This window comes from Amycolatopsis sp. NPDC114484 (assembly GCF_055633755.1).
The window spans coordinates 1025893-1135180 of the sequence record NZ_JBVKDQ010000001.1; the positions used below are offsets into that span (position 1 = coordinate 1025893).

At 69.2% G+C, this 109288-nt stretch carries 114 protein-coding genes, 3 tRNA genes and 2 pseudogenes (1 of these 119 cut by a window edge); 67 read left to right on the plus strand and 52 right to left on the minus strand.

What is annotated here, in order from left to right:
• Positions 1-222: 222 nt before the first annotated feature.
• Positions 223-801 carry a PaaI family thioesterase gene (locus tag ACZ7SW_RS04935; protein ID WP_470229061.1) on the minus strand — a complete coding sequence of 193 codons (579 nt, stop codon included), beginning with the start codon at positions 799-801 and terminating at the stop codon, positions 223-225.
• A gap of 204 nt (positions 802-1005) precedes the next feature.
• Between ACZ7SW_RS04935 and ACZ7SW_RS04940 the strand changes: the two genes are divergently transcribed.
• Positions 1006-2364, plus strand: a complete 1359-nt coding sequence (locus tag ACZ7SW_RS04940) for an MFS transporter (RefSeq protein ID WP_470229062.1) — start codon at positions 1006-1008, stop codon at positions 2362-2364.
• A 357-nt stretch (positions 2365-2721) separates the two neighbouring features.
• On the opposite strand, the gene ACZ7SW_RS04945 is transcribed toward ACZ7SW_RS04940, so the two are convergent.
• The 5 genes from ACZ7SW_RS04945 to ACZ7SW_RS04965 form a co-directional block, all read right to left on the minus strand.
• A complete protein-coding gene (locus ACZ7SW_RS04945; RefSeq protein ID WP_470229063.1) occupies positions 2722-3222 on the minus strand; it encodes a hypothetical protein in 501 nt (166 codons plus the stop codon).
• 5 nt (positions 3223-3227) lie between these two features.
• Positions 3228-3773, minus strand: coding sequence for a SigE family RNA polymerase sigma factor (locus ACZ7SW_RS04950; protein ID WP_470229064.1), 546 nt, complete (start codon positions 3771-3773; stop codon positions 3228-3230).
• Positions 3774-3780: 7 nt separating this feature from the next.
• Positions 3781-4089 (minus strand): hypothetical protein, encoded by a 309-nt coding sequence (locus ACZ7SW_RS04955; RefSeq protein WP_470229065.1) that lies wholly within the window; start codon positions 4087-4089, stop codon positions 3781-3783.
• 166 nt (positions 4090-4255) lie between these two features.
• Complete coding sequence (locus tag ACZ7SW_RS04960; RefSeq protein ID WP_470229066.1) at positions 4256-5464, minus strand: L,D-transpeptidase; 1209 nt, start codon at positions 5462-5464, stop codon at positions 4256-4258.
• Between the two features lie 107 nt (positions 5465-5571).
• Positions 5572-5700 (minus strand): hypothetical protein, encoded by a 129-nt coding sequence (locus ACZ7SW_RS04965; RefSeq protein ID WP_470229067.1) that lies wholly within the window; start codon positions 5698-5700, stop codon positions 5572-5574.
• Between the two features lie 223 nt (positions 5701-5923).
• Between ACZ7SW_RS04965 and ACZ7SW_RS04970 the strand changes: the two genes are divergently transcribed.
• Positions 5924-6127 carry a cold-shock protein gene (locus tag ACZ7SW_RS04970; protein WP_003097368.1) on the plus strand — a complete coding sequence of 68 codons (204 nt, stop codon included), beginning with the start codon at positions 5924-5926 and terminating at the stop codon, positions 6125-6127.
• A 1413-nt stretch (positions 6128-7540) separates the two neighbouring features.
• Here the strand turns inward: ACZ7SW_RS04970 and ACZ7SW_RS04975 are convergent.
• Positions 7541-7960: a hypothetical protein gene (locus tag ACZ7SW_RS04975; protein ID WP_470229068.1), complete on the minus strand. Its 420-nt coding sequence runs from the start codon at positions 7958-7960 to the stop codon at positions 7541-7543.
• Between the two features lie 451 nt (positions 7961-8411).
• Here ACZ7SW_RS04975 and ACZ7SW_RS04980 point away from each other — a divergent pair, with 451 nt between their 5' ends.
• Positions 8412-8663 (plus strand): hypothetical protein, encoded by a 252-nt coding sequence (locus tag ACZ7SW_RS04980; protein WP_470229069.1) that lies wholly within the window; start codon positions 8412-8414, stop codon positions 8661-8663.
• Between the two features lie 71 nt (positions 8664-8734).
• Here the strand turns inward: ACZ7SW_RS04980 and ACZ7SW_RS04985 are convergent, their stop codons facing one another.
• Positions 8735-8866 carry a hypothetical protein gene (locus tag ACZ7SW_RS04985; RefSeq protein WP_470229070.1) on the minus strand — a complete coding sequence of 44 codons (132 nt, stop codon included), beginning with the start codon at positions 8864-8866 and terminating at the stop codon, positions 8735-8737.
• 208 nt (positions 8867-9074) lie between these two features.
• Here ACZ7SW_RS04985 and ACZ7SW_RS04990 point away from each other — a divergent pair.
• The 4 genes from ACZ7SW_RS04990 to ACZ7SW_RS05005 all read left to right on the plus strand — a co-directional run bounded on the left by ACZ7SW_RS04990 (position 9075) and on the right by ACZ7SW_RS05005 (position 11475).
• Positions 9075-9147 (plus strand) — tRNA-Glu (locus ACZ7SW_RS04990).
• A 14-nt stretch (positions 9148-9161) separates the two neighbouring features.
• Positions 9162-9235 (plus strand) — tRNA-Asp (locus tag ACZ7SW_RS04995).
• Between the two features lie 31 nt (positions 9236-9266).
• Positions 9267-9340 (plus strand) — tRNA-Phe (locus tag ACZ7SW_RS05000).
• A 395-nt stretch (positions 9341-9735) separates the two neighbouring features.
• The gene (locus ACZ7SW_RS05005) at positions 9736-11475 is read left to right on the plus strand and encodes a glycoside hydrolase family 9 protein (RefSeq protein ID WP_470229071.1); all 1740 of its coding nucleotides are present in this window, start codon (positions 9736-9738) and stop codon (positions 11473-11475) included.
• Between the two features lie 332 nt (positions 11476-11807).
• On the opposite strand, the gene ACZ7SW_RS05010 is transcribed toward ACZ7SW_RS05005, so the two are convergent.
• Entirely contained in the window at positions 11808-12641 is an 834-nt protein-coding gene (locus ACZ7SW_RS05010; protein WP_470229072.1) for a serine protease, read from the minus strand.
• 156 nt (positions 12642-12797) lie between these two features.
• Here ACZ7SW_RS05010 and ACZ7SW_RS05015 point away from each other — a divergent pair, with 156 nt between their 5' ends.
• Entirely contained in the window at positions 12798-13598 is an 801-nt protein-coding gene (locus ACZ7SW_RS05015) for an arylamine N-acetyltransferase family protein (RefSeq protein ID WP_470229073.1), read from the plus strand.
• Here ACZ7SW_RS05015 and ACZ7SW_RS05020 read toward each other — a convergent pair.
• From ACZ7SW_RS05020 to ACZ7SW_RS05030, 3 genes are all read right to left on the minus strand, one after another.
• Positions 13592-16297 (minus strand): sensor domain-containing protein, encoded by a 2706-nt coding sequence (locus ACZ7SW_RS05020; protein WP_470229074.1) that lies wholly within the window; start codon positions 16295-16297, stop codon positions 13592-13594. The genes ACZ7SW_RS05015 and ACZ7SW_RS05020 overlap by 7 nt on opposite strands.
• Before the next feature lie 117 nt (positions 16298-16414).
• Entirely contained in the window at positions 16415-17398 is a 984-nt protein-coding gene (locus tag ACZ7SW_RS05025) for a rhomboid-like protein (protein WP_470229075.1), read from the minus strand.
• A gap of 105 nt (positions 17399-17503) precedes the next feature.
• Positions 17504-18064, minus strand: a complete 561-nt coding sequence (locus tag ACZ7SW_RS05030) for a hypothetical protein (RefSeq protein ID WP_470229076.1) — start codon at positions 18062-18064, stop codon at positions 17504-17506.
• 78 nt (positions 18065-18142) lie between these two features.
• Here ACZ7SW_RS05030 and ACZ7SW_RS05035 point away from each other — a divergent pair, with 78 nt between their 5' ends.
• Positions 18143-20077: an APC family permease gene (locus ACZ7SW_RS05035; RefSeq protein WP_470229077.1), complete on the plus strand. Its 1935-nt coding sequence runs from the start codon at positions 18143-18145 to the stop codon at positions 20075-20077.
• 380 nt (positions 20078-20457) lie between these two features.
• Here ACZ7SW_RS05035 and ACZ7SW_RS05040 read toward each other — a convergent pair whose 3' ends face one another.
• Both ACZ7SW_RS05040 and ACZ7SW_RS05045 read right to left on the minus strand, forming a co-directional pair.
• Positions 20458-21876: a pyridoxal phosphate-dependent decarboxylase family protein gene (locus ACZ7SW_RS05040; RefSeq protein ID WP_470229078.1), complete on the minus strand. Its 1419-nt coding sequence runs from the start codon at positions 21874-21876 to the stop codon at positions 20458-20460.
• A 230-nt stretch (positions 21877-22106) separates the two neighbouring features.
• Complete coding sequence (locus tag ACZ7SW_RS05045; RefSeq protein ID WP_470229079.1) at positions 22107-23450, minus strand: nucleobase:cation symporter-2 family protein; 1344 nt, start codon at positions 23448-23450, stop codon at positions 22107-22109.
• A 74-nt stretch (positions 23451-23524) separates the two neighbouring features.
• Here ACZ7SW_RS05045 and ACZ7SW_RS05050 point away from each other — a divergent pair, with 74 nt between their 5' ends.
• Complete coding sequence (locus ACZ7SW_RS05050) at positions 23525-24646, plus strand: 5-methyltetrahydropteroyltriglutamate--homocysteine S-methyltransferase (RefSeq protein WP_470229080.1); 1122 nt, start codon at positions 23525-23527, stop codon at positions 24644-24646.
• Complete coding sequence (locus tag ACZ7SW_RS05055) at positions 24643-24951, plus strand: NIPSNAP family protein (protein WP_470229081.1); 309 nt, start codon at positions 24643-24645, stop codon at positions 24949-24951. Before ACZ7SW_RS05050 ends, ACZ7SW_RS05055 begins: the two co-directional genes overlap by 4 nt.
• Positions 24952-25003: 52 nt before the next feature.
• On the opposite strand, the gene ACZ7SW_RS05060 is transcribed toward ACZ7SW_RS05055, so the two are convergent.
• Entirely contained in the window at positions 25004-25684 is a 681-nt protein-coding gene (locus tag ACZ7SW_RS05060; protein WP_470229082.1) for a MerR family transcriptional regulator, read from the minus strand.
• An 89-nt stretch (positions 25685-25773) separates the two neighbouring features.
• Here ACZ7SW_RS05060 and ACZ7SW_RS05065 point away from each other — a divergent pair, with 89 nt between their 5' ends.
• The 4 genes from ACZ7SW_RS05065 to ACZ7SW_RS05080 all read left to right on the plus strand — a co-directional run bounded on the left by ACZ7SW_RS05065 (position 25774) and on the right by ACZ7SW_RS05080 (position 30113).
• Positions 25774-26853 (plus strand): erythromycin esterase family protein, encoded by a 1080-nt coding sequence (locus ACZ7SW_RS05065; protein ID WP_470229083.1) that lies wholly within the window; start codon positions 25774-25776, stop codon positions 26851-26853.
• 66 nt (positions 26854-26919) lie between these two features.
• Positions 26920-28143 carry an NAD(P)/FAD-dependent oxidoreductase gene (locus ACZ7SW_RS05070; RefSeq protein WP_470229084.1) on the plus strand — a complete coding sequence of 408 codons (1224 nt, stop codon included), beginning with the start codon at positions 26920-26922 and terminating at the stop codon, positions 28141-28143.
• A 13-nt stretch (positions 28144-28156) separates the two neighbouring features.
• Positions 28157-29329 carry a 4-hydroxybenzoate 3-monooxygenase gene (locus tag ACZ7SW_RS05075; RefSeq protein ID WP_470229085.1) on the plus strand — a complete coding sequence of 391 codons (1173 nt, stop codon included), beginning with the start codon at positions 28157-28159 and terminating at the stop codon, positions 29327-29329.
• A gap of 61 nt (positions 29330-29390) precedes the next feature.
• Positions 29391-30113 (plus strand): Clp protease N-terminal domain-containing protein, encoded by a 723-nt coding sequence (locus ACZ7SW_RS05080; RefSeq protein WP_470229086.1) that lies wholly within the window; start codon positions 29391-29393, stop codon positions 30111-30113.
• 63 nt (positions 30114-30176) lie between these two features.
• On the opposite strand, the gene gndA is transcribed toward ACZ7SW_RS05080, so the two are convergent.
• Complete coding sequence (gene gndA / locus ACZ7SW_RS05085; RefSeq protein ID WP_470229087.1) at positions 30177-31613, minus strand: NADP-dependent phosphogluconate dehydrogenase; 1437 nt, start codon at positions 31611-31613, stop codon at positions 30177-30179.
• A 56-nt stretch (positions 31614-31669) separates the two neighbouring features.
• Entirely contained in the window at positions 31670-32587 is a 918-nt protein-coding gene (locus ACZ7SW_RS05090) for an MBL fold metallo-hydrolase (RefSeq protein ID WP_470229088.1), read from the minus strand.
• 282 nt (positions 32588-32869) lie between these two features.
• Between ACZ7SW_RS05090 and ACZ7SW_RS05095 the strand changes: the two genes are divergently transcribed.
• Positions 32870-33724, plus strand: a complete 855-nt coding sequence (locus tag ACZ7SW_RS05095) for a helix-turn-helix domain-containing protein (RefSeq protein ID WP_116199605.1) — start codon at positions 32870-32872, stop codon at positions 33722-33724.
• Here ACZ7SW_RS05095 and ACZ7SW_RS05100 read toward each other — a convergent pair.
• The gene (locus tag ACZ7SW_RS05100; protein ID WP_470229089.1) at positions 33684-34838 is read right to left on the minus strand and encodes a glycosyltransferase; all 1155 of its coding nucleotides are present in this window, start codon (positions 34836-34838) and stop codon (positions 33684-33686) included. The two genes, ACZ7SW_RS05095 and ACZ7SW_RS05100, sit on opposite strands and share 41 nt — an antisense overlap.
• A gap of 120 nt (positions 34839-34958) precedes the next feature.
• Here ACZ7SW_RS05100 and ACZ7SW_RS05105 point away from each other — a divergent pair, with 120 nt between their 5' ends.
• Positions 34959-35807, plus strand: a complete 849-nt coding sequence (locus ACZ7SW_RS05105) for an SAM-dependent methyltransferase (RefSeq protein WP_470229090.1) — start codon at positions 34959-34961, stop codon at positions 35805-35807.
• Between the two features lie 33 nt (positions 35808-35840).
• Here the strand turns inward: ACZ7SW_RS05105 and ACZ7SW_RS05110 are convergent, their stop codons facing one another.
• Positions 35841-36224, minus strand: coding sequence for a nuclear transport factor 2 family protein (locus ACZ7SW_RS05110; protein WP_470229091.1), 384 nt, complete (start codon positions 36222-36224; stop codon positions 35841-35843).
• Between the two features lie 29 nt (positions 36225-36253).
• Positions 36254-37423, minus strand: a complete 1170-nt coding sequence (locus tag ACZ7SW_RS05115; RefSeq protein ID WP_470229092.1) for an MFS transporter — start codon at positions 37421-37423, stop codon at positions 36254-36256.
• A 116-nt stretch (positions 37424-37539) separates the two neighbouring features.
• On the opposite strand from ACZ7SW_RS05115, the gene ACZ7SW_RS05120 reads away from it, so the two are divergent.
• The gene (locus ACZ7SW_RS05120; RefSeq protein WP_470229093.1) at positions 37540-38118 is read left to right on the plus strand and encodes a TetR/AcrR family transcriptional regulator; all 579 of its coding nucleotides are present in this window, start codon (positions 37540-37542) and stop codon (positions 38116-38118) included.
• Positions 38119-38268: 150 nt separating this feature from the next.
• Here the strand turns inward: ACZ7SW_RS05120 and ACZ7SW_RS05125 are convergent, their stop codons facing one another.
• The gene (locus ACZ7SW_RS05125) at positions 38269-38505 is read right to left on the minus strand and encodes a hypothetical protein (protein WP_470229094.1); all 237 of its coding nucleotides are present in this window, start codon (positions 38503-38505) and stop codon (positions 38269-38271) included.
• Between the two features lie 4 nt (positions 38506-38509).
• Entirely contained in the window at positions 38510-38809 is a 300-nt protein-coding gene (locus tag ACZ7SW_RS05130) for a hypothetical protein (protein ID WP_470229095.1), read from the minus strand.
• A gap of 180 nt (positions 38810-38989) precedes the next feature.
• On the opposite strand from ACZ7SW_RS05130, the gene ACZ7SW_RS05135 reads away from it, so the two are divergent.
• Together ACZ7SW_RS05135 and ACZ7SW_RS05140 are read left to right on the plus strand one after the other, a co-directional pair.
• Positions 38990-39250 carry a DUF397 domain-containing protein gene (locus ACZ7SW_RS05135; RefSeq protein ID WP_037712143.1) on the plus strand — a complete coding sequence of 87 codons (261 nt, stop codon included), beginning with the start codon at positions 38990-38992 and terminating at the stop codon, positions 39248-39250.
• A 169-nt stretch (positions 39251-39419) separates the two neighbouring features.
• Positions 39420-40859: an amidase gene (locus ACZ7SW_RS05140; RefSeq protein WP_470229096.1), complete on the plus strand. Its 1440-nt coding sequence runs from the start codon at positions 39420-39422 to the stop codon at positions 40857-40859.
• Here the strand turns inward: ACZ7SW_RS05140 and ACZ7SW_RS05145 are convergent.
• Positions 40818-41654: an alpha/beta fold hydrolase gene (locus ACZ7SW_RS05145; RefSeq protein ID WP_470229097.1), complete on the minus strand. Its 837-nt coding sequence runs from the start codon at positions 41652-41654 to the stop codon at positions 40818-40820. The genes ACZ7SW_RS05140 and ACZ7SW_RS05145 overlap by 42 nt on opposite strands.
• A gap of 75 nt (positions 41655-41729) precedes the next feature.
• Between ACZ7SW_RS05145 and ACZ7SW_RS05150 the strand changes: the two genes are divergently transcribed.
• Entirely contained in the window at positions 41730-42266 is a 537-nt protein-coding gene (locus tag ACZ7SW_RS05150) for a CGNR zinc finger domain-containing protein (RefSeq protein ID WP_470229098.1), read from the plus strand.
• Here the strand turns inward: ACZ7SW_RS05150 and ACZ7SW_RS05155 are convergent.
• The 3 genes from ACZ7SW_RS05155 to ACZ7SW_RS05165 are packed head-to-tail and all read right to left on the minus strand — an operon-like array spanning position 42242 to position 45016.
• A complete protein-coding gene (locus ACZ7SW_RS05155; RefSeq protein WP_470229099.1) occupies positions 42242-43111 on the minus strand; it encodes an oxygenase MpaB family protein in 870 nt (289 codons plus the stop codon). The two genes, ACZ7SW_RS05150 and ACZ7SW_RS05155, sit on opposite strands and share 25 nt — an antisense overlap.
• Positions 43095-43673: a TetR/AcrR family transcriptional regulator gene (locus tag ACZ7SW_RS05160; RefSeq protein WP_470229100.1), complete on the minus strand. Its 579-nt coding sequence runs from the start codon at positions 43671-43673 to the stop codon at positions 43095-43097. Before ACZ7SW_RS05160 ends, ACZ7SW_RS05155 begins: the two co-directional genes overlap by 17 nt.
• Entirely contained in the window at positions 43640-45016 is a 1377-nt protein-coding gene (locus tag ACZ7SW_RS05165) for an amidase (RefSeq protein WP_470229101.1), read from the minus strand. Before ACZ7SW_RS05165 ends, ACZ7SW_RS05160 begins: the two co-directional genes overlap by 34 nt.
• 91 nt (positions 45017-45107) lie before the next feature.
• Between ACZ7SW_RS05165 and ACZ7SW_RS05170 the strand changes: the two genes are divergently transcribed.
• Both ACZ7SW_RS05170 and ACZ7SW_RS05175 read left to right on the plus strand, forming a co-directional pair.
• On the plus strand, positions 45108-45713 hold the full coding sequence (locus tag ACZ7SW_RS05170) for a DinB family protein (RefSeq protein ID WP_470229102.1): 606 nt from the start codon (positions 45108-45110) through the stop codon (positions 45711-45713).
• 48 nt (positions 45714-45761) lie between these two features.
• Positions 45762-46790 carry a D-cysteine desulfhydrase family protein gene (locus ACZ7SW_RS05175; RefSeq protein ID WP_470229103.1) on the plus strand — a complete coding sequence of 343 codons (1029 nt, stop codon included), beginning with the start codon at positions 45762-45764 and terminating at the stop codon, positions 46788-46790.
• On the opposite strand, the gene ACZ7SW_RS05180 is transcribed toward ACZ7SW_RS05175, so the two are convergent.
• Together ACZ7SW_RS05180 and ACZ7SW_RS05185 are read right to left on the minus strand one after the other, a co-directional pair.
• Entirely contained in the window at positions 46768-47451 is a 684-nt protein-coding gene (locus ACZ7SW_RS05180; RefSeq protein ID WP_470229104.1) for a DUF998 domain-containing protein, read from the minus strand. The genes ACZ7SW_RS05175 and ACZ7SW_RS05180 overlap by 23 nt on opposite strands.
• A 59-nt stretch (positions 47452-47510) precedes the next feature.
• The gene (locus ACZ7SW_RS05185) at positions 47511-48275 is read right to left on the minus strand and encodes a hypothetical protein (protein ID WP_470229105.1); all 765 of its coding nucleotides are present in this window, start codon (positions 48273-48275) and stop codon (positions 47511-47513) included.
• A 434-nt stretch (positions 48276-48709) separates the two neighbouring features.
• Here ACZ7SW_RS05185 and ACZ7SW_RS05190 point away from each other — a divergent pair, with 434 nt between their 5' ends.
• Positions 48710-48919 carry a hypothetical protein gene (locus ACZ7SW_RS05190; protein WP_009071860.1) on the plus strand — a complete coding sequence of 70 codons (210 nt, stop codon included), beginning with the start codon at positions 48710-48712 and terminating at the stop codon, positions 48917-48919.
• A gap of 35 nt (positions 48920-48954) precedes the next feature.
• Positions 48955-49452, plus strand: coding sequence for a Clp protease N-terminal domain-containing protein (locus tag ACZ7SW_RS05195; RefSeq protein WP_470229106.1), 498 nt, complete (start codon positions 48955-48957; stop codon positions 49450-49452).
• Here the strand turns inward: ACZ7SW_RS05195 and yczE are convergent.
• Complete coding sequence (gene yczE, locus ACZ7SW_RS05200; protein WP_470229107.1) at positions 49449-50090, minus strand: membrane protein YczE; 642 nt, start codon at positions 50088-50090, stop codon at positions 49449-49451. The two genes, ACZ7SW_RS05195 and yczE, sit on opposite strands and share 4 nt — an antisense overlap.
• Before the next feature lie 61 nt (positions 50091-50151).
• Here yczE and yczR point away from each other — a divergent pair, with 61 nt between their 5' ends.
• Positions 50152-51591, plus strand: a complete 1440-nt coding sequence (gene yczR, locus ACZ7SW_RS05205) for a MocR-like transcription factor YczR (RefSeq protein ID WP_470229108.1) — start codon at positions 50152-50154, stop codon at positions 51589-51591.
• A 434-nt stretch (positions 51592-52025) separates the two neighbouring features.
• Here yczR and ACZ7SW_RS05210 read toward each other — a convergent pair whose 3' ends face one another.
• Positions 52026-53432, minus strand: coding sequence for a hypothetical protein (locus ACZ7SW_RS05210; RefSeq protein WP_470229109.1), 1407 nt, complete (start codon positions 53430-53432; stop codon positions 52026-52028).
• 315 nt (positions 53433-53747) lie between these two features.
• Positions 53748-54914: a pyridoxal phosphate-dependent aminotransferase gene (locus ACZ7SW_RS05215; RefSeq protein WP_470229110.1), complete on the minus strand. Its 1167-nt coding sequence runs from the start codon at positions 54912-54914 to the stop codon at positions 53748-53750.
• Positions 54915-54943: 29 nt separating this feature from the next.
• Between ACZ7SW_RS05215 and ACZ7SW_RS05220 the strand changes: the two genes are divergently transcribed.
• Positions 54944-56242, plus strand: a complete 1299-nt coding sequence (locus ACZ7SW_RS05220; RefSeq protein WP_470229111.1) for a DUF445 domain-containing protein — start codon at positions 54944-54946, stop codon at positions 56240-56242.
• Between the two features lie 652 nt (positions 56243-56894).
• Here the strand turns inward: ACZ7SW_RS05220 and ACZ7SW_RS05225 are convergent.
• A complete protein-coding gene (locus ACZ7SW_RS05225; RefSeq protein ID WP_470229112.1) occupies positions 56895-57362 on the minus strand; it encodes a CGNR zinc finger domain-containing protein in 468 nt (155 codons plus the stop codon).
• 94 nt (positions 57363-57456) lie between these two features.
• Here ACZ7SW_RS05225 and ACZ7SW_RS05230 point away from each other — a divergent pair, with 94 nt between their 5' ends.
• Genes ACZ7SW_RS05230 through ACZ7SW_RS05240 form a run of 3 tightly spaced genes read left to right on the plus strand, consistent with a single transcriptional unit; the run spans position 57457 to position 58858 of the window.
• Positions 57457-57825 carry a VOC family protein gene (locus tag ACZ7SW_RS05230; RefSeq protein WP_470229113.1) on the plus strand — a complete coding sequence of 123 codons (369 nt, stop codon included), beginning with the start codon at positions 57457-57459 and terminating at the stop codon, positions 57823-57825.
• Between the two features lie 33 nt (positions 57826-57858).
• On the plus strand, positions 57859-58188 hold the full coding sequence (locus ACZ7SW_RS05235) for a TFIIB-type zinc ribbon-containing protein (RefSeq protein WP_470229114.1): 330 nt from the start codon (positions 57859-57861) through the stop codon (positions 58186-58188).
• A 1-nt stretch (position 58189) separates the two neighbouring features.
• Positions 58190-58858 carry an AAA family ATPase gene (locus ACZ7SW_RS05240; RefSeq protein ID WP_470229115.1) on the plus strand — a complete coding sequence of 223 codons (669 nt, stop codon included), beginning with the start codon at positions 58190-58192 and terminating at the stop codon, positions 58856-58858.
• Here the strand turns inward: ACZ7SW_RS05240 and ACZ7SW_RS05245 are convergent.
• The gene (locus tag ACZ7SW_RS05245; RefSeq protein WP_470229116.1) at positions 58825-59205 is read right to left on the minus strand and encodes a winged helix-turn-helix transcriptional regulator; all 381 of its coding nucleotides are present in this window, start codon (positions 59203-59205) and stop codon (positions 58825-58827) included. The two genes, ACZ7SW_RS05240 and ACZ7SW_RS05245, sit on opposite strands and share 34 nt — an antisense overlap.
• 122 nt (positions 59206-59327) lie before the next feature.
• On the opposite strand from ACZ7SW_RS05245, the gene ACZ7SW_RS05250 reads away from it, so the two are divergent.
• On the plus strand, positions 59328-60161 hold the full coding sequence (locus ACZ7SW_RS05250) for an enoyl-CoA hydratase/isomerase family protein (RefSeq protein WP_470229117.1): 834 nt from the start codon (positions 59328-59330) through the stop codon (positions 60159-60161).
• Between the two features lie 143 nt (positions 60162-60304).
• Here the strand turns inward: ACZ7SW_RS05250 and ACZ7SW_RS05255 are convergent, their stop codons facing one another.
• Together ACZ7SW_RS05255 and ACZ7SW_RS05260 are read right to left on the minus strand one after the other, a co-directional pair.
• Positions 60305-60919 carry a DUF3592 domain-containing protein gene (locus ACZ7SW_RS05255; RefSeq protein ID WP_470229118.1) on the minus strand — a complete coding sequence of 205 codons (615 nt, stop codon included), beginning with the start codon at positions 60917-60919 and terminating at the stop codon, positions 60305-60307.
• A 181-nt stretch (positions 60920-61100) separates the two neighbouring features.
• Entirely contained in the window at positions 61101-62270 is a 1170-nt protein-coding gene (locus tag ACZ7SW_RS05260; protein ID WP_470229119.1) for a methyltransferase domain-containing protein, read from the minus strand.
• Positions 62271-62410: 140 nt separating this feature from the next.
• Here ACZ7SW_RS05260 and ACZ7SW_RS05265 point away from each other — a divergent pair, with 140 nt between their 5' ends.
• From ACZ7SW_RS05265 to ACZ7SW_RS05285, 5 genes are all read left to right on the plus strand, one after another.
• Positions 62411-62806 carry a helix-turn-helix domain-containing protein gene (locus tag ACZ7SW_RS05265; protein WP_470229248.1) on the plus strand — a complete coding sequence of 132 codons (396 nt, stop codon included), beginning with the start codon at positions 62411-62413 and terminating at the stop codon, positions 62804-62806.
• Entirely contained in the window at positions 62803-63501 is a 699-nt protein-coding gene (locus ACZ7SW_RS05270) for a hypothetical protein (RefSeq protein ID WP_470229120.1), read from the plus strand. Before ACZ7SW_RS05265 ends, ACZ7SW_RS05270 begins: the two co-directional genes overlap by 4 nt.
• Positions 63502-64282: 781 nt before the next feature.
• Entirely contained in the window at positions 64283-64576 is a 294-nt protein-coding gene (locus ACZ7SW_RS05275; protein WP_470229121.1) for a DUF2516 family protein, read from the plus strand.
• A 31-nt stretch (positions 64577-64607) separates the two neighbouring features.
• A complete protein-coding gene (locus ACZ7SW_RS05280; RefSeq protein ID WP_377874202.1) occupies positions 64608-65153 on the plus strand; it encodes a YbaK/EbsC family protein in 546 nt (181 codons plus the stop codon).
• Positions 65154-65163: 10 nt separating this feature from the next.
• Positions 65164-66558 (plus strand): aromatic amino acid lyase, encoded by a 1395-nt coding sequence (locus tag ACZ7SW_RS05285; RefSeq protein ID WP_470229122.1) that lies wholly within the window; start codon positions 65164-65166, stop codon positions 66556-66558.
• Here ACZ7SW_RS05285 and ACZ7SW_RS05290 read toward each other — a convergent pair.
• Both ACZ7SW_RS05290 and ACZ7SW_RS05295 read right to left on the minus strand, forming a co-directional pair.
• A complete protein-coding gene (locus ACZ7SW_RS05290) occupies positions 66512-67225 on the minus strand; it encodes an ABC transporter permease (RefSeq protein WP_470229123.1) in 714 nt (237 codons plus the stop codon). The genes ACZ7SW_RS05285 and ACZ7SW_RS05290 overlap by 47 nt on opposite strands.
• On the minus strand, positions 67222-67914 hold the full coding sequence (locus tag ACZ7SW_RS05295; RefSeq protein WP_470229124.1) for an ABC transporter permease: 693 nt from the start codon (positions 67912-67914) through the stop codon (positions 67222-67224). Before ACZ7SW_RS05295 ends, ACZ7SW_RS05290 begins: the two co-directional genes overlap by 4 nt.
• 140 nt (positions 67915-68054) lie before the next feature.
• Here ACZ7SW_RS05295 and ACZ7SW_RS05300 point away from each other — a divergent pair, with 140 nt between their 5' ends.
• The 3 genes from ACZ7SW_RS05300 to ACZ7SW_RS05310 all read left to right on the plus strand — a co-directional run bounded on the left by ACZ7SW_RS05300 (position 68055) and on the right by ACZ7SW_RS05310 (position 70648).
• Positions 68055-68972, plus strand: a complete 918-nt coding sequence (locus tag ACZ7SW_RS05300; RefSeq protein ID WP_470229125.1) for an ABC transporter substrate-binding protein — start codon at positions 68055-68057, stop codon at positions 68970-68972.
• Between the two features lie 102 nt (positions 68973-69074).
• Complete coding sequence (locus tag ACZ7SW_RS05305) at positions 69075-69509, plus strand: SRPBCC family protein (RefSeq protein ID WP_470229126.1); 435 nt, start codon at positions 69075-69077, stop codon at positions 69507-69509.
• A gap of 113 nt (positions 69510-69622) precedes the next feature.
• A complete protein-coding gene (locus tag ACZ7SW_RS05310; RefSeq protein WP_370932353.1) occupies positions 69623-70648 on the plus strand; it encodes an NADP-dependent oxidoreductase in 1026 nt (341 codons plus the stop codon).
• Here the strand turns inward: ACZ7SW_RS05310 and ACZ7SW_RS05315 are convergent.
• From ACZ7SW_RS05315 to ACZ7SW_RS05325, 3 genes are read right to left on the minus strand one after another with little or no spacing between them, the layout of a single operon-like run.
• Positions 70638-71297 (minus strand): haloacid dehalogenase type II, encoded by a 660-nt coding sequence (locus ACZ7SW_RS05315; RefSeq protein WP_470229127.1) that lies wholly within the window; start codon positions 71295-71297, stop codon positions 70638-70640. The genes ACZ7SW_RS05310 and ACZ7SW_RS05315 overlap by 11 nt on opposite strands.
• Before the next feature lie 54 nt (positions 71298-71351).
• Positions 71352-71756 (minus strand): SRPBCC domain-containing protein, encoded by a 405-nt coding sequence (locus ACZ7SW_RS05320; protein WP_470229128.1) that lies wholly within the window; start codon positions 71754-71756, stop codon positions 71352-71354.
• Entirely contained in the window at positions 71753-72145 is a 393-nt protein-coding gene (locus ACZ7SW_RS05325; protein WP_470229129.1) for a RidA family protein, read from the minus strand. Before ACZ7SW_RS05325 ends, ACZ7SW_RS05320 begins: the two co-directional genes overlap by 4 nt.
• Before the next feature lie 62 nt (positions 72146-72207).
• Here ACZ7SW_RS05325 and ACZ7SW_RS05330 point away from each other — a divergent pair, with 62 nt between their 5' ends.
• Positions 72208-73152 (plus strand): helix-turn-helix transcriptional regulator, encoded by a 945-nt coding sequence (locus ACZ7SW_RS05330; protein WP_470229130.1) that lies wholly within the window; start codon positions 72208-72210, stop codon positions 73150-73152.
• Here the strand turns inward: ACZ7SW_RS05330 and ACZ7SW_RS05335 are convergent.
• Positions 73133-73750 (minus strand): TetR/AcrR family transcriptional regulator, encoded by a 618-nt coding sequence (locus ACZ7SW_RS05335; RefSeq protein ID WP_470229249.1) that lies wholly within the window; start codon positions 73748-73750, stop codon positions 73133-73135. The two genes, ACZ7SW_RS05330 and ACZ7SW_RS05335, sit on opposite strands and share 20 nt — an antisense overlap.
• Before the next feature lie 121 nt (positions 73751-73871).
• Here ACZ7SW_RS05335 and ACZ7SW_RS05340 point away from each other — a divergent pair, with 121 nt between their 5' ends.
• The gene (locus ACZ7SW_RS05340; protein ID WP_470229131.1) at positions 73872-74918 is read left to right on the plus strand and encodes an NAD(P)-dependent alcohol dehydrogenase; all 1047 of its coding nucleotides are present in this window, start codon (positions 73872-73874) and stop codon (positions 74916-74918) included.
• A 94-nt stretch (positions 74919-75012) separates the two neighbouring features.
• Here ACZ7SW_RS05340 and purU read toward each other — a convergent pair whose 3' ends face one another.
• From purU to ACZ7SW_RS05365, 5 genes and pseudogenes are all read right to left on the minus strand, one after another.
• The gene (gene purU, locus ACZ7SW_RS05345) at positions 75013-75864 is read right to left on the minus strand and encodes a formyltetrahydrofolate deformylase (RefSeq protein WP_470229250.1); all 852 of its coding nucleotides are present in this window, start codon (positions 75862-75864) and stop codon (positions 75013-75015) included.
• A 45-nt stretch (positions 75865-75909) separates the two neighbouring features.
• Positions 75910-76521, minus strand: a pseudogene (locus ACZ7SW_RS05350) (maleylpyruvate isomerase family mycothiol-dependent enzyme); the annotation flags it as partial.
• On the minus strand, positions 76418-77215 hold the full coding sequence (locus tag ACZ7SW_RS05355; RefSeq protein ID WP_470229132.1) for a DedA family protein: 798 nt from the start codon (positions 77213-77215) through the stop codon (positions 76418-76420). The pseudogene ACZ7SW_RS05350 and the gene ACZ7SW_RS05355, both read right to left, overlap by 104 nt.
• 69 nt (positions 77216-77284) lie before the next feature.
• Positions 77285-78085 (minus strand): class I SAM-dependent methyltransferase, encoded by an 801-nt coding sequence (locus tag ACZ7SW_RS05360; RefSeq protein ID WP_470229133.1) that lies wholly within the window; start codon positions 78083-78085, stop codon positions 77285-77287.
• Complete coding sequence (locus tag ACZ7SW_RS05365) at positions 78064-78564, minus strand: DUF2505 domain-containing protein (protein WP_470229134.1); 501 nt, start codon at positions 78562-78564, stop codon at positions 78064-78066. Before ACZ7SW_RS05365 ends, ACZ7SW_RS05360 begins: the two co-directional genes overlap by 22 nt.
• Before the next feature lie 267 nt (positions 78565-78831).
• Between ACZ7SW_RS05365 and ACZ7SW_RS05370 the strand changes: the two genes are divergently transcribed.
• From ACZ7SW_RS05370 to ACZ7SW_RS05400, 7 genes are all read left to right on the plus strand, one after another.
• On the plus strand, positions 78832-79887 hold the full coding sequence (locus ACZ7SW_RS05370; RefSeq protein ID WP_470229135.1) for a UDP-N-acetylmuramate dehydrogenase: 1056 nt from the start codon (positions 78832-78834) through the stop codon (positions 79885-79887).
• 176 nt (positions 79888-80063) lie between these two features.
• Positions 80064-81251 carry a L,D-transpeptidase gene (locus ACZ7SW_RS05375; protein ID WP_470229136.1) on the plus strand — a complete coding sequence of 396 codons (1188 nt, stop codon included), beginning with the start codon at positions 80064-80066 and terminating at the stop codon, positions 81249-81251.
• A 29-nt stretch (positions 81252-81280) separates the two neighbouring features.
• A complete protein-coding gene (locus tag ACZ7SW_RS05380; protein WP_470229137.1) occupies positions 81281-82105 on the plus strand; it encodes an alpha/beta fold hydrolase in 825 nt (274 codons plus the stop codon).
• A 13-nt stretch (positions 82106-82118) separates the two neighbouring features.
• Positions 82119-83417, plus strand: a complete 1299-nt coding sequence (mshA, locus tag ACZ7SW_RS05385) for a D-inositol-3-phosphate glycosyltransferase (RefSeq protein ID WP_470229138.1) — start codon at positions 82119-82121, stop codon at positions 83415-83417.
• A complete protein-coding gene (locus ACZ7SW_RS05390) occupies positions 83414-83926 on the plus strand; it encodes a type III secretion system chaperone family protein (protein WP_470229139.1) in 513 nt (170 codons plus the stop codon). The genes mshA and ACZ7SW_RS05390 overlap by 4 nt, the downstream gene beginning before the upstream one ends.
• 65 nt (positions 83927-83991) lie before the next feature.
• Entirely contained in the window at positions 83992-84813 is an 822-nt protein-coding gene (locus ACZ7SW_RS05395; RefSeq protein WP_470229140.1) for a DUF4349 domain-containing protein, read from the plus strand.
• 420 nt (positions 84814-85233) lie between these two features.
• Complete coding sequence (locus tag ACZ7SW_RS05400) at positions 85234-85983, plus strand: phosphoglyceromutase (RefSeq protein ID WP_470229141.1); 750 nt, start codon at positions 85234-85236, stop codon at positions 85981-85983.
• 134 nt (positions 85984-86117) lie between these two features.
• On the opposite strand, the gene ACZ7SW_RS05405 is transcribed toward ACZ7SW_RS05400, so the two are convergent.
• Positions 86118-87035: a hypothetical protein gene (locus ACZ7SW_RS05405; RefSeq protein WP_470229142.1), complete on the minus strand. Its 918-nt coding sequence runs from the start codon at positions 87033-87035 to the stop codon at positions 86118-86120.
• Entirely contained in the window at positions 87032-87658 is a 627-nt protein-coding gene (locus ACZ7SW_RS05410; RefSeq protein ID WP_470229143.1) for a DNA-binding response regulator, read from the minus strand. Before ACZ7SW_RS05410 ends, ACZ7SW_RS05405 begins: the two co-directional genes overlap by 4 nt.
• 75 nt (positions 87659-87733) lie before the next feature.
• Here ACZ7SW_RS05410 and ACZ7SW_RS05415 point away from each other — a divergent pair, with 75 nt between their 5' ends.
• The 13 genes and pseudogenes from ACZ7SW_RS05415 (at position 87734) to ACZ7SW_RS05475 (ending at position 99751) form a co-directional block, all read left to right on the plus strand.
• Complete coding sequence (locus ACZ7SW_RS05415) at positions 87734-88621, plus strand: aldo/keto reductase (protein ID WP_470229144.1); 888 nt, start codon at positions 87734-87736, stop codon at positions 88619-88621.
• 150 nt (positions 88622-88771) lie between these two features.
• The gene (locus tag ACZ7SW_RS05420) at positions 88772-90010 is read left to right on the plus strand and encodes a sensor histidine kinase (RefSeq protein ID WP_470229145.1); all 1239 of its coding nucleotides are present in this window, start codon (positions 88772-88774) and stop codon (positions 90008-90010) included.
• Positions 90007-90696: a response regulator transcription factor gene (locus ACZ7SW_RS05425; protein WP_344288160.1), complete on the plus strand. Its 690-nt coding sequence runs from the start codon at positions 90007-90009 to the stop codon at positions 90694-90696. Before ACZ7SW_RS05420 ends, ACZ7SW_RS05425 begins: the two co-directional genes overlap by 4 nt.
• Before the next feature lie 197 nt (positions 90697-90893).
• Positions 90894-91877, plus strand: a complete 984-nt coding sequence (locus ACZ7SW_RS05430) for a Ppx/GppA family phosphatase (protein ID WP_470229146.1) — start codon at positions 90894-90896, stop codon at positions 91875-91877.
• A 148-nt stretch (positions 91878-92025) separates the two neighbouring features.
• Positions 92026-93786 carry a hypothetical protein gene (locus ACZ7SW_RS05435; protein WP_470229147.1) on the plus strand — a complete coding sequence of 587 codons (1761 nt, stop codon included), beginning with the start codon at positions 92026-92028 and terminating at the stop codon, positions 93784-93786.
• A gap of 34 nt (positions 93787-93820) precedes the next feature.
• Positions 93821-94624: a sugar phosphate isomerase/epimerase family protein gene (locus tag ACZ7SW_RS05440; RefSeq protein ID WP_470229148.1), complete on the plus strand. Its 804-nt coding sequence runs from the start codon at positions 93821-93823 to the stop codon at positions 94622-94624.
• A gap of 3 nt (positions 94625-94627) precedes the next feature.
• Positions 94628-94780, plus strand: a pseudogene (locus ACZ7SW_RS05445) (sugar phosphate isomerase/epimerase); the annotation flags it as partial.
• 161 nt (positions 94781-94941) lie between these two features.
• Positions 94942-95772 (plus strand): thioesterase family protein, encoded by an 831-nt coding sequence (locus ACZ7SW_RS05450; RefSeq protein WP_470229149.1) that lies wholly within the window; start codon positions 94942-94944, stop codon positions 95770-95772.
• A 23-nt stretch (positions 95773-95795) separates the two neighbouring features.
• Positions 95796-96608, plus strand: a complete 813-nt coding sequence (gene proC / locus ACZ7SW_RS05455) for a pyrroline-5-carboxylate reductase (protein WP_470229150.1) — start codon at positions 95796-95798, stop codon at positions 96606-96608.
• A 350-nt stretch (positions 96609-96958) separates the two neighbouring features.
• Positions 96959-97174, plus strand: a complete 216-nt coding sequence (locus ACZ7SW_RS05460) for a helix-turn-helix domain-containing protein (protein ID WP_470229251.1) — start codon at positions 96959-96961, stop codon at positions 97172-97174.
• Between the two features lie 142 nt (positions 97175-97316).
• On the plus strand, positions 97317-97418 hold the full coding sequence (locus tag ACZ7SW_RS05465) for a 30S ribosomal protein bS22 (protein ID WP_007030867.1): 102 nt from the start codon (positions 97317-97319) through the stop codon (positions 97416-97418).
• Between the two features lie 261 nt (positions 97419-97679).
• The gene (locus ACZ7SW_RS05470) at positions 97680-98726 is read left to right on the plus strand and encodes an NAD-dependent epimerase/dehydratase family protein (protein WP_470229151.1); all 1047 of its coding nucleotides are present in this window, start codon (positions 97680-97682) and stop codon (positions 98724-98726) included.
• The gene (locus tag ACZ7SW_RS05475) at positions 98723-99751 is read left to right on the plus strand and encodes a lysophospholipid acyltransferase family protein (protein WP_470229152.1); all 1029 of its coding nucleotides are present in this window, start codon (positions 98723-98725) and stop codon (positions 99749-99751) included. Before ACZ7SW_RS05470 ends, ACZ7SW_RS05475 begins: the two co-directional genes overlap by 4 nt.
• 3 nt (positions 99752-99754) lie before the next feature.
• On the opposite strand, the gene ACZ7SW_RS05480 is transcribed toward ACZ7SW_RS05475, so the two are convergent.
• The gene (locus ACZ7SW_RS05480; RefSeq protein ID WP_470229153.1) at positions 99755-100366 is read right to left on the minus strand and encodes a TetR/AcrR family transcriptional regulator; all 612 of its coding nucleotides are present in this window, start codon (positions 100364-100366) and stop codon (positions 99755-99757) included.
• Positions 100367-100436: 70 nt separating this feature from the next.
• Between ACZ7SW_RS05480 and ACZ7SW_RS05485 the strand changes: the two genes are divergently transcribed.
• Entirely contained in the window at positions 100437-100844 is a 408-nt protein-coding gene (locus ACZ7SW_RS05485; protein WP_470229154.1) for a RidA family protein, read from the plus strand.
• Between the two features lie 7 nt (positions 100845-100851).
• Here ACZ7SW_RS05485 and ACZ7SW_RS05490 read toward each other — a convergent pair whose 3' ends face one another.
• The 3 genes from ACZ7SW_RS05490 to ACZ7SW_RS05500 form a co-directional block, all read right to left on the minus strand.
• Entirely contained in the window at positions 100852-101760 is a 909-nt protein-coding gene (locus ACZ7SW_RS05490) for an HAD family hydrolase (RefSeq protein ID WP_470229252.1), read from the minus strand.
• 387 nt (positions 101761-102147) lie between these two features.
• Entirely contained in the window at positions 102148-103239 is a 1092-nt protein-coding gene (locus ACZ7SW_RS05495; protein WP_470229155.1) for a DUF5667 domain-containing protein, read from the minus strand.
• A gap of 96 nt (positions 103240-103335) precedes the next feature.
• A complete protein-coding gene (locus tag ACZ7SW_RS05500) occupies positions 103336-104046 on the minus strand; it encodes a sigma-70 family RNA polymerase sigma factor (protein ID WP_470229156.1) in 711 nt (236 codons plus the stop codon).
• Between the two features lie 281 nt (positions 104047-104327).
• Between ACZ7SW_RS05500 and ACZ7SW_RS05505 the strand changes: the two genes are divergently transcribed.
• From ACZ7SW_RS05505 to ACZ7SW_RS05525, 5 genes are all read left to right on the plus strand, one after another.
• Positions 104328-105833 carry an AMP-binding protein gene (locus ACZ7SW_RS05505; RefSeq protein ID WP_470229157.1) on the plus strand — a complete coding sequence of 502 codons (1506 nt, stop codon included), beginning with the start codon at positions 104328-104330 and terminating at the stop codon, positions 105831-105833.
• Between the two features lie 22 nt (positions 105834-105855).
• Complete coding sequence (locus tag ACZ7SW_RS05510; RefSeq protein WP_470229253.1) at positions 105856-106071, plus strand: glutaredoxin family protein; 216 nt, start codon at positions 105856-105858, stop codon at positions 106069-106071.
• 58 nt (positions 106072-106129) lie between these two features.
• Positions 106130-107686 (plus strand): molybdopterin-dependent oxidoreductase, encoded by a 1557-nt coding sequence (locus ACZ7SW_RS05515; RefSeq protein ID WP_470229158.1) that lies wholly within the window; start codon positions 106130-106132, stop codon positions 107684-107686.
• Positions 107687-108164: 478 nt separating this feature from the next.
• A complete protein-coding gene (locus ACZ7SW_RS05520; protein ID WP_470229159.1) occupies positions 108165-108638 on the plus strand; it encodes a hypothetical protein in 474 nt (157 codons plus the stop codon).
• Positions 108639-108796: 158 nt separating this feature from the next.
• On the plus strand, positions 108797-109288 hold the 5' portion of the coding sequence (locus ACZ7SW_RS05525) for a redox-sensing transcriptional repressor Rex (protein ID WP_470229160.1). It continues 309 nt past the right edge of the window; 492 of the gene's 801 nt are visible here — the first part of the coding sequence; the start codon lies at positions 108797-108799; its stop codon lies off the right edge, out of view.

Sequence of the window (109288 nt, forward strand, 5' to 3'; positions counted from 1 at the left end):
CCCAAAACTTTGCTTTCCCTCCCTCCTGGGGGGTCCTCCCAAGTAAGAAAAGCCTCCCCAAAAACCCCCCCCCGCGCCGCGTTTTTGGCTTCGTATCGGGGTGCGGGGGTGGTGTGGGTGCATGGTTCGGTGGGTGCGTTGGTGCGGTTGGTCGGGCTTTGGCTGGGCGTGAGGGGGGAACCTTGACGGAATCTGGGGCTGTGCGGGGTTCCCCATTGCTGGTTAGGGGTTGATGTCCCACTCGCGTTTGTTGCGGCGGTGTTGTTCGGCGAGCTTCTCCAGTGCTTGTGGGTCGCCGTGGGTGCTGAAGTGTTCGAAGCCCACTGCGATGAACACTGCGCGGGCGTTCACTGCCACCGGGCCGTCTGCGGCGTCTAGGTGGCCGTCTGCGCTTACGTAGATCTTGCGGCCGGCGACTCCGTCCAGGCGGGCCTCGATGTACAGCGTGGAGCCGACTGGTACTGGGCGGCGGAAGTCCGTCTCTAGTTTGCCCGTTACCGCGGGGCGGTGCAGCAGGTTGCCTACCGTCGAGCCGAGGGCCTCGTCGAAGGCGCAGGCCAGCAGGCCGCCGTGGGCCAGGCCGGGGGCGCCTTGGTGTGCGGCGGTCACGGTGAACTTCGAGTGCACCTTGTAGCCCTCGCCGATGGCTGACTTCAGATGCAAGCCGTCGTCTACCTCGTCGCCGCAGCCGAAGCATTCGGCGAAGTGGGCGCCTAGTTCGGTGCCGGGCACGGGGGCTTTCGGGTGGATCTCCGGCGGCTCCACCGGCACTGGCGGCCACGGGCCGGAAACAGGACTCATGGGACGACGTTAACCCGGCGGAAGGACCCCTCGGCACCCGCCCTGACCGGCGCGGCCGCATTTCCTGAGCGCAGGGTAGTCGGAAAATTCCGCACGGTAGAAATTTCGCGACTCACCCTGCCAGCTCACGTCAAGGGGTCAAGACTGGGGAAATGTGCTCCAACGGATGGACCGGGACGTGTGCAGGAGGAGGTCACCGCCGGGATGAGTGAGCCAAAGACGGGGAAACCCGAGGTCGATCAGAGAACAGTCAAACGCGCGGTGATCGCGTCCGCGATGGGGAACGCGACCGAGTGGTACGACTACGGCGTATTCACCTCGGGCGCGATCGCGACCAGTATCGGAACACTGTTCTTCCCCGGCGAGGGCAACGCGGTGCTGAAATCGCTTGCCCTGCTGGCCGTCGGCTTCATCGTACGGCCGTTCGGCGGGGCGTTCTTCGGCCCATTGGGGGACAAGCTCGGCAGGCAGAAGGTTCTCGCGCTCACCATTCTGCTGATGTCCGGCTGCACCTTCCTGGTCGGCGTGCTGCCGACGTATTCAGGCGGTTACAGCATGGGTATCGCGGCGCCGATCGCGATCTTGTTGCTGCGGCTCATCCAGGGCTTCTCGACCGGTGGCGAGTACGGCGGCGCGGCGACGTTCATCGCGGAATACGCGCCGACGAAACGGCGCGGTTTCTTCGGTTCGTTCCTGGAGATGGGCACGCTCGCCGGTTACGTGCTGGGCAACGCGACCGTGCTGATCACGTCGCTGTCCCTGTCGACCGAGCAGTTCAACTCGTGGGGCTGGCGGATTCCGTTCTTCATCGCGCTTCCGATCGGTGCGATCGGGCTGTACCTGCGGTCGAAGCTCGAGGACACGCCGGAGTTCCGCAGGCTCGAGGCGGCGGGCGAGAAGGCGGAGAAGGCTCCGCTCAAGGAGACCATCCAGCGCAACTGGCGGATGATCCTGAACCTGATCGGGATCGTGCTGCTGCTGAATATCGCCGACTACATGCTGCTCACGACGATGCCGACGTACTTCACCAACACCCTGCACATCGGCGACACCGAGTCCAGCTTGATCATCATCGGGGTGGAGATCGTGCAGTTCGCGCTGCTGATTCCACTCGGTGCGCTGTCCGACCGGATCGGCCGGAAACCCCTGCTGCTCACCGCGGCGATCGGGTTCATCGTGCTGAGCTGGCCCAGCATCAAGCTGATGCAGAGCGGCAGCCTGCTGTGGCTGATCATCGGCTTCCTGGTCGTGGCGATCCTGCTGGCGCTGATGCTGGCGGTCATCGGCTCGACGTTCCCGGCGATGTTCCCGACGCGCGTGCGCTACGGCTCGTTCGCCATCGGGTACAACATCTCGACGTCGCTGTTCGGCGGCACCTGCGGCGTGATCGTCACGGCGTTGATCGACGGCACCGGCAACGCGGACTGGCCGGCGTACTACTTGATCATCGCCGCGCTCATCGCGCTGGTCCCGATCATCAAGATCCCGGAGACGTCCCAGGTGCCGATCGAGCAGATCGACACCGCGGACAACGGCGGGAAGCTGGCCGGAGCCAGCAAATGAGCACTCGCTGAGGCTGATACCGAAAACCGCCCTCCGTCCATTAAGGACAGAGGGCGGTTTTCTTTGTCAGGTCAGCTGTTCCGCGTCGCCTCGATCACCCGCGGAGTGAAGCGCTTGCGGGCCCAAGCTGCCAGGCCACCGGCGACCACGACGGCAACAACGGTTTCGATCATCAGTGCAACGAGCACCATGGTGCTTCCTCCTCAGGTTCTCGGGCCGGCCAATGTCGTGCCGGCTGAGCGACTGGTTCGACGGCCGCTCCGGCCGCCACTGAGAACATCGCCCCGAAAGCCCGGGATATTTCGTCGAAAACCCACTTGATCCGGTGACGTCCGCCACTCTTGCCGCGAACGCGTTTCAGCGGGAGGTCGACCTGGGTAACGACGTGCTTCCCGCAGGTGAACGCATGGACGCGGGGGTCTGGACGCTTGTGGTCGGATTCGCCCGCGGCGGTGGCGCCGGCCGCGACGGTCCCACCCGCTTGCCGGTCGGCTCCGTCGGCGGTTCCTTGTCCGGCGAGCCTGGGCTCACCTCCGGACCGGGCGTGGAGACCTGCGCCGGATCCTTTGTCGGCCCGTCCGGAGTGGACGGGGCGGGCGAGACGGTGGCGAGTCCCGGCCCGGCAGGCATGACCGGCGGCTGCTCGGTCCCGCGGCTGCCCACCGCGAGACCGGCCACCACGAGCACCGCGACCGTCGCGGCGGAGCTGCCCGCGACCGCCCAGCGCTTGCGCTTACGCCGCACCGCGGCACCGCGCACGATCACGTCCGCGGCGTCGACCCGCATCGGCGGGCCGTCCGGCGTCTGCGCGAACAAGGCGCGCACGGCTTCGGTGTCTTCGGCATCATCGGAGACCATCTCGTTCACCTCCCTCCAGGGACGGGCAGTGCCTCGAAATGCGGGCCCAGCCGGGTCCGCAGGGTGGCCAGACCGCGCGCGGCCTGGCTTTTCACGGTGCCGGTCCGGCAGCCGAGCGCCGCGGCGGTCTCCTCGACGGACAGGTCCTCGAAGTACCGCAGCACCAGCACCGCGCGCTGGCGCGGGGCCAGCGCGGCGAGTGCCTGCTGGATCAGCTGGTCGTGCTCAGTCTCGGCGGCAGGAGCCGGGACGTCGGGTGGTGCGTCGGTGAGCCGCTCCCGTTTCCAGCGGCTGCGGCGGTTTTCCGCGAGGAAAGTGCGCAGCACGATTTTGCGCGCGTAAGCGTCGAGCGCGTCGTGCCGGGCCAGCCGCGGCCAGGCGAGGTACAGCTTGAGCAGCGCCGCCTGTGCGAGATCCTCGGCCCGGTGCCAATCCCCGCAGAGGAGATAGGCGGTGGACCGCAGGCTGTGCGCGCGCTCGCCGAAGTACCGGGCGAACTCGCCGTCCCACGGCGAGCTCTGCCCGGACGCCGGACTGGAGCGGGAGGGCACCGGACGATCAGCCCCAGACCGAGGGCAGGTGCAGGTCGCCGGTCGGGCCCGCGGGCACGGCGGTCGGGACGCGCTTGCCGGCGGCCTTCGGCGGCACGCCCGGAGTGGCGACCCGCGGCGCGCCCGGGGCGGCGGTGGTCTGCCGGTCCGTGGGCGCAGGGGCCGGGGCGGCGGTGGGCCGCTCGGCCGGGGTGGTCTTCGTCGGGGCCGGCTGCGCCGACGGCGGGGCGTCCGCGGCGAAAGCGACCGCGCCGCCGGTCAGCGCGCCTCCGGCGAGCAGCAGCGAACCGATGGCGAGAGCGAAGCGAACACGCACGAGTTTCCTCCTGGTTCCACGAGCGCCGGGTGGCGCTTGTCTGCTCTAGTCATGCGGTCGGCGGTCGCCGGGGTTGCATCGCGTTTTTCTTTTCCCGCCGGGACAGGCGAACGGCCGGGAGCGTTCGAGAGCTCCCGGCCGTCCGGTGGTGCTGGTGCGGTTTCGGTTACGCGGACAGGGCCGACAGCTTGGTCCACGCCGCCCAGTCGTAGGTCCAGTCGCTGTAGTCGCCGTCCTTCGCGCCCAGCTGCTGGGTGCTGCCGGAGATCTCCACCGGGTCGCCGGGAAGGACGCTGTCGAAGTAGATCTTCGCGTTCGCCGGCGACAGGTTGAGGCAGCCGTGCGAGATGTTCTTCTTGCCCTGCGCCCAGATCGACCCCGCGAGACCGTGGATGAACTCGCCGTTGTTGGAGATCCGGACCGCCCACGGCACGTTCACGTCGGTGTAGTTGTAGCGCGGGTTGCTCATCGAGTACGTCGCGTGCCTCGACATCACCACGTGCGTGCCGCTGTGCGTGACGCGGCCCGGGTCGGAGTCGAGGCCGTAGCTCACCGGGAAGTCCATGACCTGCTGGCCGTCGCGGACGACCTGCATGGTGTGTTCCTGGGTGTTGCCCTTGACGATCTGCGAGCGGCCGATGGTGAAGCTCGCGGAGACGTCCTGCTTGCCGTAGACGCCGTCGCCCATCGAAACGCCGTAGATGTTGGCCGAGACGACGACCTTGGTGTTCGGCTTGAAGTACTCCTTCGGCCGCCAGTGCACCGAAGTGTCGCCGTTGAGCCACGCCCAGGCGCCCTCGGTCTTCGGCGTGGTTTCCACCGACAGCGCGCGCTCGACGGAGGCCTTGTCCTTGACCGCGCTCGGGAACGTGAGCGCGATCGGCATCGCGATGCCGTAGGTCTGCCCGTCGCCGACGTTCAGGCTGCCCTGCATCTGCCTGCGCGGCTTGACCGTGGTGAACGAGCCGTTGATCTGGACCTGCTTGCCGTCCTCGCCGGTGGCCTGGCCGGACCAGGTGTAGGTCTTGCCGTAGCCGAGGTCTTCGGTGCTGCTCCAGCTCTTCTTGTCCGGGGACGGTTGTCCCTGCACCTGTTTGCCGTCGGCGTTGGTGAGCGTGACGGCTCCGATGGTGCCGTTGGCGACGGTCACCTTCGCCGGTTCGCCCGGTGCCACGTCGCCCGCCCCGGAAGCCGGCGTGATCGCCACGGCCGCCGCTTTCGCTGGCGTGGCCGGCGCCTCGGTAGGCCCGCCGCCCGCGGTCCCGCCCGCGTTCACGCTCGACCCGCCGCCGCTGCACGCCCCGAGCGTGAGCGCGGCGACCAAGCCCAGCACCGCGACGCCGGCCCGGCGGCGTGCGAAGTGTCGGATTGTCACACCGATCCCCAATCTCCCCTTAAGTACCCCGAACACCCAGACGTCCCGACCAGCCGTCACGTTCACCGGAAAAGGGGTGACCAGCGTCACATTGCACCGAGTGACCATTACGGAAGCGGTTCGATCGACCGCGCACTGTGCATCACCGAAGTGCGCTGGGTGTACTGGATCAGAGTAGCCGCGGGGTCCGACAGCGGTGCGTAGGCGGCGATACGACGTTCCGGTGATGCGTGCACGATGGAACCGATCCTTGCGATCAACGGGGTTCAGATTTGGTGAGATCCCGGTAGGCTGCTGACCAGGCCGTCGTTTTGCGTGTTCGTGGCTTCACACTCGCGGAACTTCTGACGCGAGCCGTGGGGCCGAAGTGCTCTTCGCTCGTCTCGTTGGAACCGCCCGGGACGGCCTGGGTGCCGTTTCGGTGGCATTCGAAGCGGATCTGTTACGAGGAGTACAGCGGTGGCGCAAGGCACTGTGAAGTGGTTCAACGCGGAGAAGGGCTTCGGCTTCATCGCGCAGGACGGCGGCGAAGGCGACGTATTCGTGCACTACTCGGAGATCGAGGGACGCGGCTTCCGCACCCTTGAGGAGAACCAGCGAGTGGAGTTCGAGGTCGGCCAGGGGCAGAAGGGCCCGCAGGCCCAGAAGGTCCGCGCGATCTGAGTCAGGCCCGCGCGTTTTCTCAGGCCTGAAAGAAGGGCCCCGACGGGATTTCCCGTCGGGGCCTTTTTTCATTGCGAGTTCCGTTGTGGGGAATGTTTGCGACGGTGGTTATCGCGGTTGATCCTGGGCTGGGGTCGGGGTTGGCGGTTCGGTTGGGGTCTTGGGTTCCGCGCTGGTCGGGGTGGCGAGTGGGATGCGCCACAGCTTGCTCGGGTTCGGGCCGGTTGGCGGGTCTGCCGGGGGTCCGTGGAGTGCGGCTTGGGGCTGGTCCGGCGGGTTCGGTGCGGGCGGATTTCGGCGGAGCTGAGCACGGACGGGCGACGCCGGATCGGTTGGTTGCTCGACTGTGGGTGGGTGCGGCTGGTCTGACTCGATCGAGTGGCGGCGGGGCGGTTACGTCCGGGCGGCTGGGGCGGGTTGGTTGGGCGGGTTACCGGGGTTGGCGGCTGGGCTGAGGGCCTTGGTCGGTCGGCGGAGTCGGCGGCCGGAGCTGGTTACCGGCGTGGCTGCGCGAGTTGGTGGGATCCGGTTGCCGGAGTCGGCTGCGCGAGTCAGTGGGCGGAGCTGGTTGCTGGTGTTGGCTGCGCGAGTGGGCGGCCGGAGCTGGCTGCTGGAGTTGGCTGCGCGAGTCGGTGGGCGAAGTCGGTTGCTGGCGTTGGCGGCCGAGCTGGTCGCTGGGATCGGCGGCCCGAGTCGGCTGCGCGAGTCGGTTGCTCAAGTTGGCTGCATAGGTTGGCCGCGCGAGGTGGCGTCCGGAGTTGGCCGCGAGAGTTGGCGGCCTGAATTGGCGACTGGAGTCGGTTGCGTGAGTCGGCGGCCGGAATGGCTGCCGGAGTCCGGTCGCGAACTGGCTGCGCGAGTTGGCGCCGAGGTTGATTGCGCGCTTTGGCTGCCCGGAGTCTGCGGTCGAAGTTGGTTCGCCGGAGGCAGCCCGAGTTGAGGCGCGAGTCGGCTGCCCGGGCTGGCCGGAGTTGGCGGCCGAGGTCTCGCCGTCGGCGGTGATCGCGGTTCTCGCCGCGGAGCGACCTGGCGCGCGCCTTGTCCAGCGCACCGCCGCCATGCCCTGCCGCGCTGTGCCGCCGAAGCATCGCCGCGGTGCCCCGCATGAAGCACCGCCGCGGAGCCCCGCATATCGCGTCTCCACCGCGCGGCGCTGCCGGACTACCCCACGGCTGTCAGGTCGGGCCGCTGTGCTGGCTCCCCCCTGGGGGCACCGCGCCCCGCCCGCCAGCCGCACCCTGCCCATCCGCGGGCGAACTCAGCCGAGCCGTCCGCCGCGGCCCGCAGCCAAGCCGTCGGAAGGAGAATCCGGGAGTGTCCCGCCCACCGGGACCCCGGCCGTTCGGCGACCCCGGAAAAGGGAAAACCCCCGGCCGTCGGGGGAAGCCGGGGGTTTTCGTTCTGGGGGCGGGATCAGCGTCCGACTAGGGGCTGTTCGAACGTCTCCGCCGGGAAGTGGAACTCGTCGGTCATCGCGTCGGAGTGGCGGCGCTCCTGGGCGGAGGCTGCCTGGCCCTCCCACGAGAGGCGCTCCAGGATCCATTCCTGCGCCAGGGCCTGCGGGGTCAGGTTCTTGGCGACGGCGATGTCCTTGAGCTGCTGGCTGGCGATGAGGTTCATGCGCAGCTGGTAGACCTGCGCGTCGCCGAAGCGGCTGCCGGTTCCGGTGCTCTCCGGGTCGGAGTCCGGGGCGAGCGCGGCGAGGTAGCTGGTGAGCTCCTTGTCCTCGACGACTTCGTCGCCGGCGGCCTTGGCGGCATTGCGATGCCGCCCGCTCGAGACGGCTTTGAGATTCGTGCGGCTGCTGAGGCGGCCGAGGGAGGGAAGAGGCACTCCGACACGATAACGGTTCGGTCTCGGCAAACAAACCACTGTGAGCCACGACACACGCATTTCTGTGCTCGGCCGGCCCAATTCGATCACCTGTTCAGCCCAGTCGGTAAACGCATTTCGCGACTGTCTGTTGATCAGGAGTACGGAGAGTAGATCCACAGGTCAGCGCCGGTGTGCAGAAATGGAGAGACCCCCGCGCCAGGGGGAGGAACGCGGGGGTCGGAGGGGATCTCCACAGGCGCTGACCGGGGGTGTGTCAGCAACACCGATTGTTGCACGAGTTCCGGGGATCGGCGAGGGGAAGCCGAGAGAAATCGTTCTGCGCGATCTTGGAATGCTTTACCAGGGAAGCTTCGGAGAGTGTTCACAGGTTCACTCTCCGGGGGGCTGCCGGTGCCGCTCGCCGCTGGTTAGCCTCGCGGCCAGTTGTTGCGAACCGCATGGAGGGGCCATGAGCGGATCGGTCGAAGTTCGTCAGTTCCTCCTTCGGTACGAAGGTGCCGACGGGGGAAGCACGTCACTGTCCGGCGGAGTGCCGGCGCAGCGCGGGCCTTCGGAAGGGCAACGGGTCTCCGACGACCAGGTCCGCCGAGCTCGCCTGGCCGTCGCGGCCGGTGCGCTCGACGTGGAGGACTGTGCGCAGTTGCTGGAGATGCTCGGGCTGAGTCCGGGTGACGACGGCCAGGCACCCGTACAGCGCTGACCCGGGCCGCTTGTCAGTGCGCGCGGCATGAGTTGGCGCGTGGTTGGCCTGGCGGCTTCTGCGGGCTCGGCTCAGGCGTGGGTCGAGTCGTCGTGCCTGCCGGTCTTGGTGCGAACTCGTGTCTCGATGGCCGGGAAGCGCGGGTCGGGCGGGTCCGGATTCGCGGTGTTCGGGATCGTCTCCTGCGTAGAGTGGCCTGGCACACACCGATCGTCCGGAGTGGCTTCTGGCTGGCCGATCGGCGCCATGCGGGGCGGTGGGGGTGTCGACGTGGACGTTGTCGCAGGTCGGAGGCTCGCTGACCGCTTAAGGAACCCCCGGTGCAAAGCCCCCGGAACGTGCCCTATGCTTGTAATCGCTCCCAGGGGAACACCTGAGAGCGCGGTCGGTCGGTACACCGAAACCGACCGGGCTCCCATCGTTCAGTGGCCTAGGACTCCGCCCTTTCAAGGCGGCAACGCGGGTTCGAATCCCGTTGGGAGTACGCAGTACCAGTAAGGCCCTGTGGCGCAGTTGGTTAGCGCGTCGCCCTGTCACGGCGAAGGTCGCGGGTTCGAGTCCCGTCAGGGTCGCAAGATCGTTCGGCTGCTAGCCGGCGTTCCCGGCCAGGTAGCTCAGTTGGTACGAGCGTCCGCCTGAAAAGCGGAAGGTCGCCGGTTCGACCCCGGCCCTGGCCACGCGGTTACCTGCGAAAGAAGCCCTCATCCACTCGGATGGGGGCTGTTTCGTTTTTCGGCCTTCTTGGCTGCGGCTCCACGGGCGATCCCGAAGGGCTGTCGAGTTGTCGCGCGAGGTTCTCCTGCCGGGTCGCCGCAGGTGGGTGGCACGGCTTGCCGTCGTGGCACTTCGCGTCACAGGCGGCTTGGCCCTGGAGCCGCAGTGCTCAGTTGGGGCCCCACGAAGCACCGGTTCTGCCCGGATTTGCCATTCGGAAGCAGTCTTGTCAAACCTCCGGATCGCTCCCTAGCCTCAATAACATCTCAAAGGTCTGGACCACTGGAGGTCGAGAATGCCGGGAGATGTGGGGCGGCGCAGTTTTCTGGCCGGGTCGGCGGCGGTGGGAGTGGGGGCGATGACTCCGTTGGGAGCTGAGGCGGCGGGCGTCGAGGCTCAGCCCGGGGTGGCGGTTTACGTGAACAACGTCGGTTACGCGCCCGGTGCGCCCAAGCGGGCAGTGCTCGCGGTCGAGTCCCCGCGGGCGATTCCGAGGTTCACCGTCGTCGAGGCCGCCACCGGGAAGGTCGTCTTCACCGGGAGCCTGCGGCCTGCGGCTCAGGTTCCGGGGTGGGACGACCGGCATTACTGGACCGCGGACTTTTCCGCGCTGAAGACCGAAGGCGAGTACGTCCTACTCGCCGCCGATGGGCGGTCGCAGCCGTTCCGTATCGATCAGCTGGTGCTTGAGCGCTACACGCTTTCCCATGTCGTGCACTACTTCAAGGGCACCCGTAGCTCGGACCGGTTCGATCGCAAGGACCGCGAAGCGCCGATCGGCTCCAAGGGCACGCAGGTCATGGACGCGCACGGCGGCTGGTACGACGCGACCGGCGACTTCGGCAAGCACTTCACGCAGCTGTCGGACCGCAGTTACTTCAACACTCTGCAGATCCCGCTCACCGCCTGGGTGCTGGCCAAGGCGTACCAGCGGCTCACTGCGCGCGGTGACCCCAACTTCACCCAGTTGCGAACCTGGCTGGCCGACGAAGCGCTGTTCGGCGCCGACTACCTGCGCCGGGTGAAGCTTGCGGACGGCACGTTCGTCACCTCGGTTATCCAGCCTGGGCCGCCGAAAGACCCGAAGCTGCGGTACGTCCTGGCGAACGGCGACGGCGAGCCCGTTCAGGTGAATTACCGCGAAGGCGGCGGGGTCGCGATCGCGGCGCTGGCCGCGGCGACCACGCTGGACGCGTCGGGCGACTACTCCCACGAGGAGTATCTGGCGACGGCGGAAGCGGCGTTCGACTTCCTCGAGCACCACAACGTCGAAATGACCAATGACGGCAAGGAAAACATCCAGGACGACTACGGTGCGTTGCTGGCGGCGGTCGAGTTGTATCAGGTGACCAAGAAGCCAGCGTACCGCGAGGCGGCGGATCGCCGGGCGCATAATCTGTTGCGGCGCTTGGTTTCCTGGAAGTCCTACCGAGATTACTGGCGCGCGGACGACGGTGACCGGCCGTACTTCCATCCCTCGGACGCTGGGCTGCCGGTGATCAGCCTGCTCGCGTACGCCGAGATCGCCGATGCGGCAACGGTTTCTGAGGTGCTGAAGGTGGTTCGGCGGTCGCTGGAGTTCGAGCTTGCGGTGACTTCCGAGGTGTCTAACCCGTTTGGGTATGCGCGGAATCTTGTGCAAGATGGAGAGGGTAAGAGGTACAGCTCATTTTTCTTCCCGCACAACGTCACGCCGCGTGTGAAAGATCAGTGGTGGCAGGGCGAGAACGCGCGGATCGCGTCGCTGGCGACCGCGGCTCGCCTTGCCGCGCAACGGTTTTCCGGCGAGTTCGCGGGTCGGCTGCGGTCGTACGCGGCGGATCAGCTGAACTGGATCTGCGGCAGCAATCCGTACGGCGTGTGCATGCTCGACGGGAGCGGCCGCGGCAACCCGCAGTACAGCTGGCTCGGGTCGTGGCAGTTCCTGCCGACGGCGGGCGGGATTGTCAACGGCATCACTGGCTTGAACGAGGATGGCAGCGGGATCGCGTGGGATCGCGGTTACGTGGTCACCGGAAAGGACGACGACTGGCGGTGGGATGAACAGTGGCTGCCGCACTCGACTTGGTACCTGTACGCGGTCGCGGTGGGGGACTGAGCCAGGTCCCGGAGCGGCGGGTGATTGGCGGGTTCCCGTGGTGCTGTGGTGTGGATGCCTGGTCTGGTGACGTCGATGAAGGGTGCTCGCGGGAAGTTTCGCTGGGATCCTTTCGCGGGCGGCTGGTTCGGCTTGGTTGTGCTGGGCGGGAACGGAGCCTGCTGGTCAGGAACGGAGTCTCGCCGGGCAGGGCAGGAACGAAGCCGTGCCTGGCGGGAACGGAGTCGGCCTGGCGGGAGCGGGGTCGGCCTGGCGGGAGCGGTGCCGTGCCCGGCACGAACCGAACCGTGCCGGGCACGACCGAGAAGCCAGCTAGCCGCCAGACCCAAACGCTAGATCAACGGCCCACGAAACTTAGCCGTCCCAGGAACAAGCTGCACCGTTCCGAGCCCACCGTGCGCACTGGCGTACGCCAGCTCACGCGAAAGGTCGCCGACGCCGTTCGTTCCTGGCTGTGGCAGCAGGTTCAGCGTGCTGAGCACCCCGAGCGCATTGCCGTCGCGGTCTAGGAAGCCGCTGCCGGAATCGCCGGGGATGCCGGGGGTCACGGTGAGTACCGTGTGGCTCCAGCCGCTGCCGGTGTCGCCTAGGCTGGTGCCCTGTTTGGGGGACAGTTGGGTGATTCCGCCGCGTAGTTCGGAGTTTCCGTAGCTCAGCACCGTGCCGAGTTGCTTCGTGCCGGTGGTGTTCACGCCGGTCGGGCCGCCCCAGAACGGCAGGCTGGGGTTCACTTTGGACACGTCCGCCGGGTCGACCTTCACGAGCGCGAGATCGTTGTACTGGCACGTGTTCGCGTCCGCTTCGTGGCGGGATTGCATGGTCAGCCACGAGTTGTAGACCAGGGTCCCCGGCTTGCTCGCCCCGGTGATCGAGACGGGAGTGCCGATCGGGAGCGAACCGGCGGAGCAGCCGTTCGTTTCGGTCGAGCCGCCGGTGCCGGAGCAGTGTGCGGCCTGCCCGAGGAACACGTCCGTTCCGTTGCTGTATACGAAGTTCGAGGTGCATTGCGCTCCGTTGGTGTGCGTCTGCACCCCGGGATGCACGGCGGCGGTGTCGGCCGGGGCCCAGGTCGGGGCCGCTGCCCACGCGGTCGCGGGCAGCAATGCGGCGGCGGTCGCCAGCGCCGTCAGCGCACTGGCCCGGGCCAGTGGTCGAGGGGTCTTCATCGGGCTCCCTTCGAGAAGGCCAGCACTCACTCGGACGTGTGCTACTGACCGGTAGGCATCGGGGCTACATCACACCAGAGAGTGGTTCCAGTCACAACCGTTGTGACCGTGGGTGACTATTGACCTAGAGCTAGCTGGAGGTTGCACACTGAGCGCATGGCTGGGGAATGGAACATCGAAGCAGCAGACGTCGACGCTTACCTCGCGCGCGTGGGGCAGCGGCGGGAGAAACCGTCCGTAGCGGCGCTGGGGCGGTTGGCGCAGGCGCACGTCGAGGCGATCCCGTTCGAGAACATCGATGTGGTGCTTGGCGCGCACCGCGGGATCGAGCTGGACGTCGTCAGCGAGAAGCTCGTCGGACGGCGGCGCGGCGGGTATTGCTACGAGCAGGCCGGACTGTTCGCGGCCATCGCCGAGCAGCTCGGGTACGAGGTGCAGCGCACGGTCGCGCGGGTGCAGCCGCGCAAGAGCGGGCCGTACACCCATATGACGCTGGTGATTACCGTTGAGGGGCAACAGTTTCTGGTGGACGTCGGGTTCGGCGCGGGGATTCTGCTGCCGATGCCGCTGATCGACGGGGCCGAGGTGGACCAGGCCGGGTGGACGCACCGGATGACCCTGCGCGAGGGCTGGTGGGTGCTGCAGAAGCAGGACGGCGACGGCTGGGAAGACCTGCACGAGGTGCTTCCGCTGGTGAGCAGCCGCCCGATCGACTACCAGGTGTTCCACCACTACACGTCCACGCATCCGAAGTCGCCGTTCACCGGGCGCATCGTGGTGATGCGGCTTGAGCCAGGACGGTTCCGCCGGCTGCTCGGCCGCGACTACCAGGAGGGCCGCCCGGACGGCACGGTCGAGACGCGCACGATCGAACCGGTCGAGCTCGGCAAGACGCTGGAGGACCTCGACGTCTTCCTCACCGAGGACGAGCTGGCGGCTGTGCTCGAGACTTACTGAAACAGCTCCGAGGCGGCTAGCGGCCGGCCGAGGTGGTAGCCCTGGGCCTGGTCGCAGCCGAGTTCCCGCAGCAGCGCCAGCTCTTCCGCGGTTTCGACACCTTCCGCGACCACCGTCAGATCCACCGCGTGCGCCATCGCGATGATGCTCGTGACGATCGCGGCGGCGTCGCGGGAGTCGGCGATTCCGGTGATGAACGAGCGGTCGATTTTGAGGGTGTCCAGCGTCAGGCGACGCAGCTGGGCCAGCGAAGAATAGCCAGTGCCGAAGTCGTCGATGGCCAGCAAAACCCCGAGAGAACGCAAGGCGGACAACACTTCCGCGGCCGCGGACGTATCGCGCATGAGTGCGCTTTCGGTGACTTCCAACGTCAACGAGCCGGGCGGCAGGCCGGTGGTGGCCAGTGCGTCGCGGACCGCCGGAACCAGATGCGGGTCGTCCAGCTGCCGCACGGAAAGGTTCACTTTCAGGCTGAGATCGAGGCCCCGTCCGGTGCGCAGGGCGGCCAGTTCCCGCGTGGTGTCGCGCAGGACGTACTTGCCCAGCACGTTGATCAGTTCGCTTTCCTCGGCCAGCGGGATGAATTCCGCGGGCGAGATCGCGCCGTGTTTCGGGTGGGTCCAGCGCAGCAACGCCTCGACGCCGACCATTTGGCCGGTGCGCAGGTCGACCACTGGCTGGTAGGCGGGCCACAGCTGTCCACTGTGGACAGCGTCGCGGAGGTCCTGTTCCATCCGCAGCCGACGCTGCATGCGTTCCCGGAGCGCGACGTCGAAGAACTCGAACCGGCCTCGGCCGCGGGATTTCGCTTGGTACATCGCGACATCCGCGTCGCGCAGCAAATCCTCCGCGCTGCGGCGGTCGTCCGGTTCGACGAGCACGATGCCCATGCTCGCGTCCAGATGCAGCTGCCTGCCGTGCACGGAAACCGGCTCCGCCAGCACGGAACGCAGGTGTGCGGCGAACACACCGACCTGCGCCTGTCCGGTCGTCGCGGACGTGACCACCACGAACTCGTCGCCGCCCAGCCTGCCCACGACGTCGTCGGGGCCGGTGGCCCGGCGCAGGCGTTCGCCTGCGATGCGCAGCACCTGGTCGCCGACCGGGTGGCCGAGGGAATCGTTGATCAGCTTGAACTTGTCCAGGTCGAGGAACAGCACGGCGGCCGGCTCGGCGCCGTCGCGACGGTCGAGCCGGTCCAGCACCAGGGTGCGGTTGGCGAGCCGGGTCAGCGGGTCGTGGGTCGCCTCGTGGGCCAGCCGGGCGCTGATCGCGCGCCGTTCGGTGATGTCGGTGAAGGAGGTGACCACCGAGGCGCCGTTCGGATCGTCCGAATCGAGCAGCCGGGAGGTCAGCGACACCCACACGTCGCGGCCGTCGGGTCGGCGCAGGCGGACCACCAGGCCGTTGTGCGTGCTCCCGGTGCGGCGCGTGTGCATGGACGGCAGCTTGTCGTCCGGGATCCGGTTGCCGTCCTCGTCGAAAAGCACGAGCTTCGTGCACGGCACGTTGAGCAGCTCCGCCTCCGGGACGCCGAGGATGCGGCAGGCGGACGGGTTCGCCGACTGGATCAGCCCGGTCGGGCCGACCACCAGCACGCCCTCGTCGAGTGCGGCCACGACCGTCGCGTAGTGCTGTTCGGCGCGGCGACGTGCGGTTTCGTCGGTGCAGACGAGGAGGAAGCCGTCGACGGTCTCGGTCGCGGACACCCGGACCTGCCGCGGCGAACCGTCCCGGCCGCGGTGGGTCTGCGCGGCGACGCCGTCGCGGATCGCGGCCGGGTCCGGGTCGATGCCGAGCACCTCGTGCACCCGTCTGCCGAGCGCTTCCGAGGCGGGCCAGCCGTAGACGGTCTCGGCGGCCGGGTTCCAACCGGTGACGATACCTTCGGCGGTGATCGTGACGATGGCGTCGCTGACGTGCGTGACCAGCGCTTCTTGCGCGCGAACGGCGGCCGCGGCGGCGTGCTTGACGGTGCTGTCGCGAATCACCACTTGGAACGACGGCGGGTTCGAGTCGCTGGTGCGCACCGAAACGGTTTCCGCCACGAATTTGCTCCCGTCCAACCGTTTCAGTACCGCTTCGCGCGGTTCCGCGCTGGGATCCTCAAGCAGCTGCGCGGATTCGGCGGCCACGAAGTCCCCGAACTCGTGACTGACGACCTCGTGTGCCGCCCGTGCCGCGAACAGGTCGAGCGCGGCCTGGTTGGCGTAGGTGACGACGCCGCCCGAATGCACGCAGATCGCGTCCGGGCTCTGCTCCATCAGCAGTCGGTAGCGGTCGGACAGCTCCGCGAGATCGGACTTCTCCGGCGCGGTTTCCGCGACCGCCGAGGCAACGCCGAGCAGACCGGTCGTGTGGTCCTCTTCGCCGACGGTCCGCGCGCGCAGCCGGATGCGGCGAGGGGTCCCGTCGGCGCCGTCCTGCGGCTGTTCGAGTTCGAAATCGCGGCCGGGCGGGGTGCGGCGGAGGTTCGCGGTGAGCGGGCGCAGCAGCTCGGTGAGCCGGTCGCACAGCTCCTTGCCGGTCGCGCCGGGGAGGCCGAGGACGGCGTCGAGGCCGGGCAGCCAGGTGAGGGTCGCCGGTTCGGAGGCATGCAGGGAGAACAGGACCCCCGCGCCGGCGTCCGGCCGCAGGCCCGCGAGCTGGGCGCGCCGGGTGATTCCACCCGGTTCACCGGCCAGGGCGTCAGCCTCCATGGTGCTTCCGATCCCCCTTGTCGGCGTATGGCCCGTCGATTACACCACCGAGTGAAGCCTGTGTATATCCGCACGGGGAGCCGCTTGCATCACTCGTCCGGACGCCGACGGTGGGTGCTATCGGGCGACGCGGGGCACGCTGCGCAGTCGCGGACCCCACACGAGCAGGCCGAAGTGGGCCGCACAGGCATGTCCGAGGACGGTCACGACGGAGGCGAGACTGGCCGGATCGTCGGTCACATAGACGCCGATAACGAATAGCTCAAGGGCCACGATCCCGGCGATCCTGGCCCGTCCGCGCAGCAGCGCGACGAGCACGCCGGCGGTGGTGAGGAAGCCGTAGCTGACCCCGATGTCGAGCCAGCGGCCCGCGGAACGCGGCAGGACGTCGGTGTGGATCAAGGCCATGACCGGAAGTTCGGTGGCGATCGTGGCGAGCACGTGCCCGCTGAAGAAGACCAGAGCCGTCCGGAGCCCGCCGAATCGCCGTTCGAACGGGGCGACGGCGATCGCGAAGATCACCGCGTACGGCAGCCAGCCGCCGTCGGCGATCCAGAACGCGCTGGTCAGGAGTGCGGTGAGGGGGTGGCGCGCCATGTTGTGCGCGTCGGTGCTGGAGACGGCGAGGAGTTTGTCGGTGATCTTGGGGCTGGCGAAACGGATGAGCAGCGAGGTGCCGAGGAGGAGGACGAGGTAGCCGAAGGTGAACGGCGTGGACCGCGGGCTGGGGAGAAGGCTGAGCCAGGCCCGCTTCGGCCGCCAGGTCGCGGGGAGGGCCAGGAAGGGAAGCCAGGAGGCGGGCTGGACGAGCTCGAGCGAGCTGGCGGCGGGGTCGTTCTCGGCCAGCACAGCCGTCGCCGTCGGCCGCGGGGATCCGATGAGGTCGGCCAACTGGGTTCCGCCTGCCCGGGTCATGGCCGCGGTCGCGGCCGGTTCGAGAACGTCGGTGGTCCCTTCCTGCCGGACGGAGCCCGGAGCCTGCCCGCGCGGCGACGTCAAGGACCGCCACTTCCGGGGAGTTCCCGTGGTGGCAGCACTGCGCGCCGGGCGGGGTGCCGGATCCGGCTGGCGCAGCGACATCCGTCCAGAGTGGCTGGGCATGCTGGGATTTTGGCCAAGAGCAGCTGTGAATGCGCTGTGATTCACACCCGCTAGAGTGAGCACCCTGGGTAGAAGGTTTCGCTCTTTGTCACCCGTTCGGTGGCCTCATTTGGTAGGAATAGGCCACTCCTGGTGAAAGGTCTCGCTGGTGAACGACGAGGTTTCGGTCGCCGAGCTGTTGGTGCGCGAAGGACACGAACGACGGATTCCGCCGCCGTCCCGGTCCAGGTGGCGCATGGTTTCGGTGATGCTCGCGGTGATTGTCGGCTGCGGGGCGGCGGCGATGCTCGTCTCGTACGGGACCACGGCGAGCGACGGGGCTGCCCGGATCACCGAGATGCGCGTGATCGAGATGCCGGACCGTACCGGCGGCGCGGGCGGCGTCGACGAGACCAACCCGCCGACGCCCACCGGCCAGGAAACCGAAGAGGGCACGGTCGGCGTCGGGGACGCCCCTTCGAGCAAGGCGAACGTCAACCCGCTCGGCGAGCACAGCGCCCCGGCCCATCCCGCTGACTCCGCTCCGGCGCGTCCGTCGTCCAGCGCGCGGCCGGAGACCACGGGTCCGACCGTGCCGACCCAGTCGTCGTCGAGTCCGTCCGGTCCGTCGAGTTCGAGCCAGCCGTCGTCGCCGAGCAGCCATGAGCCGCCGTGTGTCCTGAACATTATTTGTCTCTGACTTAAGTGCCGGGGAAACCCTGAGCGTCCGCTGAGCGTGGTCCGCGCGACGGGGCGGAACCCGGCATGATCGGCCGCGTGCCGAATACAAAGCTGCGTGCCTGGCTTCTCGAAGGCGAGCACAAGCGCGCCCAGCAGATGACCGGTGGCAAACGGGAGACCAAAAAGGCCGAACAGCCGTGGTGGAAGGTCATGTGCTTGACCGGCGTCGACTACTTCTCGACGCTCGGATATCAGCCGGGCATCGCCGCGCTCGCCGCTGGCGTGTTGTCGCCGTTGGCCACTGTGGTGCTGGTGGTGCTCACTCTTGCCGGGGCGCTGCCGATCTATCGGCGGGTCGCGCGGGAAAGTCCGCACGGCCAGGGGTCGATCGCGATGCTGGAGAAGCTGCTGTCTCGGTGGGGCGGCAAGTTGTTAGTGCTCGCGCTGCTTGGGTTTGCTGCTACTGACTTCGTCATCACGGTCACGCTGTCCGCCGCTGACGCTACTGCGCACGTTATTGAGAATCCGTTTGTTCCGGCTGCGCTGCATGGCGGTCAGGTGTGGATCACGTTGGTGCTCATCGCGTTGCTGGGGGCGGTGTTTCTCAAGGGGTTCGCCGAGGCGATCGGCGTCGCGGTGGTGCTGGTCGGGATTTATCTCGCGTTGAACGTCGTGGTGGTGGTTACCGCGTTGGCGCATGTTTTCGGGGCGCCGCAGCTTATTGTCGACTGGCAGAATTTGCTGGTCAGCGAGCATCCCAATCCTTGGTTGATGGTCGGGGTCGCGTTGGTGGTGTTTCCGAAGCTCGCGCTGGGGCTGTCTGGGTTTGAGACCGGGGTTTCGGTGATGCCGCTGGTCCGAGGGGCCAGCGGGGACACGGAGGCTGACCCGGTGGGGCGGATCCGGAACACTCGGCGGTTGCTGCTTACCGCGGCGTTGATCATGAGCGCGTTTTTGATCACGTCCAGTTTTGCTACCGCGGTGTTGATTCCGCAGCAGGAGTTTCAGTCCGGGGGCAAGGCTAACGGGCGGGCGCTGGCTTATCTCGCGCATAGCTACCTGGGTGATGGCTTTGGCACGGTGTACGACGCCAGTACGATCGCGATCTTGTGGTTTGCCGGGGCTTCGGCGATGGCCGGCTTGTTGAATATCGTGCCTCGGTACTTGCCGCGGTACGGGATGGCTCCGGATTGGGCTCGGGCTACTCGGCCGTTGGTGATCGTGGTTTCGGTGATCGCGTTTGTGATCACGTTGATCTTCGATGCTGACGTGGAGGCTCAGGGTGGCGCGTACGCTACTGGGGTTCTGGTGTTGATTTCGTCGGCTTCGGTCGCGGTCGCGTTGTCTGCTCGGCGGCTTAAGCAGCGGGCGTTCTGGGCTTATCTTGTGATTACCGTGGTGTTCTTGTACACGACCGTGGCGAATATTGTGGAGCGGCCGGAGGGGGTGAAGATCGCGGGGTTCTTTATCGGGGCGATTGTGGTGACCTCGTTGATCTCGCGGGCTACCCGGTCGTTGGAGTTGCGGGTCGAGAAGGTCGAGTTTGACGCGGCGGCGCAGCGGATCGTGGACAAGGCGGTGCGGTCGGGGGCGGTTCGGATCATCGCTAATGAGCCGGATGCTCGGGATGAGGCTGAGTATCGGGAGAAGGAGCAGGAGGCACGGGAGGACAACCATATTCCTCGGGATAGTGCGTTGTTCTTTCTTGAGGTTACTATTTCGGATGCTTCGGATTTTGAGACTACGTTGCGGGTGCATGGGGAGAAACGGGCTGGGTATCGGATTTTGCGGATGAAGAGTCCGTCTATTGCTAATGCTATTGCGGCGGTGTTGTTGTATTTGCGGGACGAGACTGGGATGCAGCCGCATATTTACTTTGCTTGGACGGAGGGGAATCCGTTTAAGTTTTTGGGGCGGTATTTGTTTTTTGGGGATGGGGATGTGCCTCCGGTTACCCGGGAGGTGTTGCGGAGGGCGGAGCCGGATCCGCATCGGCGGCCGGTGGTGCATGTGGGGTGAGTCTGGGGGGCTCGTCGCCTGGCGGCGACATTGCGCCTGGGTGGTTGCGTGGGGGCACCCCGAAGTTGATTGTGACTACGCGCGGAGGGGGCTTGTCAAGGCGGGAAAGATGCCTTGACAAGCCCCCTCCGCGCGTGTTTTTGGCTTCGTATCGGGGTGCGGGGGTGGTGTGGGTGCTTGGTGGGTTGGGTGCGCGGGCTGCGGTTTGGGGGTGGGGTGCGTGGCTTGGGTGCTTGGTGGGTTGGGTGCGCGGGCTGCGGATTGGTGGGTGGGGGCGCGGCTAGTTGGGTTCGCGGGTGCTGGTTGGTCGGGTGGTCCGTGAAGGGCGTGAGGGGAACCCTCAGGGACTCTGATTCCTTCAGGGTTCCCCTCAGGGGCGGTCAGAGTGCTGCCAGGGTGGTTAGGCGTTCTGCCAGTAGGTCGATGTCGGCTTCGGTGGTGCGGTGGTTCGTGATGCAGGCGCGGACGCAGGCTTGGCCGCGAACTCTTGCGGGGCCTAGCATTGCGGTGCCTTCTTCGTGCAGGGTGGTGAGGAGTTCCGCGTGTGCTTCGGCGTTGCGGCCGGGCATTCGGATGCAGACTGCGGTGAGTGTCACCGGGTTCATCAGTTCTAAGCCGGGTGCGTCGGCGATGTGCGAGCCTAGCCGGGTGGCCAGGGTTAGGCAGCGTTCGGTGACTGTTCGGAACGCTCCTACGCCGAAGGTGCGCAGTGCGGCCCAGACCTTCAATGCCTTGAAGCTGCGGGAAAGTTGCGGTCCGTGGTCCATGTAGTCGAGCAGGTGGGCGTCGTCGATCGCGGTGAGGTAGGACGACGACGAGGAGAAGGCGAAGGCCGCGCGTAGTTTCGCCATGTCTTTGACTAGCAGGGCTCCTGCTTCAAGCGGGGCGAAGAGCAACTTGTGCGGGTCCAGGGTGATGGAGTCCGCTCGGGACAACGGAATCAGCGCGTCGCGGGTTGAATCGGCCAGTACGAACAGGGCGCCGTATGCGCCGTCTACGTGTAGCCAGAGGTCTTCTGCGGCGCAGAGATCGGCGATTGGGCCGATTGGGTCTATCGAGCCGGTGGTTACCGTGCCTGCGGTGGCTACGACGCAGAACGGTTCTTTTCCGGCGGCGCGGTCTTCGGCGATTGCTTGGGTTAGCAGGTCGACGCGCAGTCGGAAATGGTCGTCGGTGGGGATGGTGCGGACGTTGGCCAAGCCGATTCCTAAGAGGGCGGCGGCTTTGACCACGCTGCGGTGTGCTTCGTCGGAGGTGTAAAGCACTAGCGGGGCGCGATTTTCCTGCAGGCCGCGCTCGCGGAAGTCTGGTCTGCGGTCGGCGATGGCGGCGGTGATCGCGTCCTTGGTGGCTCCGGAACCGCCGTTGGTGAGGAGGCCTCCGGAGGAGGGGCCCAAGGCGAAGAGGCCGGTTAGCCAGTCGATGACGGAGCGCTCGATCACGTTGGCAGCGGGGGAGATCTGCCACAGGTTGCAGTTCTGGTTCAGTATCGCGGCGATCGCTTCGGCGTAGGCTCCGATGCCGTTCGGCGGGCCTTGTACGTAGGCGAGGAAACGCGGGTGTGCGATCGTGGTGGTGTAAGGCACGATCCGGTCTACGACGTCGGAGAAGAATGCTTCTACGCCAAGGCCTTCTTCCGGGAACGGTTCGGCTAGCAGTTTGGCCAGGGTTTCCCGGTCCGCGTCAGGGGCGATCGGGCGACTAGTGAGTGAATTTTCGTAGCTGTCGGTGAACCGGGCCAAAAGCTCGGCCGCTCTGGTTCGTTCGGCGGCATTGAGAATGAGGGGGGTGCCGTCCATGCGCCCTCTTCTGTTCGAAGGTCTTTTCCGGCACAAGGTGCCATGGGCCGGATCTGCGGCGCAATGGCGGAAAGCGGGATGCGGGACTTTCTGGCTGCTGGACAGAATGCGGAGGGGAAAGGACTGCCCGAACGGCCTGGGAAACGAGGGGCAACCGGGCATGATCGGAGGTTGCGGCCGAACGGCGGTACCGGGGGAAAGGCTGGGGGACAAGGGGTTTGGTCGGCTGCTTACGGCAGCGGGTCTTCTTCCTCCCGCGCCCGGCCGAGGTGGTTGAACAGCAGGTTCAGTACGAAGGCCAGCACGGCGGCGACGGTGATCGGGCTGCCGCAGATCGTGCGCAGCCAGGCGGGGAAGTGCTGGAAGAACACCGAGTTGCCGAACCGGTCGAGGCCGAAGGCGGGCAGCAGGCCGACTCCGAGTGCCACTGAGGCGACGAAAGCGTTGTGGTTGCCGGAAAAGTCGACCTTCTTGAGCGTCTGCACGCCGACCACCCCGACCATCGCGAACATCACCACCGCGACACCGCCGACGACCGGCTCCGGGATCGCGGCGATGAACGCGCCGATCTTCGGCACCAGGCCCATCACCACCAGCATGCCGCCGGTCGTCGCGACCACCCAGCGGCTGCGCACGCCGGTCATCTGCACCAGCCCGACATTCTGCGCGAACGCGGTGTCCGGGAAGGAGTTCATGAAGCCGCCGAAGATCGCCGACAAGCCGTCGGTCGCCAAGCCGCGAGAGAGGTCGGCGGGGGTGACCGGACGGCCGGTGATCTCGCCGACCGCGATCAGGTCGGCGGTGGTTTCGGTGAACGACACCAGCATCACCACGCACATCGACACCACCGCGGCGACCGGGAACGTCGGCGCTCCGAAGTGGAACGGCGAGGCCAGCCCGAACCAGCTCGCGTCGCCGACGCCGGAGAAGTGCGTGCGGCCGAGCGGGATCGCGATCAGCACGCCGGCGATCAGCGCGACCAGCGGCCCGATCTGGCCGAGGAACCCGCGCAGCACCCGGGTGAACAGCACCACCAGCGCGATCACGCCGAACGCCAGCCCGAGGTTCGCCGGATCGCCGTAGGACGGGTCGCCGGTGTCGTGCCCGCCGATCATCGCGGTGCCGGGGCCGAGCAGCGAGATGCCGATGACCAGCAGCAACGTCCCGGACACCAGCGGCGGGAAGAACCGGATCAGCGCGGCGAACGGCCGGGCGATCAGCAGGCCGAAGACGCCGGAGGCGATCATCGCGCCGTACACCGCGGTGATGCCGTACTGCGCGGCGATCAGGATCATCGGGTTGACCACGGTGAACGTCGCGCCCGCGACCACCGGCAGCCGGACGCCGAACAGCCGTCCGATGCCGACCGACTGGACCAAAGTGGCCAGTCCGGCGACGAACAGGTCGGCGTTCACCAGCAGCGCGATCGACGCGTTGTCCAGGTGCAGCGCGCTGCCGATGACCAGCGGCACGGCGATGCAACCGGTGTACATGATCGCCATGTGCTGCAGCCCGAGCAGAAGCAGGCGTCCGGCGGGAAGGCCCCGGTCGACCGGGTGCGCGGCGTTCGTCATGAGCGGCTCCTTCGCTGTGGTCCCGCCGGATTATCACCGCACATACCGCCGGTTTGTGTGTGACCATGCCAGACATGACTGCACGACCTCCGTTCCGTGCCGATCATGTAGGGAGCCTGCTGCGGCCGCCGGTGCTGCGCGAAGCGCGGCGCGACCACGCGGCGGGGGAGATCTCCGCCGAACAGCTGCGAGCCGTCGAGGACGACGCGATCCGCGACGTCGTGAAGATGCAGAAGGCGGCCGGCCTGCGATCGGCGACCGACGGCGAGTTCCGCCGGTCCTCCTGGCACATGGACTTCATCTACGCGCTCGGCGGCGTCTCGCGCAGCGACGAGCGGCTGCACGTGAAATTCCACAATCTGGCCGGTGACCTGGAGTTCAGCCCGCCGGGCCTGCAGGTCGACGGCAAGGTCGGCCTCGCCGAGCCGATCTTCGCCGACCACTTCGAGTTCCTCAAGGCGCACACCGACCCGGGCATCACGCCGAAGCTGACCATCCCGTCGCCGAGCATGGTCTATTACCGCGGCGGCCGGGCGGCGGTGAGCGAGACCGTGTACCCGGAACTGGACGAGTTTTTCACCGACCTCAGCGCGGCGTACGCGGAGCAGTTGCGCGCGATGAGTGCGCTGGGCTGCACGTATCTGCAGCTGGACGACACCAGTCTGGCGTACCTCAACGACCCGAAGCAGCGTGAGCTGGTGGCGCGGATGGGCAGCGACCCAGACACCATGCACCTGCGCAACATCTCGACGATCAACGCAGCGCTCGCCGGGAAACCGGCGGACCTGACCGTGACGACACACCTCTGCCGCGGCAATTTCCGCTCGTCGTGGGCGGCGTCGGGGAGCTATGAGTTCGTCGCCGAAGCGCTGTTCGGCGAGCTGGCGGTCGACGGATTCTTCCTGGAGTACGACGACGAACGCTCCGGCGGTTTCGAGCCGTTGCGGTTCGTGCCCAAGGGAAAGCGGGTCGTGCTCGGGCTGGTCACCAGCAAACGGCCGGAGCTGGAAGACCCGGACGCGCTGGTGCGGCGGATCGAGGAGGCGTCGCGGTATGTGGACGTCGACCAGCTGTGCCTGTCGCCGCAGTGCGGGTTTTCGTCCACTGAGGAGGGAAACGATCTGACCGCCAGTGAGCAGTTGCGGAAACTGGAGCTGATCGTTTCGACCGCGGAGCGGGTCTGGGGTCGTTCGTGATCACCTGCGTTGTCGACTACGTGATCGACCCGGACAAGATCGCGGACTTCGAGCGGTTCGCCGCCGAGTGGATGCGGCTGGTGCGGCGCGAGGGCGGGGTGCACCACGGGTATTTCCTGCCCGCCGAAGGGGCCAGCGACGAGGCTCGGGCGTTGTTCAGCTTCGAAAGCCTGGCCGCGTACGAGCGGTACCGGACGCTGTTCGGAGTGGACCCGGAGTTCGTGGCGGCGGACCGGATCCGGGACGAGAGCGGATGCGTGATCCGGTACCGGCGCACCTTCATGCGGCCGCTGCTGCCGGAGTGACCCGGGTCCGTGAGGGGAACCCTGAGGGAATCAGAGTCCCTCAGGGTTCCCTTCACGGACGTTCGGCGAGGTAGCGCGACAGCTGGGCCGCCCCGTCCAGCATCGCGTGTGCCCGGGCGGTGAGCCGGGAACGCCAGGTACGCAAGGCTTCTTCCAGCGGCGCGACCCCGCCCGCGTGGCGGACCTGTTCCAGCACCGCCGCGATCCGGGCGAGCGGGTAGCCGCCGCGGCGGAGTTGATGCGCGAGGCGGGCGTCGCGCACCGCGGCCGGCGGGTAGCGGCGGTTCCCGGCTCGATCGCGTTCCGGTTGGAGGATCCCGGCAGCCTCCCATTTGCGCAGCGTGGCGGGGTGCACGGACAACTGGTGCGCGAGCGCGCCAATCGACGGGACCGTCTGGCGCACGGCCGGTTCCTCGGTCAGGTTCCGCAGCGCGCGCTCGACCTCGGTGAGGGTGCCGCGGTCGCGCGACAACTCGGCGTGGCCCTCGTCGATCAGCTGGAACGCGGAGTCTTCCGAACGCTCGTTGACCGCGCGCAGAATCGCCGCCGCGCGGGCGTGGCCGAAGCCGGGACGCAGGGCGAGGAAGGCGCGCAACGCTTGCGCGTGGTGTTCGGTGTACGTCCGGTAGCCCTGCGGTCCGCGTTCGGCGGACGGGAGGATGCCGTCCTCCTCGTAATTGCGGACGGCTTGGGTCGACAAGCCGTGCTCGCGGGCGAGGTCCTTCGGACGCATGTCACCTCCGATTTGAGGGTTTCACCGCCATTCAACCAGGTGATTCGCGAAGAAGTGCCAACGGAGAGTTCAACGATACGGTCAAAGCAATGAAGACCTTCGACGACTTCCTCGCCCGCCGTTCCCCGGTCCTGCTCGGTTTGGGGGAGCCCACCCATTGGACCGAGGCGTTCCCGTTGTTCCGCAACGAAATCTTCCAGCACCTCGTCCGCGAACACGGGTGTCGATCGATCGCGCTGGAGACCGACTGCCTGGCCGGACGTCTGGTCGACCGCTACGTGACGACCGGCGAAGGTGATCTCGACAAGGTGCTGGCCACCGGGTTCAGCCACGGCTTCGGAGCGTTCCCGTCGAACCGCGCGCTGGTCGAGTGGCTGCGCGACCACAACACTGGCCGCAAGCCCGAAGACCAGGTCCACTTCCACGGCTTCGACGCCCCGCTGGAGATGGCCAGCGCGCCCAGTCCGCGAGCTGTGCTCACCGAACTGCATGGCTTCCTGTCGAAGCATCTTGACGACGTGCCGCACGACGTCGCGACCATCGAGCGGCTGGCTGGCGACGACGCGGCCTGGGCGGACGAAGCGGCGATGTGGGACGGGGCGAAGTCCAAAGGGGACAGTCCCGACGGGCGCGAGTTGCGGTTGGTCGCCGACGATCTGGCTGGCCGATTCGAACGGGCCCGACCGGCGTTGCCCGACGGCGGCGACCTGCTAGCCCGGACCGCGGTCGGACTCTGCCGCTACCACTCGCTGATGGCCGACACCTCGTCGGAACGGATGGGCAGGCTCGGGGCGCAGCGCGACGCGATGATGGCGGACAACCTGCTCGCGCTGCCCGGCGCGTTCGTGTCCGCGCACAACCAGCACCTGCAGCGTCGCGCGGCCTCGATGATGGGTGCGCAGTGGTGGAGTGCGGGCGCACACGTCGCGCACCGGCTTGGTGACCGGTATGTGTTCATTGCCACCGATTTCGGCTCGTCCGATGCGGTAGGGGAGCCCGCGCCGGGGACGCTGCAGGCGTATCTCGCCGCGACGGTCCAGGACCGTGAACTGGTCGAAACCGCCGGAATCGACCCCGGGCTGCCCGCGCGGACCGGCGACGGACGGGAGTATCTGCCGTTCGACGCGGTCGAGGCGGCGGATGCGATCGCGTTCCTGCATCGGGTCTGACCGCCGCTCCTCGACGATCTTGGCTGAGGTGTGCTCAGATGGACCTCAGATGTCGGGAGGAGCGAGATGAGCACCGAGACCGTTCTCGTCGTCGGCGGTGGGCAAAGCGGGTTCCAGGCCGCGGCGTCCTTGCGCGACAAGGGGTTCGCCGGCCGCGTGGTTCTCGTCGGCGACGAACCGGGGGTGCCGTATCAGCGGCCTCCGCTGTCGAAGGCGTATCTGGCGGGCAGCGCGGGTGTAGAGCAGCTGGTGCTGCGGCCCGAGGATTACTTCGCTGAAAAGGACATCGAGCTGGTCCGCGGCCGGGTCGCCGCGATCGACCGGGACGCGGCGAAAGTCCGGCTCGAGGACGGTACTGAGCTGGGGTACGACCATTTGGTGCTGGCCACCGGCGCGCGCAACCGTGCGCTGCCGGTGCCCGGTGCCGACCTCGAAGGCGTCCTGACGCTGCGCACGCGCGCGGACGCCGACCGGCTGCGGGCTTCGCTGGACGCGGCGGGGGACGTCGTGGTGATCGGCGGCGGGTTCATCGGGCTGGAGTTCGCCGCGCACGCCGGCCGTCCGGTCACCGTGGTGGAGGCGCAGGACCGGCTGCTGGCGCGGGTCGCTTCGCCGGAGATCTCGGAGTTTTTCGCCGAACATCACCGGGCGGCCGGGCACACGCTGTTGCTGGGCGTCGGAGTTACCGCGCTGCACGGGTCCGGCCGCGTGGAGTCCGTGGAACTCTCCGACGGGCGACGGCTGCCCGCGGACCTCGTGGTCGTCGCGGTCGGCGTGCTGCCGGAGACGGCGCTGGCCGAGGCGGCCGGGCTTGAGGTGCGCAACGGGGTCGTCGTGGACGAACACCTGCGCACCGAGGACCCGAAGATCTTCGCGATCGGCGACTGCGCGTGCTTCCCGTGCGTCCAGGCCGGTGCCGCGACCCGGCTGGAATCTGTGCAGAACGCCGTGGACCAGGCCCGTTCGGTGGCCGCGGCGATCGCCGGGGAACCGGCGCGCTACGACAGCCTGCCGTGGTTCTGGACCGACCAGACCGGCGCGAAACTGCAGATCGCGGGCATTCTCGGGGCCGCCGACCGGACCGTCGTGACCGGTGACCGGTCCGCCGGGAAGTTCTCTGTGCTGTCCTTCCGCGACGAGGTGCTGATCGCCGTCGAATCGGTCAACCGCGCGCCGGACCACATCGCTGCGCGCCGCCTTTTCGCCGCGGAACCGCATCCGGCGTACGCGGATCTGGAAGCCAGCTCGTTCGATCTGAAAGCACATCTGAAGTCGCGCACCGCGGCTTGATTCGGAGGTTCCGTTGCGCACGCAGGTCGCCGTGATCGGCGCTGGACCGGCCGGGTTGCTGCTGTCGTATTTGCTGCACCAGGCGGGTGTCGAGGCTGTCGTGCTCGAAGCGCGCGACCGCGAGTACGTGCGGCAACGCGTGCGCGCCGGGGTGTGTGAGCAACCGACGGTCGACCTGCTCACCGAAATCGGCCTCGGCGGTCGGCTGGCGGCGGAAGGCTTGCCACACGAAGGGTTTTCGCTCCGTTTCGACGGGGCCGATCACCGCATCGCGCTCACCGAGCTGACCGGCAAGGCGATCACGGTCTACGGGCAGCAGGAGATTGTGAAGGACCTCGTCGACGCGCACGAGGAGGCGGATCTTCCGCTGCACTTCGAGGTCTCGGATGTTTCTCTGTCCGATGTAGACACTTCGCGCCCTGTTGTGCGGTACCGGGATTCCTCCGGTGCCTCGCAGACCCTGGAATGCGACGCTATCGCTGGCTGTGACGGGTTCCATGGCGTCTCGCGTCCGTCCATTCCGGACGGTGTGCTGACCGCCTTCGAACGCGAGTACCCCTTCGCCTGGTTGGGCGTTCTGGCGCGGACGCCGCCGTCGCACGAGGAGCTGATCTACACCCATCATCCGCGCGGATTCGCCTTGCACAGCATGCGGTCCCCGGACGTCACGCGGTTGTACCTGCAGGTCGATCCGGGGGAGAACCTGGCGGCCTGGTCGGACGACCGGATCTGGACGGAGCTGTCGACGCGCCTGGCGGTCGAGGGGGAGTTCACCCTGCAGGAGGGGCCGATCCTGGACAAGGGCATCACGCCGATGCGCAGCTTCGTGACCGAGCCGATGCGCCACGGTCGCCTGTTCCTGGCGGGCGACGCGGCCCATATCGTGCCGCCGACCGGGGCCAAGGGGATGAACCTTGCCATGGCGGACGTGGTGGTGCTGTCGCGGGCTTTGGTCGCGTTGCTGCAGGGGGATTCGTCGCTGGCGAAGTCCTATTCGGACACTTGCCTGCGCCGGGTGTGGCGGGCGGAGCACTTCTCGTGGTTCATGACGACGATGCTGCACGTGGACCCGGGGTCGGACGCGTTCGCTCGGAGGCTGCAGCTGTCGCAGCTGAGGTATACGGCTTCGTCGAGGGCGGCGGCGACGAGCTTGGCGGAGAACTACGTGGGATTGCCGTTCGCCTGAGGGCGCCGACCTGGTCAATCAAGGGTTGACGCAACGCTGTCGTCAACCTACGGTTGACGACATGACCGACTCCGTGAAGCTCGACGACCTCATCAACGCCATCAAGGCCAACAACGAAAAAGACACCCTCGCCCAGCTCACCGACGCCGTGTACGTCGGCCAGCACCTCGGTGAAGTGGCTGACCACCTGATCGGCCACTTCGTCGACCAGGCCCGCCGCAGCGGGGCTTCCTGGACCGACATCGGGGCCAGCATGGGCGTGTCCAAACAAGCCGCGCAGAAGAGGTTCGTCCCGAAGGGCGATGATCCATCCGGCGGAATACAACGGATGTTCGGCCGCTACACCGACCGGGCCCGGCACGTCATCGTGGCAGCTCAGCAGGCGGCCATCGACGGCAAGAACGTCGAGATCGACACCGTGCACCTGCTGCTCGGGCTGCTTTCCGAACCCGCCGCGCTGGCCGCGGGCGCGATCGTCGCCCAAGGCGTGACGTTGGAGGCGGTGAAGGAAGCCGCGGAGGCGAAGCTGCCGGAACCGCTCGGCGAGGCTCCCGAGAAGGTGCCGTTCGCTCCAGCGGCCAAGAAAACCCTCGAACTGACCCTGCGCGAGGGCCTGCGGCTCGGGCACAACTACATCGGTACCGAGCACATCCTGCTCGCCCTGCTGGAACAGGGCGAGGGCGCGGGGTACGAAGTCCTTGCCGCACTGGGGGTCGACAAGGAACGGGCCGAAGCGAAGATCAAGGAGTTCCTCGCGGAAATCCTGGGCACGCTCAATCAGTGAGCCGTGAAGGACTCCTTGCGGGAATCAGATTCCCGCAAGGAGTCCTTCACGGACCGACACAACTCAGGCCTCGACCTCAGAGCCGTCCCCGGCCCACAGCGTGTGGAACGAGCCGGGACGGTCGACCCGCCGGTAGGTGTGCGCGCCGAAGAAGTCGCGCTGTCCCTGCACCAGCGCGGCCGGCAACCGGTCCGCGCGCAGGCCGTCGTAGTACGCCAGTGCGGTCGAGAAGCCGGGCGTCGGGATGCCCAGGCGGACCGCCGTCGAGATCACCGAACGCCACGAGTCCTGCGCGTTTTCGACAGCCGCCCGGAAGCCGCCGGAAGTGAGCAGCGTCGGGAGGCCCGGCTCGGCGGCGTAGGCGGACGTGATGTCGTTCAGGAACTTCGCCCGGATGATGCACCCGCCGCGCCAGATTGAGGCGACGCGGCCCAGGTCGATGTCCCAGCCGTACTCCGCGGCACCGGCCTGGATCTGGTTGAAGCCCTGTGCGTACGCGACCACCTTCGACGCGTACAGCGCCTGCTCGACGTCGTCCGCGAAGGTCTCCAGCGCGGACCCGGTCAGCGGCGTGCGCGTCGGCCCGCCCAATCCACGAGCGGCCGAACGCAGCCCCGTGGACCCGGACAGCGACCGCGCGAACACGGCTTCCGCGATGCCGCTGATCGGCACGCCGAGGTCCAGCCCGATCTGCACCGTCCAGCGGCCGGTGCCCTTCTGCTCCGCCGCGTCCTCGACCACGTCGACGAACGGCTTGCCGGACGCGCCGTCGACGTGCTTGAGCACCTGGGCGGTGATCTCGATCAAGTACGAGTCGAGCCGACCGGTGTTCCAGGTGCCGAAGACGTCGGCGATCTCCGCCGGCGAGTAGCCCGCCGCGCCGCGCAGCAGGTCGAACGACTCGGCGATCAGCTGCATGTCGGCGTACTCGATGCCGTTGTGCACCATTTTGACGAAATGCCCGGCCCCGTCCGCGCCGACGTGCGTGCAGCACGGTTCGCCGTCGACCTTCGCCGAGATGTCCTCGAACAACGGCCCGAGCGACTCGTAGGACTCCTTCGACCCGCCGGGCATGATGCTCGGCCCGTGCAGCGCGCCTTCCTCGCCGCCGGACACGCCGGTGCCGACGAAGTGCAGGCCGCGTTCGCGCAGCGCCTGCTCGCGACGGCGGGTGTCCGCGAAGTGCGCGTTGCCCGCGTCCACGATCACGTCGCCCGGCTCCAGCAGCGGCGCGAACTCCTCGATGACGGCGTCGGTCGGGCCGCCCGCCTTCACCATGATCACGATCTGCCGCGGCCGCTCCAGCGCGTCGACGAACTCCTGCGCGGAGTACGCCGGGATGAAGTCGCCTTCGTCGCCGAACTGCTCGACGAGCGAGCGCGTCCGCTCCTCGGAGCGGTTGTGCAGGGCGACGGTGTGTCCGTGCCGGGCCAGGTTCCGCGCCAGGTTGCGGCCCATGACCGCGAGGCCGGTAACCCCGATGCTCGCCTTCTTGCTCATCCGAAACCTTTCCGAAAACCTATGCCGGATTCCGAGCCTAGCCACAAAACCGGTGCTCACGAGAAGCAGCGGATCGGGCCCCCGTTCCAGGCCAGCATGTCCTTCAGCGGAGCCACCAGATCGAGTGGCGCACCCCACTGCCCGCCGTCGAGTTCGGCGTACGCCCGGTGCAGGTTCCCGGCGAGGCGCTCCTGTTCGGTCAGCTCGGCGAACCGGCCGAGGTCGGTCGCCCTCGCCTGCTCCAGCGGCGTACGCCCGGCGGCCTTGCCGGTTTCGGCCGTGCGCTGGACGAACTCCAGGTAGTCGTCGACCAAGTCCACCGTTTCGAGCCCGCACACCGGGCCGTGGCCGGGCAGGATGACCGCCGGGTCGAGCTCGCGGATCACGTTCAGCGCGGCCCGCCAGCCGGCGACCGAGCCCATCAGCGCGAACGGGCTGCCGCCGTTGAACACCAGGTCGCCCGCGTAGAGCAGGCGCTGCTGCGGCAGCCAGGCCAGGACGTCGTTGGTGGTGTGCGCGGCGTTTCCGGGGTGGATGAGGTCGATCCGGGTCTGTCCGGCGTAGATGGTGACGGTGTCGTCGAAGACCAGGTCGGGCACGCGCAGTTCGAGCTTGCCCCAATCGCTGTCGGTGAAGACGCCCTCGTACCGCTGGATCCCGTCGGCCAGCAGCATCTCGCGGGTTTTGCGGTGGCCGACGACGGTGGCGCCGCCGACGAGGTAGTTGCCGTTGGTGTGGTCGCCGTGGTGATGAGTGTTGACGAGCGTCGTGACCGGGCCGACGGTGTCGCCGACGGCCGAAAGCAGGGCGCGCGTGCGCCGTTCGGTCGCGCATGTGTCGATAAGCACAGCGTGCCCGTCGGCGTCGACGAAGCCGCAATTGTTGATGAACCAGGAACCGTCGGGCTGGACGTAGCCGAACGCGCCGTCTGCCAGCTGTTTGACGCTCGCCGCGCCGGGGGATCGATCGATCACGCCGATACTATGCCGCCCGGGTCGCCGGCATGGGAGATCCGCGGCGCAGCTGTGCCCGGAAGTCTCCTCTTAGTCCGAATGGAGTAGCCGGGATGTCCGGCGCGCCTGGAATCGACTGCTCCGGCAGGGTGACATGGCGGGTGACTGGCGTTCTCGTGCATTTCCTGAAACGCTGCCGGGTGTCATCATCGAACTCCGTTGGGTCGCAGTGGCCTGGGTGGTTCGTAGTTCGCGGTCCGGCGGAGAGCCCGCCGGCAGTAGTGTTCGGGAGAGCAAGGGGAGATGGCGAGCACCGTCACCTCGCGCCGCAAGCAGCTCGGCAACGAGCTCCGGCATGCTCGAAACGCCGCGAAGATGACGCAGCAGCAAGTCGCCGAGGTACTCGGCTGCACCCAGGGCAAGGTCAACAAGATCGAGTCCGGTGCGGTGGGGGTCAAGCTCGGAGATGTGCGGACCATGCTGAACGCGTTCGGGATCAACGGCGAAGAAGCCGACACTCTGATGAACCTGGCCCGGGCCGCGGCCGGGCAGCGCGGCCATTGGTCGGGCTACCGGTCGGTGGTGCCGCACTGGTTCCGCACCTTCACCGACCTCGAACCCGCCGCCGCGGAGATCCTCACCTGGCACGGTGAGCGGGTCCCGGGGCCGCTGCAGTCCGAGCACTACATGCTCAAGCAGTTCACCGAGGCGGGAGCCACCGACGTCACGTCGCTCGTGCGCAACCGGCTCGACCGCAAGGCGGTGTTCGACCAGCAGCAGCCGCCGTACTACCGGTTCATCATCAGCGAGGGCGCACTGCGCCGCGCGCCCGGCGGGTCCGCGCCCGCGGTGATGCTGGACCAGGTGGAGCACCTGCTCGCGCTCGACCGGCACCCGCGCGTGTACGTGCATGTGCTGCCGTTCAGCGCGAAGCTCGCCGCGGTGCCCAACGACTTCACGATCATGCGGTTCCCGGACCGCACGCGCGACTTCGTCTACATCGAACACTCCGCGGGCGGGCTGTACCTCGATGATGTGAAGGACTTCAACATCTTCGTGGACTCGTGGGACCGGCTGCGTGGTGCGGCTTTGGAGCGGGGCGAGACGCGGCAGTTCCTTAAGGAGCTGGCGGAAAGCTATCGTTCGCAGATGATGTGACCAACGCTTCGAGCACCGGCACGGTGGCTTCGGCGGCAGGCAGGGCGTTGATCTCCGCTTGCATGCGTTGCGCGGCCTCGCGATAGCTGGGGTCGGCGAGCATCTTCGCGGCGGCTTGGCAGATTTCGTCCGGAGTGGACGTTTCCGGGTCGAGTGCGTGCCCGACGTTCAGTGCGGCGCAGCGTCGCGCGTTGCCGGGCTGGTCGGCGCCCATCGGAAAAAGCAGCGAGGGCAGACCGTGCGAAAGCGCGCCGATCACGCTGCCCGAGCCGGCGTGGGAGATCATCAAATCGAGGCGCGGCAACAGTTCGGCTTGCGGTACGAACCGTTCGACCCGGACGTGTGCCGGTTGCGGTCCGAACTCCGCGGGGTCGATCTGGGTGCCGACGGTGGCGGTCACGTCGGCGTCCAGCTGGCCTAGCCCGGCGAGAGTGCGTTCGATGAGGTCGCCCGACTCGAGGTTGAAGTTGGTGCCGAGCGTGAAGTACACGTGCGGCTTCTCGGCGGGCTGACGGGGCGCGACCGGATCTCCTTGGCGGAACGAGAAAGTGCCGGGCGGCAGCGGCGAGCTGGGGTCGCGAAAGGACGGCGGGAGCGGGGAGAGCACCTGGCCGCGAGTCAGCATTTCGAGTCGCGGGTCGTCCGGCAGGCCGTGCGCGGCGCGGGCTTCGGCGAGCGGGTCGGCGAGGAGTTCCGTGCGCAGCAACGTTCCCGCGGCGAGCACCAGCACTGTGGCGCACGGCAGGCCCAGTACCTCGGCGGCGATCGCGGCGGAGAAGTCCACTTCGTCCCGGACGATCAGGTCCGGCCGCCATTCCCGGGCGATCTCCAGCAGCACCGGTACGTGTTCCCGCGTCGCGCGGCGGGCGAACAGTTCCCGGATTTCCCAGTCGTCGCGCGCTGGATCGACCGGCGGCATCGGCTGTCGCGTCGTCTCGACCTCGCGTGGTTTGTTGACCGCGAAGGTCGTGTACCCGGCCTTGGCCAGTGCGGGTACGTGCGAACCGCCGCCGGCGACCGCTACGGTGTGGCCGCGCGCGAGGAGCGCTCGCGCGACCGGCGCCATCGGATCGAAGTGGCCGCGACCGCCGACGAACGAGAAGAGGATGCGCATCCACCGCAACCTAGTGGCCCGGATGTACCGGAGTCGTGGCATTTTCGGGCGGTTCCCGGGGGCGGCGGCGCGCGGGCGCGGCGAGTGGGCACACTGGTACCCGCACGGAAGGGGAAGCTGATGACTCAGGCACCGGATCCGGAAGCCCCGGAGGGCGTCGACCTCGATCGGCCGAACGCGGCGCGGATCTACGACTGGTTCCTCGGCGGCACCGCCAACTGGGCGATCGACCGCGAGTTCGGCGAGCGAGCGGTCCAGACCTTTCCGATGATCAAGACCATCGCCAAGGCAGGCCGCGAGTTCCTCGGCCGCGGCGTGCGGTACATGGCCGAGCAGGGCATCGACCAGTTCCTCGACATCGGCTCCGGCGTGCCCACGGTCGGCAACGTCCACGAGATCGCCACCTCGGTGAACCCGAACGCGCGCTGCGTCTATGTCGACAACGAGCCGGTGGCCGTCGCGCATTCGCAGATCCTGCTGGAACGCGAGGGCGTCGCCGACCGGCACGCGGTCCTGCAGGGCGACCTGCGCCATCCGGCCGACGTCTGGCCGCGCGCGCTCGACACCGGCGTACTCGACCCGAAGCGCCCGATCGGGCTGATCATGGTCGGGGTGCTGTACTTCGTCGGCCGCGACGAGCCGGCGCTGGAGATCGTGCGGAAGTACCTGTCGCTGCTGCCGTCCGGCTCGTACTTCCTGTCCTCGCACCTGACCGACGACGGCGTGCCGACGACCGACGGCAAGAGCCGCGACGCGATCCACAAGCAGTACCAGAAGTCGAGCACGCCGTTCCACTACCGCTCGCGGGCGGAGTTCGGGGAGTTCTTCTCCGGGCTGGAACTGGTGGAGCCGGGCATCTCGTGGGTGTCGGACTGGCATCCGGAGGCGGGCGAATCGAGCGCGGGCGACCGGATGTCGGACGATCCCTCGTTCAGCGGCGGGATTTGCGCGCTGGGCCGCAAACCCTGACGGGCCGGAGCCGCCCGGCTCCGGCCCAGGGCCTCATCCGGCGAGCTGGGCTTGGAAGATCGCCCGGTTGAAGTAGGCGCGGGCTTCGCTGATCAGTCCGTCCTCGTCGAGGTCGTAGACGTTGATGCCGGACCAGTTGACCGGGACCCCGCCGCCGGTGACGGCCGCGCCGCTCCAGGAAACGGCGACCGATCCGCCGACGGCGTGCGCCTCGCGCGGGGTGAGGCCGAGGAACGGGCTGAAGTTCGGCAGCACCGACGCGATGAACTCGCGAATCGCGGCGCGGCCGACGATCGGCGGTTCGCCGACCGGGTCGTGGAAGACGCCGTCGGCGGCGAACGCGCCGGCCCAGGCGTCCGCGTCGCCGGATTGGGACGCGGTGAAGAACTGCGTGACAGCGGGCGGCATCGCGAGCATTGGACATTCTCCTTGGTATTGAAGGGTTTTCAGGCGAAGGTGCGGTCGTAACTGCGCGCGGCGGGCAGGACCGCGAGGCCAGCCACGGCGAGGATCCCTTGCAGCGCACAGACTCCAAGCCAGCCGAACGCGCCGTAGCACACCGCGGCTAGTGCCGCGCAGAGCGCGCCACTGAGGAAAACCGCGACCATGTAGACGGTGTTGGCGCGGCTGCGTGCTTCGGGAAGCCGAGCGAAAACGCGGGCCTGGTTGGCGATCTGGCTCCATTGCACGGCGATGTTGACCGCGATGATCGCTACCACCAGGAATGCGAGCCAGATCTGGCCGAGCGCGTAGGCACCCGCCGAGCCCAACGTCAGCACCAGTGCTGCGGTGACGATCGGCAACGCGCCGCGCCGGTCGATGTACCGGCCCGCCCATGGCGCGGCGAACGCGCCCGCCAATCCCAGCAAGCCGAACAATCCGGCGGTCGCGGTGCTGAAGCGGTACGGATCGTGGGTGAGCACCAGTACCAGCGAGGTCCAGGTGGCGTTGTAAGCGCCGAACAGGCACGCGTGCAGCAGGCAGGACTGGCGCAGCACGGGTTCGCTGCGCAGCAATCGAGGCAGCGACGCGAGCAACTGCCCGTATCCGATGGTCTTCGCCCGGGCGGTTTCGCGGGGCACCAGTGCGATGGTCGCCAGTCCGGACGCCGCGGTCAGAACGGCCGCGAGCAGATACACCGCACGCCAGCCGATCGCTTCGCCGACCGCGCCGCCGATTACCCGTGAACCGATGATCCCGGTCATCAAGCCGATCTGGACTCCAGCGACCACTGAAGCCCGCTTCTCCGGTGGTGCCAACTCCGCAGCCAGCGGTACCAACACCTGCGGGATCACCGTGAACCCGCCGACGAGCGCTGCGGCCGCCGCGACCATCGACAGATTCGGTGCGACCGCCGCGAGCAGCAGCGCGACGACCGTCGCGGCGAGCAGCGCGGTCAGCAGCGGGCGCCGTCGGCGTACGTCGCCGAGCGGCACCAGGAACAGGATCCCCGCCGCGTAACCGAACTGCGCGCACGTCACCACCAGCCCGGCCGAGGACGCCGCGCCGCCGAACTCGCTCGCGAACAACGTGAGCAGCGGCTGCGCCAGGTACACATTCGCGACGGTCGCCCCGCTGCACACCGCCATCGCCCCGAACAGCAGCGGCCGGGCCAAGGGCGGGCTTTCCGCCGTGGTCAGCTCTGCCCTCCAGATCGATCGAACTAGTTAGTTCGAATCTTAGAAGGCGATGATCGCGAGTGTCAAACGAACTGGTTCGTTACCCTTGCCGCATGGCATACGACTCCGCCGCGACCAAGGACCGCATCCTCACCGCCGCGTCGGCCGAATTCGCCGCCTACGGGGTGGCCGGCGCCAGGGTCGACCGCATCGCGGCGTCCGCCGAAGCCAACAAGCGGGCGATCTACGACTACTTCGGCGACAAGAAGGCGTTGTTCGCGGCGGTGTTGGAGCGGCTGATGACTGAGCTGGCCGAAGCCGTGCCGCCCGCGGCCGACGCGGAGCTCGGTGCGTACGCGGGAGCCTTGTTCGAGTATCACCGCGCCCATCCCGAGGCGCTCCGGTTGCTGTTGTGGGAAGCGCTGGAGATGGGCGACGAGCCGGTGCCCGAGGAAGCGGCCCGGGCCCGGCACTACTCGGACAAGGTCGCGGCCGCGGAGACCGCGCTCGCGGGCGGCGGCGAGGATCCGAAGGCGTTGTTGTTCTTCACGATGGGGTTGGTCGGCTGGAGCCTGTCGATGCCGCAGCTGCGCCGCATGGTGCTGGGCGAGGATTACTCGCTGGACCGGCTCGGCGCTCAGGTTTCGGCGGCGGTTCGGGCGATGGCCGGGGAGCGGCCCGCGGCGGACTGACCGGAGCTTGGTTCGGACCTGAATGTGGTGGTCTAGACCGCTGCCAATGGTCTCGACCATTCAGCCGGATGCCGCGGTCGAGGCTCCCCGGACACGAAAACGCTCCCCGGGCAAGGACTTCCGGGGAGCGTGGACGATGCGGGCGGCGGCTCAGCCGAGCCCGTGAAGCAGCGGTACTCGTGTCTCGCGACGGTGGCAGGTGGCGTGGACGCTGTCCGCTTGGCGCGGAGCAGGCACTTCGATCTCGGTGTCCACAACCATCGGGTTGCGCAGCGGGGCCTGGATCAGGCTGAACCCGAACCGGTTGCGCAATTCGTGATTGATCCCACGCCGGCCGCGAGTGTGTTCGTCCTCACGGCGGAAAAGCGTGGTGAGCCGGACGGCCATGGGATCACACCCCCAGTTCGGATAACGGGAACCGGCGCGGGTCGGCGCCGGCCGGATCGGGGTAATACGCGCCAGGCGGATCAACGCCGGGCACCAGGGAAACCGCTTCGTTGCGGCGTCTCCGCAGGGTCGTCACAGCACCTGGACCAGCGACGATCTCGGAGAGGCGGGCGGATCGGCTCCTGGCCGGGCCGAACGGGTCGGCTCGCATCCGCACTCCTCCCGTGATCTCGCGGCTGAACCGCTGCCCGGGCCGGGTGCCCGGGCTGGTGCTGACGGTGTTGGGCTGAATGTCGCAAGCCATTCACCCACCACTGACGCCCCGATCGCTGCGATTAATCCTACTCCTGGAATAATCTTCATGTCGAGATCGGGTCGAGTTGATCACCCGCTTGGCCCTGCGGTTTGCTCCGTAGTGACGCAAAGAAGCCGGGGACGTGCACTAGACCGCACGCCCTGCACAAGGCTCGGAGGTGGACGACCCATGGCGGATTATCCGTCGCCCCAGGATTACGACCCGGACACGGCAGAGTCGCTGTTCGCGGCCGCTGCCTGGGCGAAGTCGTTCGCGAGCGAGCCCAACGGCGGGAACTGTGTCGAGGTCAACCTCTCCCGTCCCGGCCTGATCGGCGTGCGCGACACGAAGCTCGCGGCGAGCCCGGTGCTGGTCTTCGACCGTGGCGAGTGGGACGCCTTCCTCGTCGCGGTCAAGGCGGGCCAGTTCGACCTGCCGCCGAGCGAGTAGTCCACCACGACGAGGTCTCAACCGAGAACGATTCGCGAACAGTCACTCGATCGGGTGGAGTACGGATTCGCTCTGGTCACCGTGGGTGCTGGGGGTTGCGGGTTGAATGTCGGCTTGGCGAGGGTCGCCGGCTGAGTAGGTTGAGCGGCCCGACCCCGCGGAGCGCGCCATGACCCCACTTCACTACCTCTCCGCCGGCGAAGCGCTGCGGCTCTTTCGGGTTCGCGAGCTGTCACCCGTGGAGCTGATGCGCGCGGTCGTGGAACGGGCCGAGCGGGTCGAGCCGGACGTCAACGCGTTCGCCGAGCAGATGTTCGAGCAGGCGCTGCGGGCGGCGGCGGTCGCGGAGAAGCAGTACGCGCCCGGTGGGCGGCCGCGGCCGCTCGAAGGGCTGCCAATCGCGGCGAAGGAAGAACAGCCGCTGGCCGGGCACCCGGTCAGCGACGGCACCCTCCTGCGTCCGCCTCAGCTGGCGCGGGAGACCGCGATCGGGCTCAGCCGGATCCAGACGGCCGGTGGGATTCTGCACGCTCGCACGACGACGTCCGAGTTCTGCTGCATGCCGCTGTCTCACACGCGACGCTGGGGGACTACTCGTAATCCGTGGAACCTCGAGACCGCGGCCGGCGGCTCGTCCGGCGGTTCGGGCGCGGCGCTGGCGGCCGGGACCGCTTTTCTCGCCACCGGGTCGGACATCGGCGGTTCGCTCCGCGCGCCTGCCTCGTTCACCGGTGTCGTGGGGTTCAAGCCGCCGCACGGGCGCGATCCGGTCTTGCCGCCGGCCGGATTGGACACCTACTACCACCACGGCCCGATGGCCCGGACCGTCGCCGACTGCGCGCTCCTGCAGAACGTCATGGCGGGCGAGGACCCGCGTGACCCGCATTCGCGGCTCCCGGCGGCTCTTATCGAGCCGGGTGACGTGCGCGGGCTCCGCGTCGCGTGCTGCCCGGTGCCTGGCGACTTCCCAGTCGACGCTGAGGTCGAGGCCAACACCCGCGCCGTCGGGCAGGCGCTTGCGTCCGCTGGTGCGGTGGTGACAGAGATCGAGATCGACTGGGCGCTCGACATGGTCAAACAGGCCCTGTGGGCGCACTTCGGGACCGGCCTGGCCGCCGAAGTCCTGGAATTGGACCGGCGGAATCCGGGCACGATCACCCTGTACTGCCAGGCCTTCGCGCGCAAAGGGGTCGAGAACATTGTGGACGCTGAAACCGGCCACGCGGTCGAAGCGGCGATCCGCGAAGGCCTTGACGCGGTGTTCGGCCGGTTCGACGCGCTCGTCGTGCCGACCCTTGGCGCCACCGCTTTCGCCGCTGGCGAGGACTATCTGTCCGCGGAGGTCATGGTCAATGGTGTTGCGCTGGAACACTTCTCCGACGCTTCGCTCACCCCGGCGTTCAATGTCGGCAGTGAGCATCCGGTGCTCGCCGTGCCGTCTGGTTGGGCTGGCAACGGAGTGCCGACCGGTGTTCAGGTCGTCGCGGGCAAGTACGACGACGGCACGGCTTTCCGCGTCGGCGCGGCGATCGAGCAGGCCGTGGGCGCTGGATTTGCCCGAATTCCGTTAACTGGCCAGGAATTCCCGCAGATGCGCCACGACTTGTGAGGGTTGTTCCTCGGGGAGGAAGTGCCCGCAGTCTTCGAGGCCGATGCCGGTCACGTGGTCCGCGTAGTCGCGCCAGATGTCGAGCGTGGGCAGGCTGCCGAGCAGACCGGCCTTGCCCCACATCGCGAGTACCGGCTGGGTGAGGCGTTTCCCGGCGGCGTAGTCGGCGTCGTCCAGTTCGGCGTCGTCCGGGAACGAGGCGCGGTAATCGTCGAAACCGGCTCGGAGGGCGCCGGGCGCTTCGAAGGCCCGGACGTACTCGGCGACGTCCTCGGCGGGCAGCCCGTGGCGTTGGAAGGTCCAGCGCTCGAAGAAGTACCCGAGGTAGGCGGCGATGTTCTGTCCTGCCAGCAACTCGGGAAGGTCTGGTTGGAGGTGGAAAAGCCAGTGCCAGTAAGCCTTCCCGAGGTCGCGGTCGAGGCGACGCCACATCTCGCGCGTCGGTGCGATGTCGAGTACGGCCAGCCGTTCGACCTGGTCCGGACGGTCCAGTGCCCACCGGTGCGCGACCCGGCCGCCGCGATCGTGCCCGGCGACCGCGACCCGGTCGAACCCGAGCTGCTCGGCCAGCTTCGCGACGTCAGCGGCCATCGTCCGCTTGTCGTAGCCGGTGCGGGGTTTGTCGGTGCGTCCGTATCCGCGCAGGTCAGGGGCGATCACGGTGTACCTCTCGGCCAGTGGCCCGGCGACGCGGTGCCAGCAGTGCGACGTCTGCGGCCAGCCGTGCAGGAGGAAGAGCGGCGGACCGTCGCCGCCGCGGAGATAGTGCATGCGCAGGTCGGCTACCTGGGCCATGGCTGCTTCTAACCGGCTCATAGGGTTAGACGGTAGCGCGGGTTCTCACCGGTTTCAATGGTTAGAATGGGCGGTATGGATTGGGTGTTCGACGCCGGACGGCCGTGTCTGCACCTGGTGAACACGCTGCGCTCCCGGCATCTCCCGGAGGGCATCGAGCTGCTCACCGGCCCGGACGCGCTCGCGGAATGGCTTGAGCTGGCCGGGTTCGGCCGGCTGCCGGTGACCGTTGCCGAGCTGGCGTCGGCGAAGGAGCTACGCGAGGCGGTGAACCGATTGCTCACTGCCACGCCGCTCGCCAAGGACGTCCGGCTGGTCAACGAGGCACTCGCCGCCGCGCCGAAACCTGCCCGGCTGCTGCTGAAAGACGGGGTGCTGCAACGAGAAGTGCCCGCTCCAGCGGATCCAGTGGCGACGGCGTTCGCCGTGCTGGCCGCGGACGCGGTCGATCTCGCCACCGGCGCCGAGGACATCCGGATCTGCTCGGCGGACGACTGTGGCCTGCGGTTTGTCGACACGTCGCCGCGCCGGACCCGGCAGTGGTGCTCGATGTCCCGCTGCGGGAACCGGGCGAAGGCCCGGGCGCATTACGAACGCACGAAAAACCGGTAAGCCCAAGGGTGCTCGCGCAGCCACACGTTCAGCTTGCCGACTACTCGCATGGGGGCAGTGCGAAGCGACGCCGGAATCACGCTGCCGAGCATCCTGGTCGCGCGGCAAAAGCGGGCGAACTTGCGCGCGTCCTCGTCCGTCCACTGCAGACCAAGACTGTCCCGCAGCTCGGGTGGGAGCGTCGCGCGGATAAGGAACATCTGCGCGGTCGAGTATCCTTTTTGGAGCTTCGACCACCGGCGATCCGACATGCGGTCGAACGGTTTTCCCACGGTGTCAATGGTTTCGAACAGCGTGCTGATCGTCTCGTTGGGACCGAACCCGGCGATCATCTCCCGGTAGTACTGCTCGAATTCCGGCCAGGTCGGCGGTAGATCCCGCTCGCGCACGCCGAGGATCCGGCCGATGCCGCACATTTGCGCGTAGTACTCGTCAAGCTCCGAAGTGGACATTGGACGGCCGAAGAACCGTTGCGCGTCAACAGGAGCCATCACCAGCGTCGCGTGCACCCACGCGTACGCGCCGGGATCGAGTGCGCTGTAGCGGCCACCGTCGGCGGTCCCGGTGAAGGTGCGATGCAGTTCCCGCAACCGCTTGGCTTCGACCTGCGCGCCCTTTGTCCCGCCATACACGTAGATCGACAGCGAAGCGACGGTGCGCATCAACCGAGTCCACGGATCCTCGCGATAATCCGAATGATCGCGCACCCCGGCCGCGACGACCGGATGCGCGACCTGCAGCACGAGCACCTGTCCCGCGAGCAGCAGATCGCGGGAGTCTCCGAAATAGCGCCAAGCCGCGGTACCGCGGACGACCGGCGGGGCCACGTCAGCCCCGGGCGCCATGCAACAGCATCATCAACGGCTCCGCGGCCGGGACGTCCGTGCCGGTGGCGAGCCGGCGCAACTGCAGCCCGGCGATCAACGCGACCACCGGCCCGGCCACCCGTTCCGGATCCGGCAGGCCGAGTGCGGTGAGGATCGCGATGGCCAATTCGTCATACGCCGCAAAGCATTTCGCCGAAGCTTCGTGCAGCCCGGGGTCTCGCGCGGCTTGCAGGTACAGCTCGTGCGGCGCGAGTTCGTCGGTGCCGAACGGCAGCTGTTTGATCACGTGCTCCACGACCGTCGCCGCTTGTTCGAGGCTGAGCCCTTGCGCTTGGTAAGCCTCGACAATCCCCGCCAGCTTCGCGGTTTCCTCCTCGGCGAACAACAGCATCGCTTCGCGCAACAGCTCGGTCTGGCTCGGGAAGTGATACGTCAGCGTGCCTAGCGAAACCCCGGCCGCGGCGACGATGCGCCGGTTGGTGAGGCCGCCGACGCCCTGTTCGCCGACCACTTTGAGAGTGGCGCGAAGGATCGCGTCGCGAGTGCTCACCAGCCCGGCTCGGGACGCCGGTCCGGCCATCGCAGCACCTCTTCCAGTTGCGCGGCAACGGAAATCAGCCGCTCCTCGGAATGCGACGGGCCGAGCAGCTGGGCCCCGAGCGGCAACCCGGCCGCGGTCTGTCCGGCGGGCACGTTCACCCCGGGCCAGCCCAGCACGTTCCACGGCCAAGCGTACGGGCAGGCGGCGATCATCGTCTGATCGGTCTGCCAGCCGGAAAGCCCGTCGAAGGACCCGATCGCGGGCGGCGGGGTGGCGGTGGTCGGTGTGAGCAGGACGTCGATGTCGCCGAACATCCCGCCGATCCGGCGGCGCAGCACGGGTTCGAGCGCGCGGGCGAGTTTCAGCGCGGGCCCGGCGAGCAGTCCGCCTTGCTGGGCGTTGCTGCGAGTGCGTGGGTCGAGGGCGGAAGGCTCCGGCACGCGGCGGGCCCAATCGCGCACGCCGGTGAGCGACCGCGGCAGGAAGGTGAGGCCGATCAGGCCGTACCCGGGTTCGACCGGCACGATCTCGTGTCCCAGTCCGGCAAGCGTTTCGGCGGTCTGCCGCACCGCCGCTTCGACCACGGGGTCGAGCCTGGTTTTGGTCGCGGTGAAGGGAATCCGGGTGGAGAGACCGATTCTCAGCCGTCCGGGTTCGCGCTGCGCGGCGGTTTGGAACGACGTGCCGGTGCCCGCGGTGACGTCGAGGAGCGTGGCCGCGTCGGCGACAGTCCGGGCGAGCGGGCCGAGCACAGTGAGGCCGTGGAACAGTTCGCTGTCGGTCGGGATCCGGCCGCGCTGGGTTTTGATCCCGACGAGCCCGGTCCACGCCGCCGGGATGCGCACCGAACCCGCCCCGTCCGACCCGAGCGCGGCCGCCACGATCCCGGCCGCCACCGCCGCGGCCGATCCGCCGGACGACCCGCCCGGCGTGTGCTCCGGCTGCCACGGATTGCGCGTCGCGCCGAAGGCCGTTCCCTCGGTGAACGGCCATTGGCCCAGCTCAGGCGTGTTGGTCTTGCCGATGATGACCGCGCCGGCCTGCTTGAGCTTCGCCACCGCCGGTGCGTCCGCGGTGGCCACGGGGAAGTCGCCGGGACACCCGAACGCGGTGGGCAGGCCGGTGAGGTCCACGTCGTCCTTGATCGCCACCGGCACCCCGAGCAGCGGTGCCCGATCGCCGTTGGCGCGGCGCTGATCGGCTTCGGCGGCCTCGGCGAGCGCGGCTTCGGCACGCAGGACGCGGAACGCGTTGAGCACCGGCTGGCTCGCGTGGGCCCGCTTGAGCGCGAGTTCGGTGAGCTGCACGGCCGTGACCTCGCCGGCGTCGAGCGCGGCGACCTGGTCGGCAAGGGTCGTGAACTCTGTCGTCGCGGAAGGCATCAGCGGCTCCCCGTTCTCTCGTTCGCTCGAACGAACGTAGCACGGCCGAGGGCGGCAAAGCACCCCTGACCACGGGCGGCGAGGTTCGGGCATGCTCGTAGTCGTGATCGATGACTTCGCGAAGAAGTACCTGCACGACGACCTGAAAGAGGTCCGGCAGACGATGCTCCGGAAGCTCGACAGACTGCCCGAATACGCCATTCGCCGCCCGCTGACCTCGACCGGAACCAACCTTCTCGGCCTGGTCAAGCACCTCGCGGTAGCCGAGGCCCGGTACTTCGGCGAGGTTTTCGACCGGCCCTTCCCTGAGCCCATCCCGCGATGGGACGACCTAAGCCAGCGCGGCACCGACCTGTGGGCGACCGAGCACGAAACCAGCGAGGAAATCACCAGCCGCTACCAACGCGTCTGCGAGCACTCCGACGCGACAATCGCCGCCCTCGCCGTCGACTCGCCTGGTCACGTGCCTTGGTGGCCACGCCCGGACGTGCTGCTGTTCAACGTTCTCGTCCACATGCTGACCGAGACCAACCGGCACGCCGGGCACGCCGACATCCTGCGCGAACAGCTGGACGGCGTGGTCGAGATGGACGCGGAGGCCATGGCCCGGCGCGGCCAGGACGCCGCCTTCTGGCAGAGCCGGTGCGCCGAAATCGAGCGGGTCGCCAAGGCCGCGGACCCCGCCACCGCTGGATAAAGCCACCTAAACTGCACGCCACCAGCCCGGCCAGCGCACGGAGGATCGATGACGTTCGACTTCGCCCGGTTCCCCGCCTTCGACGGCTTTCCCCGTGCCGGTCTGCACCACGGGCCGACACCGCTAGTCCCGGCGCCGCGGCTCGGTGAAGCGCTCGGCATTCCCCGGCTGCTGCTGAAGCGCGACGACGTCCACCCACTCGGCGTCGGCGGCAACAAGCTGCGCAAACTCGACTTCCACCTCGGCGCGGCGCTCGCCGACGGTGCCGACACCGTGATCACCTTCGGTGCGCTGCAGACCAACCACGGCCGCCAGACCGCCGCGGCGTGCGCGAGGCTCGGGTTGCGGTGCGAGCTGGTGCTTACCGCTGAGGTGCCGCGCTCCGGCGACGCGTACGAGCGGTCCGGCAACGTCCCGCTCGACCACCTCTTCGGCGCGCGAGTGCACGTCTGCGCGTCGGACGCGGAAGCGACCGCGACGTACGAACGGCTGCTCACCGAAGTGGCGGACGAGGGCCGGAAAGTCTGGACGGTCCCAGTCGGTGGGTCCGACCCACTCGGCGTCCTCGGCTATGTGGATGCCACCCGCGAGCTAGCTGCCCAGCTGGTGGAGCTGGGCCTGGACCACGCCCGAATCGTCGGTCCGCACGCCAGCGGGGCCACCGCGGCCGGGCTCGCGCTCGGCACGGAGGTGCTCGGATCGCTGGACCTCGACATCGCCTGCGTCAGCCACCCGCTCGACGAGGCTGTGGACAACTTGGCCCACCTCACCGCCGGTGCCGCGCGGTTGCTTGGGTTCGACCCACCGAAGCTGGGGCACGTGTGGCTGAACGACACGACGATCGGCGAGGGGTACGGCATCCCGGCGTCGGGGACCTGGGAGGCGATCCGGTTGTTCGGCCGTACCGAGGGCGTGGTGCTCGACCCGGTCTACACCGGAAAAGCAGCCGCCGCCCTGGTGGAATGGGCGGCGGCGGGACGGTATTCGCCCGAGGAGACCGTGGTGTTCGTCCACACCGGAGGGCTTCCCGGATTGTTCGGCTACGCGCCTGAATTCATGGCCGAGGCGCGGAAGTGACGAGCACCGCGGCGCGAGCGGTTTCGGTCCGCACCGCGATGCGGAGCAGGACCAGCAGCAGGGCGACGTTCGCGATCAGCGTGAGCCGTTGCGTCGCGCCCACCGGCAGCACCTCGGTGAGCGCGTGGAACGGCCGCACCCCGGCTTCGTCGAGGCGGACGAACAGGAAACTCAGCCCGAACAGCCCGACCGCGGCGAGCCCGAACTTCAGCCAGCGCACCACGAGCACGCGCTCCGCGGTGCCGCGCAACGGCTCCAGCATCGTGATCGCCGCGCCGGGCAGGCTCGCGAACGCGACCAGGCACGAGTAAAGGTGGATGTCGCCGCTGAGCGGATTCGGGCTCGGCGGGTAGCTGGCCGGGAAAACCGCGGCGACCGCCAGACCTAGCGCCCACAGCATCAGCAAAGCCTTGGTGCTGACCGTCATCGGAACGCCGCCGGCGATCAGCGCGCCGAGCACCGCGAGCGATCCGACCGCCACCGACAGCACGCTCGCCCCGAGCATGCCTTCCCCGCGGTCGGTGATCGTGTAGCTCGAAAGCGTGTCGTAGATCGGGTCGTGCGAGCTGATGATGTGCAGCACGGTGATCGTGAACAGCCCCCAGGCGATCGCAGCGAGTGCGGTCAGGCGCCATCCCCGGACGCCTCGTGAGTTCCCCATGTAGCCAGATTGGCGGCTCGGCGGCGTTTCGTGATCAGGGAAAACCCCTGATTAAGCCCCTACCCCGCGAAGTCGGCCAGTACGAGCACCTGGTCGTCGTGGCGTTTGGCGCGCGGCCAGCGGACCGCGTGCGGGTCGTCGTTCTCCGCGGCGCGCACTGCGTCTAGTACCGCTTCGGGACCTTTGTTCTTGGCTAGCTGCAGGACTTCTGGCCAGGTGAAGAGGCCGTACTCGTCTACTCCGATCGCGACGCCGTCGGTGGCGATGAGGACTGCGTCGAGGTCTTCGCGTGGCCAGCTGCGCAGGACTGCTTTGTGAGCCGCTGAGGGGTCGGCTTCGGCCACCCAGAAGCCGTCTTCGGCGTTGCGGCGGCGGCGGACGTCTGCGCTGGTTTGCAGGAGGCCGTTGTTGCGCAGGGAGATCAGGCGGTCGTCGGAGACCACGTCGGTGCCGAACTGTCCAAATGCGACTACCGGGCTGTCGGCCAGGACCAGGGCTTCTACTTCGGAGTCGGTCCAGCGGAGGATCGAGACTGTGCTGGAGGGGGCGTGGCCTGGGTGCAGGTCGTGGGTTTCGGCCACCGCGGTGATCGCGGCTGCCAGGGCGGTGCCTAGGTCTTCTTGGGGGTGGGTTTGGAGTTCGTGGGCTAGCTGGTCGCGGAGGAGGTGCGCGTACCAGCCGCCTGGGGGGAGGTCCGGGCTGGGGGAGGTGGCTCCGTCCAGGACCAGGATGGCTTGGTCGAGGAGGGCGACGTGGTCTTCGGTGGGGCGGGGGTGGCCGTCGGAACCGACTCCGGCTCGCTCGGCGGTCGAGATCTCGGGCACGGGGTCGACTGTAGCTCGGGTGGGCTTGGTGAGTGGCTCGTCGCCTGGCGGCTGGGTGGTGGGGTGGCTCGTCGCCTGGCGGCGACATTGCTCGTGGTCTCCGCTGGGGGCACCCCGAAGCTTGATTGTGCTGACGGTCTGGGGTTGCTTGTCAAGGCGGGAAAGATGCCTTGACAAGCAACCCCAGACCGCAGGGAGGCTTCGTATCGGGGTGCGGGGGTGGTGTGGGTGCTTGGTTGGGTTGGGTGCTCTGGCTGCGGTTTGGTGGGTGGTGGGGCTAGCGCCCAATGCCACATTGGGGCGCGTGTCGGGGAGGGGTGGCGGGTGGGTCGTGAGGGGAACCCTGAGGGAATCCAGGGCTGTGAGGGGGGCCTTCGCGGCCCTGGTGTCAACTCGGGTTGACAGAGGCGCGGGTGTCAACCTAGATTGACATCATGACGGAAGCGACGGATCTGGCCGCTCGCGCTGGTGACCGGGATCCCCGGGTGGGGCTTCGGGCGGTGGCGGCGCTTAGGCGGTTGCTGGAGCAGTTGGAGGCGGTGCAGGTGCGCAGCGCGCGCATGCACGGCTGGTCTTGGCAGGACATCGCGGCCGAGTTGGGGGTCAGCCGGCAGGCCGTCCACAAGAAGTACGGGAGGCATTGATGTTCGAGAAGTTCACCCATGACGCCCGGAGAGCGGTGGTCGAGGCGCAGGCGGCGGCGCACGAGGCGGGGGCGCACGAGATTTCCGCGCAGGCCGTTTTCGCTGGGCTGGCGCGGATCGAGAATGGCGAGGCGGTGCGGCTGCTGCGGGTTCTCGGGGTGTCGCGGGAGGACGTCTTCGCTGAGCTCGCTCGGGTGCGTCGGCGCGGTGGGATCAGTGACGCCGATGCCGAGGCGCTCACCGAGTTCGGCATCGACGTCGATCAGATTGTGGAGCGGGTCGAGCAGACGCACGGGCCGGGCGCGCTCGCTGAGGCCGGGCGGCGTACTCGGCGCAATCACTTGCCGTTCACCTCGGATGCCAAGAACGCGCTGCAGATGAGCGTGCGGGAGGCGCACGACCTTGGCGACAAGCATCTCGGGCAGGAGCATCTGCTGCTCGCGTTGGTCAAGCAGCGCGGTCCGGTCGCCGATTTCCTTGCGGCGCGCGGTATCGACTACCCGGCGGTTCGGCAGGCCGTCGGCAATCGCTAATGCTGTTCTTGCTCGTTCGTCCCGGTGCGCCAAGTGACCAGGGGGAGCAGGGCCTGGGTCAGCGGGCCGATGCTGAGGGCGTACAGCACCGTTCCGACGCCGACCGAGCCGCCGAGCAGCCAGCCCGCGGCGAGGACGATCAGTTCGATGCCGGTCCGGACCAATCGCACGGACCAGCCGGTGCGGGCGTGCAGGCCGGTCATCAGGCCGTCTCGTGGTCCGGGGCCCAGGCGGGTGCCGACGTACACCGCGGTCGCGACGGCGTTCAGGACTACGCCGCCGACCAGGATCAGGATTTGCCAGACGAGCACGTGCTGGTCGGGTAGCACGGCGCGCACCGCGTCGACGGCCACCGCGATCACCGCGATGTTCGCGACGGTGCCGATGCCTGGGCGCTGCCGCAGCGGGATCCACAGCAGCAATACAAACACCGCTATGACGGCGCTGATCGTGCCGAACGTCAGCCCGGTGAGCTTGGTCAGGCCGTCGTTCAGCACGTCCCACGGGTCGAGGCCGAGGCGTGCTCGGGTGAGCATGGCCATGCTCGCGCCGTAGAGCGCGAGGCCGGCGAGCAACTGGGCGCCCCGGCGCGCGGGGGATCGGCGGATGCTGAGCGGACTGAGGTCGATTGTTGCCACTTCTCCACTATTGGCGACCACTGGCCTGATAAGCCATGGCCAATACGAGATAATTGGCCTTATGGAACCTCTGGGTGGACGCATCTCGGGACGGCGATTGGCCACATTGCTGGGGGAATGGCGGCAGCGTGGCTCCCGGCAGGGTGCGTCCGACCTCGCCGCGGCGGTCGAGTTGCACGTGCTCGACGGGCAGTTGCCGATCGGCACCCGGCTGCCCGCCGAGCGCGAACTGGCCGACGCGCTCGGCGTCAGTCGCACGCTCATCGGCGCGGCGCTCGACCGGCTTCGCGCGGACGGTCTCGTCGCCAGCCGTCGCGGGGCTGGATCGTGGGTGGCCGGTGTCGGAAACCGCGACGAGGCCGAGGCGGTTCGCGACGACCTCCTCGACCTCGCGCGGGCCGCGCCGCCCGCTGTACCTGGGCTGATGGCCGCGTTCGACACCGCGCGGCGCGACCTGGTCGAGTACGTCAGCGGCAACGGTTATCTCACCGGCGGCCTTCCTCGGCTGCGCGAGCGGATCGCCGAGCGCTACACCGCGCGTGGCCTGCCGACCTCGCCGGATCAGGTGCTGGTGACGTCCGGCGCGTACTCCGCGTTCGTGCTGTGCCTGCGGATGCTGACCGGGCCGGGCGATCGCGTCCTGCTGGAGCAGCCGACGTATCCGAACGCGATCGACGCCGTCCGCGCGACGCACGCGTTGCCGGTGCCCGTCGCACTCGATCCGGTGCGCGGCTGGGATCTGCCCGGGATCGAAGCCGCGCTGCGTCAGGCCGCGCCTCGGTTCGGCTATCTCGTGGTGGACTTCCAGAACCCGACTGGACTGCGCCTCGACGCGGCTGGGCGCGAACGGCTCGGCGGGCTGCTCGCCCGGTCGCGGACGCCGGTCGTGGTCGACGAATCGTTGGTAGAGCTGGATTACGAGGGCGATCCAGTGGACGGTCCGCCGCCGCTGGCCGCGTTCGGCGGGGATTTGGTGCTGAGCGTCGGATCGGCGGCGAAATCGCAGTGGGGAGGGTTGCGGCTGGGCTGGATCCGGGCGTCCACGGATTTGCTGGACCGGCTGCAGTCCTCGCGGTTCGCGGTCGATCTCGGCGCGCCGGTGTTCGATCAGCTCGTGCTGGCGGCGCTGCTGGAGCCCGAGGGGTACGAAGCGCTTGCCCGGCGGCGGACGGAATTCCGGGAGCAACGGGACATCACGGTCGCGGCGCTGCGCAAGTACTGTCCAGAGTGGACATTCGAGGTGCCGTCCGGCGGACTGTCGGTGTGGTGCCGGTTGCCGGAGCCGATGAGCACGCGACTGGCGGTGTCGGCGGCGAATCGCGGGGTGCAGCTCGCGCCCGGGTCGAGGTTCGGGGTGCACGGCGGATTGGAACGCTGGCTGCGGCTGCCGTTCGGGCTGCCGCGCGAGCAGTTGCCGGAGGCGGTGCGGCGGGTCAGCGCGGCGGCGGCTTCGGTGCGCGGCTGCGCGGATGTGCCCGCGGAGCGGATCCCGGTGACGTAGCGGCTCACGACCCCGGAAAAGTGAACAGCCGGTGCACCGGATGGGATCCAGCCACTCCAGGGAGGGTGGCGGTCACCTGTCCGGCGCACCGGCCGATCGTCCGAGGCGCTTCCCGGCACAGCCCCTCGAAGTGCCGGGAAGCGCCCTCGGTTCAGGCGGGCTTCGGTTGGCGCAGGCCCTCGCTCGGCGCGGTGAGCGAAAGCCTCCGGAGCACGCCCGTGGTGGGTCCCGGCGCCGCGGGGGCAGCGCGGCGCCGGGACCAGGACCCGATCCGGCCGGGCGCGGTCGGCCGGTCGGGAAGTGCGGTCATGGTTCAGCCCCTTGATCGAAGTGACGCTGGTGCGAAGGGGTGAGCCCGGCGCGGCGAACGGGCGCGCGATCAAGAAGTTGATCTTGAGATGGACGTGGCTCTCCCCGGGTAACCGGTCGAGCGGTCAGTCCGGGGAGGTGGTCGGCAGGGCGGCGTCCCTGCCGGCGCCGTCGACCTCGTGGTCGCGGCTGACGCCGATGAGCTTGAGCTGAGTGACGGTGTCGCCGTCGCCGGCCAGCGCGAACAGCTGGCGCAGGCCGCCGGAACCGTCGTGTCCCGGTGAGACAGTCGACGCGGGCGCGGCGGGCGCGGCCGGTGCCGCGGGGAGGCCTTCGCCGCCACCGCTGCTGCCGCCTCCGGCCTGGCTGCGTTCCTTGACCGGCGGCGCGGGCTCGGTTTCCTGCTTGGCGGCGGGCGCTGGAGTGAGGACGCGGGCGGGCGTGGCATGCCCGACGGCGGGGACCTGCTTGCTGGCCTCTACCGCGACCGGCGGCGCTTCAGGTTCTTTCGTCAGCTTGGTCGCGGGGACGGAGGCGCTGATCGACCCGCTGACCGGCGGTGCCGGTTCGACTGGGTGGACCGGCGCTTCGACGACCCGGACCGGCGCGGTGTCGATCACGGTGTCGACCGAGGTGACGGTGGTGTGCAGGGTCGTGTCGACGGTGTCGTCGACAGTTCCGAGGATGCTGTCGAGGAGCCCGGGCTGGTCGTGTTCGGGGCTGCCGAGGAGGCCGTCCAGGAGACCCGGGCCGGAGTCGCGATCGGAGCCGCCGAGCAAGCCGTCGAGGAGTCCTTGCTGAGGTTCGTGGCTGGCGGTGCTGAGAAGACTGGGCTGCGGTGCGCTGCTGGTGCCTTGCTCGGGTTCGCTGCTGGTGCCGCTGAGCAGGCCGGGCTGGGTGGTGGCGTGGTGCTTCGGCTTGACCGGGCTCTTCGGCTTGGCGGGCTTGGTGGCCTTCGCCGCGGGGGCGGGCTGGGAAACGGTGCGGTCCGGGTCCTGTGGGTCCGGCTCGCTTCCGGTCGACGTTGCTGGCCGGAAGCTCACGTCCGGCCGGTAGTCGTGGGCGGAGACCTGGAACCGGTGCAGGGAGGCGCGCTTCGCGCCGGTCGCCGCGCCGGGCATGGCCCAGGTGAGCGTGCCGGACGTGGCCGTTCCGGCGTAGTGGTGCTCTGGGTCGGTGTCGTGCGCGGAAACTGCCGGACGGTCGGCATAGCCGGGGTGGTCGTCCGTCGCCGCGTTCGCCTGCGACAACGCCGCGCCGAGCAGCCATCCGGCCAGGGTGAGCCCGCCTGCGACGGCGATCCGGGCGGCGGGCCGGGCGATCGGCGCCGCCCAGGCACGTGGCCGTCGTCGCGCGCCCGCGCGCGCGACGGAGGGATTCCGCTCAGCGCGGTCGACCATTCCCAGGAGCGCGGAACCCGTGCTCCCGAACGGACTGGCGGTTGCGCCGGACGTCGCGAGAGGTGCGAGGCCGCGCGGGGTCGCCATGCCGGTCACGCCACCACCACCGTCCGCGCCTGAAGCTCGTGCCACCGCACGAGACTGATCTTGCTGGGGCTCTCTTCCGGCCAGGTCGCAGGTCCCCCGGGGCTGCCCTCTTTCTAGCACCGGACGCGAGTGTTTCATCTCTCCCGCGCTCGATCCACCCCGTAAGGCGGAACGTCCCCACCGGCTCTGGTGCCCGATCCGCCCTACTCGATCACCCTGCGTGGCTCCAACCGGGGCCGATGCGGCCATCCGGGCGGCGGTCCGACGGCTCGAATTCGGGCGTTGACCCGACGTTTCACCCCTGTGCCACTCTCGGTATCCCGGTTACCGCAGCCCCGAACCGGGGCCGGGCCGCAGTCGTCAGACGAGTTTCCGCAGGCGTTCGACCGCTTCGTCGATCACCTCGTTGCGCTTGCAGAACGCGAACCTCAACAAGTGTTTCCACTCGTCTGGGTGATCCGTGAACACCTTGACGGGTACCGCGGCGACTCCGGCGCGTTCCGGCAGCGTCCAAGCGAGCTCGGCGGCGTCTTCGAAGCCGAGCGGACGCACGTCAGCCGTCACGAAATAGGTCCCCGCGCTCGGCCGTACTGCGAATCCCGCATCGGCGAGACCAGCGGACAGCCGATCACGCTTCTCCTGAAGGCTCGTGCGCAGGTTTTCGACCCACTCGAGTTCGTTGTCGAGCGCGTACGCGACGGCCGGCTGAAGCGGTCCGCCGGAGACGAAGGTGATGAACTGCTTCGCCGCCTTCACCGCGGCGACCAGCTCCGGCGTTGAGCAGACCCAGCCGATCTTCCAGCCGGTGCAGTTGAAGGTCTTGCCCGCGCTGGAAATCGCGACGGTCCGCTCGCGCATCCCGGGGAACGACGCCAGTGGAAGGTGCTCGGCACCGTCGAAGACGAGGTGTTCGTAGACCTCGTCGGTGACCGCGACGAGGTCGTGTTCGACGCACAGCCGCGCGACTTCCTCCAGCTGCGCGCGCGAAAACACCGTGCCGGTGGGGTTGTGCGGCGAATTCAGCAGCACCGCGCGGGTGCTCGGCGTGATCGCGTCGCGGAAGGCGTCGAGGTCGAGTTCGAGCTGTCCGTTCTCGGTTTCAACCAGCCCGATCACGCGCCGCTGCGCCCCGGCCATCGCGACCGCGGCGGCGTACGAGTCGTAGTACGGCTCGACCACGATCACCTCGTCGCCGGACTCGGTCAGCGCGATCAGCGTCGCCGCGATGGCCTCGGTCGCGCCCGCGGTGACCAGGATCTCGGTGTCCGGGTCGTAGCTGGCCCCGTAGCGCTGGCGGTGCCTGCTGATCGCGGCGCGCAGCTCCGGGCGGCCCGGGCCCGGCGGGTACTGGTTGTCGCCGCCGAACAGCGAGTTCTTCGCCGTTTCGAGCATTCCGGCGGGTCCGTCGGTGTCCGGAAAGCCCTGGCCGAGGTTGACCGCGTCGTGCCGGACGGCGAGCGCGGTCATCTCCGCGAAGACCGTCGAGGCGAACGGGCGGAGGCGGGGGACGAGAGCTGGTTCACGCACGAGAACGCATCCTCACGGACAATGGCGGTGTGGAGCAACTCACCCCTGCCAAGGTCACGCCCGCGGACCCGCCCGGCGGCACCGCCGGCGAAGAGGCGAAACGGCGCGGCCTGCGCAAGATGAAGCTGGTCGCGCTGTCCTTCCTGCTCGGCGCGACGATCGTGTTCCTGCTGACGAGCTGGGCGGAGTCGGCGGGCTGGCCGGGCTGGGTCGGCTACGTGCGCGCCGCGGCCGAGGCGGGCATGGTCGGCGCGCTCGCGGACTGGTTCGCGGTGACCGCGCTGTTCCGGCATCCGCTCGGGCTGCGGATCCCGCACACCGCGATCATCCCGAACAAGAAGGACGCGCTCGGCAACAGCCTCGGCGAGTTCGTCGGCTCGAACTTCCTGTCCCCGGACGTCATCCGCGACAAACTGCGCCGCGTCGAGGTCGCCAGCAGGCTCGGCGCCTGGCTCTCGCAGCGCGACAACGCCGAACGCGTGACGTCGGAACTGGCGACGGTCGTGCGCGGCGCGGTGACGGTGCTCCGCGACGAGGACGTGCAGGCGATCATGGAGCAGGCCGTGGTCAAGCGCGTGATCGACAAGCCGTGGGGCCCGCCGCTCGGCAAGATCCTGGCGGGCGTCTTCGAGGACGGCGCGCACCACAAGCTCGTGGACCTGATGTGCGACCGGGCCTACGAATGGGTCCGGGACAACCACCAGACGATGCTGCGCGTGGTGTCGGACCGCGCGCCGAGCTGGTCGCCGAAGTTCGTCGACGAGATGCTGGCGGACAAGGTGTACGGCGAGGTGCTGACCTTCACCTGGGCGGTGAAAACGGACGTCAACCACCCGATGCGCTTGGCGCTGGACAAGTTCCTCGGCGAGTTCGCGCAGGACCTGCAGACCGACCCGAAGACCATGGAACGGGCCGAGCAGGTCAAGGGTCAGCTCGTGCACCACGCGGAAGTGCAGAAACTGATCGGCAGCGCGTGGGCGACGGCCAAGGAGATGCTGCTGAAGGCCGCGGAGGACCCGTCGAGCGAGCTGCGCCTGCGGGTCCGCGGCGGACTGGAATCGCTGGGCAAACGCCTGGTGGACGACCCGTCGATGACGTCGAAGGTGGACGGCTGGGTCGAGGGCGCGGCGGTCTACCTGGTGACCCACTACTCCCGCGAGATCACGACGATCATCACGGACACAGTGGAGCGGTGGGACGCCGAGGAGACTTCCCGGAAGATCGAACTGCAGGTCGGGCGGGATCTGCAGTTCATCCGGATCAACGGGACCGTGGTGGGCGCGTTGGCCGGGCTGGTGATCTACGCGGTGGCGCAGTTGCTGTTCTGAGGGCGGGGTTTGCCGTTGTTCTGCCGTGTGGGGCCGAGTTGAGGAGCGGGGCCCTGCCGGGCGGGGACGGGCTGAGGGCGGGTGTTCTGCCGGGCGGCGATGGGCTAGGGGCGGGTGTTCTGCCGCGTGGGGACGGGCTGAGGATGGGTGCTCCGTCGTGCGGGGACGGGCTGAGGGCGGGGTCCTGCCGTGCGGGGACGGGTTGAGGGCGGGTGTTCGGCCGCGCGGGGACGAGCTGACGGCGAGGCTCTGCCTGCTGTTCCGAGGTGAGATCCGGCCACCCCGGGACCTCCGGCTGAGGTGGATTTCGTTGTGGTTGAGCAGAATTCGCCGCCGGGGAAGTTCCGGCGCGATGGCTCGCGACCTCAGCGGACCGCGGCCTGAGCGCGCGCGTATCTCGTCGCTTCAACCGCGGTGCCGACCGCGTGTCTTACCGGCTTCGAACGGGTGCGGCGGGTGCTCGGTCGGATGCGCGCCGTCCTATACCACAGCCGCGACCCGCTCAAACCAGTTGTCCACAGGAAGCTGAGTTATCCCCGGGGTTATCCACAGGAATTCACGGTGATGGCCTAATCGCTGTCCACAACTTGTGGGGATCCGGGGCATCTGCACGTGCATATGTGGTGTGTGTGGACAAGTTGTCCACAGGGGGTCAGTTGTGCACAGCCGCCGTGCGGGCGCGCCAGGAGCGGGCCTTTTCGCGGTTTCCGCAGACGCGCATCGAGCACCAGGTGCGGGAGCGGTTGCGCGATTCGTCGAAGAAGGCCCACAGGCAGTCGTCGGCGGGGCAGATCTTGAGCCGGACCCAGTCGCCCCGGATGGCCATCCGCGTGGCCGCGGCGAGGACCGCGGTGACGGCGTCCGGGGCGAGCAGCGTCGGGCCGGTGTCGGTGAGCGTGAAGCGGAGCGGGACGTCCAGCGTGGTCGCGGGCAGCCGCGGATCGCCGACCGCGGCGCGCAGGCTGTCCCGCACGGCGCGGGCTTGGGCGGGATCGTTCGGTGTCACGTCGTGGCCCGCGGCCCACTGCCGCCAGAGCTCCGGATCGTCCAGCAGGTCGTCGCCCCGTTCGATGTCGACGGTGTTGAGAAAGGCGACCACCAGGGAAGCGTCGGTGTGCACCCGCCCAGTGTACGGGCGATATCGGTTGCGACCTGGCTGCCTAACCGACATACTCGCTTTACTGGTTACGCGACGAGGAGAGGGTGGACGAAACATGGGTGCGATTCCGACGTTCGGCGGCATTGCGTTCGACTGTCCGGACCCGGCGGCGCTCGCCGGCTTCTATCGCTCCGTGCTCGAGTGGGACGAACCCGAGATCGCCCCGGACGGCCACTGGGCCACGCTCGTCGACCCGCGCGGCGGCGTCCGGCTGGAATTTCAGCGGGTGGCCGACTATCGCGCCCCCGAATGGCCGTCGCAGGACACGCCGCAGCAGGCGCATCTCGACCTGGACGTCGCCGATCTCGAGGCCGCTCACCAGCGCGTTCTCGGGCTGGGCGCGAAGCTGCTCGACGATTCACCGGAGACCTTCCGGGTGTACGCCGATCCGGTCGGCCACCCGTTCTGCCTCTGCGCCTGCTGACACGGCGCGGCGAATCCGCGTAGGGTCGGATGCGTGATTTGTCCGAAGTGTCAGAACATGATGCGCACGGTCGGCAAGAACGGCGTCCACATCGAGCAGTGCGACGGCTGCCGCGGGATCTTTCTCGACCGCGGCGAGCTGGAGCAGATCGCCGGTGCGGAGAGCGCTTTCTACCGGCAGCAGCCGCAGTACGGCCGTCCCGATTCGCCTCGCCCTTACCAAGGCGGGCACTCGGATTCGCCGCGCCCGTACCGAGGCGGGCACTCGGATTCGCCGCGGCCGTATCGCGGTGGCTACGGGGATTCGCCGCGGCCGTACGGCGGACGCCGCAAGCGCAGCTTCCTCGAGAACCTCTTCGACTGAGTTGTCCACCGATCCAGTAGCGCTTGACCTGCGGATCTGTCCGGCCTGCGGGGATCGGGCGAGTTGTCCACAGGCTGATGGGGACACCTTGCGGTGTGCGGAGTGCGGGCATCGGTGGCCGTTTCGGCGGCTGCCGTTGTTCGCGCTGACCGGCCCGAGCGCGGGCGGCAAATCGACGGTCGGGCCGAAGCTGGCGCAGCGGTTGGCGGGCGAGGCCGTCGTGCTGGAGCAGGACGTGCTGTGGACCGGCGCGTTGCGCGACGACGAACCGGGGAATCCGGCGTTTCGCGGGGCCTGGTTGCGGATGGCGGCGATGCTGCACCAGAACGGACGGCCGGTCGTGCTGTGCGGAACGGTCGCGCCGCAGGAGCTGGAACCGTTGCCAGAGCGGGTTTTCTTCTCGGACGTGCACTATCTGGCACTGGTCGCGGACGACGAGACCCTCCGGCGGAGGCTGCGCGCCCGGCCCGCGTGGCGGGAGTGGCACGAGCCGCGCATCGAGGAGATGCTCGAGTTCAACCTGTGGATACGCGGGCAGGTCGAGTCCATCGACACGACGGATGCCCGGCTCGACGACGTCGTGACCGTGGTGGAGAAGTGGGTCCGGGCCAGAATTGGGTCGGACCTAGCGACCCCTCACGATTCCTCCGCGCGGAGACGCTCGTCGTAATCCCGCTGGGATTCGTGGATCTCGGCGGTGTGCGCGACGGTCCAGTCGTACAGCCGACCGAAGGGTTCACGGAGCGATTCGCCAAGCGGCGTAAGGGAATACTCGACTCCGACCGGTGAGGTCGGCAGTACTCGCCGCACGATCATGCCGTTGCGTTCCAGGCGGCGCAGGGTCTGGGTCAGCACCCGCTGCGTCACGCCTTCCAGCCGGCGTTTGATGTCGTTGAACCGGCGCGGCTCCTCCAGAACGGCCATCGCCATCATCGACCATTTGTCGGCGATCTGGTCGAGGATCGGGCGGCTGGGACAGTCGGCCCGGTAGACAGTTCCGGTGCCAGGAGCGGTCATCTCGGTATCCTCCATGATCCTTGCGATGCCCAAAGTGCGTTATTGACGCTGGTCGACCCGGGTCCGAGTCTAGGTATGCATCAGGAACTTAGCTGCCTGCCAGATACGTAACGGAGACCCGCATGCACCACGACGCCTACGCGACCCTGCGAGTGAGCCGCGAGGCCGGCCTCGTCCGCGTCACCATCGACAACCCGCCGGTCAACGTCCTCGACGTCGCTCTCATGGCGGACCTCCGGCGGCTGCTGACCACGCTGCGGGACGACGAATCGGCGCGCGTGATCGTTTTCGACAGCGCCGACCCGGAATTCTTCATCGCCCACGTCGACATGTCCCTTGTCGACGCGCCGGACTCGTTCGATCAGTTCGCCCCCGAAGTGCCGCCTGGGCTCAACGTTTTCCAGGCATTGGGCGAGTTGCTGCGGAATCAGCCGCAGGTGACGATCGTCAAGCTGGCCGGACTGGCACGCGGCGGCGGGGCGGAGTTCGTCGCGGCCGCGGACCTGGCCTTCGCGGCGATCGGTTCCGCCGGGATCGGCCAGATCGAGGCGCTGATGGGGATCGTTCCGGGCGGCGGGGGAACGCAGTATCTGGCGAGCCGGGTGGGCCGCAACCGGGCGCTGGAAGTCGTGCTCGGCGCCGAGCTGTACGACGCCCGGACGGCTGAGCGGTACGGCTGGATCAATCGGGCAGTGCCTGCTGACGAGTTGGACGAGGTGGTCGATCGGTTGGCGCGCAACATCGCCGCGTTGCCGGAAGGCGTGATCGCCGCGGCGAAACAGGCTGTCGTCCCGGATGATCTGGCGGACGGATTTCAGCGGGAACACGACGCGTGGGCGGGACAGATCAGCCGTCCGGCCGCGGAATCGCTGATTCGCGGCGGATTGGCACGGGGCGCGCAGACGCGGGCGGGTGAGCGTGATTTGGAAGGGCTGCTTCGCGGGCTGGCGGGTTGATCGAAGCACCCGCACGGCTGCAGGGCCTCGAACAGCGCGGCAGGTCGATCTTGAGTGAGCAGGGGCTCCTCAGTCGCCTCACGGCAGTGCCACTCAAGATCGGTCTCAGTTCGATGGCAGTTCTTCCCGTCAGTGACCGACCGCTACCGGCCGGCGGTCCGCCTGCGCTCGCGTTTTCCCCCTGGGCGGCGAACAGGGCCAAAATCGCTTTTCAACGTCAGTGACGCGCGACCCTGGGCGCGCCGGGGCGCAGCCGCGGGCGGTCCGGTTGGTATCCGCGTCTTGGGTTGGAGCCACAGCAAATAGATCCCCCAGAACAGCATGGCGGCATCCACGATGCCGACCGCCGCCACGAGCGGCACCATAAACTTGCGGTTGGAAACAGGCTCCACACTTGAGGGGTCATCGGGCAGATAGATGACCTCGAGGCGGTCGCCGGCACGGACGTCGGGGTCCACGCCGACGGATTGCTGGACGACGCGGTAGCCGCTGGAGTCGTCGAACGTGATCGAGGCGAATTGCCACTTGTCGCGGTGCTCAACGCGATCCACGCTCGCCACGGTGGTCACGCCGCTCAATCTCATACCCACCTCGTGGCTCGTGGCGACCACCCCCATCGCGAGCATCACGGCGCCCATCACGACGCAGCGGATGAAGATCGAGATGCGGATGTCGGACTTGGCCGGGGAGTCGCGGCTGAGGAAGTCACGGCCGACGGAGTCCTGGTTGAGGGAGGACAACCGGGGCTCTCCGGGCATGGCGGCCGCCTTTCGATCCGTTGTCCGACAGCGTTGCCGATGCGGGCGACCGGGATCGTCGCTGTGGGGACTGGGACCGATCCTTCCCCTTTCCGGGGATGTCGCCAAGCCCGGTGCCGGTGCTACCGCAGCGGATGCAGAGCGCACAACCAAACGGCCTAAGGCCTGGCGGCTGTCTCGATTACCTGGGGGATCCGCCCTCAGATTTGAGACCCTGCAACGGCCAGCGGTCGTCCGATTGCGGATCGTCCAGCCAGAAGGTTTGTTCGTCGCTGTTGACCGTGAGCCCGAAGCGGGACCGGCTGGGGCGGCCCAGCGATTCCCAGCGGCGGTGCGCGTCCTCGGCGAGATCCCACAACGCGCGCGGACCTCCTTGCGCTACCTCGAAACCGTGGTCGGTGCGGCGGGTGCGGGCCCAGGAACCGTCCGGATGGGACAGTGCGAAGGCGCCGTTCGGCTCGACGTGCACCGGGCGGACGTCGGGCAGCTCTAGCGAGGCGAAGAATTCGAAATGCCGTTGCGGTTTAAGCACATCCGACATCGAGAGTTGAGTCGGACGCCATGGTGTGTCGGCGGCGGGCGGCAATTCGGCAGGCGGTGGCAGCCGATGGGCGCGCAGGGGCATGAACCGGCCGTCGCGGGCTAGGACCTGGCCTTCGGCGGTCGCGGCATCGCCCGCGGTCAGGCGGATGAGCCCGCCGCCGAGCGGGCGGTTGAGCGTGGTGACCAGGTGCCCGCCGGGGAGTGTTTGAGCAAGCCAGGCAAGGGGAATCCGTGATACCGACGCGGTGCACAGGACCCGGTCGAAAAGAATTCCGGCCGGGAAGCCGAGTGCGCCGTCTCCGGTTGCGCACGCGGGTGCGTAGCCGCAGGAGGCCAAGCGTTCCTGCGCGGCGGCGGCGATGGTGGCGTCGATATCCACTGTGGACACTTGGCCGGAACCGCAGCGGCGGCACAGCAAACCCGCGTTGTACCCCGTTCCGGTGCCGATCTCCAGTACGCGATCGCCGTCGCGGACCAGGAGTTCTTCCAGCATGATCGCCATGATCGCGGGCATGCTGGACGAACTGGTCGGCACGCCGGGGACCGGTCCGTGCGCGCGGGCGCGGTCCCAGAGCGCCGGGTCGTCGTCGAGCTGGGTGACCAGGACGTCGCGCGAATAGACGCGGTCCAGCCAGTCCGGATCGCCGCGGTCGACCGCCGCCCAGCCGGTGCCGGCGGGCACGAAAAACCGCGGCAGGAACGCGTGCCGCGGGACGGTGGCGAAGGCTTCCGTCCAGGCTTCGTCGTGCAGCACGTCCTCTTCGACGAGCTGCCGGACCAGGCGTCGACGCAACCGTTGTGCCCGCATAAGCCCAGGGTAACGGGGTGAGCGGAACCACACCCGATGGTTGCAAGCAGGGTGCTTGCAATAGCTAGCACGCGAGCGTACTGTCGAGTAGGTCGCGAGGAGGTGACCGGATGACAGAACCCGGCGGAGCACAGCGCCCCATGGACAAGGTCGCGGACATCGCCTCCGACATCGGCGAGTACATCCGCCAGCAGCGCAGTTCCGCGAAGATTTCGCTGCGCCAGCTGTCGAAACTCGCCGGAGTGTCCAATCCGTACCTGAGCCAGATCGAGCGCGGGGTCCGCAAACCCAGCGCGGAGATCCTGCAGCAGATCGCCAAAGGGCTGCGGATCTCGGCCGAAGCGTTGTACGTGCAGGCCGGGATCCTCGACCTGCCGACCGGCGGCCCGGTCGGCGACGCGATCCGCGCGGACGCCGAGTTGACCGAACGGCAGAAGCAGGTCCTGCTCGACGTCTACGAGTCCTTCCGGCGCGAAAACGCCGCCGCCAGCACCGCACCGAAGATCACCCAAGAGACCACTGAGGAGTCGGCATGACCACGCCCAAGACCGAGGACGTCCGCAAGGCCGTCAACACCGCGCTCGACCAGGTCCGCACCCCGCTGCTCGCCGCGCTCGGCGCCGGCAACCTGGCCAGCCAGGCCGTGACCGACGCGGTTTCCAAGGCCCGCGCCAACGTCACCAAGAACACCGAGGCCGCCCGCAAGGGCATCGAGGAGCTGCCGACCGACGTCGAGAGCCTCCGCGAGAAGCTCGACCCGGCCGAACTGCGCAAGGCCATCGACGAGTACACCGAGGCCGCGCTGAAGCTGTACAACAAGCTGGCCGAGTCCGGCGAGCAGGCCTGGGACAAGATCGCCGCGCAGCCGCAGGTCAAGAAGGCCCTGGAGCAGCTGGACGACGCGCTGACCGCCGCGCAGGAGCGCGTCGACGGCCTGACCGAGGAGACCCGCGAGCGCGTCGACGGCGTGCTGGCGAAGGTCACCAAGCGCACCCGTTCCGCCGGGGAGAAGGCCGCCCGCAAGGTGACCGAGGTGGCTGGCGAGACCGCGGACGCCGTCGAGGAAATCGGCGAGAACGTCGCGCACGAGACCCGGTCGGTGGCCCGCAAGGCCGCGAACCGCACCGCGCCGAAGACCGCCACGCCTGCCCGTCGCACGACCACCAGCGCTACCGCCACGGCGACCACGGCGAACGCCAAGAAGCCGGCCGCGCCGAAGACGGAGAAGTGACGGTCGCACCGCACTGACGGCGGTTCGAGCGCTTCGGCGCGGTAACCGTTGGGGTGACTCGGTTTGCGCCGGGGTCGCCGAGGGCGAGAATTGAAGATCGAGGGGTCGCACGGCGGCCGGACCGAGGGTTGGTCCGGCCGCCGTGTGCTGTGTTGGGAGTGTTTCGGCGGGGCTTTGGGGTTGGTCGGGTGGGGCTCGCTGGGGCGAATGCGCTGGGCGGGTGGGCTTCGCTCGGCGACGCGGTTGGGTCGGGCCCGGGTGGAGGGGGCGTCGTTTGGGCCGGACCTAAGCGGAGGCGGTTTAGTTGGGTCGGGCCCAGGTGGAGCAGGCTTCGCTGGGTTCGACCTAGGCGGAGGTGGCTTAGCTGGGTTCGACCTAGGCGGAGGTGGCTTAGCTGGGTCGGACCTAGGCGGAGCGGGCGTCGTTGGGTCGGACCTAGGTCTGCGGCGGGGAGTTGGGTTCGACCTAAGCTGCTCGACTTAAAGCCGAGCGGGAAGCTAGGTCGGGCCTAAGCCGGGAGGATTTGGCTAGGCCGAACCCAACGCAGGATTTGGCTAGGCCGAACCTAAGGCGAGCCGGGCGATGCCCAAGCCGGGGTCGGCACTGCACTCAGCCGAAGCCGAAGCCGAAGCCCCGCCGGAAGTGACCGTTGTCACCCCAGCGCTCGCCGCCGCGTCGACCATGGGCGAACCCGGGCAACCCAGTCCTGACCAGCGGTCACGCCGCGGCGCCGGGTTTCGGGGGAGCGGGCGGCGTGGGCGGTTTGCCGTAAGCTGGCGTCGTGCTGGTTGCCGAATGGATCCTCAAGGTCATCCACTGGGGCAGCGCCTTGGTCGGGCTCTTCGCCTTCGTTCACGCGCTGCTGCAGCGAGCTGACGCGTACTCGGCGGCCGATCGCAAGACCAAGCCGATCTGGATGTTGATCACCGGCGGGGCCACGCTCGCGCTGGTGCTGTTCCAGATCCAGGGGCCCGGGTTCATCTTCTGGGTGCCCGCGATGGCGGCGGCGCTCGTCTACATCGTCGACGTGCGGCCGAAGCTCATCGAGGTTCAGCGGGGCCACCGCAACTGGTGAACGTCGGCCCGGGCGGATTACATTCGGGGCGGTGACCACCTGGACTATCGCTGGAAGCCTTACCGTCGTTCCCGCCCCGACCCGTACTGACCTGCTCGCCGAGCCCGTCGCCAAGGCGCTGGCCGCGATGCCCGCGCCGGACGCGCTCGGCGTCACCGAGATCGATCCGGAACTCGCTGATACCGCCGCGTTTTGCGAGGCGTACGGGTCGCCGCTGACCGCGTCCGCGAACTGTGTCGTTGTCGCCGGTAAGCGCGCTGGCGAGGTTCGGTTCGCCGCGGCGCTCGTGCTCGCGACTACCCGCGCCGATGTCAACGGAGTCATCAAGCGCCGTCTCGACGTGCGCAAGGCGTCTTTCGCTCCGATGGACGAGGCCGTTTCCCTCACCGGCATGGAATACGGCGGCATCACGCCTGTCGGGCTGCCCGCGGACTGGCCGATCCTCATCGACCAGGCTGTCGCCGACGCGCCGGAGCTGGTGATCGGCAGCGGAATCCGCGGCAGCAAGCTCCTGATCTCGGGTTCGGCGCTGGCGGGGCTGCCGAACGCCGAGGTCATCGACGGGCTCGCGCGCTGAACTGTCCATAATGGACGATTCAAACCCGGTCGAGGTCAGCCCGGCTGTTCTCGAAGCGCTTAAGCGGCAGCGCGAGGCGATGTTGGCCGCGCTGGACGAGGACCGCCCGATCTACGGCGTCAACACCGGGATGGGGCGGCTCGCCGGGACCCGGCTCACCCACGAGCAGCAAGCCAGTCACCAGCGCAATCTCCTGGTCGGCCGGGCGGTGGGCGGACCGCCGTGGTTGTCGCCGGAGCTGACCCGGGCGTTGCTGTACATGCGGCTGCGCGGGTTTCTCCGCGGCGACGCGGCGGTCAGCCCTGAGCTGGTCACCTTCCTCGCCGACCGGCTCAACGACGGGTTCCTTCCCGCCGTTCCGCGCGACAGTCTCGGCAGCGCGGGCGAGATCATCCCGCTGGCGCACGCGTTCCAGACCTTCGTCGGGCTCGGCACCGTCATCGAGGACGGCATCGAGGTCCCGGCGGCGGAGGCGTTGTGCCAAAGCGGGGTGAAGCCGTTCGTGCTCGGGCCGAAGGAGGGGGCGAGCCTGATTCAAGGCTCGCCGCTAGCCGAGGCGTACGCGTGGGTCTGCGGCGAAAGAGCGCGTCGGCTGGTCGAGTGGCAGACGGTCTGCGCAGCGATCGCCGTGGACGTTCTTGGCGCGCCGCAAGCGATCTACCGCGGCACGAAGATCGAGGGACTCATCGACGGGGCCGCCACGAGAGAGGGAGTCGTGCAGGCACCGATCTCGGTCCGAGTGGGGCCGAAGGTGCTCGATTACGTCAGCCAGACCATCGAGGAACTGCGAGAAACTCTGCAGGAGTCCTGGGAAACTCCGGCGGACTCACCGGCCTTCGTCAACGGCGAGTTCGTTCCGACAACCGGCTATCACGCAGCCGCGCTCGGGCTCCGGATGGACGCGGTCAAGGCAGCGCTCATCCACGCGGCGGAGGTTTCGGTACAGCGCCTGCATCGCCTCCTCGACCCGCAGTTCAGCGGTCTGCCTCCGCAGCTCGCGGTGGACCCGGGTCCACAGGCTGGGCTCACGCCGTTGCACAAACGCGCGGCCGGCGAGCTGCACGCGATGCGCGGGCTGGCCGCACCGGCGACGCTCGGGTCGATCGACACTTCCGCTGGTCAGGAGGACGTGCAAGCGTTTGCCAGCAAAGCCGGTGCCGAGTTGGAGACAGTCATCGAGCGGTTCTTCGCTATCACCGCGTGCGAGCTGATCGCCGGACGGCAGGCGCGGTATCTCGACCACACCCCAGGAGCGCCGAAGCTGGCCGACACCTACGCCTGGCTGGCGGCGAGGATCGAGCCGGTGGTGGTCGACCGGTCGCTGGGACCGGAGATCGACAAGCTGGCCGAAGCCTGTCTCACGAGTCCCGACGGGCCTGTTGGAGCGCGAGACCGCGAGGCGTAGCCAGCTTGGTCAGCAGAGCGAACAACCCCTCGCACACCAACGCCAGGATCACCACCGCCACGCCGCCGCCGAAGATCTCGCCGTGGCCCTGCTCGCCGAGGGCGAAACCGTCCACGATGTAACGGCCGAGGCCGCCGCCGTCGTTCACGATCGCGCCGATCGCGACCGTCGCGACCAGCTGCAGGAACGCCACTCGCGCGGCGGCCACGATCACCGGGGAGGCCAGCGGCAGTTCGACGCGCAGCATGATCTGCCACTCGCGATACCCGGTGCCGCGCGCCGCGTCCACCACGTCCTGCTCCACCTGCACCACACCGGCGTAGGTGTTGGTGAACAGCGGCGGCAGCGCCAGCGCGACGAGCGCGAGCAGCAGCGGCCAGAAGTCCGTGTTCGCGCCCCACCTGCTGGCCAGGAACCAGAACAGGATGATCAGCCCGAAGCTCGGGATCGCGCGGCCGATGTTCACCGCGCTGCTGGCCAGGAACTGGCCGCGCCGGTAGTGCGCGAGCCACAGCGCGAACGGGACCGTCAGGACGATCGAGATCACCAGCGCCAGCGCGGAAAACCACAGATGCTGCACGGTCCGGAACGGAATCCCGGCCGGGTCGGTCCAGCTCCAGCGGTTCGGGTCGGCCAGCCATTGGCTCAGCTGCGCGAAAAAGCTCATCGGACGGCCCTCCGCGCCCACGGGGCCAGCGCGCGTTCGCTCAGCCACAGCAGCAAATCGACGAGTACGGCCAGCGCGATCGATGCCGCGATGCCGACGATGATCGGGCTCGGGTTGGGGATCGGCGTCTGGATGCCGGCGCGGATGAAGTAGCCGAGCCCGCCCTTGCCGAGCAGCGACGTGACGGTGACCAGGCCGATCGTCGTCACCGCGGCCACCCGCAGCCCGGCGATCACCACCGGCAGCGCGAGCGGAAGCTCCACCTGCCACAACAGCCGCCGCGGCGTGAAGCCCATCCCGACCGCCGCTTCGCGCACCTCGGTCGGCACCTGTTGCACGCCGGTCACGATGTTGCGGATCAGGATCAGCAGCGTGTACGTGGCCAGCGGGATCACCGACGTGGCGAAGGAGAACCCGAGCACCGGCACCAGCAGCGCGAACGCGCCCAGGCTCGGGATCACGTAAAGCGCGCCCGCCGTGCCGACCACGAACGGATAGAACCAGCGGTAGCGCAGGCACAGCGTGGCCAGCGCTAGCGACAGCACGAGACCGACGCCGAGCGCGGTCGCGGTGAGGGCGACGTGCTCGCCGAGCCGCTGAAGAATCGCGTCAGCGTTGCGTTCGACCCACCGCCATTCGAAGAGGGGACGGCTGCTGTCGGCCAGCAGCGGGGTCACGGACGCGTGCACGGCGCGACCTTACCCCGATCGAGCGACAATATTCCGGCCCTTGAGATTCCGTGGCGAGGATTCCTAACCAGTGGTTTCTGTCGGGGGTCGCGGTTAGGGTCCATTCCCACTAACGAGTGAACTGAGGAGTGTGGGGACACGTGCGCTGGACCCGGAACATCCGAGTGGCCGCGCTGCTGGCGACGGCCGCGCTCGGCTTGACCGCGTGCGGTGGGGGAAGCGACCAGCCGGCCGCGCCGAGCAAGGGCGGCGCTCCGGTCGTCGTCGCCTCGTTCAACTTCACCGACAGCCAGATTCTGGCCGAGATCTACGCGAGCGCGCTGGAGGCCAAGGGCTATCCGGTCACCCGGAAGCTGAACCTCGGCTCGCGGGAGCTGGTCTACCCGTCGCTCAAATCCGGCGAACTGCAGTTCCTGCCGGAGTACCAGGGCGCGGCCATCACGACCGGCTTCGGCAAGGAGGCCACTAAGGACGCCAGGGCCGAGCACGACCAGCTGGCGAAGCTGTTCGCGCCGGAGGGTGTCGGCCTGCTGAACTACGCGGCCGCGGAGGACAAGAACACCTACATCATGAAGGCCGATGTCGCGAAGTCGAAGGGCATCGCGTCGATCAGCGACCTGAAGAAGCTCGACAAGGTCGTCATGGCCGGTCCGCCGGAGTGCGAGAAGCGGCTGCCGTGCTTCAAGGGCTTCAAGGACGTCTACAAGCTGACGAACGCCACCTTCCAGACCGTGCAGGAGGCCGGGCCGCGCGTGCAGCAGCTCAACTCCGGCGCGGTCATGGTGATCCCGGTCGACTCGGTCAGCCCGCTGGTCGGCGACTCGCAGTACGTCGCGCTCAAGGACGACCTCACCATCGTGCCCACCGAGAACGTGGTGCCCGCGGTGAACAAGAAGGTGCTCGACGAGCGCGGCACGGACTTCGCGAACGTCGTCAACGCGGTCAGCGCGAAGCTCACCACCGAGGGCATGCGCGAGCTGAACAAGCGGGTGGACGCGGACGGCGAGCCGGCGGCCGACGTGGCCAAGGACTGGCTGAAGCAGCAGGGCCTGTCCTGATGCTCTCGGGGAGTGGCGGGGTGCGTACCGCCACTCCCCGGGGTTTCCGCGCGTGTGCGAAGGTGACTGCGGCGGAAACCCGAGGAGAGCAGGGGAAACGACATGGGCAAGGTCACGGCCACCGCGGAGCGCACGATCGACGCGCCGGTGGAACGCGTGCGTGAGCTGGTCGCGGACTACGCCGAGACCCGGCCGAAGCTGCTCACCGAGCACTACCGCGACTACGAGGTCAGCGAAGGCGGCGTCGGCGCCGGCACGAAGGCCAGCTGGAAGCTGCAGGCCACGTCCAAGCGCGTGCGCGACGTCGCGGCCACGGTGACCGAGCCGTCGCCGGGCACCTTCGTCGAGACCGACGCGAACTCCAGCATGGTCACCACCTGGTCCGTCACGCCCTCGGGCGAGCGTTCGCTGGTCCGCATCGAGACCAGCTGGGACGGCGCGGGCGGCGTCGGCGGCTTCTTCGAGAAGACCTTCGCGCCGGGCGGGCTGAAGAAGATCTACGACGGCGTTCTCGGCAAGCTCGCGGAGATCGTGTAGCGCTCGCCACAGCTCCGGGGACAATCGGAATGCGCGCCCCGGTTGCTCCGTTGGCCGGATAGGCGGGGCGCGCGCCCCGCTTCAGCCCAGCTTGAACGAAACGGAGTTCGACGGTGAACGCACCCACAGCGCCCGACACAGCGACCGAGGTCCGGCTCGCGGCCCGTCCGCACGGCGTCCCGACCATGGACAATTTCGACATCGTCGAGACCGAGGTGCCGAAGCCGGGTCCCGGGCAGATCCTGGTGCGCAACGTCGTGATGAGCGTCGACCCGGCGATGCGCGGCCGGATGAACGACGTGAAGTCCTACTCGCCGCCGTTCGTGGTGGGCGAGGCCATGCAGGGCGGCGCGGTCGGCGAGGTCATCGAGTCCACTGTGGACGACTTCGCGCCCGGCGATCACGTGCTGCACCAGGCGGGCTGGCGCACGCACGCGGTGCTCGATGCCAAGCGAGCGGTCAAAGTGGACGATTCCGTCGCGCCGCTTTCGACCTACCTCGGCGTGCTCGGGATGCCGGGGCTCACCGCGTACGCCGGACTGCTGGTGAGCGCGGAATTCAAGCCCGGCGACACGGTTTTCGTGTCCGGCGCGGCCGGTGCGGTCGGCTCGCTCGTCGGACAGCTGGCGCGGCTCAAGGGCGCCAAGCGCGTGATCGGCAGCGCGGGTTCGGCGGAGAAGGTCCGTTACCTCACCGAGGAACTCGGCTTCGACGCCGCCTTCAACTACAAGGACGGACCGGTCGCCGAGCAGCTCGCCGCCGCCGCGCCCGAGGGCATCGACGTCTACTTCGACAACGTCGGCGGTGAGCACCTCGAAGCCGCGATCGCGTCGATGAACCTGCACGGCCGGATCGCCATCTGCGGCATGATCTCGCAGTACAACGCCACCGAGCCGACGCCCGCGCCGCGCAACCTGGTGCAGCTCATCGCGAAGCGGATCACCATGCGCGGCCTGCTCGTGCTGGACCACTGGCACCTGATGCAGGAGTTCGTGGCCGAGGTCGCGCCGCTCGTCGCGTCCGGGGAGATCAAGTACTCGGAGACCTTTGTGGACGGTATCCGCAACGCGCCGGAGGCGTTCCTCGGTCTGCTCAGCGGGGCGAACACCGGCAAGATGCTGGTGCGCCTCAGTTCCTGACGATCGCGTCGGCCAGCTCGGGCATCGTCGCCGCGGTGTAGGTCGCGGCGGGAAGGCCGGGCAGCGGATGGACTCCGGGACGCGCGAGCAGCGCGGTCCGGAGTCCGGCGGCTTGTGCCCCGGCGATGTCCCAGCCGTGCGCGGCGACCATGACCGCCTGGCCGGGTTCGACGGCGAAGGCACGCAGCACCTGCTGGTACGGCTCCGGCGCTGGCTTGAGCCTGCTGACTTGCTGTGCGGAGAAGATCCGGTCGAATTTCGTTGCCAGGCCAGCGTTTTGCAGCTGCGCTTCGGCGGTCGCGAGCGGCGAGTTCGTGAGGGCGACGACCTGATGCCCGGCCTGGCGCAAGCGATCCAGGCCGGGTACGACGTCGCCGTGCGCGGGCAGGGCACGCAGGCCGTCGCCGACCTTCACTAGCTCGGCGTCGGTCAGTTCGTGGCCGTGCCGCGCGCAAACGGCGAGCGCGGCTTCGCCGGCGATCTGCGCGAAATCGCGGTACTGGCCTGCCGCGGTCACCGTGAGCACGGTGTGGATCGCGAGCGTGAACCATTCCTGTCGCGCCGCCGGGTCTCCGGTGAGCTGGGTGAACAGCGGGTCGAGCGCGGTCAGGTCGAGCAGTGTTTCGTTGACGTCGAACACGCAGAGCATCGCGCCTCCTGCCGGTGAACCGCTTGCGTACCAGGGTCCTCCGTCAGTCGCGGACTAGGCAAGCGCGGTGATCAGTTCGGCGAGAACTCCCTGCCAATGGCGGCGTTGCCGCTCCCGTTCGGCGGCGTCGGCCAGCCGTTCCTGGTGGATGCGCAGCATCGCTTTGCCGGGACCGGTGGCGCGCACGGCGAGTTGCAGGGTCGTCTCGTGTGACCACCCGGTCGGCTGCCAAGTGAGCCGGATCCGGTCCATTTCGCGGAAACTGCGCGTCTCGCCGCGGATTCCGTCGGCGGTCTCGTATCCGACGCCTGGTTCGGGGTGGACGGTCACGCCCTCGCCGAGCCAGATCGCCACACCTTCCGGTGAGGTGATGAAGTCCCACACCTCTTCGGCGGAGCGGCCGACCGTCTTCGAGACGCCGATCTGCCAGCCCGCGTCCTTGGTCTGCCCGACGCTCACTGAACCACCGCCGCGATCGCGCTGACCTCGACGAGCGCACCGGGCACGGCGAGCCCGGCCACGCGCTGGACGGTCACCGGAGGTGTCGCGCCCGCCAAAGCCGCGGCGGCGGCCGGATAAGCCTGGGCGAGATCGACGTCCTCGACCAGCAGGATGGTCAGCATCACCACATCCTGGACGGTCGCGCCGCCCGCGGCCAGGGCGGTTTTCAGATTGGCCATTACCCGCTCGACCTGCGCGGCGACGTCAGTCCCGCCGACGAGCTTGCCCTCGTTGTCGACCGCGTTCTGGCCGCCGACGTAGATCGTGGTGGCTCCCGGTGGGACCACCGCGAGCTGGGCGAAGGCGGGGGACTGGACGAGCCCTTCGGGGCGGAGCAGCTGAGTCATGAGAGGAGTATGAGCGGATACCCGGTCGGATACTGTCCTAGTTTCGCGCGAGAATTCTCGACATGACCACGACGAGCCGCCGCCTGGAGACGCTGGCGTTGCTGCAGGCGCGTCCCGGCATCTCCGCCACCGACCTCGCGGCCCGGCTCGGCGTCACCGAGCGCACCACCCGCCGCGACATCGCTCAGCTGCGCGAACTCGGCTACCGCATCGACGGCGAGCCGGGCCGGATCGGCGGGTACCGGCTCGCGCACGGCACCGCGATGCCGCCGCTGTTGCTCGACGCGGACGAGGTCGCCGCGGTTTCGCTCGGCCTGCAGACCGCGGTGGCGATCGACGGGCTGGAAACCGCCACGGTGACCGCGCTGGCCAAGCTGACCCAGGTGGTCCCGACGCGCTGGCAGACCCGGCTCGCCGCGCTCGCGGAGGTGGAATCGTTGCCGGGCAAACCTTTCCGGCGAGCCGCGCGAGATATCTTGGTGCCGCTCGCGTTGGCTTGCCGGGCTGGCGAAGCGGTCCGGATCCGGCATCGAGCGCTGGGCGCTCCGTCGGCGAAACCGGTTGAGGTGCAGCCTTATCGGCTCCTCACGGTGAGTCGGCAGTGGTACCTCGTCGCCTGCCCGCGCGGGGCGATCGAGTGGAAAGTCTTTGCTGTAGAACGAATCGAGGCTGCCCAGCCGCTCGGGATCCAGCTGCCCGCGCCGGAACCACCGTCCACAGTGGCCGATCTGGTGACGGACGTGCGCTGGCGGCATCGTGTCCGGGTGCGGGTGCATACCTCCGCCGACCTGGTGCGGGAACTCGTCGACCCGAGCGTGGCCACCGTGGTCGAGGACGGCGACGAATGCGAACTCCGCTTCGGTACCGACGATCTCGACTGGGCCGCGCGCTGGCTGGCTTACCTGGACGTGGATTTCGACGTCCTGGAGCCGTCCGCGCTCACCGATCGCTTGCACGCCTTCGGTTCGTGGCTGGCTGCCCGCTACGTCACCACTCCGCCGGACTGATCGCCGGATTCCCGGCGCGATAAGCCTCGACCACGATCCGCGCCGCCCGCCGGGACTTGGCGACGACCTGCTCCGTCGGGTAGCCCAGCCATTGGTATACGCCATTGAGGTAGAAATCGCCGTAGCCGAAGGCTTGGGTGTGGAGCTGTTCCATCAGTTCCAGTGCGATCGCCGGATCCGGCGCGATCGCGAGACAGCGCAGCAGCGACGCGTCGATCAGTTCACGGCGGGCCTCGTGCAGTTCGACGTATTGCTCGCCAGCCAGCTCGGCAGCGAAGAACACGTGCAGCCCGATCCGGGTGTCGATCAGGAACTTGGTGTGCGCGGCGGCGACTGCGGCCAGCGCGGCACCGTCGTCGGTTTCGGCCGCGGCTGCTTCCTCGGCGAGTTCACGGAGCTGGCGCGCCGCGATCGTGCCGACCGCGGCCAGCAACGCCGCGCGGTCCGGGAAATGCCGGTACGGCGCGGCGGCGGAGACCTTCGCCCGACGCGCGGCTTCGGCGACCGAGAAGCCGGTAATCCCGTTCTCCGCGATCAAATCGAGCGAGACGCGCACGAGCTCGGCGCGCAGGTTGCGGTGGTGGTACTGCGCCGCCATGCCGTGTGTCACACCCGATCGTGGTCGCGTCGAGGAATAAGCCGAGGCCCACGCTAGTCTATGTAAGAGGGTTCTTACATCGAATTTGTCCCGGACCGGACGGGACGCCCAGGAGGGCTTCATGACCACGACCACCTCCGCCATCGCCGCCGCGGCGCCGGGCGGACCGCTCGCCCCGACGACGATCGAACGCCGCGACCTTCGGCCGGACGACGTGCTGATCGACATCGCCTACGCCGGCATCTGCCACAGCGATCTGCACCAGGTCCACCAGGACTGGGGGACCGCGATCTTCCCGATGGTCCCGGGCCACGAGATCGCCGGCGTCGTCGCCGCGGTCGGCTCGGACGTCACGAAGTACCAGGTCGGCGACCGGGTCGGGGTCGGCTGCATGGTCGATTCCTGCGGCGAATGCGAATACTGCCGCGCCGGGTCCGAGCAGTTCTGCGTCAAGGGGAACATCCAGACGTACAACGGGGTCGGCTTCGACGGCGAGAACACCTACGGCGGCTACAGCAAGCAGATCGTCGTGAAGGACGCCTTCGTCTGCCGCATCCCGGAAGGCATTTCCCTGGACGTCGCCGCGCCGCTGCTGTGCGCGGGCATCACGACGTACTCGCCGCTGCGCCGGTGGGGCGCGGGACCGGGCAAGAAGGTCGCCGTCGTCGGGCTTGGCGGACTCGGGCACATGGCGGTCAAGCTGGCCGTCGCGATGGGCGCGGAAGTCACCGTGCTCAGCCAGAGCCTCAAGAAGCAGGAAGACGGGCTTCGCCTTGGCGCGAAGGACTACTACGCGACCAGCGACGAGTCGACCTTCGAGACGCTCGCCGGCCGGTTCGACGTCATCCTCAACACCGTCTCGGCGAAGCTTCCGGTCGACGCCTACCTCAGCCTGCTGCGCGTCGGCGGTGCGATGGTGAACGTCGGCGCGCCGGGGGAACCGTTGGAATACAACGTCTTCTCCCTGCTCGGCGGCAACCGCGTGCTGGCCGGTTCGATGATCGGCGGCATCGCGGAGACCCAGGAGATGCTGGACTTCTGCGCCGAGCACGGCGTCGGCGCGGAGATCGAGACGATCAGCGCGGACCAGGTGAACGAGGCGTACGCGCGGGTCGAGAACAGCGACGTGCGGTACCGCTTCGTGATCGACACCTCGACGATCGGCTGACGCCCGCGCCTCATGCCACGCAGCTGTCCGTGAAGGGCTCCTTGAGGGAATCTAATTCCTCAAGGAGCCCTTCACGGACGTCCGGGAAAGCGGGTCAGAGCACCATGGTCCGGTTGCCGTGCACCAGAACACGGCCTTCCAGGTGCCAGCGCAGGCCGCGGGCGAGCGTCACCTTCTCGATGTCGCGGCCCTTGCGCACCATGTCCTGCACCGAATCGCCGTGGTCGACCCGGATCACGTCCTGTTCGATGATCGGCCCGGCGTCCAGGTCGGCGGTGACGTAGTGGCAGGTCGCGCCGACGAGCTTCACGCCGCGGGTGTGCGCCTGGTGGTACGGCTTCGCGCCGATGAACGACGGCAGGAAGCTGTGGTGGATGTTCAGCGCGCGCCCGGCCCACGCCGCGCACAGTTCCGCGGGCAGCACCTGCATGAACCGCGCCAGCACGATCGCGTGCGGGTCGTGTGCGTCGACCAGTTCGCGGACCTTGGCGAACGCGGCCGCTTTGCCGTCCGGGTCGCCCGCGGGGAAAGGCACGTGGTGGAACGGGATCCCGTGCGCGCGGGTGATGTCCGCGAGCGAATCGTGGTTGCCGATCACCGCGGCGATGTCGACGTCCAGCTCCCCGGAGGCGACCCGGCCGAGCAGGTCGTACAGGCAGTGCCCGGCCTTCGACACCAGCACCACCGCTCGCGGGCGCTCGCCGGTGTCGCGCACCTGCCAGCTCGATTCGGCGGACAGCTCGTTCGCCACCTCGCCGAACCGCTCGCGCAATCCCGCGGCGTCGAACGGCAGCGAATCGGCGCGCACGACCTGGCGGGTGAAGAACCAGCCCGAGTCGGGGTCGGTGTGATACGCCGCCTCGGCGATCATTCCGCCGTGGTCGGCGAGGAAGCCCGAGATGCGGGCGATGATGCCGGTGCGGTCGGGGCAGCCGAAGGTGAGCACGTAACGCTGGGGATCTGACACGCGCCCATTCTCACCGGCCGCTGGTCAGGGTGCGGTGAGGGGCTCCAGAAGGGTGGCGTCGCCGACTTTCCCGGCACGGTTCGGGCGGCCCCACAGCGCGCGGTAGACGTCGTCGGCGGGGCCGGTGAGCGTGAGGTCCGGGACGCCTTCGCCCAGCGTCGGCGGCTGGCCGGGGCGCAGCAGGACGGTCCACGTCCGGGTGTCGGTGCTGACCTGGACTATCCCTTCGCGGCCGCTCGGGTGGGCGCGGCGCGGGGTCAGGAAGGCGAGGAATTCGTCGATCCCGTCCTCGGCGAATTCGGTGCGGTACTGGGTGACCGGCGGCGTGGGCAGTGCGCTTTCCGCGTCGAGCCGGTGGATGGCGAACTCGTGCGCGAGCCTGCGGGTCCAGTCGCCGACGGTGATCGGGCCGCCGTGCGGGAACGGCGACCGCAGCGGGGTGTCCGCCGGGCGGCGCAGGGCTTCGCGCACGGCCATGCGTTCGCCGTCCCAGCGGCCGAGCGCGTCCTCCCAGGTGTCCGCTGTCGGTGGCTCAGCGTTCCGGTCGGTGATCGCCGCGACCGTGTACGAGAGCACCGTCGTCAGGTGCGTCACCAGGTCCCGCACTGTCCATTCCGGACAGTTCCGGACCGGCGCGGCCGGGCCCGCGGCGAGCGTCGCGGCCTTGATCCGGTCGGCGTGGATGTCGATCGCTTCCAGCAGACGTGGCGCGTCCATGCCTTGACCGTAGCCTGCGCACCCGCACCCGGCGGCCGAACTCGACGAGCACGACCAGCAGCAGCCCGAGCAGGAACGACAGCAGCAGCCCGTACACCGGACGGTCGGCGAACGCGGTGCCGCCGACGAGCCCGATCAGCGCGCTGTACACCGACCACAGCGCCGCGCCGACGGCGTCGAGCGGCACGAACCGGCGCAGCGGGTAGCCGAGGCTGCCGTTGGCCAGCGCGCTCGCGACGCGGCCGCCGGGCAGGTAGCGCGCGGCGATGATCAGCAGCGGCGCTTGCCGGCGGACCTGGTCGCGAGCCCATTCGTAGCGTTGCCGTCCGGACGGTCCGCGCTGCAGCCTGGCGACGGCGCGCGGTCCGGCGGCGCGGCCCACGGCGTAGCCGAGACAGTCGCCCGCCCACGCGCCCGCGGCGGATACGACGACCAGCAGCGCTAGCTGGCCCACGTCCGGTCCGATCAGGACAGCCACGGTCACCACGGTCGTTTCGCTCGGCATGAACGGGAGCAACGCGTCCAGTCCGGCGATCGCGAACACGAGCACCCACAGCCAGGGCGAGCCGAGCGTGCCCCGGATCAGCTCGGTGACGTGTTCCAGCAGTTCCACCCGCTCATCGTCAGCACTGAAGGTCACCAAGGGATGACCCAGCGGGGTGCGGGTGGTGAACAGGTGGGTTCAGCGCGGCGCGACGCTTTCCCAGGCCACGGTCAGTTCGCCGAGCCGACGGCGGTCCGGATTGCCGAAAACGGGCCAGCCGCGGTCGGCGAGCATGGCGACCGCGGTGGTCCAGCGGGCGCGCACGCCGAAGGAACGGTGCGGGGCCGCGGCTGCCCAGCATTCGTCCAATGTGGACATCAGGGCGTGCACGCGTTCGCCGGGAACGTTGCGGTGGATGAGGATCTTCGGCAACCGTTCGGCCACTGTGGACGGACGGTCGAGTTCGGCGAGGCGGAGCGACAAGGTGAGCGTGCGCGGACCGTCCGCTCCGACCACGACCCACGTGACCAGCCTGCCGATCTCGTCACAGGTGCCCTCGACCAGCAAGCCGTCCGGCGGCATCGCGTCAAGCATCAGCTGCCACGCGCCCGGGACCTCGTCCTCGGCGTACTGCCGGAGCACATTGAACGCGCGCACCAGGACCGGCCGCGTCCCGGCCAGTTCGAAACCGCCGCGCCGGAAATCGAGCCGGGGCGGATCGGCGGCAGGCTGGGCGGCGGCGACGCGTTCTGGGTCAAGCTCGAGCCCGAGCACCCGGACGTCCGGCCGCACGCGCGCCAGCCAGCGGGCCAGTTCGACCGTCGTGACTGGCGACGCTCCGTAGCCAAGATCGACGACAAGGGGACTTTCGCCGCGCCGCAGCAGCCGGGTGACGGCCGGATCGCTCGCGAGCCAGCGGTCGACCCGGCGCAACCGGTTGGGATTGGTGGTGCCCCTGGTCGGGGCGCCCACCGGGGTCAGGCGTGCTCGGCCAGCCACTGCGCGGTGAACTCGTCCTCGTGCCGAAGCAGGTTGACCACCTGCTCGGAGACGAACTCCTCGATCCGTCCGCCGAAGAGCGGGATCCGCACGACGACCTCGCCGGTGGTGCGGAGGAGGACTTTGGCGTCCTTCGCGGTGAGGTAGGTCGAGGCGCCGATTTCGCCTGGCACGCCGCCCACGTTGACGTCGGATCGGCCGGTGTACTCGTCGCCGGACCGCTTCCAGGTCTGGACGCGGTTGACGATGATGTCGCCTTTGTGCAGGGCACGGACGGCTTGGGGGAGCTTGGCCGCCTTGATGCCGTGCTGGAGTTCGTAGCGCACGGAGTCGGCGTCGGCGGTGTAGGCGAGGAGTTTGGCGTCGTCACCGCCTTGGGCGGTTAGGCGGGCGCGCAGGGCTTCTTCTCCGGCTACTGCGGCGAAGACGTCCGCTAGTGAGCCGTCGAATTCGCCGCGGTGGTCGATCCGGGATCCCATGAAACGGACAGTACCGGGTGGGTGGGTTGAGCTGGCTGTGTCGCGGGGGAAGTGCGGCTGCGCCGCGGAAAATGAGCGGCTGCGCCGCGGGAAGGGGGTTGCGTGGGGCACCCCGAAGCTTGATTGTGCAGGGAGGCTTCGTATCGGGGTGTGGGGGAGGGGCTGGGTGCCTCGATTGTTGGGTGGGGTGGCTGCGGTTGGGTTAGTGGGGGAGGAAGTGGTGCGCCGAGGGTCGCCGGGAATTTTCGGTGGGTACCGTCAAGCTTCGTGGACATCGCTGAAACGCCTGGTCTGGTTCGTCTCGCCGACTTCACCACCCTTCGTTTGGGTGGGCCGGTGCGTCGGTTCGTCACCGCGACCACCGCCGCTGGTCTCGTCGCTGCGGTGCGGGAAGCGGACGACGCAGGCGAGCCCGTCCTGCTGCTCGGCGGCGGGTCGAACCTCGTCGTCGGTGATGGCGGGTTCGCGGGCGCCCTCGTGCGGATCGCCAACACCGGTTGGACCCTCGACGGCGACATCGTCGAGGTGGCCGCCGGGCAGGAGTGGGACGCGTTCGTCTCCGCGCTGGTCGACAGCGGCCTCGGCGGGCTCGAATGTCTCTCCGGCATCCCGGGTTCGGTCGGGGCGACGCCGATCCAGAACGTCGGCGCGTACGGCGGCGAGGTGGCCGAGTCGATCGTCTCCGTCGAGTTGTACGACCGGGTCGCGAAGGAGGTGCGGACGGTCAAGGCCGACGAACTCGGTTTTGCCTACCGCACCAGCGTCCTCAAGGGCACCGACCGCGGCGTCGTGCTCAGTGTGCGGTTCCGGATCGACCCGAGCGGGCAGTCCGCGCCTATCCGGTACGCGGAGCTGGCGCGCACGCTGGGTGTCGAAATCGATGCGAAAGTCCCCGCCGCTCAGGCGCGCGAGGCGGTGCTCGGGCTGCGGCGTGGCAAGGGCATGGTGCTCGACCCGGCCGATCACGACACCTGGAGCGCGGGCTCGTTCTTCACCAACCCGATCGTCCCCGAGGAAGAAGCGCCGGCCGTCCTCGCGAGGATCGCGGAGTCGACTGAGGGGAAGATCCCGCAGTACCCGGCCAGCGGCGGGGTGAAGCTGTCCGCCGCGTGGGTCATCGAGCGGGCTGGGTTCGGCAAGGGGCACCCCGGGCCCGGCGGGCGGGTTTCGCTGTCCACTAAGCACACTCTCGCGCTCACGAACCGGGGCGGGGCCAGCACGGAGGACCTGCTTGCGCTGGCTCGCGAGGTCCGCGACGGCGTCGAGGAGCGGTTCGGTGTGCGGTTGCGTCCGGAACCGTTGTTGATCAACTGTTCGCTCTGACGCGTCCCGGGGTAACCCGGGTGAGCCGGCCGACAGGAAACCGGCAGCAACCGGGCACCGGGTGAAACGTCTTGCGGGATGGAGAGGAATTTCCGGTTCGCAGGTAACGTCGAATCGCTCACCGGCGCTGTTGTGCGTGGGAGATGCCGGTGCGGGGGACAAGTGGAGGTAAGACCGTGATCGAGCGCCGTACGGTGTTCAAGGCCGTTCTCGCGACTGGCGCGGCGGCGCTGGCCGCAGCGTGCTCGGGCGGCGGCAATGACGGCACCGCGGTGCCGCAGGGCGGAAGCGGCGACAACGGCGGCAAGCCGGTCGCCCCGGTGGCGAAGCTCACCGCGACCCCGGCCGTCGGAGCCAAGGACGCGAGCGTGCGCGAGCCGGTGGTGGTGAAGGTCACCGAAGGCAAGCTCACCGAGGTCAAGCTGACCAACGAGGGCGGCGACCCGATCAAGGGCGAGATCGCCGCCGACGGCCTGTCCTGGACCAGTTCCGAACCGCTCGGCTACGGCAAGACCTACAACTACGCGGCCAAGGCGACCGGCACCGACCAGCGGCCCGCCGAGCTCAAGGGCTCGTTCGCCACGGTCAGCCCGGCCAAGACGGTGCGCGCCACGCTGAACCCCGGCGACGACGCCGAGGTCGGCGTCGCGATGCCGATCAGCGTGAAGTTCAACGGGGTCGCGCCGAAGGACCGGGCCGCGGTCGAGAAGGCGCTGAAGGTCAAGACCAGCAAGGACGTCCAGGGCTCGTGGGCGTGGCTGTCGGCGAACCAGGTCGACTGGCGGCCCAAGGAGTACTGGCCGGCCAACACGACCGTCGAGGTCGAGGCCAACCTGTACGGCGTGGACCTCGGCGGGGGCGTCTACGTGAAATCGGACGTCAGCACCAAGTTCAAGATCGGCCGCAACCAGGTGGTCAAGATCCACACGCCGGACCATGTGATGAAGGTCTACCGCGGCGGTGCGGAGAGCGCGAGCTACCCGTGCTCCAACGGTCTCGACTCGGTCGTCGACCGCAACACCCCGAACGGCACCTTCATCATCATGGCGAAGGAGCCGCACGCGGTCTTCGACAACGCCCGCTACGGCTACACCAACGTCAACAAGAAGTGGGCCTGCCGGTTCTCCAACCACGGCGAGTTCATCCACGAGAACCAGGACAACGCCGCCGCGATCGGCAAGACCAACAACTCGCACGGCTGCGTCAACCTGCTCGAGGCGGACGCCAAGGCCTACTTCGACACGGCGATGGTCGGCGACCCGGTCGAGGTCACCGGCTCGAAGCTGGGCAGCCCGACGAACTCGGACGTCAAGGACTGGTTCTACGACTGGTCGACCTGGAAGTCGCTCTCGGCCGCGAAGTGACCTAAGGGCCGTCTGCTACGAAGTAGGGCGTGAACACTGAGGTAACCGGGGCAGGCGGCGTGCGGATCGCACTGCGCGTCGAAGGCCCGGAGAACGCGCGCCCGATCGTCTTCGTGCACGGCTGGGCCCAGTCAGCCGCGGCCTGGTCGGCTCAGCTGGCCGACCCGGCGCTGAGCGGACAGTTCCGGCTCGTCGCGATGGACCTGCGCGGGCACGGCGGCTCTGACGTCCCCGTCGATGGCTATGACGATCCGCGGCAGTGGGCCGGGGATCTCGCCGCCGTGCTCGACTTCGCCGGTCCGGACGCGATCGTCGTCGGCTGGTCCTACGGCGGGCTGGTGATCGCGGACTACCTGCGCGAGCACGGCACCGCACGGCTCGGCGGCATTGTGCTGGTGGGCGCGATCACCGAGATCGGCCGCAACCGCGAGGGCGGCGCTACCGGGCCGATCATGCGGGCCGCGCTGCCCGCCGCGCTCTCGGACGACGCCGAGGTGGCGATCCCCGCGCTGGTCGAGTTCACCCGGGCGCAGGTCAGTCCGAAGGTGCCCGGTGGGTACGCACAGGCGATGCTCGGCAGTTCGCTTTCGGTGCCGCCCGCGGTGCGCGGCGCGCTGTTCCGGCGGGACATCGGCAGTGGTGAGGTGCTTGCCGCGGTCGACAAGCCCGCGCTCGTGGTGCACGGCTCGGCCGACGGTGTGGTGGATCCTTCGGCGGCAGAGTATTCGGCCGGGAAGATTCCGGGGGCTGTCCTGCGTTGGTTCGTTGAGGCCGGGCATCTGCCGTTCGTCGAGGAGCCGGAGGACTTCAACTCCGTGCTGCGGCGGTTCGCCGGGGACGCAGCAGCCGAGTAGCAGGAGTGACCAGGTGACCCTCAAGGGATTCATCGCTCAGCCGCGCCGGATCGCGGTCTTGTCCGTGCACACCTCCCCGCTCGAGCAGCCGGGCACCGGCGACGCCGGGGGGATGAACGTGTACGTCAGCCAGACCGCGCAGGAGATGGCGCGGCGCGGCATCGAGGTCGAGGTCTTCACCCGGGCGACCTCGTCCGACCAGCCGCCGCTGGCCGAGCTGGCGCCCGGCGTCACGGTGCGGCACGTGCCGGCCGGGCCGTTCGAGCCGCTGGCGCGCGACGAGCTGCCCGCGCAGCTGTGCGCGTTCACCTCGGGCGTGCTGCGCGCGGAGGCGTTTCACGAGCCGGGCTACTACGACCTGATCCACTCGCACTACTGGCTCTCCGGCCAGGTCGGCTGGCTCGCCAGGGACCGCTGGGGCGTGCCGCTCGTGCACACCGCGCACACACTGGCCAAGGTCAAGAACGCGCTGCTCGCCGAGGGCGACAAGCCCGAGCCGCGGACGCGCGTGATGGGCGAGGAGCAGGTGGTCGCCGAGGCCGATTGTCTCGTCGCGAACACACAGGTCGAGGCCCGGCAGCTGGTCGATCTCTACGGAGCCGCCACCCACGCGGTGCACGCGGTGCCGCCGGGGGTCGACCTCGAACGGTTCACGCCCGGCTCGCAGCTGGACGCGCGTCGTGAGCTGAACCTGTCGCCGGACGCGGTCGTGCTCGCCTTCGCCGGACGGATCCAGCCGCTCAAGGCCCCGGACGTGCTGCTGCACGCGGCGGCGGAAATGCTGCGGCGGCGGCCGGAATTGGCGTCGCGGCTGGTGGTTCTGGTGGTCGGCGGACCGTCCGGGACCGGGTTGGAGCAGCCGCAGGCGTTGCGCGAGCTGGCGGTGTCGCTGGGGATCGCCGAACAGGTGCGCTTCCTGCCGCCGCAGAGCGGGCTGAAGCTGCGCACGGTGTTCCGCGCGGCCGACGTCGTCGCGGTGCCGAGCTACAACGAATCCTTCGGTCTGGTCGCGCTCGAAGCGCAAGCGTGCGGTACGCCGGTGGTGGCGGCCGAGGTCGGCGGGCTGCCGGTCGCGGTGCCGCACGGGGTGTCCGGGCTGCTGGTTCCGTCGCACGGCGCGGCGGAATGGGCCGACGCGCTCGCCGCCGTCGCGCTGCGACCGGACCGCCGGGCCGAACTCGCGGCCAACGCGGTGCGGCACGCGCAGCGGTTTTCCTGGCGGCGCACCACGGATTCCTTGCTGGACATCTATGCTCAGGCGACCATAGCGTTCCGGCAGGCGCTGGAACTGCGGGCGGAGGTGGCAGTGTGAGCCTTGACGCGACCATCAAGTCCACTTTGGACTCAAGTGGGCTCAAGTACGACCGTCGCGGCGAAGGCCGTTATTTCGTGACGTTGCCGGGAACCAAGAAGCTGCAGACCAACTGCTGGCTCGTGGACGGCGACCACGCGTTCTCGGTGGAGGCGTTCGTGTGCCGCCGTCCGGACGAACGGCACGAGGACGTGTACCGGTTCCTGTTGCAGCGCAACGCCCGGCTCTACGGCGTGCACTACACAGTGGACAGTCTCGGTGACATCTACCTGGTCGGCCGGTTCGGCAAGGAGACGGTGACCGAGTCCGAACTGGACAAGATCCTCGGCCAGGTGCTGGAGGCCGCCGACGGCGATTTCAACATCCTGCTGGAAATCGGGTTCGCCACGTCGATCAAGCGCGAATGGGACTGGCGCGTCTCGCGCGGTGAATCGCTGGCGAACCTGCAGGCGTTCAAACACCTCGCCGAACCGGCGGACGGGCACGAACCGGGGTTGACCGAGTCGTAACCGATTCCGTGCAACGGCGTCTCCAGTCGTTTCGTCTCACCGCCAACGACTGGAGGGAGACGGGGATGCGGACTCGATGGAGATACGCGCTCGCGGGCGCCGCGGTGTTTCTGCTGGCCGGCTGCAGCGGGAACAGCGCGGATTCGGCGAGGTCGGCGGTCGCGCCCGCGCAGCAGCAGGGGGCGGCGCCTAGGCAGGGCAACGCGCAGGCGTCGGTGCCCGCGCCCGGGGCGACCGATCGCAAGCTGGCGCGCAGCGCGCGGCTGGAGCTGACCACACCGAAGACCGATGACGTCGTGTCCCGCGCCAAGGCGATCGCGACCGGCGCGGGCGGTTACCCCGGACAAGAGAGCGCGACGGACGATTCCGCGTCGCTGACCTTGTCGGTGCCCGCGGAGAAACTCGACGGCGTGCTGGACCAGCTCGGCAAGCTCGGCCAGGTGGAGCGGCGGGAGATCAGCGCGCAGGACGTGACCGCGCAGGTGGTCGACGTGGACGCGCGGCTGGCGACCCAGCGGGCGAGCGTCGACCGGATGCGCGCGCTGCTGGCGAAGGCGCAATCGGTGTCTGAGATCGCGTCCGTCGAGAGCGAGCTGACCAACAGGCAGGCCACGCTGGAATCGCTGGAGCGTCAGCAGGCGTCGCTGGCCGGGCAGGTCGCGATGGCGGCTGTGTCGCTGTCGGTGACGCGGCAGGAGGCACCGGCCGCGCAGGCTGGCGGCTTCCTCTCCGGGCTGTCCGGGGGATGGGACGCCTTCGTCACCTTCTGCAGCGGACTGGTGCGGGTGCTGGGCGTCCTGCTGCCGTTCTTGGTGGCGTTCGGGATTCCGGCCGGAGCGGTGTTCTGGTGGTTCCGGCGACGGCTCGGGGCCAGGCCCGCGGAGTGAGGGGCTGGCGGAACGGCTCGAGGGAGGGGGGAGTCGCGATCTCGAGCCGTCCCGCTGCAGGTCCCGCCTGCTGGACCCGGTGACGAGGGGGATGCCAACGGGGCCGGCGGGCCGCGGCTCGGCAGGGGGGAGACGAGCCGCGGTCACTGCCCGTGATCAGCCGGGAGTGCGTGGAATCCGGCTGAGCGGGACATGCCCAACCTGTCAGATGTCGACCAGTAATCACAAGACTACTGGTTACTCCGTTCGTGTGAACTTTACTGACAGGGATAACGGTGTGCAGCGTCTTGCACTCTTTGGCCTGCTTGTCGGCAACCCACCTGCGCGTCGGGTGAAAGTGTTACTCCCGGGTAACGCACTCTGGGTAGAGGGGTGGACGCACTACTGGCAGCGCGCACGCGTTCTGGCAGGCTGATGGCCATGGCCGAACTTGGGACCCTGGTGCTGCTGCGGCACGGACAGAGCACGTGGAACGCGGAAAACCTGTTCACCGGCTGGGTGGACGTGCCCCTTTCGGAGACCGGCGAGCGGGAGGCCCGCCAGGGCGGGCAGCTGCTCGCCGAGTCGGGGCTGCTGCCGGACGTGGTGCACACGTCGCTGCTGCGCCGGGCGATCAGCACGGCGAACATCGCCCTCGACGCCGCCGACCGGCACTGGATCCCGGTCAAGCGCGACTGGCGGCTCAACGAGCGGCACTACGGCACGCTGCAGGGCAAGAACAAGAAGCAGACGCTGGACGAGTTCGGCGAGGAGCAGTTCATGCTCTGGCGCCGCTCGTACGACACGCCGCCGCCGGCCATCGACCCGAAGGACGAGTTCAGCCAGGCCGGCGACGCGCGCTACGCCGACCTCGGCGACCAGGCCCCGCTGACGGAATGCCTGAAGGACGTCGTGGCCCGGCTGCTGCCGTACTGGGAGTCGGCGATCGTCCCCGACCTGCGGGCCGGCCGCACGGTGCTGGTGGCCGCGCACGGCAACTCGCTGCGCGCGCTGGTGAAGCACCTCGACGGCATCTCCGACGACGCCATCGCCGCGCTGAACATCCCGACCGGCATCCCGCTGCGCTACGACCTGACGCCGGACCTCAAGCCGGTCAAGGCGGGCGGCGAGTACCTGGACCCGGAGGCGGCGAAGGAAGCCGCCGCCGCGGTCGCGAACCAGGGCCGCTGAGCCTCCACTGCTCGCTCGGCTCGTGAGTGTTCATCCCGGTTTGGGCCGGGCTGAACCTCACGAGCGGGCAGCGGCTCGGCCTCCGACTGCAGCCTGTCGTGAGTGCTGGTCGCGGTTCTCACCGGGATTGCCGCTTACGAGCCGGATCCGGAGATCGCCTTCATTCCGGACACTTTCCACTCGTCGCCCTGCCGCACGAGGTCGAGGTGCACCGGCAGCCGGTTTTCGCCCGGGTTCTGGCCGCCGCTTGTCGTCAGCAGCGCGGCCAGCACCGCCGACGCGTGCGTGCCGTCCGGGCTGAGTTCGGTCAGCGCGGCCGTCGAATCCGCGCCGTAGCTCGCCTTCTTCCCGGTCTGCTTGATGCGGTCCACGGTCTCCTGGCGGCTCTTGCGGAACTCCGTCAGCAGCGGCTCGGCGGCCACGTTCTCCCAGGCCGCGTAGTTCCCGTCGATGTTCTGCGGGTCGATGGTCATCAGGACCCCGCCGTCCCGGCGAGCCGCCTCGACCGCGGAATCCCTAGTCGCGGCAAGGCCTTTCGCCGGAGCGGCGGCCGGGGCGATCGGGCCGCGCGGGTCGAAGTTCAAGTCCTGCAACAGCCAGTGCCCGTTCGCCCGGACCGCGGTGACCAGCATGAGCGCGCCCGCCTGGTTCGCGGCTCCGTCGGGCCGCTTGCTGTGCTGCGTGGCGGCGATCAGCATCCGCGCGTGGTCCGGGGTCAGCTCGGCCAGACCGGTTTCCATCACCTGCGTCTGCGTGCTCACCGGCTCGGTGCGGACCTCGGCGAAGGTCTTGTCGAACTGCGCGCGGGCCGCGCCGGTGAGGTACTCCTGCTCGGTTTTCGCGACCTCGTCCGGCTTCGTGGAGTCGTAGCTGAACGCGGTCTCCACGGCCTTTTTGATGCCGGACACCGCGTCGCTGGTCGCTTTGGCGTCCACATAGGCCACATTCGCGGGAGCGGGCGCGGGCGGCGGCGCGGGCGGTGCGGCTTGCTGAGACGCAGCTCCGCCGCAACCGGCGGTGAGCAGGGCCGCGGCGAGGACAGCGCGCCTCACAGCAGGCCCGCCTCCCGCGCGAGAGCACCCGCTTGGAACCGCGACGTCGCACCCAGCACATCCATCAATTCGGCCACCCGCCGACGGTACGTCCGCAGCCCGACGCCCATCGCCCGGGCCGCCTTTTCGTCCGTGGAGCCGGAAGACAGCAGGTCCAGCAGCTGCGGTGTGTACTGCCGCAATTCGGCGAACCGCGTCTCGTACGCCTCCATCGCGGTCGACGAGCGCCAGGCGGCCTCGAACAGCGACGAGATGCCGCGCACCAGATCCGGGGCGCTCACCACGCGGTAGCCGGGCCCGGCGGCGAGGATGGCGATGCGGCCGTCGAGCAGGATCGTCTCGTTGATCTCGTGGTCGCTGATCCGGACTTCCGCGCCGAGCCGGCGAAGGCTCTGCAGGTGGTCGGCGCTGTCCGAGTCGAGCAGCACCCGCGACAGGTAGACCTTGCGGACCCGCAGTTTCGGCCGGCGCGGCTGTTCCTCGGCGAACTTCTGCATGGCGGACCAGGTGTGCAGGCCGTTCGCGGCGCAGGCGAAGTCGTCGGCTCCGGCGAGCAGGTGTCCGGCGCGCTCCGCCAGTTCGTACTCGTCGCGCACGTTCGCGATGTCCTCGACTCGGGGCACGGTGCCCAGTGTCCTCGCGTTGGCAGCTTGCTGCCAAACCCGCCGCCGGGATCGGCCGCGAAGCACGCTGGAGCCATGACCGAAACGACCCTTCCCGCCGCTGCCGCGGGCACCTGGCAGCTGGGCTCCCGCACCGTCAACCGGCTCGGCTTCGGCTCGATGCGGCTCGGCGGCTCGCTCGACCCGACCGCGCCGATCGACGCCGACCGCGCGATTTCCGTGCTCCGCCGGGCCGTCGAGCTGGGTGTGAACCACCTCGACACCGCCGCGTTCTACTTCGGAGCCACCTGGTCGGCCAACGCGTTGATCAAGGCCGCGCTCGCGCCGTACGGCGACGACCTCGTGCTGACCACCAAGGTCGGCCCCTCGCGCGACGAATCCGGCCAGTTCCGGCCGTTCGCCCGTCCCGGCGAGCTGCGCGGCCAGGTCGAGCAGAACCTGCGCGAACTCGGCCGCGACCACATCGACGTCGTCAACCTGCGCATCGGCACCGGTCTCGACCGGGGTACCGGGTCGCTCGCCGAGCACTTCGGCGCGCTGGCCGGACTGCGTACCGAGGGGCTGATCGGCGAGCTGGGGATTTCCAATGTCGATGCGGAGCACCTCGCCGAGGCGCAGGCGATCGCGCCGGTGGTGTGCGTGCAGAACCAGTACGGCCTGTCCGCTCGCCGCGAGGACGACGAGCTGCTGCGGCTGTGCGGCGAACAGGGCGTGGCGTTCGTGCCGTTCTTCGCGGTCGCGAGTGGACAGTCCGACGAGGGGGAGCGGGTCGCCGAGGTTGCGCGCCGGTACGACGTGTCGGACGCTCAGGTGCGGTTGGCGTGGACGCTCGCGCAGGGTCCGCACGTACTGGCGATCCCGGGCACGAGTGACCCCGCTCACCTGGAGCAGAACGTCGCCGCGGCGGCGCTGAAGCTGACCGACGAGGACCTCAAGACCCTTGAGGACCATCCAGTGCGCTGAACGCTGAGCGCACCGATTTTGCCGAAACATCTCGATCGGGTGAACAGGGCCTGACCCCGAGGCGAATATGTACCCCTCAGGTGTCACTCGCCTCACGACAGGGCTTCCAGGACTAGGCCGGAAGGCTACCGGGATGCTTACGATTCCCTCGTGACCACGCCTGTTGTCCTGCTGACGGCCATCGGCGCTCTTGTCGTCGGCGCGGTCGCCGGTTTCCTCGCGGCACGGGCCCGGGCCCGGCGCGAGGCGGCCCGGCCCACCGGCCCGACCGTCGCTGAGCTGCTCGAACGGCTGATCCGCTCCTCCAACAACGGCGTCATCGTGCTCAACCGGTTCGGCGACCTCGTGCTGCACAACCCCCGCGCGTACGAGCTCGGCCTGGTTCGGGTGAACCAGGCCGACCCGCGGGCGCGCAAGGCCGCCGAGCAGGTGGTCGAGACCGACGAGCCGATGGAAGTCGACCTCTCGCCGCTGGAAAGCCGGGGCCGTCGCCAGCCCGAGGCGGTGCTCGGCGAGGTCCGGCCGCTCGGCGACGGGTTCACCGTCGTCGAGGCCGTCGACCACTCCGAGGCGATCCGGCTGGAGGCGGTGCGCCGCGACTTCGTCGCCAACGTCAGCCACGAGCTCAAGACCCCGGTCGGCGCGATCGCGCTGCTCACCGAGGCGGTGCTGGACGCCGCCGAGGACGTCGAGGAGGTCCGCCGCTTCGGCAGCAAGATCCTGCGCGAATCCACCCGGCTCGGCCAGCTCGTCACCGAACTGATCGCGTTGTCGCGCCTCCAGGGCGCCGAACGGCTGCCGGACCTCAACGTCGTCGAGGTCGACGCCGTCGTGCGCGAGGCGCTCGGGCGCACCACGCTGTCCGCGGAATCCGCCGAAATCACCATCACCACCGACGCGCCGAGCAGCCTTCTCATCGAGGGCGACCGGACGCTGCTGGTCACCGCGCTGTCGAACCTGCTGGAGAACGCCGTCGCGTACTCGTCGGCGGGCAGTCCGGTGTCGATCTCGCGCCGACTCGCCGACGGCATGGTCGAGATCGCGGTGACCGACCGCGGCATCGGCATCGCCGAGGACGAACAGCAGCGCGTGTTCGAGCGCTTCTACCGCGCGGACAAGGCGCGCTCGCGCGCCACTGGCGGCACCGGGCTCGGACTGGCGATCGTGAAACACGTCGCGGCCAACCACGGCGGTTCGGTCGGCCTGTGGAGCCGTCCTGGCACCGGGTCGACGTTCACCCTGCGCATCCCCGCGCACGTGCGCACCGAACCCGCCGACACCGCACGCAAGGCCGCGCCCGCGCGGCCGGACAAAACCCCCGAGCGGACACCCCGGCTCGTGGCAACCGGGCAGGAAATCTCCAGCCCAGACCATGGAGGAAACCTGTGACGAGGGTTCTCATAGTCGAGGACGAAGAGTCCTTCGCCGACCCGCTCGCCTTCTTGCTGCGCAAGGAGGGCTTCACCGCGGCGGTGGCCGTGACCGGCCAGCAGGCGCTTGAGGAGTTCGACCGCAACGGCGCCGACATCGTGCTGCTCGACCTGATGCTGCCCGGGATGAGCGGCACCGACGTCTGCAAGCAGCTGCGGCAGCGCTCCGCGGTGCCGGTGATCATGGTGACCGCGCGCGACAGCGAGATCGACAAGGTCGTCGGCCTCGAACTCGGCGCCGACGACTACGTGACCAAGCCGTACTCGGCGCGCGAGCTGATCGCGCGGGTGCGTGCGGTGCTGCGCCGCGGCGGCGAGCCGGGCACGGACGGCGAACTCGCTCCGCTGGTGCTGTCGGCCGGACCGGTGCGAATGGACGTCGAACGGCACGTGGTGACTGTGGACGGTGGCGAGGTTTCGTTGCCGCTCAAGGAGTTCGACCTGCTCGAGTACCTGCTGCGCAACGTCGGCCGGGTGCTCACCCGCGGCCAGCTGATCGACCGGGTGTGGGGCGCGGACTACGTCGGCGACACCAAGACCCTCGACGTCCACGTCAAGCGGCTCCGCTCGAAGATCGAGCCCGACCCCGGCTCGCCGCGGCACCTGGTGACCGTGCGCGGGCTCGGCTACAAGTTCGAGACCTGAGCCGCTGCCGGGTAGCCCGGAGTTCGGTCCGTGAAGGACTCCTTGAAGGAATCTGATTCCTTCAAGGAGTCCTTCACGGCTTTTGTCCGGATTTCAGCGCACACCGTGCCGGATCGCGCACGCTCAGTTGATGTGGATCCGAGTGGAGTTGGTTACAGTTTCGAGACCTGGCACTGGGACCGGTACGCTGAATCCTCGTGCGCCTAGGGGTACTCGACGTCGGTTCCAACACCGTCCACTTGCTAGTGGTCGACGCCCACCGTGGCGCCCACCCGACCCCGATGCACTCCGAGAAAACGATGCTCCGGCTGGCCGAACAGCTCACCGGCTCCGGCGAGCTGAGCCGTCCCGGCGAGGACGGCCTGGTCCGGGCGGTCGAATCGGCCAGGGCCGCGGCCATGCGGCTCGGCTGCGAGGACGTGATGGCGTTCGCGACTTCCGCGGTGCGCGAGGCGAAGAACTCGGCGAAGGTGCTGGCCAGGGTGACCGCCGAGACCGGCGTCAACCTGCGGGTCCTCTCCGGTGCGGACGAGGCGCGGCTCACCTTCCTCGCGGTGCGCCGGTGGTATGGCTGGTCGGCCGGGAAACTGCTGGTGCTGGACATCGGCGGCGGGTCGTTCGAGGTCGCGATGGGCCGCGACGAGGAACCCGAACTCGCCGAATCGCTCCCGCTCGGCGCCGGGCGCACCACCCGCACGCGCTTCCGCAACGACCCGCCCACCCGCTCCGAGGTCGTCGCGACGTCGGCCTGGCTCGAGGACCAGCTCGCCGGGCTCGCGAAGAAGGTCGCCGGACAGGGTCTGCCGGACCGGGTCGTGGCGACCTCCAAGACGTTCCGTTCGCTCGCCCGGCTGACCGGTGCGGCCCCCTCGGCGGCGGGCCCCCGCGTGCGCCGTACGCTCACTGACACTGCCCTTCGCCAGCTCATCGCCTTCATTTCGCGGATGACCGCCGCGGATCTGGCACAGCTGGAAGGCGTCAGCGGGAGCCGGTCGCACCAGCTCGTGGCGGGCGCGCTGGTGGCGCAGGCCGCGATGCGGGCGCTCTCCCTCACCGAGTTGGAGATTTGCCCCTGGGCGCTGCGAGAGGGTGTCATCCTGCGGCGGTTGGACCACGCAGGAGGGTCGGACGAAACTGGCACCGCGATCTCCGGCGTTTCGGCGAGCGGGGAGGACCGGTGACAGCAGCGGACTGGACTTGGCCGACGAAGACCAGGCACGGTGAAGAGGTGACGGACATGCACTGCACGGTGTCGATTGCGCGCGGCTCCGGAGGCAGGTGTGCCCGAGTGACCACAACCAACCCCGAGCGCGCTTTGGACAGCACGGTATGACGGACCAGACCGGCGGCGACCAGCCCCAGAAGACCGTGGCCGAACTGCTCGCCCAGCACGGGCAGCAGGTCGACGGCGGACGGCGACGCAGGCGCAGGGCGGCCGATGACGAGGACGAGGCCGCTCCGCGGCGCTCGAGCCTGACCGACACCGGACCGCAGGCGATCATCGACCGGGTGGCCTCGGAGGGCGGCACTCCGCCGCCTCCTTCGCGTCCCCCGGGCGGCCGTCGCCGTCCGGACGCGGCCCCGCGGCCCGCGCCGCCAGCGCCGCCCGCGCCTCAGGAGTCGGGCCAGTACCCGCGGCCCGGCCAGCAGCCTTCGGGGCAGTACCCCGCGCCGCAGGACCCCGGGCCGCACCTGATGAACGGCCAGCAGCCCTCCGGGCAGTACCCGGCTCCGCAGGAGTCGGGCCAGTACCCGGTGAACGGGCAGCAGGACTCGGCTTACGTGCGTCCCCCGGCTCCGCCGCAGGAGTCCGGCCAGTACCCGCGGCCGGGCAACGGCCAGCAGGATTCGGCCTACGTGCGCCCGCCCGCACCGCCGCAGGAGTCGGGCCAGTTCGCCCGCCCCGCGCCGCCCGCGCCCGGTCCGCAGGGCACCGGTTACCTGCGTCCCGCCGCGCCGCAGGACTCCGGTTTCGTGCGTCCGCCCGCGCCGCCGCAGGAATCCGGGCAGATGCCGGTGCCGCCGCGCGGCCGTCCGCCGCGTCCGCCGGCCGCCGACGAGGAAACGCGCGGCGCGGTGCCGCCGGTCCGCCGCCGTCCGGCCCCGCAGCCGCCGCAGGCTCCGCCGCCCCCGCCGGACAGCGGTCTCGCCGCCCGGCTCGACGGTCTCGACGGCGATTCCCCGGAACCGCCCGCGCCGCCGATGGCGAGCGGTGCGTTCCCGGCGCCCGGCGCTCCGGCCGCGCCCAACCGGCCGCGGCGGGCTCCGGCCCGCCGTCCGGCGCCGAAGCAGGAGCCGCACACCGAGCAGTTCGACGCGGTCGACGGCCTGCCCGCCGAGGCCGTCGCCGAAGACGCGCCGCCAGCGGGTCTCGCGGGCTGGCGTCAGCGTCGGCAGGCGGAACAGCTGGAGGACACCGAGGTCGGCATGATGCCGGCCGTCCCGCCCGCTGGTGCGGAGCAGGAACCGGCCGCGGAGTACGCCGAGGACGACTACGTCGACGACGGCTACGAGGACGAGTACCCGCCCGCCGCCGCGGAGTACGACGCGGGCCCGCCGACCGCGGGCTACCCGGCCCCGATGCCGTTCGCGCCGGGCGGCAAGGACCCGGTCGAGGACGACCTGGCCGAGTACGAGCGCGAGTTCGCCGAGCCGTCCGGCTACCCCGAGGGCCAGCCGGACTTCGAGGGCGACGACGGCTACGGGTACGAGCACGCCGAAGGCTACGAACACGCCGAGGGCTACGCCGAAGGCGACGAGTACGACGACTACCCCGAGGAAGCCGTCGCCGAGGACGCTCCGGAGGCTGAGCCGGAACCCGTGGTGTCCGCGGGCAAGCAGTGGCTGACGCTGGCCGGACAGCTCGCGCTGGGCGTCGTCGGCGGTGCCGCGGTGTGGCTCGGCTTCAACTGGCTGTGGGTCAACCTCGCGCCCGCCGCGCTCGTGGGCGCGCTGCTGGTGATCGTCGCGCTGGTGTGGATCGTGCGGAAGATCCGCCGCGCCGAGGACCTGCAGACGACGCTGCTGGCGATTCTCGTCGGGCTGGTGGTGACGGTGTCGCCCGCGGCGCTGTTGCTGGTGGCCAAGTAGCCCGCCGCCAAGGACGCTGGGGCAGGATGGGCGCGTGAGTGAGAGCGCGCCCGTCCCCGTGGGTTTGAGCACTGCCTCGGTGTGGCCGCTGCGCGCGGGCGCGGCGTTCGAGCTGGCCGCGGATCTCGGCTACGACGGCGTCGAGGTCATGGTCTGGGCCGATCCGATCAGCCAGGACGTCTCGGCGATCCGGCGCTGGTCGCGGCGCACCGGGATGCCGGTGCTGTCGGTGCATTCGCCGTCGCTGCTGATCACGCAGCGGATCTGGTCGCCGGACCCGGAGGTGCGGCTGCGCCGGTCGGTGGACGCCGCGCTGGAACTCGGCGCGCGCACGGTCGTGGTGCATCCGCCTTTTCGCTGGCAGCGCCGCTACGGCGACGCGTTCGGCGATCTCGTGGACGAACTGGAGGACGCCAGCGGCGTCGACGTCGCGGTGGAGAACATGTTCAAGGTCCGCCCGCCCGGCGGCTCGCGCGACGCGCGGGTGTCGGCGTTCCGGCCCTCGATCGACCCCACCGACGTGGGATTCCGGCACTACACCCTGGACCTGTCGCATTCGGCCGCGGCGCGAATGGACGCGCTGGCGCTGGCCGAACGGATGGGGGCGGGGCTGAGCCATGTCCATCTGGCGGACGGGACCGGTATTCCGAAGGACGAGCATCTGATTCCGGGGCATGGCGGGCAGCCGTGTGCGGAATTGCTGGAAAAGCTGGTCAGTGACGGCTTTTCCGGTCAGGTGGTGCTGGAGGTGAACACCCGGCACGCGACGGGCGCGGCGGCGCGGGCCCGGGCGCTGGCGGAGGCGTTGTTGTTCGCCCGGTTGCATCTGGGGCAGTGATTCGGCGGTCAGCCGTGTGCGGAATTGCTGGAAAAGCTGGTCAGTGACGGCTTTTCCGGCCAGGTGGTGCCGGAGGTCAACACCCGGCACGCAGCCGCACGCGCTCGGGCGCCGGCGGAGGCACTCCTGTTCGCCCGCCCGCACCTAGGGCAGTGATCCGCGGGTGATCTTGCTCGGCTGTCCGGGCGGTCCCTGCCCGGCTCGGCTCGCAAAGCCGGCCGGGCACCGTAAAGTGCGGGCGTGACCTCGCTGCTATCGCCGTCTCCAGCCTTCCCGGGACCCGGTTCCACGCGCCGTATCGCCGTGGCCGGTCGTCCGTGAGCGCGGCCGACGACACCGCGACCGCCTTCGACGCGGCCACCGCAGTCCGGTCGCTCGGGGACGGTACGTTCACCGCGACGTTGCGTTCGGAATGGGCGATCGCGGTCCATCCGCACGGCGGGTTTTTGGTGGCATTGCTGGCAAAAACCGCCGCTGCCGCATTGCACGAGCGCGGGGACGCGACCGTCGACCCGCTGGCCGTGAGCACCGAATTCCTGCACGCGCCCGCGCTCGGGCCGGTTTTGCTGCGCACCGATGTGCGCAAGGTCGGCCGTCGCGTTTCGGTGGTCGCGGTGTCGCTCGAACAGCGCGGCCGGGCTTGCGTCGAGGCACGGGTCACGGTCGGCCGGTTGCCGATGCGCCGTTCCGAATGGACGGACCTGCCGCAGATGCCCGCCGAACCGCCGTCGAGCGCGCTGCAGCTCGGCAAGGACACCCCGGAAGGCCCGTTCCACCTGTCTGCCGCCTGCGACGTGCGACTGGATCCCTCGACCGCGGGGTTCGTGTCCGGACGCACCGGAGACCCGCCGAGGCTGCGGATGTGGGCCCGTCCGCGGGTCGGCCAGCCCGACGTGTACTTCGCGCTCCTGGCGGGCGACCTCAACCCGCCGGTGGTGGCGAACCTCGGCAGGCACGGCTGGGCCCCGACCGTCCAGCTGACCTCGCTGCTGCGCACCCGCCCGGCCCCGGGCTGGCTGCGGATCCTCGTCGAGGCGCGGTCGGTGCACGAGCCGTGGTTCGACTCGGACGCGACGGTCGTGGACTCGCAGGGCCGTCTCGTCGCGCAGGTGCGGCAGCTGGCGCTCGCCCCGGCACCGGGCGGCTGAGCCGCGTTTGGCACGCTGGCCGCATGAGTGTGATCGCGGTGCTGGGTGCGGGAAAGATCGGCGAAGCCCTGCTGTCGGGCCTGCTCAACGGCGGCCACGAGCCAGGCGACCTGCTCTTCACCGAGCGGTACGAGGAGCGGGCGCGCGAGCTGGAGGCGCGCTACCCGGGCATGAAAGCGGCGACTGTCGCCGACGCGGCCCGGAAGGCGGACATCCTCGTGGTCGCGGTGAAGCCGCAGGACATCGAGCCGGTGCTGGACGAGCTGGCCCCGCTGCTCGGGACGGCGTCGCTGGTCGTCTCGCTGTGCGCGGGACTGCCGACCGCGCTGTACGAGCGCCGTCTCGCCGACGGCGTCCCGGTGGTCCGCGTGATGCCGAACACCCCGATGCTGGTCGGCGAGGCGATGAGCGCGATCTCACCCGGCAAGCACGCGACGCCGGCGCACCTCGCGACGGTCAAGGAGCTGCTCTCGCACGTCGGCCAGGTCGTCGAGGTGCCGGAGCGGCAGCAGGACGCGGTCACCGCGCTCTCCGGATCCGGTCCTGCGTACTTCTTCTACCTGGTCGAGGCCATGATCGACGCGGGCATCCTGCTCGGCCTGCCGCGCGCGCTGGCAGGGCAGCTGATCATCCAGTCGGCGGTCGGCGCGGCGAAGATGCTCGCCGAGGGCCAGGACCACCCGGTGCTGCTGCGCGAGGCGGTGACGTCCCCGGCCGGGACGACCATCAACGCGATCCGCGAACTGGAGAAGCACGGCGTGCGCGCGGCGCTGCTCGACGCGATCGAGGCCGCCCGGGACCGTTCGGAGGAGCTGGGCCGCGCCCACGAGCACTGACCGCCTGGCCCGCCTGCCGCACGACCAAGCTGTCCGTGAGGAAATCTGATTCCGTCCGGGGTCCCCTCACGGACCTTGGCGGTGCCCGGCGAGGGGCTCGAAGGAGGGCGGCGAAGGGTCCGCTGGTCCGTTCGGCGGCACCGATGTCGTAGCGGGGTGGTCGGGCGACTCCGGCAAACCGGACACTGCTGCGCCGTCCGGGCTACGCGAAGGCCCAGGTGAGGGCCCATCCTGGTGACAGGCGTCGCACTAGTCCCACCTGTCCCGCTACCCTCGGAAGAGCACGTGCGTGTCGATACCACAGGTGGGGAAGCCTCGTGGCGCGACACGTGTCGAAGGACGCGGTAAACATGTCGCCGAACAAGAGGGAGGATTTGCCCGCGATAGGGCAGGTCCAGTTTTTGACAGTCGCCGAAGTGGCCACGCTGATGCGGGTCTCGAAGATGACCGTGTACCGCCTGGTGCATTCGGGCGAACTTCCCGCGGTCAGAGTCGGGAAGTCCTTCCGGGTGCCGGAAAAAGCGGTGCACGAGTATCTGCAGGGTGCTTACTTCGACGTGGGCTGAACGGTCGCCGGGCATGCGTCAAACCATGCCCGCCGACCGGCCCTCGCCGGGACGCTAGTAGCCTGGTAAACCGCTCGTGCCTGTGCGCTCCACCCGTTGGACGCTGCGCCGGGCAGCGTGACCGACGACAAGAGGAGCGCCCATGGGTTCCGTGATCAAGAAGCGCCGCAAGCGCATGTCCAAGAAGAAGCACCGCAAGTTGCTCCGCCGCACGCGCGTGCAGCGGCGCAAGGCCGGCAAGTGAGCCGTCCGCGCGGCTAGTGTTTCGTGGCCCGTCCAGTCTCTGGACGGGCCACACTCATGTTCGGACCCTCCTACGCCCGATCGAGTGAGGCGCGGATCGCAATCCGGACGTCCCTCGTAAATACCAGGTAAGCCCTGGTCAGAAGGGCGCCTATGGCCGGTAACATGGCGGGCGCATCAGCGCGATGCTTCCAGCGAGTGCAGGTTCGCGCACCCCGAGTGATCACTCCGTCTTGCACACTGCTGCCGATCAGGGAGTTCCATGGCCTCGAACATCGTGCTCGTCACCGGGGTCGCCGGCGACCTTGGCGGGAAGCTCCTCGCCAGGCTCGGCGCGCACCCGGATCTCGAGCGGGTGATCGGCGTCGACACCGCCCCGCCCGCCAAGGACGTCCAGCAGCGGATGGGCCGCGCCGAGTTCGTGCGCGCCGACATCCGCAATCCGCTCATCGCGAAGGTGATCAGCAGCGCCGAGGTGGACACGGTCGTGCACACCTCGTGCACCGCGCATCCGGCCGGGCCGAGCCGGCGCGCGGCGGTCAAGGAAGTCAACGTCATCGGCACCATGCGGCTGCTCGCCGCGTGCCAGCGCGCGCCGAAGGTGCGCAAGCTCGTGGTGAAGTCCAGCGCCGCGGTGTACGGCGCGGGCGCGCGTTCGCAGGCGGTCTTCACCGAGGATTCGGAGCTGATCCCGCCGTCGTCCAGCGGCTACGCGAAGGACGCGGTCGAGATGGAGGGCTACGTGCGCGGCCTCGCCCGCCGCCGCCCGGACCTGACCGTCACGCTCCTGCGGTTCGCGAACATCATCGGCCCTGAGGTCGACACCGTGCTGGCCCGGTACTTCTCGCTGCCGGTCGTGCCGACGGTCTTCGGCTACGACTCCCGGCTGCAGCTGTTGCACGGTTCAGACGCGCTGTCAGTGCTCGAAATGGCGACGCTGGAAGACCGGCCGGGCGTGTTCAACGTCGCCTCCGAGGGCGTGCTCACGCTGTCGCAGGCGATCCGCCGGGCGGGCCGGGTCGGGCTGCCGATGCCGCGCGGCGTCGTGCCGTCGGTCGGGAAGCTGCTGCGCGGAGCCCGGCTGGTCGATTTCTCCGCCGACCAGGTGCGGCTGCTGAACTTCGGCCGCGCGGTCGACATCACGAAGCTCAAAAAGGAATTCGGGTACACGCCCCGCTGGACCACCCGCGAGGCGTTCGACGACTACGTGGCGGGCCGCGGCCTGCGTCCGGTGCTCGACGGCGGCGCACTGGCCGGGCTGGCCGGCAAGGTGCTCGAGGCCGCCGCCACCGGGCAGGCGCGCCGATGAACCACGCGACGAGGGCCGGAAGTGAGGCGAATCCCGTGAACAGTGCTGAGGCACAGGTCATCCCGCTGCATGGACCCGGCCGGGGTAAACCGGCCGAGACTCCGGAACCGGCCGAGGAGCGCGTGGACGCGCCGGTCGTCGAGTTCCCGGCGCAGCCGTCCGGGCCGGTGCGCGAACCCGCGGCCGATCCGCTGTCGGAGTCGGTGCGCGGCGCGCTCACCTTCCTGCGCCACCGGCTCACCGGCGACTACGCGGTGGACGAGTTCGGTTTCGACGCCGAACTCACCGAGACGCTCGTGCTGCCGCCGCTGCGCGCGCTGTACGAGAAGTGGTTCCGCGTCGACACGTTCGGCGTCGAGAACCTGCCGACGGCGGGCGGCGCGCTGCTGGTGTCCAACCACTCCGGCACCTTGCCGCTCGACGCGCTGATGACCGCGGTCGCGGTGCACGACGAGACCGGCGGACGGCACCTGCGCGGCCTCGGCGCGGACCTGGTGTTCAAGCTGCCGCTGGTGGGGTCGTTCGCGCGCAAGTCCGGGCAGACGCTCGCCTGCAACGCCGACGCCGAACGCTTGTTGACCAACGGCGAACTGGTCGGCGTGTGGCCGGAAGGGTTCAAGGGCGTCGGGAAACCGTTCTCCGCGCGGTACAAGCTGCAGCGCTTCGGCCGCGGCGGGTTCGTGTCCGCGGCGATGCGCGCGGGCGTGCCGATCATCCCGGTGTCGGTGGTCGGGGCCGAGGAGACGTATCCGAAGATCGGCGAGCTGAAGGTGCTGGCGCGGCTGTTCGGGCTGCCGTACTTCCCGGTGACGCCGTTCTTCCCGCTGCTGGGCCCGCTCGGCGCGGTGCCGCTGCCGACGAAGTGGACCATCGAATTCGGCGAGCCGATCCGCACCGACGACTACGGTCCGGACGCGGTCGACGATCCGATGCTGGTGTTCACGCTCACCGACCAGGTGCGGGAGTCGATCCAGCACTCGCTGTACCGCAGGCTTTCCCAGCGCCGCAGCGTTTTCCGCGGCTGAGCTTCAGCCGGGCAGGTGCCAGCCGCGGCGCACTGAGCGTTCGCAGCGCTGAGGTTCGTCGCCGACGCTGACGAACAGCGCGGTCAGCAGGGGCGCGCCGTGGTCGAGGGTGGTGCGCGGCAAGGGACCGTTGGCGACCAGCGAGACCAGGCCGTGCGCGACGGCCCAGCTTTGCGTGGCGAGTTCGAGCGCGTCGAGGCCTTCGCGGTACCGGCCGGTGTCGCGGCCTCGGGCGGCGGCTTGCACGAGGTATTCGAGGGTGTCGTCGGCGGCTTGGGCGTCTTCCAGTTCGAAGTTCGCGTCGAACATCACGCGGTACAGGTCGGGGTGGTCGAGCGCGTTGCCAAGGTACGCGGAGATCAGCGCGGCGTGGTCGCGCACCGGATCGGCGGACGGGCGGACCTCGGCCATCCGGTGCGCGAGGCGGGTGAAACCCTCCTGGCGCAAGGCTTTCCACAGGCCGTCCATGTTGTCGAAGTGCGTGTAGACGGCCATCGTCGAGACTCCGGTCCCGGCGACGAGCGAGCGCAGGGTGATCGGTTCGCGGGTGCGGAGCATCTGCGCTGCCCGTTCGAGCAGCAAGGTGCGCACTGCCGGATCCTTCGCCCTCGCCACGACGGCATTCTATAGCATTGCAATGCTATGTTTTAAGCACCGAAGATCATCCACGGCTTCAGGAGGAAACATGGCCGTCACCCTGGTCAACCCGGCCGCGCTGCCGCAGGTCGGCCTCTACCGGCAGGTGTCCGTCGCGACCGGCTCGCGGACGGTGTTCATCGCCGGGCAGGTGGCGCGGACCGCCGACGGCGGGCACGTCGGGGAAGGGGATCTGGCCGCGCAGGTCGAGCAGGCTTACCTGAACGTCGCCGCGGCGCTGGCCGAGGTGGGTGCCACGTTCGCCGATGTCGCCCGGCTGACGGTGTACTTCGTCGAGTGGTCGCCGGAGAAAATGGGCGAGTTCGTCGAGGGCGTGCAGCGCGTGGAGAAGAAGCTGGGCGTCGCCATCCAGGCCCCGTTGACGGGGATCGGCGTGGCGTTCCTGGCGGAGCCGGACCTTCTGGTGGAGGTCGAGGCGACCGCGGTCCTGGACTGAACCGGCCTCAGCGGCGGCGGTAGGCCATCCCCGCGGCGACCGCCCCCGCGACCGCGCCCGCGCCGATCACCGACGGGACGCCGATCCGGGCGGCCTTGCGGCCGGTGCGGAAGTCGCGGATCTCCCAGCCGCGGGCGCGGGCGACGTCCCGCAAGCCGCTGTCCGGGTTCACCGCGACCGCGGTTCCGACGACCGACAGCATCGGCACGTCGTTCTGCGAATCCGAATAAGCCGTGCAGCGCTTGAGGTTCAGGCCTTCCCTCGACGCGAGCGCGCGGACCGCGTGGGCTTTCGCGCGGCCGTGCAGCATGTCGCCGACCAAGCGTCCGGTGTAGACGCCGTCCTTGGTTTCCGCGACGGTGCCGAGCGCGCCGGTCAGGCCGAGGCGACGGGAGATGATCGCGGCGAGTTCGATCGGCGTCGCGGTGACGAGCCACACCCGCTGGCCCGCGTCGAGGTGCATCTGCGCGAGCGCGCGGGTGCCGGACCAGATCTTGTCCGCCATCAGCTCGTCGTAGATCTCCTCGCTCATCGTGGTGAGCTCCTCGACCGTGCGACCGGCCACAAAGGACAGCGCGCGTTCGCGGTGGGTCTTGATGTCCGCCTTGTTCTCGCGCCCGCCGATGCGGAACTTGACCTGGTCCCACACGAAACCGGCGAGGTCGGCGGAGGTGAAGAACTTGCGCGCGGCTAGCCCGCGGGCGAAGTAGAAGATCGACGCGCCCATCATCATCGTGTTGTCCACGTCGAAGAAGGCGCCCGCGGTGAGGTCCGGCGGCGCGGGCGGAACCGACGTCGCCAGCTGCGCCGAGGAGGACGCGGCCTCCGCCGACGCTTCTCCGGCGAGCGTGGCGAGCCGCTCCAGTTCCTCACTCTTATCCTTGCCACGCCAAGCTGACACGCACACCGCCTCCAGGTTCGGGCACGTCCCGGCGGACGAGGCCGACCGGGTCCTGCAGCACAGGGTAGCGACCGCTCGACTCACTCGTTGGAGATGTGGCCCGCGCCTCCGATAGGGGTTGCCCGGTTCTCCCGATCATGGCGAGGGGGAGTGGCGAAAGTCGCGCCTTCGCGGCCCGAGCCGCTGCCGCGGCAGCGGCGAATGGGTTGGCCGGGTCGGATGCGGAGGACGTGCGTTCGGCGGGCTGAGCAGGCTTCCGCCGCTCGCTGGAGGCGGCACCGTCGCGTGCGCCGATGACGATCGGCGGGGACGCGGGCCCTAGTGGCGGGATCGAGACGACCGGCGGGCCCGGTCGGGCGCGGCGTTCGGCGGTGGCTGTCACCGGGAAGGCGAAGAGCCGCGTCAGCCGATGACGATCGGCGGGAGCCCGGGCAGCAGCGGCGGGATCGAGACGTTCGGCGGGGGCGCGGGCCGCGTCGGGATCCGGGGCGGGGTGGGCGCGGTGATCGGCGGCGGGACGCTCGGCGGGGTCGCGGTGTGCGGGACCTCCGTCGACGTCGGGGTCGGGCTCGGGGTTGGCAAGCTCGGGCTGCTCAGCGTCGGCGACGACACCGAGCGCACCGGCAGCGGCGAGTCCGCCGGCGGGAGGCTCGGCGTCCCGGGAGCGGGGCTGCTCGGCGTGGAGCCGCCGGGTGACAGCGGTTGCTGGGTGCACGCGCCGCGCGCCGGGAGCAGGCCCAGTTCGTCGGTGGTGCCGGTGGTGATCTGGTAGCAGCTCAGCCGCGAACCGAGCGCGGACGTCCGCTGCTGCACCCGGTCCAGCAGGACTCGGGCCTGCTCGAAATCGAGGCGGGCGGACGCCGGGACGTCGGCCTGTTCGGATTCCAGTTGCCGCGACTGGCTCTGCGCCCACGATTCCAGCGACGTCAGCCGCGTGTGGCTGCCGCTCGTGGTCGCCAGCTCGGTGAGTTCGGCCACGCCCGCGTGGACGTCGCTGCTGAAATCGTGCAGGGCGGTTTGGAACGCCTCCGGACTGGCGTCGCTCATCCGGCCCAGTTCGGTGACGCGATTCGCGGCGAACTTCAGGTGCTTCTCGGCCTTGGCTTCGTCGCCGAAGGTCAGGCCGAGCGACGTGACTTCGCCGGCTCGCTTCACGCTGTACAGCGTGTCTCCGGGCAGGGCGTCCCGCGAAAGCAGCAGCGTGAGCCCGCCGAGGCCGAGGATCAGTGCGATGCCCGCGGCGACGAGGTCGGCCATCCGCGGCCGCCACCGTCGGCGGGGAAGCGGTTCGCCGATGCGGCCTTCGATCTCGGCGCGGATCCGGGCCCGGGTGGCTGGGTCGGGGTCGCCCGCTCGGCCCAGTTCGTGCAGGGCGCCGACGAGGGCCAGCTCTTCGGCGAACTCGTCCGGCCGCTGCCCGGGGGAAGCATTGATCGCGTCGTCGAACCGCTCGCTCTCGGTCCGACCACGCGAAAACCACCCGGGCACGCCCACGGTGCTGCTCCGTCTCCACCCAACGCCCGGCCCTGACCGCCGGTCTGCGTGAGAAACGATTAAGAAGCCGGAAAAGTTACGGCTGTCGTTGAACGATCAACGCAGGCCGGTGGGCAGCAGCTGCGCGAGCCGCCGGACGGCGCGGTGCTGCAGCGCCTTCACCGCGCCCTCGTTGCGATCCATGATCTGGGCGGTCTCGGCGACCGAGAGCCCCTGCAAGAACCGCAGCACGATGCATTCGCGCTGGTCGTCGCCGAGCTCGGCGACACACCGCAGCAGTTCGGCGCGGGTCGCGCCCGCGATCGCCTGCTGTTCGGGCCCGGCCTGGGCGGCCGGTCCGACCGGTCCGCCGGGCACTCCACCCGGTTCAGCGACCTCGTCGGTGACGACCTCGAGCCGGAACCGGCTGGACTTCACGTGGTCGAGGATCAGGTTGCGGGCGATGGTGACGAACCACGCGCCGACGTCGCGGCCCTGGTAGCTGACCGACGTGATCCGGCGCAGCGCGCGCAGGAAGGTCTCGCTGGTGACGTCCTCGGCCAGGTCGCGGTCGCCGAGCCGGAAGAGCGCGTAGCGGTAGACGACGTCGACGTACCGGTCGTAAAGCTGGCCGAACGCGGAGGAGTCGCCCGCCTGCGCGGAGCGCACCAGGTCCCACGCCTCGGCCTTGGCGACCTCGGCGGGGTCCGGTTCGGCGTCGGCCTTGGGCAGCGGCACGGCGGCCGCGGACGAGCCGAACACGCGGTCGGCGAACATCGAGACCGGCCCGCGGTGTGCGGGGGCGGACAGGGTGATCGGACGGGTCATCGAGCGGCACCTCCGGCTCTCCCAGGTGCTGCCGGGCGCGGTCCCGAGGGCGCGAAGGCGTGCCGCGGCGCGTGTCCCACTTCCTCGTGGACCGGCAGCTTCGGCACGACGACTCCCTTGCTCGGGTCACCCGGTAGTGATCAACGCCACCCGGCGACGCAGTGCAGCATACGTGTTGTTACCGCGAAGTAGGTAGTGTCCCGGTCAGGCAGAGGTGCGACGATCGCGCGGCATCCCCATTACGGGTGACAAGATGACGAATCCGCAACGGAACGAGAGGGGTGGGGGTGGACCGGATCAGCACCGCCCACGGCGTCGCCGGCCTGCTCGCCGATGCGGCCAGCCGCTGGCCGGAGCGTACGGCGATCACCGAGACGGGCACCGGCAGCACGCTGACCTGGCGAGAGCTCGACGAGGCGGCGCACGCGCAAGCACGCCGGCTGGTCTCCTCCGGCGTCGCGCCGGGCGACCCGGTCGTGCTGCGGCTCCCGACGTCGGCGGACTTCGCGGTCGCCCTCTTCGCGGTGCTGCGCGCGGGCGGAATCGCCGTGCCGTTGTCGCCGCAGGCCCCCGCGCCCGAACTGGAGCGGCTGCTGGAGCACTGCGGCGCGAAACGCGTGGTGCAGCGCGACGACGCCGAGCTGCCCGAGGGCATCGCCGGTCTGCCGCCGCGCGGCGACGAGCCGGGCGAGCCGGTCGACCTCGGCCGCTCCGGTGAGGACATCGCGGTCATTTCGTACACCTCCGGCACGACCGGCCCGCCGCGCGGCGTGCTGTTGTCGCACCGCGCGTTGCTGGCGAACCTCGCCCAACTGTCCCAAGTGGACGGAGTGACCGAGCACGACGACCGGGTGCTGGTGTCGATCCCGCTCTTCCACGTCTACGGCCTCGGCCCGGGGCTGCTCATGGCGACCGCGGTCGGGGCGACGCTGGTGCTGTCCGAACGTTTCGAAGCCCGGCGGACGCTCCAAGACTGCGCCGAACATCGCGTCACCGCGATCACCGGCGTGCCCGCGATGTACAACGAATTCGCCTCGCTCGAGACCGAGGAGTTGAGCCGCGGGCTGGCGACGGTGAAACGGCTGACGTCCGGTGCCGCACCGTTGCACCCGAAGGTGCTCGCGGCGATCCGCGAGGCCACCGGGCTTGACGTGTACGAGGGCTACGGGCTCACCGAATGCGCGCCGGTGGTGACGTCCACGCTGGTCACCGGCTATCCGAAGCCCGGTTCGGTCGGACGGCCGCTGCCCGGGATCGAGCTGCGGCTGGTCGAGTCGGACGGGTCGGCCGACGATTTGCCGCTCGATCCGGAAGAACCGGACGACGTGTTCGAGGTCGGCGGCAGCACCGGGCTGGTGTCGGTGCGCGGGGAGAACCTGTTCTCCGGGTACTGGCCGGACGGCGCGCACGGCCCGGACGCCGAGGGCTGGTTCCGGACCGGCGACGTCGGTTATCTCGATTCCGACGGCGATCTGCACCTGGTTGACCGGGCCAACGACTTGATCATCGTCAACGGCTTCAACGTCTTCCCGCACGAGGTCGAGGAAGTGATCTCGCGGCTGCCCGAGGTGGTCGAGGCCGCCGTCGTGGGCGTGGTCGACGAGCGAAGCGGCGAAGCGGTGAAGGCGGTCGTGGTGCCTGCCGAAGGTGCGGCGTTGTCGGAGCAGCAGGTGGTGGACCAGTGCACGGCGCATCTGGCCGGGTACAAGGTTCCGCACACCGTCGAGTTCGCCGAGACGCTGCCGCATTCGGCGACCGGAAAGCTGCGGCGGCTGAAGCTACGCTGATTCTGTGCACAAAGTGACCGTGATGAGCCGCGAGGGATGCCACCTGTGCGACGTGGCCGAGGCGGACGTCGCACGGATCTGCGACGAGCTGGGCGTGCCGTGGGAGACCGCGGACGTCGACAGCGACCCGGAATGGCAGGCCGAATACGGCGACCAGGTGCCGGTGATCCTCATCGACGGGGTCGAGCACGGGTACTGGCGCGTCGAGGAAGAACGGCTGCGCGCGGCACTGCGGTAAGCAACCCGTAAGCGCTTTCAACGGGCCCGTCGGGGCCGGACCCGCCGAAGATGGTGGGGTGAGTGCGCTGAAAGAAGCTCCGCCGACCGCCCGGCCGCGTCTGTCGCTGGGCATCGCGACGTTCATCGGGCTGGTCTCGCTGGCCGTCGCGCTGGGCTTGGGACATCTGGTCGCCGGATTTGTCGGGTACAACGCGTCGCCGTTCGTCGCGGTCGCGGACTTCGTGATCGCGCACAGCCCGCACGCCGTCGTGGTGTGGGCGGAGCAGACGATCGGGACCGCCGACAAGACCGTGCTCAAGATCGGTCTGGCCGTGGTGCTGCTGGGGTTCGCCGTGCTCGCCGGACAGCTTTCGCGCAGCCGTCCGCTGCCGGGACAGCTGCTGGTGATCGTGGTCGGCGCGTTCGGGATCTTCGCGGTGTTCGAGCGCACGGACGTCGGACAGCTGGCGTTGCTGGCTCCGGTGCTGGCGCTGGGTGCCTCGCTGCTGGTGTTCAGCTGGCTACACAAGCGTGCGCTGCCGCCGGAAACCGAACTGCGGCAAGGACTCAGCCGTCGGCAGGTGCTGCGGCGCGGCGCGGGGATCGCGGCTGGTGCCGGGGTGGCGGCGATCGTCGGCGAGGTCGTGTCTACCACCGGCAGCGCGGCCGGTTCGCGCGCTTCGGTCGGGCCGCTGGTCGCTGCCCGGAAGGCTCCGCCGCTGCCACCGGACGCGGATTTCCACAAGCTCGGGTCGCCGCCGTTCATCACGCCGAACGGGAGCTTCTACCGGATCGACACCGCGTTCGTCGTGCCGCAGGTGCGGGCCGAGGACTGGGCTTTGAAGATCCACGGCATGGTCGACCGCGAGGTGAACTTCTCCTACGCGGACATCCGGAATCGCCCGCTGGTCGAACGGACCGTGACGCTCACCTGCGTCTCCAACGAGGTCGGCGGCGAGCTGATCTCCACCGCGAACTTCATCGGCGTGGACCTGGTCGACCTGCTGGACGCGGCGGGCGTGCGCGCGGGCGCGCAGCAGATGTACGCGACCAGCGTCGACGGGTTCACCTGCGGCACCCCGGCCAACGTCGCGCTGGACCCGGCGCGCGGCGCGATGCTCGCGATCGGCATGAACGGCGAGGCGCTGCCGGTCGAGCACGGGTTCCCGGCGCGGATCGTGATTCCCGGGCTCTATGGCTACGTCTCGGCCACCAAATGGGTCACTGACCTGGAGTTCACGACCTGGGACGCGCGGCAGGCGTACTGGCTGCAGCGCGGCTGGGCGGAGCAGGCCCCGATCAAGACCGAATCGCGGATCGACGCACCGGGCAACGGGACGTCGGTGCGCGCGGGCAAGGTCCGGGTGGCGGGGACCGCGTGGGCGCAGCACGTCGGGATCGCGAAGGTCGAAGTGCGGGTGGACCAGGGCGCGTGGCTCCCGGCGACGCTCTCGGCGGAGGTCAACAAGGACACCTGGCGGATGTGGTGGGCCGAGGTGCCGGTGCCGCCGGGCAGCCACACGGTGACGGTGCGGGCGACGGACCAGTCCGGCTATACGCAGACAGACCGGACCGCGGACCCGGTTCCGGACGGTGCGACCGGGTGGCACACGGTGCCGTTCACCGCGGCTTGAGCTAGCGCGGTGGCAACCGGGGCTCCGCCACCCGGCCCCCCGAAGAGGAGGGGGTGTGCTTCTGGTCATGCGGATGACCAGTGACTTTGTGCATGCGTTCACAAGTGGACTACCGTAGGAACCCGTTCCCCGCGAGGTCCGGCATCGAACCGGACGGAAGCCGTGGGGTCAAGGGTTGGTTTTCCACTGCCGGACAGGCAGGTGGGGGGCAGCGCGGGCACGAAGCCGGATTGAGGAGAAGTCAGCGTGGTGACACAGCGGGGTGGGCGCGGCGGTGCCGAACCGCCGGCCACGCCTCCCCGCGACGAATCCGACGCCGCCGAAACCGCCCCGCCGACCGCGCGCCGAACCGGCGGACGACACGCCGCGGGCAGCCGCCGTCGAGCCACGGTGAGCGAGAACGGCTTGGCGCGCAACGGGAATTCGGCGGAAGCCAGTCACGAGAACGGACAGGCGGCTGGGCAGGACCAGGTCGCCGGTGGCGGAGAGCACGCCGCGGGCAATAGTCGGGCTGCCGGGAACGGCCGTGCTAGCCGGGCGGCCGCTGGTGAGCATGCCGCGGAAGGTGGCCGGGCAGCGTCCGGCCGTGGCAGTCGAGCGGCTGGGCAGGACCAGGTCGCCGGTGAGCACGCCGCGGGCAACGGCCGGGCAGCTGCTGGTGAGCATGCTGCGGAGAATGGCCGGGCCGCGTCCGGCCGTGGCAGCCGGACTGGGCAGGACCAGGTTGCCGGTGGCGGAGAGCACGCCGCGGGCAACGGCCGCGCTGCCGGAAATGGCCGTGCTAGCCGGGCAGCCGCTGGCGAGCATGCCGCAGAAAATGGCCGGGCAGCGTCCGGCCGTGGCAGTCGAGCGGCTGGGCAGGACCAAGCCGTCGGTGAGCACGCCGCGGAAAATGGCCGGGCCGCAGCTGGCAACGGCCGCGCCAACCGGGCGACCACCCGAGCCGCCGTAGCAGCCGAAGACAGTCGCGCGACCGCCGATGCGAGCCGCCCGACCGCCCGAGCCGCGCAAGCCCAGACCCCGGTCGAGAGCGACCCCAAACCCCGCACCCGCCGCCCCGCCCGAACCTCCCGCACCGCGCCGGACGCAGACAACGCCCCGACCGCCGAGATGCCCGCCGTCTCCGACTCCGAGGACACCGCGGTCCGCGCGAAGCAGATCCCGGAGGCCGCCGTCGCCAGGCTGGCCGTCTACCTGCGGATTCTCTCCGGATTGGCCGAGCAGGGCGCGACCACCGTCTCCAGCGAGGAACTCTCCGCCGCGGCGGGCGTGAACTCCGCCAAACTCCGCAAGGACCTCTCCTACCTGGGCTCCTACGGCACCCGCGGCGTCGGCTACGAGGTGCAAGTCCTCGTCAGCCAGATCGAGCGGATCCTCGGCCTCACCCGTCAGCACCGGGTCGCCGTGGTCGGGATCGGCAATCTCGGCCACGCGCTCGCCAACTACGGCGGCTTCCCCGGCCGCGGGTTCCCGGTCGAGGCGCTCTTCGACCTCGACCCCGATTTGATCGGCGTCCCCGTAGGGGGTCTGCCGGTCTCGCACATGGACGACATTCCTCGCGTTTGCTCCGAACGGGAGATTTCCGTGGGGATCATCGCCACA

What these genes read in the sequence shown, in the direction of transcription:
- ACZ7SW_RS04935 (WP_470229061.1), bottom strand. Translation starts at nt 801, where the DNA reads ATGAGTCCTGTTTCCGGCCCGTGGCCGCCAGTGCCGGTGGAGCCGCCG.
- ACZ7SW_RS04940 (WP_470229062.1), top strand. Translation starts at nt 1,006, where the DNA reads ATGAGTGAGCCAAAGACGGGGAAACCCGAGGTCGATCAGAGAACAGTC.
- ACZ7SW_RS04945 (WP_470229063.1), bottom strand. Translation starts at nt 3,222, where the DNA reads ATGGTCTCCGATGATGCCGAAGACACCGAAGCCGTGCGCGCCTTGTTC.
- ACZ7SW_RS04980 (WP_470229069.1), top strand. Translation starts at nt 8,412, where the DNA reads ATGAGCGGATCGGTCGAAGTTCGTCAGTTCCTCCTTCGGTACGAAGGT.
- ACZ7SW_RS05005 (WP_470229071.1), top strand. Translation starts at nt 9,736, where the DNA reads ATGACTCCGTTGGGAGCTGAGGCGGCGGGCGTCGAGGCTCAGCCCGGG.
- ACZ7SW_RS05010 (WP_470229072.1), bottom strand. Translation starts at nt 12,641, where the DNA reads ATGAAGACCCCTCGACCACTGGCCCGGGCCAGTGCGCTGACGGCGCTG.
- ACZ7SW_RS05015 (WP_470229073.1), top strand. Translation starts at nt 12,798, where the DNA reads ATGGCTGGGGAATGGAACATCGAAGCAGCAGACGTCGACGCTTACCTC.
- ACZ7SW_RS05020 (WP_470229074.1), bottom strand. Translation starts at nt 16,297, where the DNA reads ATGGAGGCTGACGCCCTGGCCGGTGAACCGGGTGGAATCACCCGGCGC.
- ACZ7SW_RS05025 (WP_470229075.1), bottom strand. Translation starts at nt 17,398, where the DNA reads ATGCCCAGCCACTCTGGACGGATGTCGCTGCGCCAGCCGGATCCGGCA.
- ACZ7SW_RS05030 (WP_470229076.1), bottom strand. Translation starts at nt 18,064, where the DNA reads ATGTTCAGGACACACGGCGGCTCATGGCTGCTCGGCGACGACGGCTGG.
- ACZ7SW_RS05035 (WP_470229077.1), top strand. Translation starts at nt 18,143, where the DNA reads ATGATCGGCCGCGTGCCGAATACAAAGCTGCGTGCCTGGCTTCTCGAA.
- ACZ7SW_RS05040 (WP_470229078.1), bottom strand. Translation starts at nt 21,876, where the DNA reads ATGGACGGCACCCCCCTCATTCTCAATGCCGCCGAACGAACCAGAGCG.
- ACZ7SW_RS05045 (WP_470229079.1), bottom strand. Translation starts at nt 23,450, where the DNA reads ATGACGAACGCCGCGCACCCGGTCGACCGGGGCCTTCCCGCCGGACGC.
- ACZ7SW_RS05050 (WP_470229080.1), top strand. Translation starts at nt 23,525, where the DNA reads ATGACTGCACGACCTCCGTTCCGTGCCGATCATGTAGGGAGCCTGCTG.
- ACZ7SW_RS05060 (WP_470229082.1), bottom strand. Translation starts at nt 25,684, where the DNA reads ATGCGTCCGAAGGACCTCGCCCGCGAGCACGGCTTGTCGACCCAAGCC.
- ACZ7SW_RS05065 (WP_470229083.1), top strand. Translation starts at nt 25,774, where the DNA reads ATGAAGACCTTCGACGACTTCCTCGCCCGCCGTTCCCCGGTCCTGCTC.
- ACZ7SW_RS05070 (WP_470229084.1), top strand. Translation starts at nt 26,920, where the DNA reads ATGAGCACCGAGACCGTTCTCGTCGTCGGCGGTGGGCAAAGCGGGTTC.
- ACZ7SW_RS05080 (WP_470229086.1), top strand. Translation starts at nt 29,391, where the DNA reads ATGACCGACTCCGTGAAGCTCGACGACCTCATCAACGCCATCAAGGCC.
- gndA (WP_470229087.1), bottom strand. Translation starts at nt 31,613, where the DNA reads ATGAGCAAGAAGGCGAGCATCGGGGTTACCGGCCTCGCGGTCATGGGC.
- ACZ7SW_RS05095 (WP_116199605.1), top strand. Translation starts at nt 32,870, where the DNA reads ATGGCGAGCACCGTCACCTCGCGCCGCAAGCAGCTCGGCAACGAGCTC.
- ACZ7SW_RS05100 (WP_470229089.1), bottom strand. Translation starts at nt 34,838, where the DNA reads ATGCGCATCCTCTTCTCGTTCGTCGGCGGTCGCGGCCACTTCGATCCG.
- ACZ7SW_RS05105 (WP_470229090.1), top strand. Translation starts at nt 34,959, where the DNA reads ATGACTCAGGCACCGGATCCGGAAGCCCCGGAGGGCGTCGACCTCGAT.
- ACZ7SW_RS05110 (WP_470229091.1), bottom strand. Translation starts at nt 36,224, where the DNA reads ATGCTCGCGATGCCGCCCGCTGTCACGCAGTTCTTCACCGCGTCCCAA.
- ACZ7SW_RS05120 (WP_470229093.1), top strand. Translation starts at nt 37,540, where the DNA reads ATGGCATACGACTCCGCCGCGACCAAGGACCGCATCCTCACCGCCGCG.
- ACZ7SW_RS05125 (WP_470229094.1), bottom strand. Translation starts at nt 38,505, where the DNA reads ATGGCCGTCCGGCTCACCACGCTTTTCCGCCGTGAGGACGAACACACT.
- ACZ7SW_RS05130 (WP_470229095.1), bottom strand. Translation starts at nt 38,809, where the DNA reads ATGGCTTGCGACATTCAGCCCAACACCGTCAGCACCAGCCCGGGCACC.
- ACZ7SW_RS05135 (WP_037712143.1), top strand. Translation starts at nt 38,990, where the DNA reads ATGGCGGATTATCCGTCGCCCCAGGATTACGACCCGGACACGGCAGAG.
- ACZ7SW_RS05140 (WP_470229096.1), top strand. Translation starts at nt 39,420, where the DNA reads ATGACCCCACTTCACTACCTCTCCGCCGGCGAAGCGCTGCGGCTCTTT.
- ACZ7SW_RS05145 (WP_470229097.1), bottom strand. Translation starts at nt 41,654, where the DNA reads ATGGCCCAGGTAGCCGACCTGCGCATGCACTATCTCCGCGGCGGCGAC.
- ACZ7SW_RS05150 (WP_470229098.1), top strand. Translation starts at nt 41,730, where the DNA reads ATGGATTGGGTGTTCGACGCCGGACGGCCGTGTCTGCACCTGGTGAAC.
- ACZ7SW_RS05155 (WP_470229099.1), bottom strand. Translation starts at nt 43,111, where the DNA reads ATGGCGCCCGGGGCTGACGTGGCCCCGCCGGTCGTCCGCGGTACCGCG.
- ACZ7SW_RS05160 (WP_470229100.1), bottom strand. Translation starts at nt 43,673, where the DNA reads ATGGCCGGACCGGCGTCCCGAGCCGGGCTGGTGAGCACTCGCGACGCG.
- ACZ7SW_RS05165 (WP_470229101.1), bottom strand. Translation starts at nt 45,016, where the DNA reads ATGCCTTCCGCGACGACAGAGTTCACGACCCTTGCCGACCAGGTCGCC.
- ACZ7SW_RS05170 (WP_470229102.1), top strand. Translation starts at nt 45,108, where the DNA reads ATGCTCGTAGTCGTGATCGATGACTTCGCGAAGAAGTACCTGCACGAC.
- ACZ7SW_RS05175 (WP_470229103.1), top strand. Translation starts at nt 45,762, where the DNA reads ATGACGTTCGACTTCGCCCGGTTCCCCGCCTTCGACGGCTTTCCCCGT.
- ACZ7SW_RS05180 (WP_470229104.1), bottom strand. Translation starts at nt 47,451, where the DNA reads ATGGGGAACTCACGAGGCGTCCGGGGATGGCGCCTGACCGCACTCGCT.
- ACZ7SW_RS05190 (WP_009071860.1), top strand. Translation starts at nt 48,710, where the DNA reads ATGACGGAAGCGACGGATCTGGCCGCTCGCGCTGGTGACCGGGATCCC.
- yczR (WP_470229108.1), top strand. Translation starts at nt 50,152, where the DNA reads ATGGAACCTCTGGGTGGACGCATCTCGGGACGGCGATTGGCCACATTG.
- ACZ7SW_RS05230 (WP_470229113.1), top strand. Translation starts at nt 57,457, where the DNA reads ATGGGTGCGATTCCGACGTTCGGCGGCATTGCGTTCGACTGTCCGGAC.
- ACZ7SW_RS05245 (WP_470229116.1), bottom strand. Translation starts at nt 59,205, where the DNA reads ATGACCGCTCCTGGCACCGGAACTGTCTACCGGGCCGACTGTCCCAGC.
- ACZ7SW_RS05250 (WP_470229117.1), top strand. Translation starts at nt 59,328, where the DNA reads ATGCACCACGACGCCTACGCGACCCTGCGAGTGAGCCGCGAGGCCGGC.
- ACZ7SW_RS05255 (WP_470229118.1), bottom strand. Translation starts at nt 60,919, where the DNA reads ATGCCCGGAGAGCCCCGGTTGTCCTCCCTCAACCAGGACTCCGTCGGC.
- ACZ7SW_RS05260 (WP_470229119.1), bottom strand. Translation starts at nt 62,270, where the DNA reads ATGCGGGCACAACGGTTGCGTCGACGCCTGGTCCGGCAGCTCGTCGAA.
- ACZ7SW_RS05265 (WP_470229248.1), top strand. Translation starts at nt 62,411, where the DNA reads ATGGACAAGGTCGCGGACATCGCCTCCGACATCGGCGAGTACATCCGC.
- ACZ7SW_RS05270 (WP_470229120.1), top strand. Translation starts at nt 62,803, where the DNA reads ATGACCACGCCCAAGACCGAGGACGTCCGCAAGGCCGTCAACACCGCG.
- ACZ7SW_RS05285 (WP_470229122.1), top strand. Translation starts at nt 65,164, where the DNA reads ATGGACGATTCAAACCCGGTCGAGGTCAGCCCGGCTGTTCTCGAAGCG.
- ACZ7SW_RS05290 (WP_470229123.1), bottom strand. Translation starts at nt 67,225, where the DNA reads ATGAGCTTTTTCGCGCAGCTGAGCCAATGGCTGGCCGACCCGAACCGC.
- ACZ7SW_RS05305 (WP_470229126.1), top strand. Translation starts at nt 69,075, where the DNA reads ATGGGCAAGGTCACGGCCACCGCGGAGCGCACGATCGACGCGCCGGTG.
- ACZ7SW_RS05315 (WP_470229127.1), bottom strand. Translation starts at nt 71,297, where the DNA reads ATGCTCTGCGTGTTCGACGTCAACGAAACACTGCTCGACCTGACCGCG.
- ACZ7SW_RS05325 (WP_470229129.1), bottom strand. Translation starts at nt 72,145, where the DNA reads ATGACTCAGCTGCTCCGCCCCGAAGGGCTCGTCCAGTCCCCCGCCTTC.
- ACZ7SW_RS05330 (WP_470229130.1), top strand. Translation starts at nt 72,208, where the DNA reads ATGACCACGACGAGCCGCCGCCTGGAGACGCTGGCGTTGCTGCAGGCG.
- ACZ7SW_RS05335 (WP_470229249.1), bottom strand. Translation starts at nt 73,750, where the DNA reads ATGGCGGCGCAGTACCACCACCGCAACCTGCGCGCCGAGCTCGTGCGC.
- ACZ7SW_RS05340 (WP_470229131.1), top strand. Translation starts at nt 73,872, where the DNA reads ATGACCACGACCACCTCCGCCATCGCCGCCGCGGCGCCGGGCGGACCG.
- ACZ7SW_RS05365 (WP_470229134.1), bottom strand. Translation starts at nt 78,564, where the DNA reads ATGGGATCCCGGATCGACCACCGCGGCGAATTCGACGGCTCACTAGCG.
- ACZ7SW_RS05395 (WP_470229140.1), top strand. Translation starts at nt 83,992, where the DNA reads ATGCGGACTCGATGGAGATACGCGCTCGCGGGCGCCGCGGTGTTTCTG.
- ACZ7SW_RS05400 (WP_470229141.1), top strand. Translation starts at nt 85,234, where the DNA reads ATGGCCGAACTTGGGACCCTGGTGCTGCTGCGGCACGGACAGAGCACG.
- ACZ7SW_RS05415 (WP_470229144.1), top strand. Translation starts at nt 87,734, where the DNA reads ATGACCGAAACGACCCTTCCCGCCGCTGCCGCGGGCACCTGGCAGCTG.
- ACZ7SW_RS05435 (WP_470229147.1), top strand. Translation starts at nt 92,026, where the DNA reads ATGACGGACCAGACCGGCGGCGACCAGCCCCAGAAGACCGTGGCCGAA.
- proC (WP_470229150.1), top strand. Translation starts at nt 95,796, where the DNA reads ATGAGTGTGATCGCGGTGCTGGGTGCGGGAAAGATCGGCGAAGCCCTG.
- ACZ7SW_RS05460 (WP_470229251.1), top strand. Translation starts at nt 96,959, where the DNA reads ATGTCGCCGAACAAGAGGGAGGATTTGCCCGCGATAGGGCAGGTCCAG.
- ACZ7SW_RS05465 (WP_007030867.1), top strand. Translation starts at nt 97,317, where the DNA reads ATGGGTTCCGTGATCAAGAAGCGCCGCAAGCGCATGTCCAAGAAGAAG.
- ACZ7SW_RS05470 (WP_470229151.1), top strand. Translation starts at nt 97,680, where the DNA reads ATGGCCTCGAACATCGTGCTCGTCACCGGGGTCGCCGGCGACCTTGGC.
- ACZ7SW_RS05475 (WP_470229152.1), top strand. Translation starts at nt 98,723, where the DNA reads ATGAACCACGCGACGAGGGCCGGAAGTGAGGCGAATCCCGTGAACAGT.
- ACZ7SW_RS05485 (WP_470229154.1), top strand. Translation starts at nt 100,437, where the DNA reads ATGGCCGTCACCCTGGTCAACCCGGCCGCGCTGCCGCAGGTCGGCCTC.
- ACZ7SW_RS05500 (WP_470229156.1), bottom strand. Translation starts at nt 104,046, where the DNA reads ATGACCCGTCCGATCACCCTGTCCGCCCCCGCACACCGCGGGCCGGTC.
- ACZ7SW_RS05510 (WP_470229253.1), top strand. Translation starts at nt 105,856, where the DNA reads ATGAGCCGCGAGGGATGCCACCTGTGCGACGTGGCCGAGGCGGACGTC.